The sequence below is a fragment of the Algoriphagus aquatilis genome, from assembly GCF_042657405.1.
Lineage (GTDB): Bacteria > Bacteroidota > Bacteroidia > Cytophagales > Cyclobacteriaceae > Algoriphagus > Algoriphagus aquatilis.
In genome coordinates this window covers 246,675-362,017 of the sequence record NZ_JBHSKS010000003.1, presented here as the reverse complement: position 1 = coordinate 362,017, position 115,343 = coordinate 246,675, and the positions used below count along the sequence as shown (strand labels likewise).

Here is a 115,343-nt window from a genome sequence, read left to right as displayed (position 1 = left end):
GGCGCAGGCTCTTTTTGGTAATCCGGATATCCTGATTCTTGACGAACCTACCAACGACCTCGATGCAGAAACCATCGTATGGTTGGAAGACTTCTTGATTGATTTCAAGAACCTCGTGATTGTGGTATCTCACGACCGTCACTTCCTGGATACTGTTTCTACGCACATCGTGGATATTGACTTTGGAAAAATCAAAATCTACTCCGGTAATTACACCTTCTGGTACGAATCTTCTCAGCTTGCCCTCAAGCAGCGTTCCGATCAAAACAAGAAGGCTGATGAAAAGCGAAAAGAACTTCAGGACTTCATTGCCAGATTCTCTGCCAACGTAGCCAAATCCCGTCAGGCTACCGCACGAAAGAAAATGCTCGAAAAACTCAATGTGGACGAAATCGAGCCTTCCAGCAGAAAATATCCGGGCATCATTTTCAAGCCTGAGCGTGAGGCAGGTGATCAGATCTTTATGACTGAAAACCTCGAACTGAAAGCGGATGGAGTGACCTATTTCACCGATGTAAACCTAATGGTGGACAAGGGAGATAAAATTGCTTTTATCTCCAAGACCAAGCAGGCTGTCAATAAATTCTTCCAAACCATCACCGAAGAAATCAAACCTACCAAAGGAAACCTGAAGTGGGGAGTAACGATCAACAAGGCCTATTTGCCAAATGATAACTCTACCTATTTCCAAACTGATTTGAATCTGATCGACTGGCTGAGACAATACTCCACTAATCAGGAAGAGGCCTATGTAAGAACCTTCCTGGGCCGAATGTTATTTACCGGTGAGGAAACCCTGAAGAAATGTACCGTACTTTCCGGAGGAGAGAAGGTTCGCTGCATGATCTCCAAAATGATGCTTCAAAACCCAAACCTCTTGGTCATGGACGAACCGACCAACCACCTGGATTTGGAGTCCATTACAGCCTTCAACAACGCCATCATCGAATTCAACGGGACGGTATTGATGTCATCCTATGACCACACCTTTGTACAGTCCTCTTGTAATCGCATCGTGGAATTCACTCCAAACGGGACCATTGACCGAAGAATGCCTTACGATGACTACTTGGCAAGTGCCGAAATCAAGGCGCTTCGTGAAAAAATGTACGGTAAAAGCTAAGCACTAAGGCCTTGCTGCTCACTGCGATCATCATTTATCTAGCATTGACTGTAGCTGTAGGAGCTTGGTCTTCCAAATTGGTCAAGAATTCCAACGACTTTGTATTGGCAGGGCGATCCCTGCCTCTTTTTCTTTCTGCTTCTGCCCTTTTTGCCACTTGGTTTGGTTCGGAGACGATCTTCGGAGCTTCCTCTGTTTATTTGGAGGAAGGGCTATTGGGAGTGATCGAAGATCCTTTTGGAGGAGCGCTATGTTTAGTTCTGTTTGGCATGTTTTACCTGCGTCCCATGTACCGGATGAATGTGCTCACAATCGGTGACGTTTTCAAAAAAATTTTCGGAAAGCGGATCGAGTTTTTCGCTTCGGTATTTATGATACCTGCCTACTTTGGCTATGTAGCGGCTCAATTGATAGCTTTGAGCTTGGTATTAGGAGCAGTGACTGACCTCAGTTTGACCCAAGGTGTTTTGATTTCTGCTGGAATTGTAGTGTTCTACACCTTTTTGGGAGGAATGTGGGCGATATCCATCACTGATTTTATTCAAACCACCATGATTGTGGTGGGATTACTTTGGGTGGCAATGATGGTAGCCAGTGAAGCCGGAGGAGTTGGAGAGATATTCGCACAGGCACCTCCTGAGAGTTTTCAATTTTTTCCTGAAGCTACCCTTTCAGGCTGGACCAAATACCTCGGAGCTTGGATTATCTTGGGATTGGGAAGTATTCCCTCGCAGGACATATACCAGCGCGTGATGTCTTCCAAATCAGAGAAAGTAGCGGTTCGTTCAACCTATTTGGCGGGAGCTTTTTACCTCAGTTTTGGATTACTTCCCCTGTTTATTGCCTTGGGAGCCAAAGTCCTATATCCTGAACTATACCTCGAAAACAAACAAATGCTGTTGCCCTCCATGGTACTGAAGCACGGAGGAATGCCCGTACAGATCGTATTTTTTGGTGCATTGATTTCAGCAATCATGAGTACGACAAGTTCGGGCTTGCTGGCTCCTGCTGCAATTATCTCCGAAAACCTAATCCGCCCTTATTTTGGTAAAAAACTAAAGGAAAGCCATTTTCTGTGGATTCTCCGATTCAACGTAGTGGCTGTTGCCTTGATTGCTATTTTAATGGCGTCCTGGAAATCCAACATCTACGAATTGGTAGCCGGTGCTTCCATCCTGATGCTGGTCTCCTTATTTGTCCCGCTTACTGCAGGACTTTATTGGAACAAAGCATCCAAAATGGGTGCCTTGATGTCTATGGTATTCGGAATGATCGTATACCTCGCCTCAGAAAATTACCTTCAAACCGACGAATCACACCTCATTGGCCTCTTAGGCAGTGGGCTATCTATGATGATAGGAAGCTTGCTTTTCCCTGACCAAACCAACACCTCTTATGAACTATCCTAAGCTGATCTTACAAAAAGGAAAAGAAGTCTCTTTGCTGAGAAGACACCATTGGGTTTTCTCGGGAGCGATCGCCAAGACAGATTCCGGAGTGGAAAATGGGGACTTGGTTGCGGTGTATTCTTCAAAAAATGAGTTTCTCGGAATCGGCCATTTTTCTCAAGGATCGATTATGGTCAGGATCATTTCCTTCGAAGAAAGAACCATCGATCAACACTTTTGGAAAGAAAAAATAGCTTCAGCCTTTGCAGTAAGAAACGCATTAGGACTAACTGATAATCAAGACACTAATGTCTATCGCTTGATTCATGGGGAAGGTGACGGTCTACCTGGATTGATCATCGATTATTACAACGGGACAGCCGTCATACAAGCCCATCATGTGGGAATGCACCGTCACACTCAGGAGGTTGCGGAAGCATTGAAAAGCGTCTATGGAAAGAGCCTTAAAGGAGTCTACGACAAAAGTGCTGAAACTCTTCCCAAAAATTTGGGTATCGAGTCCAACGAGTGGATTTGGGGGAAAGCGGAAACTGACTTGGTCAAGGAGTACGGCGCAACATACCGAATCGATTGGGAAAAGGGCCAAAAGACCGGCTTTTTCATCGATCAGAGAGAAAATAGAAAGTTGGTGTCCACCTATTCCAAAGGGAAAAAAGTACTGAACACGTTCTGCTATTCAGGCGGTTTTTCTGTTTTGGCACTTCAAGAAGGTGCTTCAGAAGTTCATTCAGTGGACATTTCTGCCAAAGCCATTGAGCTGACTGAGGAAAATGTACGTCTGAATGCCGGATTCTCCGGAAAGCACGAGTCCATTGTAGCAGACGTGGTCAAATACATCCGGGAGATCGGAGACGATTTCGATTTGATCATTTTGGACCCGCCCGCTTTTGCCAAAAACATCAAGGCTCGACATAATGCGGTCCAAGCCTACAAGCGACTGAATGCCGAAGCGCTTCGCAAAATCAAGCCTGGCGGAATTCTTTTCACTTTCTCCTGTAGTCAGGTGGTATACAAAAGTCTTTTCTCGCACACCATCACTGCGGCTGCTATGGAGAGTAAGCGAAAAGTCAGAATCCTTCACCAACTTTCTCAACCTGCAGACCACCCGATTAATATTTTCCATCCGGAAACTGAGTACCTGAAAGGTCTTGTCCTGTTTGTTGAATAAGTTTCAAACAATTTGATCACTTCTCTTATTTCTTTTGTACTAATTTCACCTCAATAAATACGCAACTTATGTATACAGGACTTCAGCACGCACATTCAGGATTAGCCTATTTGGCCCTCATTGGTTTGGTCATTGTAATCTTTTGGGCCTTGGTCGGCTCACTTTCCGGAAGAGAATTTCAGGAACGTGACCGCAAGATCGCTATGATCACTTTCATCATTTGCCATATCCAACTCCTTTTGGGTCTGATCCTTTATTTTGTGAGTCCGCTTGGATTGGCTCTATTGACAGGTGGCGGTGCGATGTCAGACGCAGCTGCAAGACTTACGGCTTTGGAACACCCATTAAGCAATATCGTGGCCATTGCCATCATCTCCATTGGGTATATCCGCGCTAAAAAAATAGAAGCTTCCCGTGCTAAATTCAGAAGCATCTACATGCTATATGCAGTAGGTTTTGTACTAATCATTAGCCGAATCCCTTGGTCTGCATGGTTGGGATAACCCACTCATGACTACTCATCACAATCCGGCCCGAAAGCCGGATTTTTTTATTTAAATCGATCTTGACTTATCCCAAGAAGCCATTGAGCTATGCTAAAAATGCGTTTAAAAAAACTTTCTGCAACTTTGTTTCAAAACCTTTGGTTTAATTCCTGTTCTCCTCCTACTTTTGCAACAATGATTCAAAAAGGGATATTCACGCTAAGTCTATTCGTATTCGCCTTAACGCATGTTTCGGCTCAGAAATGCGATTTGGTACTAAGAGGAAAGATCCTTCATCAGGAAAATGATCAACCCATTGAGGCAGCCTATGTTTGGATTTTGGAGACCAGAACCGGAGGCACCACAGATCAAAACGGAAACTTTGTAGTTCGAGAACTTTGTCCGGGAACTTACACAGTTACCGTCCAATATTTGGGTCATAAAGAAATTAGACAAACCATCAACCTAAGCGGAAGTACCACCAACCAGACATTCAAAATGCAGGAAGAATCGGTAGCTCTTTCAGGCGTGGAAGTCCATGGTCATCGGGAGGCAGTACAGACGACCACTGCTGTGAGTTCGCTTTATGGGGAGGCACTGCTTCAATCTCGAGGTGAAAACCTAGGAGAAAGTCTGAAAAGGGTAGCTGGTGTGACGACATTTTCTACAGGAAATACCATCTCAAAACCTGTGATTCATGGATTGCATAGCAATAGAATCATGATTCTAAATAATGGGATCCGTCTGGAAGGTCAACAATGGGGAGCCGAACACGCTCCTGAGATCGATCCTTTTCTAGCAGATGAAATTACCGTAATAAAAGGTGCCGAAACAGTAAGATTCGGTCCTGAAGCCATGGGAGGTGTAATTCTGGTCAATCCTCCCACGCTACCGACTAGTAAAAAACATCTAACTGAAATCAATCTGCTTGGAGCATCAAACAGCAGAATGGGAAACCTGGCTGCTTCGCATACAGGAGGTTCTGAAAAAATCCAAGGACTAGGCTATAGAGTACAAGGTTCAGTAAAAAAAGCAGGGAATGTGAGAACTCCCGGCTATTTCCAAGCCAATACCGGCATGGCAGAGTACAACTTTTCCGGTTCGGTAGGCTACAGCTCCAAAAAACTTGGAATAGAAGGCTATTACAGCTTTTTTAATACTGAAATTGGGATTTTGAGGGATTCCCATACCGGCAATTTATCCGATCTGATTGAGATCATCGAAAATGGTGAACCCTTTCTTAAACCCAACTTTACTTATCAAATTAACAATCCAAAGCAGGTGGTATCTCACCATTTGGCCAAAGTAAAAACACATTACCATCTTAATCCTGAACTCAAACTCAACTTCCAATATGGGTTTCAACTGAACCAAAGACAGGAATTTGATCGAAGAAGAGGTGATTTGAATGCGCGTCCTAGCCTAGATTTAGAACTTTTTACCAATACCATAGATCTATTTCTTGATCACAGCAAAAACTCAAATTGGAGTGGATCTTTTGGAATCAATCTAATCCAACAAGCCAACAGTAATGTACCCGGTACAGGAGTGACACCCTTGATTCCAAATTATGACATGAGCAATGGCGGGATCTATTTGATGGAAAAATACCTAAAAGGGCCTTTGGAACTAGAAGGCGGCATAAGATATGATTACAGAACTGTAAGTGCGGCAAGGTTTGTAGGAAATGACCTGCAAGAAGCTGATTTGAAATACCAAAACTTCTCCGCTTTTATGGGTGGATTATATCAGTTGAGTCCCCATTTCGCATTTACAACCAATTTGGGAACAGCTTGGAGACCACCCAATGTCAATGAACTGTTCAGTCAAGGACTTCATCACGGGGCTGCTGCTGTAGAAATAGGCGATCCAAATCTGAATTCAGAAAAATCCATCAAATGGGTGAATGGACTCGAATATGAAGGGAAACGAGGAACTGCCGAACTCACAGCCTACGTCAACCAAATCAATGAATACATTTATCTAAATCCTACCGGTGGCACCTTTGTCAGTCTGAGAGGCACCTTCAATGTCTATGAATATCTGCAGGCCAATGCATTGTTTTACGGCGTGGATCTTTCAGGAACTTACCAGTTCTCTGATCGTCTCAATGGATACCTGAAAGGTTCCGTTATCAGAGCAAAGAATACCGAGACTCAAACCTATTTTCCATTTATCCCTTCTGACAGGATGGACTGGGGATTGGCCTATTCTTTTGGAAAGGAAGCCAACCGAATTACCCTCAGTAACCTCGTGGTAGCAAGACAAACCCGAGAGCCCGAATTTGATCTTTCGCCTGCTCCTCCGGCGTACACATTAATCAATCTGGGCTATAACAGAAAAATAAAACTATCTGATAATCAGTTAAATGTAGGTTTACAGATTAATAACCTACTCAATAAGGAATATCGAGAATACATGAATCGGTTCAGGTACTTTACGGCCGATATGGGACGCAACATTTTACTTAAACTCAATTACCAATTCTAACTATCAATTATTATGAAAAACCTACAAAAACTACCCCTCTACCTGTTTGCTGCCCTTACCATGGGATTTGCATCTTGCGAAAGCGAAGATCCGGAGAAAGAAAACGAAGGTGAAGTAATCACAGATGTAACCTTGAAATTTCAGGAAGTAGATGCTTCAAATAATCCTATAGGTTCAGCTGTATCTTTCAAGGCAAGCGATCCCCAAGGTATAGAAGTAGGCAAAACACCTACCATTCAAACGATCAACCTTACCAAAGGCAAAAAGTATCTCATGACAATTGAAGTGCGAAATGCCATTGAAAATGAAGATATCACCAAGGAAATTCTTGAAGAAGCAGCAGAGCATCAGTTTTACTTCTTGGGATCAGCGTTCACCAGCAACATTTTGACGATCGCCTATGCCGACGCAGGAGGAATCGCTTTAGGTCTAAGAAATTTGGTCACAGTATCTTCTTCTCCTGGAACCAACAATACCTCAATGAGAGTGGTATTAAGACATGATTTAAACAAAAGCTTCGCAGGAGCAAACAATCCAAACTTTGAAAACTTTGTTCAAGCTGGTGGAGAAACAGATTTAGACATCACCTTCCCAATTGTTTTGAATTAATTCCAAAAATAGAAAAGGGCGGATTTGATCGAAATCCGCCCTTTTTTTATGTACCTATACGATTAACCACTACCCCTAAAAATCAAAAAAGGCCGGAATATAACTCCGACCTTTTCCTGCTCTCAAACCTATTAAACCTATTGTAGATATTCAATTCATGAATACACTCGAAAAGTAGAGAATGTTTTTTTTCTGTCCAAACAATCGATTGCGAAAAATTTTCAAAATTTTATTCGGCAGGACCCAAACCCATTTAATTATCAGAAAATCAAGACTTTTAATTCAAATATTTTTTATCATGACCTTCAAATAATCCTTTTTTACCTTTATTGCCAAATTTCCTATGCCTACTAGAGCTCATCCCCTCGCCTCCAAAATATTTGAAGGATTTCTTACCTACATCGAGACCTTCAATACCTATACGCGTCTGGCGCCGCTTTACTTTGCTCAGCGAAACTGGCAAGCCACTCAACTCAATCATCGGCAGCGACTTAGGCTGTATAAAGATCTCTTGTTTCAGCTTTCCTCGGTTTTCCAAGAAATCCTTGGCGAAGACAACACCAATCGACAAATCTGGCAACTGATAAGAAGTGAATACCAGAAAATGATCAGCAAACGTCCTGATGTGGAGCTTGCAGAGACTTTTTTCAATTCCGTATTCAGAAAAACCTTCCCAAACAATGCCCTCGATGAAGAACTCATGTATGTCATGGAAGGGTACAATACCTGCGAAATCCGAGAAAATTCCGACCTACTCCTCACTTATCCTGCTTCCATGGGATTGGAGCAAATCATTCGTCAGATTCTTGAGGATTTTGATTTTGGAGTTCCGTTCATGAATAAGGAGCAGGATGTTGAATTTTTGATTAGAGGAGTCAAAGATGTGATTCTGACTAGATATCAAGTAGAAGTCGGTACCAAAACCCAATTACTCAAGCCTGTTTTCTATCGAAATAAAGCAGCCTACCTAATCGGGAGAACTTATGTGGGCAAAAAATGGATGCCCTTTATCATCCCGGTTTTGAATGGTCCGAAAGGGATTTATGTGGACACGCTGATTTTTGATCCCAACATCATGAGTCATCTTTTTAGCTTCACCAGATCCTACTTTATGGTGGAGGCGGAGGTGCCTTCTCAGATCGTCGGGTTCTTAAGTTCCGTGATTCCCCACAAAAAAATCCATGAACTCTACAATGCCATCGGATTCAACAAACATGGGAAAACGATCTTTTACCGTGATTTTTTGCACCATTTGGAGCGAAGCACCGATCAGTTTGTAGTCGCCCCCGGGATCAAAGGAATGGTGATGACAGTGTTTACTTTGCCTTCTCTCAACATTGTCTTTAAACTGATCAAGGACCATTTTGAACCGCCAAAAAATATGACCCGACAGGAGGTGAGAGAAAAATACAAGCTTGTCTCCTTGCACGATCGGGTGGGCAGGATGGCTGATACACATGAATTTGAACACTTCCGAATTCCCATGGATAGAGTCAGTCCGGAGTTGATCAAAGAGTTGAGAAATACAGCCAATTCCCTTTTACGAATTGAAAACAATACCCTGATCATCAAGCATCTTTATACCGAGCGGAAGATGGTTCCCTTGAATATATTCCTAGAAAGCTGCTCTGTCAAAGAAGGCCAAAAAGCAGTAGAGGACTATGGTCGGGCCATTTTACAATTAGCCCAAGCCAACATTTTCCCCGGCGACATGATGACCAAAAACTTTGGACTGACTCGTCAGAAACGGGTCATTTTCTACGACTACGATGAGATTGAGTTTTTGGAGGATATGAATTTCAGAGAAAAGCCAAGGCCGGAGACTTACGAACAGATTTATGCTTCCGAGCCTTGGTACGAGATCAAAAAGAATGATGTATTTCCGGAGGATTTCAAACGGTGGATGATCGGAAGAGCGGATTTAAAACCCCATTTTCTAGCTTATCATAGAGATTTATTTGATCCGGCATTTTGGCAAGGGATACAGCAAAGAATACAAAACGGAGAATTAATTCATGCCATTCCCTATCCTGAGGAGATTAGATTCCGTCCCGGAGAGCCCGATTAAGTGAGTTTAATTTCATTCTTCCTTTGTTAAAACTTATTTTTGGCGACTCGGGTTAATCCTACCACCTACTCCAACATGGTTATAGAAACTTCAGTAGCACCTTCTACCCGAACCCAAACCAAAAAAATCATCCTTCATACCGAAGAGGACGATAGCAGACCGGTTTACCTTTCGGGCAATTTCAACAATTGGGCAACTCAGGATTTTCGATTTAAAATGCAGAAAATCAAAGAGGGAGTCTATGAATTTGCTTTTCCGAATACTGCTGAATTTGAAGGCGAACTTATCTATAAATTTACCAAAGGGGACTGGTCAGAAGTGGAAATTGACCATCACGGAAACCGGACTCCCAACAGGCATTGGAAGGATGACAGGTCAACCAAAGTGGAAAAAGTAGCCAAATGGCGAAAAAACTGGCTGCCCTATCGTCCATCTCAATTGCCCCAAATCCATTTGATTTCGGAGGAATTTGAAATTCCTCAACTTAACAAAACCAGGAAGATCTGGGCCCTGCTCCCACACGATTACGACACGAGCATAGATCATTATCCCGTCCTATACCTACAGGATGCACAAAATCTTTTCAATGAAAATGCCGAGTTTGGCAATTGGCAGATCGACAAAAAACTCGCGGTGATGTCTGATTACGGCATTGGAAAAGTGATCATCATTGCCGTGGAGCATGGGGAAAAAGAGCGTCTTCTGGAATACAACGTAGGTAAAACGGTACTTGGAAAAGGCCAAGGCAAAGAATACATCCGCTTTATCACAGATACCCTCAAGCCTTTTGTAGACAGAACCTACCGCACCAAACCCGAGAGGGAGTTTACAGGAATCGGTGGCAGCTCGATGGGCGGACTGGTGAGTATCTTTTCCGGCTTGATGTATCCGGAGGTATTTGGCAAGCTGATGATCTTTTCGCCTTCCCTTTGGGTGATTCCTAAGATTAAACTTGGATTCTTGGACATCTTCGAACCCATGGATACGCGCATTTACCTCTATGCAGGTGGTGAAGAAAGCGAGACTATGGTCGAGCATGTGACCAAATTCAGAAAGCGCCTTCTCAAGCGTGAAAGCCTTCAGGGAAAAATGAAAGTCAGACTTTCCATCAACGAACACGGCAAGCACAACGAATCTTATTGGAGCGATGAGTTTCCAAAAGCCATCGAATGGCTTTTCTTTAGTGATAAACCGGAGTAATCTCCCAACTACCCTACCATGCAGTTCAAACTTAATCCCAAAAACCCTTCTTCCTCAGGACTAAGGGTTATTCCTGTTTTTGAAAATCAGGTGCTCGATACTCTTGCGGCTAAAAACATCAAAATTTCAGTTCCCGCCTCACTTTTCTCAGGAAAAAAAGACAGTCAATACAGTTTTGATAGTCATGGACAAGTGATCCTTCTTTTGGGTTTGGGAGAAAATCCCGATTACAAAACCATTGAAAACAGTTTCCGGCGCGTGCTTTCCAAACATGCTTCCTTGGTCGAAAAAGAAGTGGTTTTGGATCTTCCAGGCAACATGGAATCTAGTCAAGTGGAAGCTGCCTTGGTGGGTTTTCAGCTGGGCGCTTATTCCATAGGTTTTTATAAAAAAGAGAAACCAAAAGAATACAGCAAGCTCAAAGTGGAGGTGCTCAACGAGCTGAAAAAGTCCAAAGACTTGGCAGAAAGAGCCGAAAAAATCGCCTCTGCAAAAATGGAAGCTTTTAAGCTCGTAGACCTTCCTCCCAATAAGATCACTCCTGAACACTTGGGCGACTGGGCAAAGAACCTTGGCAAAAAGCTAGACCTGAATGTTAAAGTTTGGGATTCCAAAAAAGCCAAATCCGAGAAACTTGAAGCCTTTTTGGCAGTAGGCAGAGGCTCTGCCAAAGATCCACGATTCATCATCCTCGAATACCGTCATCCTAAAGCTTCCAAGCATGTGGGTTTGGTGGGTAAAGGAGTCACCTTTGATACCGGAGGACTCAATGTCAAAACCCAAGGCATGCACCACATGAAATCAGACATGGGCGGTGCGGCGGCTGTTTTGGCTACTACCCAATTGGTGGCAGACCTTGGATTGCCTATCAACCTGACGACCATAGTACCTGCAGTGGAAAATGCCATTGATAAGGATGCCTATTTGCCGTCTGAGGTCATCGGAAGCCATGCAGGATTGAGCATTGAGGTAATCGATACGGATGCCGAAGGCCGCCTGATCTTGGCGGATGGGCTTTCGTATTTGATCAAAAACTATTCTCCGGACCAAGTCATCGATTTGGCCACACTCACGGGAAGCGCCATTGGCACCTTTGGTTATGAATGCGCGGCCCTTTTCACCAACGATGGCAGTATCTCCCACGGACTGCAAGCTGCAGGAGAAGAAATCGGCGAAAAATCCTGGCCACTTCCGATTTGGGACAGCTACGCAAAAGAGATGGATTCCGAAATCGCAGATATCAAAAACTACCATGGTAAACCTTTTGCAGGTGCCATTACCGCCGCAAAATTCCTGCAGGCATTTACTCATGAGCATCCTGCCTGGGCACATTTGGATATCGCCGGTGTTGCATTTTCAGATACAGAATTTGCCAAAACCAAAACTGGGACAGCCTATGGCGTAAGCCTACTACTCCGCTACTTTGAAAGCATCCTTTAAAAATTATCCGGCAGTCTTCTGATTTGCCGGATTTTTTTTGACCTTAAGCTGTAAATAGATTTCTACCTATGAGTGATTCCAAGACTTTTCTCTGCATCTCCAATTACTTCAAAGGCAACGCCTTTTTGACCTCCCTAAAAAAACAAGGAAATCGTGTATTCTTGGTAACCACAGAACAGCTTCGCGACAAACCTTGGGCGGTGGAATACATCGATGAAATCTTTTACATGCCGGGACAGGATCTGGATTGGGATATGGACTTATTGCTCAAAGGTGTAGGAGGATTGATGAAGGAGCATAAAGTCGATGCTATTGTCGCACTGGATGATTATGACGTGGAAAAAGCGGCATTTTTAAGAGAAAACTTCAGAATTCCCGGAATGGGTCAAACTACCGGCCGCTACTTCCGTGATAAACTCGCCATGCGAATCAAGGCTAAAGACGCGGGAATCCGTGTCCCGGCATTTTCCTCCCTTTTTCATAATGCCGATATCAATCACTTTGCAGATACGGTAGACGCACCTTGGGTTCTCAAGCCTCGCTCGGAAGCTTCTGCCCATGGCATCATCAAAGTGTATGACAAAGAATCCCTTTGGAGGCATTTGGATGAATTGGGCGACAACCGGATTTATTACCTCATCGAGCAATTCAAACCCGGCGATGTCTACCATGCCGATGGGCTACAGTTGGAGGGGAAGACGTTGTTTCTGACCGTTTCCAAATACTTGGCCACCCCCATGGAGATTTCACAAGGCGGAGGCATCTTCCGTTCTGCGAATATTCCTTACGGCTCAGATGACGACAAAAAAATCAAGAAGGTCAATGAGGCAATCATGAAAGCCTTTGGACTAAAAAACGGCGCCTCACACACTGAATTCATCAAGTCCCGTGAAGATGGAGAAATCTACTTTTTGGAGACTGCATCCCGTGTTGGCGGAGCACATTTGGCGGAGATGGTGGAAGCTGCCACTGACATCAATCTCTGGGCTGAATGGGCCAAAATCGAGGATGCCGTGGCAAAAAACAAAAAATACGAGCTACCAAAAGTGGCTAAAAACTATGCAGGCATTGTCCTCACCCTATCCAAATATGAGCATCCTGACCTCAGCAGCTTTGACGATTCGGAAGTTTGTTTTCGAGTGCCTTTGGAATACCATGCAGGCTTGATCGTAAAATCACCCAAGCAGGAGCGCATCATGCAGCTCCTCGATCAGTATGCAGAGCGATTTGCCTCAGAGCTTTCTGCTACTGCCGAGGCACCTGAGGTAAAGAAGTTTCATTAATTCTTTTTGTCAACGGTCCACGGTACACAGTCGACTGTGGTCTGTGGACTGTGGACTTTTCAAAACTTCTCCTCTACTCCCAAGCCAAATAAGGCAAAATCATACTTCACGGGATCATTCGGATCAAACTCGCGAAGTCTTTCAGTAAGCTCCAAAGCTGTTTGCCAGTCGGTTTGCTTTCGGGTAATCAATCCCAGTTTTCTTCCTACCCGATCCACGTGAAGGTCGCACGGACAGATGAGTTGAGCAGGTTTTATCCTTTTCCACAGTCCAAAATCCACACCCTTGTCATCGTCTCTCACCATCCAGCGGAGGTACATGTTGATCCGCTTGCAAGCAGCTTTTCTGGCAGGAGTGGCGATATGCTTTTTGGTTCGGGAAGGAGCATCAGGAAGACTGAAAAAATACTCATGAAAATGAGTCAAAATGGACTCCATACTGTCTGCTTGCCCAGTTTGACCGATCAAAAAGGCATCCTCCAGACTCTCAAATCTCCTGTAATACCAAGAAAGGAAGTGTACAAAATAAAGCGTGTCCACTTCATTGAAGGTTCGGTGCTTGAAGTTCAGCAGGGATCTTAAATCCTCTTCCCGATGATGAAGGAGAAAATCATGAGGAGCATTATCCATCAGAGTAAAAAGTTCCAAGCACTTATTAATGATGGTTTTGCGCTGACCCCAAGCCAGGATGGCTGCGAAAAAACCTGAGATTTCAATATCCTGCTTTTTGGAAAACCGATGAGGTATGGAAATGGGGTCTAGTGTGATAAACCCCGGTTGATTGTATTGGATGACTTTCTCATCCAAAAAATCCTTGATTGCATTCATCACAAAGCCACTTTCACCTCTCCGCCTTGTGTTCCGTCAAACCATTTGAAGGAAAGTTCCTGATCGGTTTTTTCCGACACATGCCAATCAAAACACTTGATATTGGTCAACGAGCGAAGGCTATCTTCGTCCGGATTGTAAAGACAAATATCAAAATCCGGCATTTGCTTGGAATCAAGTGTATTCCATTTTTCTAAAATGAAGCCTTCCTCGATCACCCTTACTTTTTTCCCAAACACATAATCACTCAATACCGAAGGTACTCCATCTTTTCTCCTCAACTGAAAACCTGCCGGTCCAAACATGATTTGTTTAATCAGTTTTGCCTCCAGCAACTCATCGGAATAAGGCAAGGTCTCCCAATCCGATTCTTTAAACACCACTTTATTTCCTTCAGGCCTGATTCTGGTCAGAAGTTGAGAAAGTTTTGAGAAAAGAAAAGTCAAGCCGATAAAAATCAGTCCGAAACTAGCCAGAATGGGATAGGAAATGATAAAGATGGCATTCCAAATAAACCTAAACAGGTGATGGAAGAATAGTTGGAATTTATTCATGGCAGCTTACTCAGATCACAAAGGTACCCTCCTCCTTTAAGAATCCCAAGGAAGGGATTTTCAGCTTGATCTCTAAAAAAGAAAAAGCAAAAAAAAGACCTCTAAAGAGGCCTTTCTTAGCTGTTTCGATGGAGATTAGTAAAGAATCTCTACCGGAAATCTTTGATTGACTGCTTTGAGTTGGTCAAATGCTGCTTGGGAAAGTTTGATAACCAGTTTGGAATTATCACCAGTATCTGGAAGTGTACCCACTACCCTGGCAAATATGGTCAGGTCATTTTCTTCATTTTTCACCCGAATCACACTGCCTACAGGCGCAGTTCTATGAAGGACGAGGTACTTTTTATGCCCGCCAGTTCCCTCTATCAATTCTGCCTGACCCGTTTCTTTGATATTTTTAAAACCTCCCGAAGTGTTTTCCGGGGTAGGTTCTACGTTCATTTCCGCAGTGGATGAAGCGACTTTTGGAGTGCCTACAATAGGAACGGTGCTCGGTCCCTCAGGAGCTCTTCCGACTTTGATGACTTGACCTGCTCTGAGGTTGTTGGAAGTAAGCGCATTCCATTGAATCAGGTTTTCTACACTGCTTCCATATTCAGAAGAAAGCGAAAAAAGTGTTTCCCCGGATTTGACCGTATGTGAAATCCAGTCTCCAGGTGCAATAGGTGCCGAAGTTGCAACTGGTGAAGAAGCAGCCTTTACCGGTTCCGGTTTTGATTTTACAGTTTCCGCTTTTGCTTTAGGAGCTTCCACTTTTTTCTCTTCTACCTTTGGCTGTTCTCTCACAGTAACAGGTTCAGAAGGTTTGGTAGTAGAAGCAACTTGAGTTTGGGTGGAACCAGCATCATTGATTATGAGCACTTGACCCACTTTTACTCCATTTCCTGAGAGCTTATTCCATTCTTTCAGCGATTCAATAGTCACTCCATATTTTTTGGAAATGGAAAAAAGTGTTTCACCCGAGGTAACTTTGTGTGTGATGGATTTTGGTGTGGTAGCTACAGGAGTGGAAGCTACAGGCGCCGAATTCACGGGATTGGAAGCAGGTGGAGTTGAAGTAATTTTCCCTTCGTAAGGAATTCGAATAGTTTGACCAATTTTCAAACCTTGCTTCAGCACTTCATTGGCATTTTGGATATCACTTACAGAAACTTGATATTTTCTTGAGATACCAAAAAGGGTTTCTTGAGGAGATACTTTGTGCAAAATGAACATTTTATCACCTACCCGCTCTACTCCAATAGAATCACCTGGAATCAGAACCGAAGCCTCTAATTTTGGAAGCGCAACCAAAAAAAGTAGAAGAGAAAGGAAAGCAATTTTGGGTCTTAAAATCATAAACGTTACTGTGAGTTAGTGGTCAAAGGCAGGATACTTTTTAATATTTCAGAATTTAGCAATAATAGTGCTAAAAAGAGCCTATGAGGGGAATCTGAACCTTCTTATCAGCATCAAGATTTTCATTTTTTCAAAAACCCCCAAAAGGAGACAGATCAAATTCAAAAAGGTATTTCCGGACAAATCTTTTCAATTTGCTATCTTTTCAAGCACAATTGCTATTCATGAAAAACATTCTGATCCTCTTTTTCTCCATCAGCCTTTTGATTCCTTCGGTCTTGCTTGGACAGGAAGCTGATAAAAAGGTCTACGTCTTCAAGATTGACAAAGACATTGATCCAGCGATGAATCGCAGGGTAAAAATCGCCATGGAAGAAGCCGAAAAGCTAAAGGCGGATCTCATTCTGATCGAGATGGATACCTATGGAGGTGCCGTAACTGATGCGGATGAGATCCGAACACGGATTTTAGAATCAGAAATTCCAGTCTATGTATTTATCAATAAGGATGCTGCCTCCGCGGGAGCTTTGATTTCTATTGCTTCGGATAGCATCTATATGGCGCCGGGTGCCAGTATAGGCGCTGCCACTGTGGTGAATGGCGTAGATGGAGCCGCCGCACCGGACAAATACCAATCTTACATGCGATCCATGATGCGCAGTACAGCCGAGGCCACAGGTAGAGACCCCAAAATTGCCGAAGCCATGGTGGATGAGAAAATAGAAATCGAGGGCATCTCTGAGGCCGGATCGGTAATTACTTTTTCTGTTTCCGAAGCAATTCAATATGGATTTTGTGAAGGCGAGTTTGATTCAGTGGATGAAATTCTTGCTGCTAAAGGCTTTGCAAATGCAGAAATTACCAACTATGAGGAAGATTCCGTCGATCAGATCATCGCATTTTTCCTTAGTCCTGCGATCAGCGGTGTATTGATTTTGATCATCATAGGTGGGATTTATTTTGAATTACAGACTCCAGGTGTAGGTTTCCCGCTACTGGCAGCCATCGTGGCGACCTTACTCTATTTCATTCCCTATTACCTAAATGGCTTGGCTGACAATTGGGAAATCTTGGTGTTTTTTATCGGGGTGATCTTATTGGCGGTAGAGCTGTTTGTCATTCCGGGATTTGGGATTTTTGGTGTAGTGGGAATCGTGATGATCTTGGGGGGATTGGTATTGGGTATGCTTCCCAACCAAGATTTTAATTTTGCCTTTGTTCCTGCCTCTCAATTGTTTGGTGCCTTGCTCACGGTAATTTTAGCAGCTTTGGGATCAGTAGGATTGGTATTTTGGCTCACGCCAAAAGTGAATGAGTGGGGAGCATTTAAACATATCACACTTGCTACTACCCAAGATCGAGCTCAGGGTTATACTTCCAGCATTTACTCCGAAGAGTTGAAGGGAAAAATTGGTACGGTCCATTCCAGACTGCGTCCAAGCGGTAAAATAGAAATAGAGGGTGAAATCTACGATGCATACACCAGGGGAGAGTTTTTGGAAAAAGATGAAAAAATAACTGTCATCTCCACCGAAGGCACTTCACTCCGTGTCAAAAAATTAGAATCCTGATCCCAAGATTTGGCTAGTTTTGCGGCATGAATCCATTTCAGTCCATATACGAACTGATCGGTGAGGAGAAAATTAGGCATCTGGTGAAATATTTTTATCAAGAAGTAGAAAAGACACCCGAGCTCAGAAAATTATATCCTGAAGATCTGGAACCGGCAGAGCGAAGGCTTTTCCTTTTTCTTTTACAGGTTTTTGGCGGACCTCAAACCTATTCTGAGGAAAGAGGACATCCGAGATTGAGGATGAGGCACTTTGAGTGGCAAATCGACCCTTCATTGAGGGATCATTGGCTGAATGCCATGCTTACTGCATTGGATCAAATCAAACCCGACCAAGAAGTAAAAGAACTTATGATGGGATATTTTATCAAAGTAGCCAATCACATGATTAACCATGACTAAACTGGGCAGACAACTGTACACCTACTATTCCGGGGTAATGTTTGTCTTTACCTTCTTGGCAATATTCCCTTTTTTTCTAGTCTGCATCTGGGTACCCGGATGGCAGAGATTTGGAAGAAAGATCAACCAATATTGGGCGAAGACTTATTTCACATTGATTTTCTTGCCTGTAGAAGTTGAGAATAGAGCTCAGTTGGAAAAAGGCAAACCCTATATCTTCTTGGCAAATCACTTCAGCTATATCGATGTGGCTATGATGGGTTTTGTACCCGGCGATGTACTTTTTGTGGGAAAAGCTTCGATTCGGAAAGCACCACTTTTTGGATACTATTTTAAAAAACTCCACATCGCTGTGGATAGAAGCAGAGTGAAAAGTCGAGCCGAGACCATGCGCAGAGCAGGTTTAGCCATTGATAATGGAAGTGGGATCGTTCTTTTTCCGGAAGGAGGAATCTACACCCCACATCCACCTAAGATGGTACCCTTCAAGAACGGGGCATTTAGACTGGCATTGGACAAACAAATCCAAGTCATCCCTGTCACCTTATCTTATAATCATCTAATTTTACCGGACGACGGTCAATTGCTTTTGCATCGCAAAGCGGCCAAAATGGTTCTTCATGAGCCCTTAAAACCCGAAGACTTTGATTCAGACGAGGCCATGAAAGAAAAATGTTTCGAAGTAATCCAACAACAACTTGATCTAGATAACCAATTGATCGGTGAGATTAGACTTCAACCAGAGATTTAATTGTTCTGGAACACGTGGTCCAAAATTTTAGAAAAAATGAAAATAGATAAAGAGTCCATCAAAAAAATCGCACATCTGGCCAGGTTGGAATTCGATGAGAATTCCGCCGAAAAAATGTCCAAAGACATGTCTCAAATCCTGGATTGGGTGGAGCAGCTCGGCGAAGTGGACACGACAGGCGTGGAGCCACTGACCACCATGTCCTCTGAAGTCAATGTGATGAGAGAAGACACAGTGGGCACACACATGCCCCACGAATCTGCCTTAAAAAATGCCCCAAAAAGCGATTCAGACTACTTTAGAGTACCGAAAGTCCTAGAATAACATGATCCAAAAAACAGCAAAATCAACAGGATTTGCACCACTTTCTGCCCTCCTGCTCTTAGTGACTGGAGGGCTTTTTGCGCTCTATTCCTTGGTTTTTTCACCTTTAGCCTTTCCCAATATTCAGGCGGCAGCATTCTTGGACACCGTGGCTATTCCTTTTTCTTCAGAAAAGATCGGCGAGTTGACCATCCCCATCAAACTGGATAACTACTTGGTTTTTCAAGATTTCCACTCCCTTCCGGCCAAATACACCCTTTGGGAAAGTTACCTTTTTGGAGGAATAGTGCTATTGATTGCTACCTCCGCTTTGGCGCTCTTTAGCCAGTTCAAAAAATTCCCCTTCCTTGGTGCAGGGGTAGGATGGATTTTTCTACTTACCCTGTCCAATGTCAATGGCCTGAATATCGGCGGACAAAGTGCGAATGTTCCATTAATCATACTTCTGGCAGGAACCGTTTTGCCCCTTGTCTTTTTCCATATCTGGGGTACTCAAGTCAGATTTTGGATCAGATGGGTGGTTATTTTCCTTGGCTTTGGCACTTTAGTTTTCATACTACTTCAGCTCAGTCCCATCCCAAATCCCGCACTTTATTTAGCTGAGCAAAGTTTAATCATTGGCTTAGGTTTGGGAATTTCATGGCTTTTCTGGCAAGGTCACGGCATGCTGTCGGGTGTATTTGTGCTATTGTCTAAAGCAAATCAAAACCTAGCGACCAAAGTCTCCATTCAGGTATTTGTATTAGCCCTGATTTATTTTTTGATGCTTTTGTTTCTGATTTTGGACTTAGGAGGCGAGGTCAATCTACCCTTTCCTACCTTTTCTCCGATCTACCTGATCTTCCCTCTTGGGATTTTAGGCTGGTTCTCGATCCAAGAAAAAATCAATCAAATCGATGAATTAGCTGGGCCTAAATCCACAATAAAGGCCCTCCATTTGATCGGTTTTGCCATGATGCTTTGGTTGATCTGGAAATTGGAGGTTTCAGCAAATCAACCTGCTGAGGAGCTGATCAAGCATCTCTTGGTCTATTCACAAACAGGCTTTACCCTGTTCTTTTTCATTTACCTGATGAGCAATTTCCTAGGATTGATGAATTCGGGAAAAGCCGTGCATCGAATTATGTACAAGCCTCATTCTCTCCCCTATTATCATTTGAGGATAGGAGGAGTGATTTCCATTTTGGTAATTACCATCTATTTGGAGGCAATCGTAGCAGCTCAGGCTAACTCCCTGACCAACAATATTCTTGGTGATTATTACTACCAGACGGAGCAAAAGCTGGAAGCAAGTATCCTTTATGAAAACAGTTGGGATCGGTACAGGTATAATCCAAAAGCAAAAAATCTGACTGCGCATATCCTTTTCCAACTCAATCAACCCACCTTGGCCAAAGAGCATTTGGAACAAAGCTTTGCCGAAGCTCCTCAAGTGGATAATATCCTGTTGGTCAGCGAGCGGCTACAGCAGGAAAACAAACTTTTTGAAGCGATCTATTACTTGGAAAATGGACTCAAGCGCTTTTCCGGCAATCCTTATTTGGTCAATAATCTGGCACTATTTTACACATTGACCCAGCGTTATGAGGAAGCTGCCTTGCTATTGAAAGAGCATTCAGGAGCCTCAGATGTCACTTCTTCCAACTGGACGGCACTTCAAACCAAACTTGGTCTCGAACCAACTTCTCAGGAGATTGGAACCGATTTGATCAGCCAAATCAATCAGATTGCAGCAATAAGGAAAAAAGGAGAAAAGCCAGAATCCAACGATTTGGAATCCCTTCGAAACTCACTCCAACAGGAAACTTCTCCCATGTTGATTCACGCAGGATACCGTAATCTCGTCACCGAAATCAACACTTCAGATCCCACCAAAGAAATTAAGCAGTTAGACTCTTTGGCCCAAAGTGAGGCCTTTCTAGACTACACCATGCAGCTCCAGGAAACAGCCATATTGAGAAGTCTTGGCGCAGGCAGAATCAATGAAGCTGTGAAAAACCTAAATGGATTGGCATTCAGAAATCCCGGAGATGCGGCCTATTACCTGAATCTGACCGGATTGATTCAAGCCCAACAGCTTGACTTCCAAAAGGCTTCAAAAGATTTCATTTTGGCAGAAGAAAAAGGATTCAAAGCCATAGAGTCTCAGCACTTGGCGATATTGGAATTGGGTGGTTTTGCAGACAAAGCTGCTGAATTTACCCTTAAATTCCCTGAGAAAGCCAATCTCAAAATCTCAGAGGACCTAATCCTTTTTGGGAAATTCAACCAACAACTTCCAGAGAAGCTTTTCGAAACCTGGAAAACCATTTCGAATCAAGATTACAAAACAGTCTTTGCCCTCAAACTTCTCAGTCATAAGGCGCATGGATTGACCAAAGGCCAACTTGCAGAACTGGGTAATGCACTTGCAGGAAAAGTACCTGCAGAAGATGATCTTCAAACCTTCCTCAAAAACCCGGATTGGTCGGATGCTAATTCTCTTGGTGCATTTACACGGTTTTTGGGTTTGAAGGAAGAATTGACTGCCAATCCCTACTTCACTCCTTTAGTGTTGAGTGCAGCAGACCGGGCAGGAGATCCTTTATTGGCCTATGAGATCATTAATTCTGCCAGTGACTTTAACCAGGACCCTTTGCTTTGGATTCGAAAAGTCCAAGCAGCCAAAAGAATTGGCCTGGACAACTACGCCACCGCGGCTATTCAAGAGATGAGCACCTGGCTGACTTGGGATGAAATTGAAAAATTACAAATGACTAACTATTGACAGTTTTTCACGTATTTTGACACATTGGTAATCCAAATAAAAAAGCTAAACCACTATCTTAATCAAAATTTTCTACCATGAGCCGAGTAATTGAAACCCACGAAATCAACAAAACCTATAAAATGGGATCTGAAATCATTCAGGCCCTCAAATCTGTCAGTATCACGGTAGATCGTGGAGAATACGTCGCCTTTATGGGGCCTTCAGGTTCGGGTAAATCAACCCTCATGAACATCATCGGATGCCTCGACTCTCCTACTGCCGGCACTTATATTTTAGCAGGTAAAGATGTCAGCGACATGAGTGAAAATGAGCTAGCCGAAATCAGAAACAAAGAAATCGGCTTTGTTTTCCAGACTTTTAACTTACTTCCTAGAGCTACCTGCTTGGATAATGTGGCACTTCCATTAGTCTATGCAGGCTATTCCAAAGCAGAACGCGAAGAAATGGCATTCAAAGCTTTGGAAAACGTGGGACTTGGCGAAAGAACCAAACATAAGCCCAACGAGCTTTCAGGTGGTCAGCGTCAGCGAGTGGCAATTGCCAGAGCCTTGGTCAACAACCCAAGTATCATCCTCGCTGATGAACCTACAGGTAACCTCGACTCTAAAACTTCCTATGGAATCATGGAGCTTTTTCACGAGTTGCATGCCAAGGGAAACACCATCATTATGGTAACACACGAGGACGACATCGCACATTATGCGCATCGAATCGTACGATTGAGAGATGGATTGGTAGAAACAGATAAAATCAATCCAAACCCGACTCGAGGTGCCGCAATGCTCGTCTGATTTATCCCAATCTTTTCGAAATAGATTCTTATTTTTGCCCCTGAAAGAAACGAGGCAGAGATGAAAATCTATACCAAAACAGGAGACCAGGGAATTACCTCACTTTTGGGGGGTGTTCGTGTGCCAAAATCAGATTTGAGGATCGATGCTTACGGTACTATCGACGAACTAAATTCCTACTTGGGCTTACTGAGAGATCAAGAGGTCAACAAATCCAGGGCTGATTTTCTTAAAGAAATTCAAGACCGATTGTTTACCATTGGGGCAGATTTGGCTACTGTGCCGGGGAAAGACAAGGTCAAAAAACCCGATCTCCATGTTGAAGACGTCGAGCAACTCGAACAGGAAATGGACATCATGGATGCCCAGCTTCCGTTGCTGACGGCTTTCATTCTTCCTGGAGGACATCAATCGGTATCCTTCTGCCATTTAGCCAGGACAGTTTGCCGCAGGTCAGAACGGATTGTGGTAGAGTTGGCCTCTCTCGAACCCGTTTCAGAATTGGTCATCCAATATCTCAATCGCCTCTCAGATTACCTTTTTGTCCTTGGGCGAAAAATGGCCCAAGAACTCGAAGTCGAAGAGGTAACTTGGAAACCTCGACTTTAAATGAAAACATGGCAAGAAAATTTTCCTGCCTTCTAATGATAAGAACACAGGCATTGCCTAAAAAGAAAAGAGTATGAAGACCTCTCTTGCCATCCCGGTTACCAAAACCACTCATTCAAAACTTGCTGAAACCGATTTTTCAAACTTAGTCTTTGGCAAAGTCATCTCTGACCACATGTTTGTGGCAGACTACAAAAATGGAGAATGGACCGACCTTCGAATTGAGCCTTATGCTCCGATGGAAATTCACCCAGCCAATGCTGCTTTGCACTATGGACAGTCCATTTTTGAAGGGATGAAAGCCTACAAGAGCGAGAGTGGTGAAATTTTGATTTTCAGAGGTGATGCCAACGCCCGTAGAATGAATGAATCTGCGGAAAGAATGTGCATGCCGGCTATCCCGGAAGAAATCTTCCTGGAAGGTCTCACACAATTGATCGAATTGGATAGGGATTGGGTCCCTTCCGGAAAAGGTTCTAGTCTTTACATCCGTCCATTTATGTTTGCGATGGACAACTACATCGGTGTGAAGCCTTCTGAGAGCTATCGCTTTATGATTTTCACCTGTCCGGTAGGCGCCTATTACAACAAACCCGTGTCAGTCAAGGTAGAGACAAACTTTACCCGAGCTACCGAAGGCGGTACCGGAGCTGCAAAAACAGCCGGTAATTATGCTGCTTCTCTTTACCCCGCCCTCCAAGCCCAAAAAGCCGGCTATGATCAATTGCTTTGGACTGATGGTAAGTCTCACAGTAAAATCGAGGAAAGCGGCACCATGAACGTGATGTTCAAAGTCAATGGAACCCTCATCACGGCTCCTGTCAATACAGGTACAATTTTGAAAGGAATCACTAGAGATTCTGTCATCCAACTGGCTAAAGACTGGAATGAACCGCTTGAGGAGCGATTTCTGACAGTAGGTGAACTCCAAGAAGCACTTGAAAGTGGAAACCTACAAGAAGCCTTTGGCGTTGGAACGGCAGCTACTATCGCATTTATAAATAAAATCCAGGTCAACGGAAAAGATTATCACTTACCGGAAAGCGCTGAGGATAGCTTTGCAAAGAGAATCCTCAAAGAACTCGACGGAATCAAATACGGTGAAATCGCCGATCCACATCACTGGATCATTAAAATCTGATCATTAGCGGGAAGGAAACTTCCCGTTTTTGTTATTTTCAACTGATGAAAACACTCTTTCTCTCTTTGCTCTTTGGGTTTTGGATTACCTCTTCCTTTGCTCAAACCCAGCCAAAAGATTTTGTTTTACTCAAGAGAGGCGGAAATCAAAAATCTCAGATAAGATTTTACCCTGGTGAGATGATCACCTACAAAAGCAAAAAACTAGGCTATTTCATCACAGACCAAATAGTCAAGCTGGATACAGATTACATCTACTTGACAGAAAACATTTTGAGTCCTTCGGATATCTTAGAATTGGATGTACGCCATAAAGATCCCCGAAACCGAACATTGACCAATCTCACCGGGCTTTTTTTAGGAGCAGGCTCTTTATTGTTTGCCGTAGATGCTGTAAACAGTCTATATCAGACAGGAGAACTTTCTATTTCCTCCGGTGTAGCCACAACATCAGGAATATTGGTGGGTACGGGCCTGGCGTTACTTCCAATCAGGTATAAAACTTTCAGACAAAAAGGATCCAACCGTATTCAGATTATTATCATGCGGATCGATTAGTAAATCACCACTGGTAAAAGCGGGATTTTTTTCAGACTTTTGCACCTTAAATTTTCACTTAGACAGATGACTTCAGAACAACTGAAAGACTTGAAAGCCCGCACTTCGGCTTTGAGGAGGTATCTTTGACTACGATCGTAAGAAAGTAGAAATCCAAGACTTTGAGGCCGTCTCGGCCCAGCCCGACTTCTGGAACAATCCGGAAGAGGCAGAAAAAACAATGAAACAAATCCAGGCCAGAAAAGGCTGGACTACCGCCTATGAAAATCTGGATCAAAAAATCCAGGATTTGGAGGTATTGTATGAATTTTTCTCCGCAGGAGAAGTATCAGAAGATGAACTCAAGGCAGATTACCTTAAAGCAAAAGAAGCTGTAGAAGAACTAGAGCTGAAAAAAATGCTTTCTGCTGAAGAGGATCAACTCAATGCCGTTCTGGAAATCAATCCGGGTGCAGGAGGAACAGAAAGTAACGACTGGGCTTCCATCCTGATGCGTATGTATATCATGTGGGGAGAAAAAAACGGCTACAAAGTAAAAGAGGTAGACGTACAGCCCGGTGAAGTAGCAGGGATCAAATCAGCTACGCTGGAATTTGAAGGTCCTTTGGCCTATGGATTCTTGAAATCCGAAACAGGCGTACACCGCTTGGTCAGAATCTCACCCTTTGACTCAGGGGGAAGAAGACATACCTCATTTGCCTCCGTTTATGCCTATCCGGAAGTGGACGATTCGATCGAAATCGAAATCAACCCAGCTGATGTGGAACTTCATACTTCCCGTTCGGGTGGTGCAGGTGGACAGAACGTAAACAAGGTCGAAACCAAAGTGCAGTTGACCCATAAGCCAACGGGCATAGTGGTAGTCTGCCAAGTAGAACGCTCCCAGCTTGCAAACCGGGAAAAGGCGATGCAGATGCTAAAATCAAGACTCTATCAAATGGAGTTGGAAAAGCGAAATGCAGAGATCGCCAAAATCGAATCTTCCAAACTGCGTGTGGACTTTGGTTCTCAAATTCGAAACTACGTCCTACACCCCTACAAACTGGTAAAAGACAACCGAACCGGTCATGAAACTTCGGATGCTCAAGGCGTATTGGATGGAGGCTTGAATGAATTCATGAAGGCCTTCCTGCTTGCGCAAAGCGAAGAGGAAGCCAATAAAGACAACTGAAAAAAAAATTAAGGCCGGATATTTTTCCGGCCTTTTACTTTAAAGACTTGACCCGGAGAATGCGACTGTTGCCGTCTTTTTTTACACTGAATTTCTTCTTGCTCTGCATGAGCAGCTTTTTGTTTTTCTCCAGCTTCAACATGATCATTCCTGAGCTTCCCGCTTACTTGACCTCATTGGGCGGAGAAGATTACAAAGGATTGATTATTGCCCTTTTTACGCTTTCGGCTGGACTTTCCAGACCTTTCAGCGGAAAGCTTGCTGATAAAGTAGGTAGGATTCCTGTGATGATGTTTGGGGCAAGTGTTTGCTTTGTAGTGGGCTTGTTGTATCCCCTGCTGAGCTTTGTGGGAGGTTTTTTGTTTCTCCGGTTTGCCCATGGATTTTCGGCCGGGTTTACTCCTACAGGAGCTTCAGCCTACGTGGCAGACATTGTTCCTTTTCAGAAAAGAGGCGAAGCTATGGGCATTCAGTCCCTTTTTGGTTCCTTGGGAATGGCCGCAGGACCCGCTATTGGAGGCTGGATTGCCAGCATTTGGCCAATCGAGATTTTGTTTTACTGCGCCGCATTTACTGCGATTTTCTCCATTTTGATTTTGACTAGGTTGAAAGAAACTTTGGAAGAAAAAGAATCGCTCAGACTGAGTCTTTTCAAACTCGATCGAACAGAAATCATCGAAAAGCGAGTTCTCCTTCCTTCTATCATCCTTTTTCTTTCGGTGTTCTCCTTTGGAGTGGTGCTGACCATAGTTCCTGACCTTTCTGCACACCTTGGAATCAAAAACAAAGGATTATTTTTCGCAGTCTTTACCCTTTCTTCTTTGGGAATCAGACTGCTCGCCGGACGCACTTCTGACCGTCATGGGCGTGTTGCTGTGATGCGTGTAGCCAGTGCCGTGATGGTATTGGCGATGTGTTCCGTAGCATTTGCAGAAAGTAAGGCCGTTTTGCTAGGCTCAGGTGTGCTTTTTGGAGCAGCGGTAGGGATGTATAGTCCGACTACCACGGCATGGGTAGTGGACCGCTCCCTCGACCGATTTCGAGGGAGGGCCTTGGCTACCATGTATATTTTCTTGGAAAGCGGGATCGGTGTAGGCGCGGTGGTTTCAGGATGGCTTTATGCAAATAATCCTGAAAACTTCCGATTGGTATTTCTTTCCTCAGGTTCAATTGCCTTTTTGGGCTTTTTAATCCTGATTTTCATTAAGCGAGACCGAAAGAGCTACCATTCGCATCATCAATAGCCCAAGTAATTGCTTATTCGGGGGATCGCTAAGATGGACTTTTGACGACCGTTGTAATAAGTCACTTTTTTACCGTCAAAGAAGGCTCCTTCCTCCAGCATGACTCTCACATCCTTGTTCCACTCTTTGACAAATACTACTGCATTGAGTTCGATCGCATAGCCGGTATTGGCATGAAGTGGAAAATCACCTGCTCCGGGCGTGTCACCCTGATTGTCCCACATGCCGATGGTCGGTCCTGCGGAGTGACCATAAAAACCAAGCGGGTGGGTGTAAATGCTTCCACGGATCCCTTCTTTTTCCATCTGCTGACGAGAGGCTCTCAAAATTTCATTTCCGGTTCGTCCTGCGACATAGTTAGAAGTCAAAATATCCTGAAGGCGGTTGCCCACTGCCAAGGCATCCTGAAGATACTTAGGCACTTCAGTTTCCCCTGCTTTCAGAACATAAGCCAATTCCTGGGTATCTGTATTTAGTCTGAGGTAAGTGATTCCAAAATCAATATGCAGTAAGTCGCCAGGCATGATCACTTCTTCACTTGGCCTCACGGCAAAAGAACGGGAAGCTTCCTGAGAATTAGGGTCAGGTCTTTGAATATCGACGGTAGGATGAAACCAAGTATCCAGCTTCATTTCCTTAATTTTCTCTCTGTAAAACCACACCACATCCTCCGTAGTCGTCACTCCGGGGGTAATGACACGATCTGAAAGTCCTTCGGAAATGATGTAATGCGCCAATTCTTGAATGTGCTTGTAAGCGGCCATTTCAGAGGCAGTTCGAGTCTCCAGCCAGCGAACAGCCAAAGTCTGAGCAGAAATTACTTTGGATTGATGCGCTTGAGGCAGATTTTTCATAAACTCCTCATAGTCAAAATGTGTCAAACCATCAGCATGGCCATAATCTTTGGCATAGTTAAGTCCGATTTTCTTGGGATTTTTAGCCTGGATGATTTCCATGAGTGCTTTCCATTGATCAGGCTGAGCTTCTGGGTTCCAGGCTTTTTTGAATGATTTTCCTACATCATACCGAGCCACCGCAAATGATTCCACCTTTGCATTCGGACTGGGCTGATACATTACCAGAATGGTTCGGCGACGGGCCGCATGCCAAGTGGCCGGCAGTAGTGTGCGGATGACTGGATCTTCATTGTATTCTCTCGACATCACGATCCACATGTCAATCCCTGCCTCTGTCATCAAGCCGGGAAGGAGATTCTGCATCCGATCCTCCAACCATGAGTCAATCACCTCGGCTTGTTTCCTCACCGAAAGGACGGCAGGTTCTTGAGCAAAAGAGGTGGAAATAAGGAAGGCAAGAGAGAAAGCGAGTAAAAGTCGTTTCATGGGTTTCTGATTGATTTGAAACCAAGATACTCCTTCACTCCGAATTCCGGATGATCTTTCGTTGGAAATTAATCGTGAGTGATCTGAATGGACTGCTGTTTGATTTTCTTTTTACTCAATTGATGGAATCGGTAAAAGAGCATCACCGCCGTAATCGTCAATCCGGTCAACAGACCTATCCAAACGCCCTTTTCTCCCCATCCAAACTCAAAAGCCATCACATAACCTAAGGGTAATCCCAACACCCAATAAGCCATTAGAGTCACTAGTGTAGGTACCTTGACATCTTCCAATCCCCGCAAAACTCCCAATCCTACTACTTGAACCCCATCAGACAATTGGAAAAATCCGGCAATAATCAACAAGGAAGCAGAAAGAGCAATCACTTCAGGATCATCGATGTAGAGAGTAGGTAAGAAAAATCGAAACACAAAGAACAACAACGCACAGACAAACATAAAGGCAATGACCATCCCAAAGACCACCATTCCTGCTTCACGCATGCCTTTGAGATTACCTTTTCCTATTTGATTACTTACCCGGATCATACCTGCTGTAGACAATCCTGTAGCCATCATATAGCTGATCGAAGCCAGATTCAAGGCTATTTGATGCCCGGCCAAAGCATTGACGCCAATCCACCCCATCATGATCGCTGCAGTGCTGAATGCAGACACTTCAAAAATGAACTGGAAACCGGTCGGTATCCCAATTTTCAAAATTCGGCTGACCATGGGAAAGCTGGCCTTTACAATGGCCAAACGGAGATGAAAGACCTTATATCGCTGAGAATACAAGATGTACCCGCCCATCATGACCATCATCAATATTCTGGAAATCAGCGTTGCCCAACCCGCCCCATTCAAACCTAATTCTGGAAATCCCCAAACTCCCCAGATCAAAACCCAGTTCAAAAAGACATTGACTAGGTTGGCAAAAATGGTGATATACATTGCCTGCCTCGTCTGTGAAAGACCCTCTGCCAACTGCTTGAACGTCTGAAAGATCATCAGAGGAATCAAAGAGGCTGTAATGATTAGTAAATAAGGCACAGCAAGCACTACGACTTCTTCCGGCTGATTCAAAAAATGTAAGCCTTGCGATAGGCCCAACACAATCAAAGTCAAAACCAAACCTGTAGCCAAATTGATCCATAGTCCGTGGCTGAATAATCTTGAGATTCTTTTGGGTTTGCCTTTGCCATCCGCAGCAGAAACTAAGGGAGTGATACCCATGGAAACCCCTATTCCAAACATCATGATGACGAAAAAAATACTGTTTCCCAAAGAAGCAGCAGCGAGAGGCAATGCACCGAGCCTGCCTACCATCATACTATCCGCTACCCCCACAGACACCTGCCCGAGCTGACTGAGCATCACCGGATAAGCTAAATGAAAAGTAGTTTTAAAATGTTCGCGTAGTGTCATGAGTTAATAACCTAGTATCCGTGCTGCTTTAAGGATTCCGGCCACACTGATGGAATCTGTAATTCTTCCATCCATCACCCATTGAAGGACTTCGGAAAAAGGAAGTTTTCTAATCTGAAGTACTTCGGTTTCTTCGAACTCCGTCTCGCCTTGGGTGAGATTTTCAGCCAAGTAAATGTAACCCACTTCGTCCGTCACTGAGTTTGAGGTATGAATTCTCATAATCTCAGTCCACTTTTCAGCAGTCAAACCAGTTTCTTCTTTCAATTCTCTTTTGACTGCTTCCAATCTGTCCAATTCAATAGGTCCTCCTCCCATTGGAATCTCCCAGGAGTATTCTTCCAAGGTATACCTGTATTGACCCACAAGCCAGGTATTACCTTCCTCATCAATTGGAATTACCGCCATAGCCCGGTTTTTAAAATGAGCCTTTCCGTAAATTCCATCTTTTCCGGCAGGATTGATTACTTCATGGTGTTCTACCCGGATCCATGGATTTTCATAGATCGTTTGAATACTTTTAGTTTTCCAAGGATTTTCAGTCATGGTAATTCAAAAAAAAAAGGGTGGACATGCCACCCTTCAACTAGCTAGATTTAATGATTAAGCAGGAATAGGGAGCACTTTTGAGTCCTTAAAGGTAGATAGAATTACCATGGACTGCATGGAATCTACTTCTTTGATTTCGGATACTTTCTCCAGCATTAGTTTTTGATAAGCGGTAATATCCTTAGCGATGATCTTGAGGATAAAATCTCCTGTACCGGTGATGTGATGACATTCAATGACCTCCTGAATTTCATTGATCTCTTTCATGAAAGCGTCAATGTTGCCTTTATTATGACCAATCAAACTAACCAATACAAAAGTACTTACTCCCAATCCGATTTTCTCAGGATCAAGCTTAGCGTGGTAGCTTTTGATGATTCCAGACTGCTCGAGTTTTTTTACTCGCTCCAACGTCGGAGCAGGAGACAATCCAATATCTTTTGAAAGCTGTGCATTAGTTATTTTGGCATTGCCCTGAAGGATTTCAAGAATTCTTCGGTCTATTTTATCAAATTTAATTCTAACGCTATTATCCATGATGATCCTTATTACAAAATTTTATGTTGCGCAAAGTTAATATAATTGATGAATGTTTTAAATCGTGTGAAATGTTTTTGATGAGTGGATTTCAAAATATTGTTAAAGATTCTAGGGCCTAAAGCGAAGAATTCACACTATTTGAAACTCAACATCAAAAAAATTCAAATTATCTCCTGTCATGTGGGTTAAAAACGGGAGTATTTGGATTAAAGTTTATTCTTTTTGATAAAATCTCTGGCTTCTTTATGAGCGGGGTGACTTCGCTTGGCATAACGCTTTACCATGTCAAAATAACCCTTCGCTTGACGCTTGTTTTTCTCAGCTGTGGCAATCTTTCCTAATTGGATCAGCGCATGTAAGTAGTAGCCACTTTCTTGTGATTCGGACTCTTCTCCGTAAGCGACCGTCTTTAGGTAGTATCTTTTGGCTTCTGCCCTATCTCCTACTCTGTAGAAATACTCTCCGAGATAGAACGCTGCAAATCTTCCGCTATTTGCCTCATATCCATACTGCTTTTGGTCAATTCTATCGAGGATTTGGTAAGACTGTTCAACAGATTCGGCCCATCTACCCACGGTATAGAGGTGTCGGGCATAAGATCGATGGAAGTAGGGATTGTTTGGGAATTTGCCATGTAAGTATTCGGAAATTCTCAAAGCATCATGAGGACGCTTTTCTTCTGAGGCATAAAGCCTAAACAAGAAATATTGCGCCTCAACCCGTGTATAAAACGCGTTGGAGGCAACAGTTTCCAGTTGTTGAAGGCCAAGCTGCTTATTTCCCTTGGGAAAAAGAGCTACCACAGGCTTCAGCAAAGGATAATTTTCAGGTATCCACACCGAGAAATAATTGAACAGCGCATCACCAAGTAGAAGTTCTGGGTTAAATTCGGCTTCTCCCCTACTCATTTCCATGTATTTCAAGGCATTTCGGCCTGCAAAGGTCGCTTTCGCCCAGCTTTTTCGCTCGCTATACAGCCTTCCCTGAAATCCATATCCGGCCGCCAAAAAGAAGGCCGCCTCTTTGTTTTTCGGATCCTCATCCAGCATTTTCTCAGCCTTTTCATTGGCTCGGTCAAGGTATTGGATAAAGATGTTGTCAAAGCGCGTATTGGTCACATCCACTTCGATTCTCCACCAATAACCTAAAGCCATCAAAAAATCAGGAAGTGGATGGTTGGGGTATTGGTACATGATCACTGCAAAATCCCGCTCTGCTGTTGCAAAATCGAAATTGTACATGCTGTTAATCGACTTGGTGATCCGATACTGAAGCCCTTTGTCCAAGAGCAAATAAGGAGAATTGGAAGGTGGTAAAGGTGGAGTTGGAGATGGAGATGGAGCTTGGGCTAAGACCGAATAGAAAAATCCCATCCACATGGATAAAATCAACACCATTTTGACTCCTTTACTCATTACTTTCATTTCGTTTCGACTACAAAGCTACGGCGAATTCCAAACAATCGGCTAGATTTACCAACTTTAACAACCGAAAATGGCTAAACCCGCTTCACCTCTTGCCCAACGAATAAACGAGGCAATAGATTTCGATAAACGCATCTTTTTTCTTGTTTTACTTTTTACCTTTTTGCTAATCAGGTATTTCACCAATGCGCTGATTTTAGAATCCATTCCTGACTCTGATCGATTGGATGGACAAGGGGACCTGCTGTTTTTCCATATTTTCAACACCTTGAATTACTTATGGACACCGTTTGCCCTTCTTTGGAAATTCACGGTGATCGCATTTCTGTTTTGGTCAATCGGGTTGATGGTTGGGTTTAAGGCAAACTTTAAAGACCTCTGGAAATTTGCCCTGGTGGCGGAAATAGTATTCATTTTCCCCGAGTTGTTAAGACTGTTGGTTTACATGAACCCCTCAGGAATTGTCAGCTACCTCGAAATTCAAAATTTTGAGCCACTTTCCCTGTTGTGGGTTATCGGACCGGATCACGTTGCAGAAAAATACCACTACCCCCTTTATGTGCTCAATATTTTCGAGATCATTTATGGAGTACTTTGGGTCTTGGGATACCACGCCATCAGCAGAAGGACCTTGGAAGAAAGCACTTTGGTGGTGCTTTTTGCCTACTTCCTTCCATTGCTGATCTGGTTGGGATTTTATATCGGAGCTTACCGCTAAGATTTCTTGGTTTTCTTGGCATCTCCACGACACCGATCCGAGCAGTATTTTACTTCTTCCCAATTCTTTTCCCACTTCTTTCTCCAAGTGAATGGCCTGTTGCATACCGGACACATCTTGGTAGGTAAATGTTGTTTTTTCATCTTAAGCCCATCTTTTGGATAAGGTATGTCTTGCCAAAACGCGCTCAGCGTCTTTTACTACCTCAGGTCGTTTTTGAGCGGACCAAATTCGGTCTCTGGCAGCTGCTCCGGATTTTTCTGCATCTACCAATGGAAAGGGATAATCTTTCCCTAACTCAAAGTCCAATTCCTGCTGCTCGAATGGAGTGAGTTCCCATGGGGTATGGATGAGCGAATCAGGTAATTTGGCCAATTCAGGCACCCATTTTTGGATGAACACCCCTTCCGAATCATGATCTTGCGACTGCTTGACGGGATTGTAAATCCTTACTGTATTGATTCCGGTGACACCTGCTTGCATTTGGAGCTGGGGATAATGAATCCCGGGCTCAAAATCCAAAAACATCCTGGCCAGATGATTGGATCCTGACTTCCAGTTTTGTCCCAGATGATGAGTCAAAAACGAAACTACCATCGCTCTCATTCTAAAGTTAAGATAGCCCGTTGCCGAAATACAACGCATACAGGCGTCCACGAGTGGAAAGCCTGTCCTTCCCTCTTCCCAAGCTTTGATCCAGTCTGGATTTGCCGTGTACGTGAACCCTAAAAATCCCCGATTGATGGGTTCAAATTCCATCCGGGACTCCATTTCAAACTTTTGGATAAAGTGACAATGCCACTTGAGTCGAGATTGGAAGTTAGTGATGTTACGGGGTTGAAATCCACCATTTGCTTTTTCGGAAGAAAGCTGAAACACTTCCCGCAGTGAAATACAACCCCAAGCCAAATACGGCGAAAGCCGACTGCAGCCTTTTCGGCTCAGTTCGGGCTTACTGATATGCTTGTTGTAGTTTTTTACCCGCTCTTCCAAAAAGCTCTTCAGGTATTTACGCCCATTGGTCTCTCCTCCCGGCTGCATAAGCAGATGGGGCGTTTTCCATTCTTCTGGAATTGGATTTTGAGGAAATTTCTCCCAGAAAGTTTTGGAAAGACTCACCCATTTTGCTGTTCTCAAATCAGGCTGTTTCAAGGGTGAATTCATCAACCCAAACCAGAGATTGTTCCATCTGTGGCGGTTTTTGCGTCTTCGCTCTACGCCTTGTTGCAGGTACTCTTTCCAAACAATCCCTTTTTCCTTAAGAAAATCAGCGACTCGAAGGTCTCGGTCAAACGTGATTTTTATACCTGTCTCTTGGTGAGAATAGACGGCCTGAACCTCAAACTCGGAAAAAACAGCTTCAAAAACCTGCTCCACTTCCTGATGAAAAACCATCACTTGAGCCTGAAATGGCTTCAGTTGTGTTTGAAGATCTTGGATACTTTCCCACACAAAACGCCAATGCCGGTCACTGCTTTGTGGTGCTGCCACCAAACTTGGTTCAAAACAATACATCATCAGCACCGGATATCCTGCCTTGATTGCCTCTGCCAAAGGCTCGTGATCCTGAAGTCTCAGATCCCGCTTCAACCACACTATTGAAATTTTCATCAGGAAAGAAAACTTTACAAGCCAATCAAAGTTTGAAGGGCATGAAGAAAATTAAGGAACTGACTGAGCAGGAAATAGATCGAATCATCGAAATGGCATGGGAAGACCGGACTCCTTTTGATGCCATCACGGCGCAATTTGGCGTAAGCGAAGGTGAGACCATTGAGCTCATGCGCAGAAATATGAAGCGAAGCTCCTTTAAAATGTGGCGAGCGAGAGTGCAAGGCAGGGCTACCAAGCATGCCCAAAAAAGTCCTGAAGACATGGATACTTTCCGATCCAGAATGCAGCGGGGTATTGCGCATAATAAAATCTCGAAAAGATAAAAAAAAGGCTTCAACGTCTAGGACGAAGAAGCCTTTTGCATTTAGGGTAAGCTCAACTTATACTGTTTCAAAAGGCCATCTCATGATGCCTCCTGCTAGATTTTTTAGATTTTCAAATCCCAAATCTGCCATGATTTCACAAGCCTGACCGCTTCTGTTTCCGCTTCGGCAGTATACCAAATACGTCTTGTCTTTGGGCAAATTCTTCACTTGACTGTAAAAGGAAGGTGACATGATATCCAAGTTTCTTGCTCCACGGATTTTCCCTCCGGCGAATTCACCGGCAGTTCTGACATCGAGAATGACAGTATTGGGCTGAAGCGTTAGGTCATGGAATGGACCTGCTGGAATGTCTTCGTAATTTTTTGGTTTGGTACTGAAGAAGTTAAACATGGTTGCTTTGTTTTTAATGACCCAAAATTAGTCTACTTAATACCCTTGGGTCAGTAATAAAAGTCACCTGAGATAAATCAGGTATTCGATGGTTTCAATCTGTTTTTGACTTCTATGACAGCCAGTCTGACCAAAAGCACCCAAGGCGCCCCGTGCATGAGGAAATCTCCCCAATCGATCAATTTCATACCTACCGCACCACCTGCAATCCAGCGGATTTTTCCCCAGAGATGAGGCTCACTCATCAGCGGAGCCAATCCTAGCGCAATAGTCAAGACAATGACAAAACTCCAGCTATTGTAGGGCATTCGCCTGTTTAGTTCTTTTTGTTCCATGGATAGGTGATTTGTTGCCAAAAGGTCTTGGGGAATTCTTCGATATGATCAAAACCCAGCGGCTCGTTTTCATTTTCGTTTGGAATGTAAGCTGTTCCAAACAGGTAATCCCAAAGACTCAGCGAAATCCCGTAGTTGACGCCATGACTGCCTTCTGGAAGGTATTTGGCATGGTGCCAAAGGTGCATGACGGGATTGTTGAGAATATACTTCAGCGGTCCATAAGTGATTTTCACATTAGCATGATTAAGGTGTCCAATCACAATGGTGATCATATGAAGAATGAAAAAATCATCCAATCCAAACCCAATCATCGCTAGGGGAAGGTATTGAACCGACTTGTAGACGACTGTTTCCATCCAGTGATACCTCAAATGCGCGGCAAACCCCATCTGCTCCACCGAGTGGTGGACCTTATGAAACTCCCACAGCCAAGGACTATGATGCAGCCAACGATGGACATTCCATTGGATAAAATCCGCCACCAAAAACATCAAAAGAAACTGCGCCCAACCAGGCCAGCTTGCCACTTGAATGGCTACCAAATTTTCGATTCCAAATAGCCCTAAAAAATCCTTGAATGCCTCCACAGCCACGTTGGACACGGAGTTATAAACGATCAGGGAGAAAAGAAAGAAGTTGAAAAACATGTAAAATCCATCCAGCCAAAAATCTTCACGGATAGCGGCCTGATTTTTTCTCCAAGGAAAAGCCAACTCCAGCATCCAAACCACCACGGAGATACCGATTAGCCACCAGAAGTAATTGTGCCAGGATGGATAAAGGATCTCTGAAGTCAGGTAATTCCAATAGCCATAATACCCATCGAGGAAGATTTTGAAATATTCCTGAATCATAGTTTAAAGCGACATTAATTCTTTGCCAATGATATAAATACCCATAATCAACACAAACCAGCCAAACCCTGTTTTTAGGATTTTTTCGTTGATCTTTTTGGATAGTGCACTACCGATAAAAATACCTACAATAGAAAGTCCTGTAAAGATCAACAGCATCTGCCAGTCGATCGTCTGGGTGGAGACATCGCCCAAAAATCCGATCAAAGATTTAGCTGCTATGATCAAGAGGGAGGTGCCCACAGCCATTTTCATTGGAAGGCGTGCCAATAATACCAAAGCTGGTATAATCAAAAACCCTCCACCTGCTCCCACAATACCGGTGATTACACCTACTACAGACCCTTCCAAAGCAATCATAGGAAAGTTAAATTTCACAGGTTCATTTTCATCACAGTCCACACACTTCTTGTTCCTTATCATGGAAAAAGAAGCCGCCAACATGATGATGGCGAAAAAGACCATGATGCCAATATTTTTGGTAACAATGGCCTGCCCAACTGTAAATAATGGATCAGGAAGTGCCGGTACTAGAAATTTCCTTGTCAGAAAAACGGCTATAAATGACGGAATAGCAAAAACCAAAGCAGTCTTATAATTTACCAAGCCCTTTTTCATGTAGGTTCCTGCGCCTACCAATGAAGTACTTCCCACCACAAACAAGGAATAAGCAGTAGCCAAAACAGGATCTACCCCAAGAATGTAAACCAATACAGGAACAGTCAGAATAGACCCTCCTCCACCGATCAAACCCAAACTTACTCCTATTAAAATTGCCGCTGCAAAACCTATAAGGACGACTATATCCATTTTGTCTGATAGTTAAAATTTCGTTCCCCAAAATTAGTGGGTGTAACTAGGGCAAAGCGGTGACTAATGTTACATGGGAAAAGACAAGTCATCTGGCTAAAAGTAAGCTTTCCCATTAATTTTCTGGCCATTTTCACCTAACTTCCTGTCATAAATATCGACTCCATGAAACTTGTTGTTCCTTTAGATTTTTCTGAAAACTCCCTCAAAGCCTTGGAATTTGCCATGGGATTGGCCGATAAGAAACATGGGAAAATCTTACTTGTCCATGTAGTCGAATTGGTCTATGACTTTGCTTCTCAGTCTGCCTTGGCTTTGGACTCCATGTTTAAAGACGCCGAAAACCTGATGAAGAAAATAATCAAAACCTATGAAGGAAGCGGTGTACCCATGGAGTCACAGGTAGTAGAAGGAACCGCTTCTGTGTCGATTGCGAGAATTGCTGAGGAACAAGGTGCCACACTTATCGTCATGGGTACTCAAGGCGCAAGCGGAATCAAGAAAGCTTTAATGGGAACTGTCACCGTCAATGTAGTGAAAGAAGCGAGTTGTCCGGTTTTGGTGGTACCGGCCAAGGCAAAAGTGAGCGAAATCAGAAAAGTGACTTTGGCTTTAGAATTTGCCAATCATGAGGAGGAATTTTTGGATTGGATGGTCAATATGGCCAAGAAATGGAGCTTTGGATTCGAAATCCTTCACATTCAGACTAGCCAGGGATTTTTGGAAGACCTCTCCGTATTGGGTATCGAGAGTTACTTAGCCAAAAAATATGCTGGCTTAGCCACTCGCATCCATACGTTCTATGCTGAGAGCACCATGGATGGACTTGATTTATACCTCGATGAACACGAGGATATGATCCTGGTCATGTGCCATGAGCATCGCAACCTATGGGAACAGATCATAAAAAAAAGCCATTCTATTCAAATGGCTTATCACACGCATATTCCGTTATTAATCTTGATGTAATCACTTACTGATCAACTCTTCAAAATCATCCCGAATGTAAATCACGTTTCTGCCTAACTCTATCCATTTCTTTTTCTCGAGTTGCTTCAGCAATCTGGAAATCACTTCTCGCGAAGTACCCAATTCATTGGCAATCTCCTGATGGGTAGTGTGAAGTTCGTTGGCTTTAAGCTGCTTCATCTTAGTCACAATGTAACGCATCAATCGCTCGTCCATTCGTTTGAAAGCTACTGCATCTAGCGCCACAAGCATCTCATGAAAACGCTGCTGGTAGGTGCTGGACACAAAATCTTTCCACTGCTTAAACTCATCCATCCACTGCTCATGAAATTGGATAGGAATAAAGACTAAAGAAGCGGTTTCCTCCACCACTGCTTTGATTTCACTGGGTCTAGCCGCTGAGCAGCAGGTCAAGGATAAAGCACAAGTTTCCCCTTGTTCCAGGTAATAAAGAAAAAGCTCCTTGCCATCGTCATCCATTCTCATGATTTTGATCGATCCTTCCAAAACCAAGGGAACAGCTTTGATAAATTGTCCGGGTTCCATCAAAATTTTGCCAGAGTCAAAAACGAGAAATTGCCCCTTTTCCATAATCAGCTGCAGGAGCTTGGGGTCAGTGATATTGGGTAATGCTTGCTTGAGTTTTTCTATTGTCATGTTTTAAATCTATCAAACAAAAATGAAAAATAACACCTTCGCAGTTCGGTGACTAAGATCACAGTATCAATTCTGGTTTATTCCGGTGCTTTAATTTTTACCCAAAAAAGGACTTACCGTGACAAAAATCACCATAAATTAAAAACAACCCATCTACCTTAAGGCCTCGAAATAACCCTCAATATGAAACATTATCAGATTCTTATCATCGGCGGGGGAACTGCCGGGATTACCATAGCCGCTCAACTCAAAAGAAAAAAATCGTCCTTACAAATCGGCATTATTGAACCGTCTGAAAAACATTATTACCAACCCGCGTGGACTTTGGTCGGTGCAGGTGCTTTTGATTTTAAAGAGACGGAACGCAATGAAGGCGACTACATCCCTGAAGGAGTAGATTGGATTAAGGACAAAGCCAGCAGTATCGATCCTGATAAAAATGAAGTCGTCACCGCAACATCAGGGACCTATACCTATGATTTCTTGGTACCTGTTCCGGGATTGGTCATGGCCCCTGAGTTACTTCCTGGATTGAAAGAATCTCTTGACAAAGGAGTCGTTTGTTCCAACTATACTAATCCGGAACACACTTGGGAAGTACTTCAAAACTTCAAAGGAGGAAATGCGGTTTTCACCCAGCCTACTACTCCAATCAAATGCGGTGGAGCTCCTCAAAAAATCATGTACATGGCGGAGGATTACTTCCGAAAGCAAGGTATCCGAGAAAAGACCAATGTACTCTATGCTACTCCGGGTACAGTGATTTTTGGAGTTCCTGAATTTGCCAAGACACTCAATAAAATTATTCACGACCGAGGAATCATTTTCAAGCCTTTCTATGCGCCTGTTGCTATCGATGCAGAAAAACAGGAAATCACATTTCGCTATTCCAAACCCGGTGAAAGCAATTGTACCATCATGGAGGGCAATCCATTAGGTGAAGAACTGGTTGGCGCATTGGACATCAAAGTCCATTTTGATATGCTCCACTTGGCACCACCACAGATGGCGCCTCAGTTCATCCAAGATTCCAAGATTTCCATTCAGGAGGGACCAGGCAAGGGTTGGGTAGATGTAGACATCCATACCATGCAGCACAAACGCTATCCGAACATTTTCTCTATCGGGGATGTAGCTCACTTGCCTACAGCAAAAACAGGTGCTGCCATTCGAAAGCAAGCTCCGGTTTTGGTTGAAAACCTCATCACCCTTATTGAGGCAGGCACAGTGGGCAAAAAGTCCTATGAAGGATATTCCTCTTGCCCGATCGTCACCGGATACGGTAAAATGCTACTCTGCGAGTTTAAATATGACAATGTGAAGGACAGCGATCCTTTAATTTCCACCTTTGTGGATACCACCAAAGAGCAGTACAGCATGTGGCTACTCAAAAAATATGGTTTGCCATTTATGTATTGGAATCTGATGCTGAGAGGCAAGGCGTAAAAACAAGTTGTTTAATTCCCAAATCTAAGCCCGGTAGAATCCCGGGCTTTTTTCGTTCATAAACAACCTAAATTTCTTACTATTCATCCCCAAACCTTTTCCGGTTGTAAATACTCAGACTTTACACCATTCATCCTAATCACACACTCCACCTGCCAAAGCAAATCCTTATTTTGCGCGACTTATTTCGAAATGGAAGGCAAGAATCATTTACTCTTAGTAATACTTTTCTTTTGGGCATTGAGGCTCAATGCCCAAGAATTGCTCGTACGAGATTCAGAATCCCGACAAGCATTGCCGGGTGTATTGATTTATTCCATTAGTCCGGGAATTTCTTTTACTACCAATACGGGAGGCAAAGTAGATATTAGCGCACTTTCAGGCAGCAAGAATTTGATGGTTCAGCTACTGGGATATCAATCTCTTAACCTTTCATGGCAAGATTTGAAATCAAAGGACTTTGTATTGGAATTATCCCCTAGCCCCATCACCCTGGACATTGCTGTGATCTCAGCTTCGCGATGGAACCAAAGCTCCCAAGATGTAGCAGGCAAAGTCCGCTTCTTGGATCCAAAGCTCACCAACCTGCGCAACCCCGCCAACTCTGCCGATTGGTTGGGAAGCTCCGGGGAAGTCTTTGTCCAAAAAAGTCAATTGGGTGGAGGAAGCCCGATGATCAGGGGATTTTCAGCCAATCGATTGCTCTATGCAGTGGATGGAGTGCGAATGAATACGGCCATTTTCCGAAGTGGAAACCTCCAAAATGTCATTTCACTGGATCCTTTTGCCATCAGTAAAACTGAAGTGCTTTTTGGTCCGGGGTCCGTGATGTACGGCTCTGATGCCATAGGTGGGGCTATGGTTTTTGAAACCCTCAGCCCCGAAACAGGTGACCAATCTCTTCGCGGAAATGTACTCACCCGATATTCATCGGCTTATTCCGAACGAACAATTCATGGAGATTTTTCCTACGGAAAAGGGAAATGGGGATTCCTGAGCAGTGTTTCCTACTTTGATTTTGGAGACCTAAAAATGGGTTCAGTCAATGGTCAACCCAACTACCTGAGACCTGACTATGTGCAGCGAATCTCTGATTCGGATCAAATCATCACCAACCCAAACCCAAAAATTCAAGTAGGAACGGGCTATCATCAGCTCAATTTGATGCAAAAAATAAAACTCCGCTCCAACCAATACACGACTTGGGAATATGGCTTCCATTATTCTACCACAGGAAATATCCCTCGCTATGATCGCTTGATTGAAAGAAGAGACGGAAAACTACGTTTTGCACGATGGGACTATGGCCCGCAAACCTGGGCAATGAATAACCTGAAGTGGAGTTACAATAAACCCAAGAGGTTATTTGACCAAGTAAAAGTGGTAGGTGCCTATCAGTATTTTCAGGAAAGCCGAATCGATCGGAGAGTTGGAAATAACACCGAATTTGACAGGAAGGAAGAAGTAAATGCCTACTCGATCAACGCAGATTTTCTTAAAAATTATGGGGAAGAGCGTTTTCTGACCTATGGAGTCGAAGGTGTCATCAATGCAGTCAATTCTACCGGCTTGGCTAGAAATTTGACCAACCAAAGCGTTTCCAATGCCTCGTCACGGTATCCCAATGCCACCTGGAGTTCTTTGGCAACTTATGGAAGCTACCATCAGCGGCTCAACCAAAAGCTGAAATTTCAGTCAGCCTTGCGATATAACCTCAATGGACTCACTGCTGACTTTACCAACAATCGGGAGTTTTACCCACTGCCTTTTGAAAACAGCCGAAACACCTACCACTCAGTCACCGGAAATGTAGGCTTAATCTATCTTCCGGAACCCAGTTTTTCGGTTGGGCCATTGATTTCCACCGGTTTCAGAGCACCCAATGTGGATGATGTGGGGAAGATCTTCGACTCTGAGCCAGGTGCTGTGATGGTACCCAATCCCAACCTCAGGCCTGAATACGCTTACAACGCGGAAATCAACCTAAACAAGCATTTTCAAAACTGGCTCAAGATAGATTTTACAGGATATTACACCCTGTTGGACCAGGCCATGGTACGTCGGCCTTTCTTACTCAATGGTTCACCGGAAATCATCTATGATGGCGAGCTCAGTCAGGTTTTGGCTATACAAAATGCGGCTTTTGCTGAAATAAAAGGTGTACAAGCCGGAGTGGAAATTGCATTTACCAAGAGGCTGCTTTTGACCTCCAAATACAACTGGCAACGCGGCATAGAGGAGCTGGATGATGAGAGCACAAGTCCTTCCAGGCATGCGGCACCGGCTTTTGGGATGACCCGATTAAGCTACCTCACCCAAAAGTTCAAAGTGGAATTGACTTCTCAATACAGTGCAGCTGTTTCTTTTGAGCGGATGCCTATGGAGGAAAGAAACAAACCTGCTCTCTACGCCACAGATGCCAAGGGCAATCCATTTTCTCCTTCTTGGCTAATCTTTAATCTTCAATCAAGCTTTCAGCTTACCTCATTTTTACAGCTAAATGCCGGTATCGAAAACATTACCGATCAACAATATCGAAGCTACAGTTCCGGAATTGTAGCACCAGGGAGAAATTTCACGTTGAGCATCAAAGGGAGCTTTTGATAAGCTGTTTACCACTAACCATTTTTCCCATGAGACTGACAGCAAAACGGATTGGACTGACTATTAGCCTTTTTTCATTTCTGGCACTTATTCCGATGAGTTGTGGGATATTTTGTCAGGACTCCTGCGGATGCGGACCTTCGGCACCACCTCAGGATTTGATCATTAAATCCATGCAGTTGCTAACCTTGGGTCCTATGGGTCAGACTGTTAATCCCTTGGACACTTTATCCTACAACCAGGTTTTCAAATCACTGGAGGTAAAAGAATTTGAAATCAAGCTCCTTTCAGAAAACTTCTCGCCGGGTCCTTCCTTTGGCTTGGCGTATGCATGCAGCCCATTGCCAGTCTATTCCAGAGATGAAATAATTGACATTCGGATTCGAAACAAAACTGCCTTGACATTGGCAGACGGTACTACGCTAAACCCACAGCAGGACATTTCCTCCTATTTCGGGATGGCCTTTTTTTATACCGATAAGCTAGCGACCATACAGGAGTTTATCGGCACTGGCAGGTATTTCTTTTGGGGGGAAAATTTCAAACTAGGTTTCAAGCAATCTCCCGGAAAAGCCCTCAAGCTTGAATTTGATGTCGAGGTAAGCTTCAAAAGTGGGAAAGCTTTTCTTTTAGAAAATCAAGTCCTCAGTATTCGGGGATAGCTGACAAAAATCTTCTTTATTTTTCATTAGATTCATTCCAAATACACCTACTTTTGCGTACTGGTGATCAAAAAACCCATGACCGCAGACCAACTCCCTCTCAACAGATCAGGTAAAATTCTGGAAATCGCATCCTCCCCACTGAAAATCAACCTGATGGAACTTGGCTTTCTTCCCGGCAAATACATCACCCTACAGCATAAAGCGCCTTCAGGCGGACCTTTGGCATTTCAGATGGAAGAGACGCTTCTGGCACTCAGAAAAAGCGAAGCAGAATTGATCAGAATTGAACTAGTTTGAATTTCATGTCAGAAGCCACGATTTCGAAAACCCACAAAGTAGCCATCATCGGTAATCCCAATGTCGGCAAATCGACAATTTTCAATTACCTGACAGGACTCAACCAAAAAATAGGAAACTATCCCGGAGTCACCGTTGACAAAAAAACAGGTGGGCTTCAGATCAACGGGGAGAATTTCGAAATCCTGGACTTACCGGGTACCTACAGCCTTTTCCCCAATTCGGAAGACGAAATCATCGCTCACCGAGTACTTAGCAATACCCATCTCGAGACTCGCCCTGAATACGTATTGATGGTGATTGATTCCACTCAGCTTTCCAGAGGCTTGTTTTTGGCTACTCAGCTGATCGATTTGGGTGTTAATCTGGCCATCATCCTCAATATGACTGATGTGGCTGAAAAGAAAAGTCTGGAAATCCGTCCCTTTGAGCTATTCAAAAATCTAGGAGTACCGATTCTGCAAACAGACGCCCGCAATCAAAAGGGCCTGGATCAAATCAAAAACCTGATCAGCGAACGGAATTTTTCCCAAGCTTCCAAGTTTATTGATATTCTCGAGGTCATCCCGGCAGAAATCATCCGACAGGTCAAGGAGAAATTCAGACTTGACAACGATTACCAAGCTTACCAGATGATTCGCTTTGGCACCAAAGACAAGGCCGTACAAGAATCAGATCGTCAGTGGCTTAAGGAGCTTATCTCCAACGAAAAATTCAACCTCGAAGAAGCTCAACTGGAAGAGACAAAAATTCGGTACAAAAAGATCACCGATTTGGTCAACAGATCTCTTTTCAAAAAATCAGAACCAAAACCTAAATCCAGTCTGGATAAAGTATTCCTTCATCCTGTTTTTGGCTATGTAGTATTTATTGCCATCCTTCTGCTGATTTTCCAAACTATATTTTCCTGGGCCTCCTACCCCATGGATTTGATTGATGGAGTTTTTGCAGACTTGGGAGCTTGGATTCAGGGAGCACTGCCTGACGGCCCACTTACCCGATTACTTGCAGAAGGGGTCATCCCGGGTATTGGTGGGGTGGTGATTTTTATACCTCAGATTGCCTTGCTATTTGGCTTTTTAGCCATTTTGGAAGATACGGGTTACATGTCACGCGTGGTCTTCTTGCTGGATCGTTGGATGAGACCTTTTGGACTCCATGGTAAAAGTATCGTGCCCTTGGTTTCCGGCGTAGCCTGTGCGATTCCAGGGGTAATGGCTGCTAGAAATATCTCGAACTGGAAGGAAAAAATGATTACCATTTTGGTCACTCCCTTGATGAGTTGCTCGGCGAGACTACCGGTTTATATCATTTTGATAGGTCTGACTGTACCCGACGAGGTAATTCTTGGCTTCGTCAATCTTCAAGCCCTTGCGCTTTTGGGACTTTACCTTCTAGGAATCATAGGGGTACTTTTGACTGCATTCGTTCTGAAAACTGTCCTAAAGACAGAAGAAAAGAGCTTTCTCATGACCGAACTTCCTTCCTATAAGATCCCAAGATGGGGAGATGTGGGAATTACGATGTTTGAAAAAGCCAAGACCTTTGTTTTCGAAGCTGGAAAGGTCATTTTGGCCATCTCTATTGTATTGTGGGTACTTGCCTCCTATGGTCCTCCCGCAGCAATGGATCAAATCAGACAAGAAGGTGAAGCCCGATTGGAAAATGTCTCTGACGAAGAGCAAATCGCAGCGATTGAAGCGGAAACCAACTCTTTGCTACTGGAAAATTCCTTCATTGGCATCATGGGACGAGCCATCGAGCCCGTCATCAAGCCTTTAGGATATGATTGGAAAATAGGCATCGCCCTGATCACGTCTTTTGCCGCAAGAGAAGTCTTCATTTCAACCATGGCCACTATTTATAGTATTGGAGGCGATGTGGAAGATGACCTTACCATTCGGCAAAAATTAGATCAGCAAATCAACGCCAATACAGGAGAAAGGACGTTTAATAAAGCAACGTCTTTCTCCCTGATGGTTTTCTATGTCTTTGCGATGCAGTGTATGAGTACCTTAGCAGTCGTCAAAAGAGAAACCAAGGGATGGAAATGGCCAATCATTCAGACAGTCTACATGAGTGCCTTGGCCTATTTGGCGGCATTGATTACTTACCAACTCTTTTCCTGATATGTGGCAGCAACTGATCGTCGCTTTATTGGTAGCCGGAGCAGGATATTTTCTGGTCAGGAAGTTTTTCTTTGCTCCAAAGACCAAACCAGGTTGCGATAAGTGCGCCAAAGGATAAACACCAATTCGGGGATTCATTGAATTCCCGATTTTTTTGATGAATATTCGTCCATGAGTAAAGTAGCCAAGCAGAGCATACAGACCACGTTTTTTTCCTACATTGGGGTGGTACTTGGCTACATCAATGTCCTTTGGCTCTATCCCTATGCACTGGATACCACCGAACTGGGCACTTTCCGAACCATTCAGGATCTTGGTCTTTTGTTTGTACCATTTGCCCAACTGGGTGTTGGACACGGGATTACCCGCTATTTTCCTAGGTTGGAAAATCATCAATCTGCTTTCCTCACCTATAGCTTAGGGCTTTCATTCTTGGGATTTGCGGGGGTTTCCATGCTGTTTTTTGGCTTTAAAGATGAGTTAATCGGTCTATTCGCCGCCAACTCTCCCGAGGTAGTCAATTTCTTAGGGGTGGTTTTGTTGATCACCTTATTTTCTCTCCTAAGCAGTGTCTTGGATGCTTATGCTCGATCCTATGTCAAAGTCGCCATTCCCACTTTTTTCAGAGAAGTCTTCCTGCGTCTTTTGACATCCGTGCTAGTAGCCATTTATCTACTGAAATGGATCAATTTTGAGCAGGTAATGCAGGGCCTGATCGGAGTATATGGCTTTTCGCTTTTGGGCGTTTGGGTCTATTTGATTTGGCTGAAAGTATTCAAACTGGATTTTCATTGGGGCCATTTCCCAAAGGGTTTCCGCACTTCATTTATCCGATTTAGTCTGATTACCTTTTTGGCTACTGCGGCTTCTACCCTGATCATGAAAATCGACTCCATCATGGTGAGTTCGATGATCAGCTTGGAAGCCAATGCGATATATTCCATCGCTTTTTACATGGCTTTGGTCATTGAATTACCACGGAGAGCTATTTCTCAGGTAGCTATGCCAGTCATTGCTGACCATTTTTCAAAAAATAGACTCAACGAAATCAACCTCCTCTACAAGCAAATTTCCAACAGGCAACTCTACATCTGCCTGCTTTTATTCGCCTTGATTTGGAGTAGTATTGATGAGATTTACCACTTTGTACCTAATCGGGAAATCTATCAGGCAGGCAAGTGGGTTGTGTTTTACATCGCTTTGGGAAAGCTTTTCGATGTGGCTTTCTCGGTTAACAGTGAGATTCTGGTTTTCTCAAAGTTTTATCGGTCCAACCTAATTCTTACAGTTGCGATGAGCATTTTGATCATCGGGGTGAATTATTGGCTGATTCCCATTTTTGGAATCGAAGGTGCGGCCATCGGCTCGGCGGGAGTCATGTTGCTGTTTAATCTGATCAAGTATGGCTACCTGAAGGCAAAAATCCAGTTAGATCCTTTTAGTCTGGAAACAGTAAAAATCAGTGCAGTAGGATTGCTCTCACTTTCAGGGATGTTTTTAAGTTTCGAGGGTTTGCACCCGTTTTTGGGTATTATGATCAAATCTACTGCTGTCCTACTTTTGTTTTTGATCGGATCAATAGGATTTGGTGTGGGAAAAGAAGAGTGGGAATGGATCAAAAATAAGGTGAAAAAATCCGGGCCTTAGAGTGTTACGAAACCTCTTTTATTGACAAGATTTGAGCTGCTTGGATGCCGCAAACTTCCACTGTTATCCTGCGTTTTGTGCGAGGCCCCGTCTAGACGGGGTGAGGCCTGTTTTTGGAAAAAGCTTCACTCGGGATTGTAATTAAATTGTGAAGTTCGAACAAGTCGGCAGCCCGGACTCTGCAAATATACGGCAGGCATTCGAGAGCGTTGTCGGAATTGAAAATTAATCTTGGCCAATGGGCCTAGAATTAACACTGAAAAAACATCACCAAATATTATTTTTCCAAAAACCTGGCAAAATCAGCCATTCTGAGCCAGAAATAACACCTTCCATAAAGATTCAGAATTTTATTTTGAGAATCCTTTCAGAGATTGTTATCCTAGGATTACCTTTGTATGGACAAATCCAAGTCGCTATGTATCTGATTAAAAAATTGATTGTTTGTCTTGACCAGACCCCCTTAGATCAGACCCTTATTGAGTACGCCGCTTTTATCGCGAGGGTTAATCAGACCAAAAAGATCTACTTCGCCAATGTGATCAAGAATCTTTCGATCCCAAAGGAAGTCCTCGAAGAGTTTCCAAATCTGATCGAAAACATGATCAACGAGCGAACAGAAGCCATGGAAAAAATGGTATCCCGGCATTTTCCGGATATCAAGGGATTAGCAATAAGCTACGTAGTAAAGGAGGGAAACCTTTCGAAGAAAATTTTAAAGCTCGCCGAAGAAAAATCAGCCGATATGATCATGATCGGCCGCAAGGTGGATCTCCCAGGTACGGGTGTGGCTTCCCAGCGTTTGGCAAGAAGAGCTTCCTGTTCCCTCTTGATTGTGCCTGAAGGTGCCAAACCCAAACTTAATCGACTGTTGGTTCCGAGCGACTTCTCTGAATATTCGAAAGATGCTCTTGAGGAAGCCGTGATGATCGTAGAAAAACACGGGGGAACGGCAGAAATCGTCTGCCAAAATGTGTTTACTGTGCCTTCGGGTTATCATTTTACGGGAAAAAGCTATGAGGAATTTACTGACATCATGAAAATGCATGCGGAAATCAACTACAAGAAGTTTATCCGTAAAATCGATACCAAAGGTGTTAAAATCACACCGATTTATACCAAAGATGACGACGATGATCCTGTGCAGGAAATCGTATCCAAGGCCTTGGAGATCGAAGCCGACGGCATCATCATCGGCGCTAAAGGAAGAACAGCCGCTACAGCTTTATTTATTGGAAGCATGGCCGAGCGATTGATTCAGTTCAATGATAGCCTTCCCCTATTGGTTACTAGACCGAAAGGAAAAAATGCCGGAATTTTGGATTACATCCTGGAGATTTAAAGTTGCCTCACCCTACCCATTTTTTCCAAAATAGCACTTCTGTGGACAGAAGTGCTATTTTCTTTTTGAAAGTACTTTTTCTCTTCCTGTATATTCATTTCCTATTGAGATCTTTTCCAAAGTTTGACTCTTTGGAAGAGTTAGACTTCCGTCTCCAGTCTACGAACTTCTGTCTCCCGTCTCCCCTCTTCGGTCTTCCGTCTTCCGTCTTCCGTCTCCCCTCTTTTTCTCACCCATTTTTCATGTAACTTAAACCCTACGCCCTACAGCAGGTCTAATCGCGAAACATGAAAGAAAACGATCAGCATATTCTCCGGCTTATCCAGTCTCCGTTTACCAAGGAGATAGGATACAGGCAGCTGATCGAGACATATCAAAAGAGAGTTTACCACGTGATTCGGCGCATGGTGATCATTCACGAAGATGCCGATGACCTCACCCAAAACACTTTCATCAGGGCTTTTCGAAGCCTGGACAAGTTTGAAGGAAATTCCTCCCTGTTCACTTGGCTGTATCGGATAGCGACAAATGAGGCCTTGACCTTTCTGGAAAAGAAGAAAAAGCGTTTTTTCTTTTCCCTGGAAGACCATCAGGAGAAAATGGAATCCTACCTCGACCAACCCGGTATTTTAACTGGGGAAGAAATCCAAAAGAAACTGGAAAAAGCCCTTCTTAAGCTTCCTGACAAGCAACGATTAGTCTTTCACCTGAAATATCAGGAAGAACTGAGCTATGAAGAAATGTCCGAAGTGACAGGTACAAGTATAGGAGCTCTGAAGGCCAGTTATCATCATGCCGTGAAAAAAATCGAACAATCCTTATTGAATCAATAAACCAAGTGATTGATACTAAGTCTAAATGCCAATGGAAAAGTTACCCAAGTTACAGGAATTCAAGGCCCCCGAGGGATACTTTGAAGGACTTCCTGATCGGATCATTCAAAAATCAAAACGAGAACGCTCGAGTATCTTCATCAGATATGCTGCTGCCGCTTCTGTTTTGGTCACCTTGGGTATTTGGCAGTTTGGACTGATTAACGCACCCACGGCACCTCTAACATTAGAAGAAGAAGCATTACTTTACATAGAAAGCAACCAGTGGTCATCAGAAGATGTGCTAGGACTGTCTGAAAATCCAAATGAAATCCTGGATCAAATCATCGAGGATCAGTTTGGTCCAGACGATCTCCCTCTAGAAGTCGAAGATGAAAATTGGTACTAATCCCATCGTCATGAAAAAAATCACTCCATACCTTCTCCTACTTTTCTTGCTTTTGGCAGGAAACGTCATGGCGCAAAGGCCAAATCAGAATATTGATCCCGAAAAGCTACAAGCAGCAAGGATCGCATTTATCACTTCCCGAATTGATCTGAAACCGGAACAAGCGGAACGTTTTTGGCCAATCTTCAACAAATACACTGAGCAACGAGAAGCATCGATGAAGTCTATCTCGCAGCTCAATCGTGGCGGTGAGGCTATCACGGAAGAAGAAGCAAAAATCCGAATTCAAAAGCGGTTACAACTTCAGCAGAAATTGATTGATGAGGAAAAAGCCTTTGTAGCAGAGGTTTCCAAAGTCATCACTTCAAAGCAAGTCCTGATGCTTCATGACATAGCGAGGGATTTTAACCGCTACATCTACCAGCGGCAGCGTGGACAAGGAAATTGAAAAAAGGCCCGAAATGATCAATTTCGGGCCTTTTCTATTATTTCTTAAGCAAGTCTCTGATTTCTTCCAATAATTTTTCGCTTGGGGTGGGTGCCGGTGGCGCCGGAGGTGCAGCGGGGGCCTCCTCTTTTTTCTTGTTAAACTTATTGATCCCCTTGATCGCCAAGAATATCACAAAAGCAATAATGGTGAAATCCACCACATTTTGAATAAACATCCCGTAATTCAGCGTCACAGCAGCCACCGCCTCACCAGCTTCAGTGGTAGAGGATTCTTTTAAAATAATTGCCAAATCCTTGAAATCCACTCCGCCGATCAACAACCCCAATGGTGGCATCACGACGTCGTTGACGAATGAAGATACAATTTTCCCAAAAGCGCCACCGATGATCACACCGACAGCCAAGTCTACGACGTTCCCTTTGACCGCAAACTCTTTAAATTCTTGAAGTAATCCCATAAAATGAAAGGTTGGTTGAAAATTTTGATTGTTTGTTTTATTTGAAAGGAAGTAATCAGTCTTTAAAATAAACAGATATCAAGCTTTTGCCTAATTCTCAGCTCTTTTTCCTGAAAATGGAATCAAATCAATTGCTAAATCCTACCAAATCCGACTTTCTCACGAACCAAGCTGCTCCAAATTTGATTAACCTTGCAGCAAACTTACGAGTACATGCAGACACCCCTCGCACCTAAGAAGCCACAGATTTTAGAAATACACGGTCATCAGCGCATCGATGACTACTATTGGATGAATGACCGGGAAAACCCGGAGGTCATCGACTACCTGAATCAAGAAAATGAATACCTCCAACAGGTCATGAAACCGACCGAGGAGTTTCAAAATAGCCTTTTTGAAGAAATGAAAGGCCGAATCAAAGAGGATGATCAGAGTGTCCCCTACTTCAAATCCGGCTATCATTGGTATGTCCGGTACGAAAAGGGAGAAGAATACCCTATCTATTGCCGAAAAAAAGGCTCGATAGAGGCTGAGGAAGAAATCATCCTCAACGTGAATGAGCTCGCCAGAGGAAAATCCTACTACCAAGTGGGTGGCACAGCGACCACGCCTAATCAAAAAATCCTCGGCTTTGCCGCAGATGAAGTGGGTAGAAGAATATACACGATCTATTTCAAAAACCTGGAAACCGGGGAAATCTATCCTGAAAGCATCCCCGAAATCACCGGGAACTTCGTGTGGGCTGCCGACAACCAAACGATTTTCTACTCCAAACAAGATCCGGAAACACTTCGGTCATACCGAATCTACAAACACGTACTTGGAACAGACTGTGCTACCGACGAACTGATTTTCGAAGAAGCGGATGAGGAATTTAGCTGCGTGGTGCATAAAACCAAGTCCGAGCGATTCATCCTGATTCATTCGGAAAGTACCATTTCTTCCGAAGTGAGATTTATTGAGGCAAACAACCCAACTTCCGCTTTTCAAGTACTCCAAGAACGAATCCCCTATTTGGAATATGCTTCGGATCACTATGGAGAACATTTTTACATCCGCACCAATGACCAAGCACAAAACTTCAAATTAGTCAAAGCACCTGTCACTAATCCGGGTAAAGCCAATTGGGAGGATGTGATTCCCCATCGGGCTGCCGTTCTTTTGGAAGACTTTGACCTGTTTGCAAAGTACCTAGTAACCCAAGAGCGCTCCAATGGCTTAACCCAAATTCAAATCCTGCCTTGGGAAGGGGAAGGACATTCCCTTCAGTTTGATGACGAAACCTACACCGCTTGGATCTCTACCAATCCTGAATTTGAAACCGACATCCTGAGATTTGGATACAATTCCTTGACCACTCCGAGTTCGGTCTATGACTACCACCTGATTTCCAGAGATAAAAGCCTCCTCAAACAGCAGGAAGTGGTCGGTGGCTACGATTCATCAGAATTTTATTCCGAACGAATTTGGGCCAAAGCTGAAGACGGCGTGATGGTACCGATTTCATTGGTGTATAAAAAATCCCTTTTCTCCCAAAACGGAAAAAATCCCCTGCTTCTCTACTCCTATGGCTCCTATGGCTACAGCATGGACGCCTACTTTTCCTCCAATCGACTCAGCCTTCTCAACCGGGGTTTTGTCTTTGCCATCGCCCACATTCGCGGCGGGGAGGACTTAGGCAGACATTGGTACGAAGACGGGAAAATGCTCCGAAAGAGAAATACGTTTACCGACTTCATCGCTTGTGCGGAACATCTGATTCACGAAAACTACACCTCACCGGAGCACTTGCATGCCATGGGAGGCAGTGCGGGAGGACTGCTGATGGGAGCGGTAATCAACATGAGACCCGAGCTTTTCAGAGGCGTCATCGCCAATGTGCCTTTCGTAGATGTAGTCACCACCATGCTTGATGAAAGCATTCCCTTGACCACCGGGGAGTTTCAGGAATGGGGCAATCCCAAGCATCAGGAATATTACGAATACATGCTCTCCTACTCTCCATACGATAATGTAGAGGAAAAAGCCTATCCCAACCTTTTGGTTACCTCTGGCTTGCACGATTCCCAGGTGCAGTATTGGGAACCTACGAAGTGGGTAGCCAAACTTCGGGACAAGAAAACCGATTCCAACCTCCTACTCTTGCACACCAATATGGAAGCCGGTCACGGAGGGGCATCAGGACGGTTCAATGCCTTGAAAGAACTCGCCTTGGAATACGCCTTTCTTTTGATGCTGGAAGAAAAGACGAGTTGACCCAATCTCCAGTCTCTTAAACTCTACTATCCATTCTCAAATTCTCTTAATCTCCTAATCTCTATTCTCTTATTCTCCCAATCACTTCTTCCCAACAAAATAATTTTCTTGCGTGCAATCGGTTTCCTTGCCTCAAGTTTCTACAGCTCATTGACAATAAACTTCCGCCAATAAGTGAAAAATCAAAATTTCCCTAACTTTGGTGCCAAACCTAGTTAAACCCAATCGATGAAAATCGCCTTAATCGCCCATGATGGTAAAAAAGCCGACATGGTTCACTTTTTAAGCGGATTCCGCGATGCCTTACACCGCGTAGATATTGATCTCGTAGCCACGGGCACCACGGGTTCACATATCGAAAAAGCCGGATTCCAAGTAGAAAGATTACTCTCTGGACCTTTGGGTGGTGACGCCCAAATTGCTGCCTTGGCCGCTGAGAAAAAACTTGCTGCAGTGATCTTCTTCCGTGATCCATTAGATAAGCACCCCCACGAACCGGACGTTCAGATGCTTATGAGAATCTGTGACGTGCACAATATCCCCTTGGCCACCAATCCCGCTTCGGCCGAGCTCATGTTTAAAGCCTTGACACAAACCTATGGAACCTAAGAATATCAAAAAAATCGGTGTACTCACCTCCGGTGGTGACTCACCCGGAATGAATGCAGCCATTCGTGCAGCCGTACGAGCCGGATTTTATTACGGACTTGAAATGTATGGAATCTACCGTGGCTACGAAGGGATGATCCAAAATGACATCAAAAAGCTTGATTCCAAAAACATCACCCACGTACTCGAACGAGGTGGAACCTTCCTCAAATCTGCACGAAGCGACGAATTCAGAACACCCGAAGGAAGGCAGAAAGCCTACAATAACCTGAAAAGTCACGGTATCGATGCCCTGGTGGTAATCGGAGGCGACGGTTCGCTTACAGGCGCTCACCTCTTCTATCAGGAATACGGCATTCCTGCCATCGGACTTCCCGGTACGATTGACAATGACCTTTCCGGAACAGACCTGACTATCGGATTTGACACCGCCTGCAATACGGCCATCGAAGCCATAGACAAAATCCGTGATACCGCTACTTCCCACGACCGTCTGTTTTTCGTGGAAGTAATGGGTCGTGATGCAGGATTTATCGCCATCAATGCGGGAATCGGTAGTGCGGCAGCAGCGATTTTGATCCCTGAGCGCAAGACACCAATCGAAACGCTCGTAGAAAAGCTTAAGTCACGAACCAAAGCCAAAAAATCATCCAACATCGTGATCGTAGCTGAAGGTGGAAAAAGTGGTTCGGCACAGGAAATCGCAGATAAAGTGAAAAAATTCCTTCCCTACTACGACATCAAGGTTACCATCCTCGGACACTTGCAGCGTGGCGGTGCCCCAACTTCTTTCGACAGACTCCTAGCATCCAAGCTTGGCGTGGCAGCGGTAGAAGGACTCATGCAAGGCAAATACGACGTGATGGCCGGCACGATCAACAATAAGATCGTCTATACCCCGATCGTCAAAGCCATCGTAGATGACAAGGAAGTCGATGACGAAGACCTCAGAATCGCCAATATTCTTTCTACCTGAGAACGATCAGGAATTTAGATCACAAAAGAGGCCCGATTCAACATCGGGCCTCTTCTTTTTCTATTTGCTCAACACCACACTGGAATTAGCTCCCAGAGTCAGTTTCCCGGATTGGATTTGTCCTTTACCCAAGGTGAAAAGAGCAGTATCAAATCCCTCGGGAAGTTCGATTGCAGACTCAGTCCCTCCGACGTTGTGAACGATGAAGAGTTCCTGCTCGGCGGTTTTTCGGTGATAAGCCATGATCTCCTTGGAATAGGCTGTCTTACTCAGTTCTAAACTTCCTACCGCCAAGGCTGGATAGGAATTTCGCAAAGTGATCAGATTTTTGTAATGGTTGAAATAGCTGGTTGGATCCTTTCGCTGTGCCGCCAGTGGAGTCACCGTCGCATCGGTACTGTACTTGGCAGCAATCCAAGCAGCTCGACCTGAATCTTTGGCTTGCGCATCCCAAAGGAAAGGCTCGCGGATGTTTTCGTCCGGCTTCAGTCCTAGCATGCCGATTTCCTCACCATAATAGAGGTAAGGCGCTCCAGGCATGGTCAGCAGGATCGCACTCGCTTGTTTGTACTTAGCAGGATTTTCCTTCAAGTCATTTAGCAATCGAGGTTGATCGTGATTGGAAGAGAAAATCGCATCGATAAAGTTGGGCGTGATGCCTTGGTAAAAGTCCAAAACCTCTTTTTGCTTTTGCAACAGCAATTGGCCATCACCGGAATTCAGCGATTCGATCAGGGTGTAATGAAAGTCAAAATTGAACAGTGCAGGCAAACCGGGTAGGTATGGGGCAACAATCTCCTTTTTGTCATACACCTCTCCTACCAAATACACATCCGGCTTGATGGCTTCCATCTTGGCACGGAACTCCTTCCAAAAGGCGTGATTGTCCAACGGTCTATCATCCGGGAAAATATGCTTGGCGGCATCCAGTCGGAAACCGTCCACGCCTACTTCCTCCAGCCAAAATCGTCCGATATCATAGATTTCTTCCCTCACCTTAGGATGGTCAAAGTTCAAATCAGGCATTCCTCCCCAGAAAAACCCGTAGTAGTAATCCTCCCCTTGTCCCGGGTCGTGCCACTGACGGATGTTGTCTGAGTCAAGAGTGATGACTTTTTTATCCAAAAATGCCGCAATGGTATCCTTTTGAGCCCAAACATAGTAATCCCGAAACTCATTGTCTCGACCGGATTTGGAGGCTTGAAACCAAGGATGCTCCGTAGAAGTGTGATTGATGATCATATCGATTACGATCTTGATGTCACGCTTGTGAGCTTCCTCAAGTAGTTTTTTGAAATCATCCATTGTTCCGTAGTCCGGATGCACGGCCTTGTAATCGGTCACATCGTACTTGTGATAGGTCGGCGAAGGCATGATAGGCATAAACCAGATCGCATTGGCGCCGAGTTCTTTGATGTAATCCAGCTTTTGGGTTACGCCATTGAAGTCACCGATTCCGTCGCCATTGGAGTCATGGAAAGATTGGACAAAAATCTCGTAGGTGACGCCTGCTTGAGGCCAGTAGTTTTTGACTTCGGGAGTGGTTTTGGACTGGCAGGAAGCCAAAATTGTTAGTGCTGCCAAACTGCTTGCGATCAGGATATTTTTCATAGGTAAATAAGTAAAAGAAAAAGTCACTCATGACAAGTGACTTTTTCAGAAGGGTAAGGGTAAGCAACTTAGTTTCTTCCCACCGCATTGAGCATATCAAAGGCCAATTCCAATCTTTTCACAAACTGTTCTTCGCCTTTTCTCAACCAAACGCGTGGATCGTAATATTTTTTATTTGGACTATCCGGACCTTCTGGGTTACCCAATTGTCCTTGCAGATAGGCTTCATTTTTCTTGTAGTAGTTCAAGATGCCTTCCCACATCGCCCACTGCATGTCAGTGTCGATGTTCATCTTGATTGATCCGTAGCTGTTTGCCTCGCGGATTTCCTCTACCGAAGAACCAGAACCACCGTGAAACACAAAGTTCAAAGGCTTGCCGGTAGTACCGTGCTTCTTATTAATGTAGTCTTGGGAGTTTTTCAAAATGATCGGCTTCAAGCTTACGTTACCCGGCTTGTACACCCCGTGCACGTTACCGAAAGCAGCTGCAATGGTAAACAAGTCACTGATTTCTTTCAGATGCTCGTAGGCATAAGCTACTTCCTCTGGTTGAGTATAAAGCTTGGAAGAATCCACGTCAGAATTATCTACCCCGTCTTCTTCTCCACCTGTTACCCCAAGTTCGATTTCGATCGCCATGTCCAGCTTGGCAAACTCGGTGAAGTACTTGGCAGAAATCTCAATATTCTCATGAAGCGGCTCTTCAGAAAGGTCGAGCATGTGTGAGCTAAACAACGGTCGCTTGTAAGCAGCATGGTACGCTTTTCCCGCCTCAAGAAGGCCATCGATCCAAGGAAGTAATTTCAAAGCTGCGTGGTCGGTGTGCAAAATCACAGGAACTCCGTAGGCTTCTGCCATCTGATGTACGTGGTGCGCACCGGAAATACCACCTGCGATAGAAGCCTGCTGCTTGTCATTAGGAAGGCTTTTGCCTGCAAAAAACTGAGCTCCACCGTTGGAAAACTGAACGATCACCGGAGAATTCATCTTTTTGGCAGTCTCAAGTACTGCATTCACTGAATTCGTACCGATCACATTCACTGCCGGAAAAGCAAATTCATTCTCCTTTGCATACGCATAAAGGTCTCTGAGTTCTTCCCCGTACTTTACTCCAGGTTTAAATTTCATAGTTTGAGTTAGGTTTGGTTATTTTTTAATAAAGCGCTGATGCAGCACCCGCTTGTTGTCAAACGCCTCAAAGATATAAATCCCTGCCTGAATTTCACTTAGATCAAATCCTAAAATCTGATCGGCTGTCCTGCGCTGTCCGTCAAAAACCAGTCTTCCTGCCATATCCACTACACGGAAAGTAGCTTCTGTCATGTCTTTAGGCAGCTCCACGGTGAGGGTTTGAGAGGCTGGATTGGGATATACTTTAAAGCCATTGGTATTTACTTCCTCAGGAATTGCTGTAACAAAGTCTTCTTGCAAAATCCCCTTTTCTGGAGTTGGGAGCTTCTTGCTGGTATAGACCACAAATTCACTTGGGCGGAAACTAACCGTCCTCGTGGTGCTTGAAAGCGTGATTTCTTCTCCGGTGAAGTAATTGTACCATTTTCCGGCCTTTGGAAAATCGATAGAGATATTGGTGACTGTATTGAGCCCAAAATTACCGTGAATCACCACATCCAAGTCAGGATGCTCCAGTTGAATGGATTTGATGGAAGCACTCAAGTTAAGGGTGGCTTTTGCAGGTGATGAGAAGACTTTGTGTTCACTTTTCAACTTGATCATTTGCTGATATAGCTTAAACAAGCGAAGCCGCTGCGCATCCTGTAAATATTCCCATCGGGTAGGCTTGATTCCCAATCGATCATTGTTGAGCTCCAAATCGTAGCCAAATTCACCAAACTGCCAAAGCATCTTAGGCCCCGGAATACCGAAGTAAAATGCAGTGAGCAACTGATTGCGATTGACGGCATTCTCCAAACCTCTCAGATCAATCGGGGAGGTCAGTCCAAAATTTCTGGTTTCCCACATCACCCGTTCCTCGTCATGCGATTCTTGATAGGCAATCAGGTGATTTTTGGTCCATTGCCTGTTTTTATAATATGCCCAGTCAATATTATCATTGTTTCCTTTGGCCATATTTCGGAAAGCGCCATTCATATTGCCCCAAAACATCAGCCCATAATTGGCCAACTCGGTTTCTTCCAGATTTTCGGACAAATGCTCCAAAATCACATAAGCATCCGGATGATTCGCTTTGATGCGGTCGTAGATATGTTTCCAGATTTTAATTCTGGAAGCATCGTATTGGGACCATTGCCCTACGTTGTCTCCCGAATTTACCTGAGTGAAACCTTTGGAAAGGTCAAATCGGAAGCCATCGACTTTATATTCCGTCAACCAATAATTATTGACCGAATCGACAAAAGTGCGTGTGTATTTGCTCTCGTGGTTAAAATCATACCCCACATTGAAAGGGTGCTTGGCCACTCGGTTAAACCAAGGATTGTCTTCGGTAGGAGCTCCATAATCCCCGTCATTGTACAGACGCACCATGGTATTTTGCCCAAAAGCATGATTGAGCACCATGTCCAAAATGACCACCATTCCTTTGCCATGCGCTTCATCGATTAGGCGTTTGAGGTCATTTTTGGTTCCGTAATATTTATCGGGAGCAAAGAAAAAGGATGGATTGTAGCCCCAGGAAAGATTCCCTTCAAATTCGCCCACAGGCATCAGCTCAATTGCGTTGATGCCAAGACTTTTCAGGTAATCCAGCCGATCAATCACAGCTTGATGGGTTCTTTTCGAATCAAAATCCCTTACCAATAATTCATATACCACCAATTCTTCAGGCTTGGGCTTGGTGTAGGAAAGGTTTTTCCAAGCAAATGGAGTTTGACCTGTTTGCAGGTAAGTAGCCTGAAATTCTGTCTTTCCTGATGGATATGGTCTGAGACCAGGGTGTCGGTTTTGGGTAATGATCTCTTGGTCGTTAAAAGGATCCGAGGTCTTGTCGGCATAAGGATCTCCGATGCGGATATCTCCATCGACCAAGTATTGGAAAATGTATTCCTGCTGGGGCACCAAGCCTGAGAGCTTTAGCCAAAAGACTTCCCCATCGGGTGTTTTTTTCATTTGATACTCCGGCAGAACCTTCCAATCATTGAAGTCACCGATGACATGTGCGATGCTTTTCTTAGGAGCTTGCAGCGCCAAAATTACTTCGGTGTCAGAGAGGTAATTGATGCCTAATTTGGCTCCCGCAGGAAGTGCAGCCGTCTCTGAAGCTGCAAAAACCACCAAATTCAGCGATTGGGAATCATTCAACGAGCCACTTACTCCTTTCACAGCCAAATTAAAATTGCCCGCCTGTGTGGCTGTGAAATTGTAAACGAGTTCTTGTGCATTCTTAGCCTCGGCTACTTTTACCCCATCGAGTTCCATGCTCAGGTCGGCAGCTTGCGAGGCAGCAGCTTTAAACTCAAAGGATTTGCCAACTTCCAGCGAAACCGATGTAGCGGATTGGGGTGAAGTAAAACTCACATCAAAACCCTGCGCAAGGTTGATGAAAAAGTCAGAGTTGGTAGAAGTCTTTCCTTCTTTGGTTCCGTCAGCATTTCTGAAAACCATCCCCAATCTAAAAATCGTCAGGTTGTTAGGATTGACAAAAAAAGTATTTGGAACCAGTTCAAAGGTGTAAATATTTGGCTGACCAGTCACTTTGGTCATTTTTGCAGCCGCAGTGGTGGTACCCCATTGGAAAGGAACAATGGTCCATGTGGTGGAAGTAGGTCCACCGGTAACCGCCCCAATATGGATGTACACGTCGCAATTGCAATCCTTAAGTCCTGTCGTTCCTTTGGATGCATCATAGATGATCTTGACCGTGCTGCCTGCATTTGGAATTGCGGGTTCTGTAGTGACCTGTGCAAGTGTGATGGCTAGAGTGCCAAAAAACGATAAAAGAACTAGAAAATATCTGGCTATTGGGTTCATGGAAAGGGTACTAGTTGTTGTTTTTCACTTTCAGACTTGACTATATTTTAGGTAAATCCAAATGAGTGGTAGAAAGAACCTGTAAACTACTTTCGACAAAGGGAACCTGCAAGCTTTTGGAATTCAAAAGCTCAGTGCAGCTTTATGCACACGTTTGCGGTGACGATTGCATCAAAAACTTTTTTCCACCTTTGATCCCAAGATTTTTAAACTCTGAAAAAATGATCTAAAATCAGCCCAACAAAATCCATCCCACTGTAGGTAATCGTCTTATCTTTAAAGAAAAGTAACCGAAGATTTTTAATGAAGCTCGAGCAATCCACCATCAAAGACATCGCCAGAGAACTAAACGTATCCTCTTCCACCGTCTCCAGAGCTTTGAAAGACTATCCCGGAATCAGCGATGAAACCAAGCGCAAAGTCAAAGAAATGGCCGATAAGCTCAACTACCGGCCTAATGCGATTGCACTTTCTCTCCGAAAAAGCCGATCCTTTACCATAGGGGTAATCATCCCCGAGGTGGTCCATTTTTTCTTTTCTACTGTAATCAGCGGAATAGAAGAAGTGGCATTTTCCAGAGGGTACAATGTGATTTTGACCCAAACGAATGAGAAAATCGCCCGTGAAAAGTCCAGTATCGACACCATGCTTTCCAATCAAATTGATGGTTTTTTAGTGAGTTATTCCAAAGAAACCACGGATTTCGAACACTTTTCGAGACTCTTGGACAAAGGCTATCCGATCGTGTTTTTTGACAGAGTTCCCGATATCGAGGGGGCAATACATGTCATCGTGGATGACTACTCGGGTGCATACGAAGCTACCAAACACCTGATTCTTCAAGGATATTCCAGAATAGTCCACTTAGCAGGGCCTTCTAATTTGAAGATATCCAAGGAACGGATTCGTGGCTATCAAGATGCCTTGAGAGATTTTGGAATTGAGACTAACCCGGATTACATCGTCGAAACGCGTACCGATGACGAAGCCCAGAAAATAACAGCACATCTTCTGAATACATTGTCACCTCGACCTGATGCCTTTTTTGGAAACAATGACATGGCTGCAGTAGGAGCAATGATGGCCTGCAAAGCCGCCGGCCTCACAGTGCCCGATCAAATTGGCATCGTGGGATTTAGCAATTGGCAATTTTGCTCCATGATCGATCCAAGCTTGACATCTGTGGCACAGCCGGGTTCACGAATCGGCGCAAAAGCAACGGAGATTTTACTGGACCTGATCGAAAAGAAAATCAATCTCGAGGACTTTGAACCATCTGTGGTGTTAGAAACCGAATTATTGATCAGGAAATCCTCTGTTAGGATAGAAAAATGATGATTTTCTTGAAAAAATATTTCCTTCCAATTGCAATCGTTTGAATAGGGCAAATTTTTAAATGGAAGGGGATTTCAGAATATAAAAAAGCCTTCTGCAGTGCACTGAGGCCTGATTTCTGATTTTTATCCTTCACTTTCGTTTCTAATTTAGCATACCACCTACCCTAGTGGTCAACTAGACAAGAAATGAACGCTACTTCTACTGCCGCAAAAACTTCCAAAAACTCGGCTCGAAACTCCACTTTCGGTGAAATCCTCGAATGGAAATCCAATCGAACAGGGCTCGAAGGAAGGAGCAAACGGTCCATTTTTAAAATCACAGTCTATCAAGACGGGATTATCCGAGTTCAGGCGAGTCGAATGGAAAACTTCGAGCCCAATCCCTATTCCGTGGTCTCATCCCCTGAGCAAACAGCCTTCAAACTCGAAGAGTCTCAGGAGAAGCTAATCTTAAAGACCAACTTGCTTAAACTGGAGATAGATTTAGCCTCTTTCAGACTCTCCTTTTACGATCAGTCCGGAAAATTGCTCAACCAGGACGATAGCCTTGGCATCTCATGGATTGGCACGGAAGTAAGCAACTACAAGGAAGTTCAGCTTAATGAGAAGTTTCTCGGTTTGGGAGAAAAGACCGGTAATCTCAACCGATTTGGCAAAGCCTACACCAACTGGAATACGGACTACTTCGCATACGGAGTCGGTGACGATCCGCTGTACATGAGTATTCCCTTTTTTCTTGGCGTTCACGACCAGGGAGCTTATGGAATTTTCTTTGACAATACCCATAAGACAGTTTTCAACTTTGGTGCCTCCACCAACCGATTTATCTATTACAGTGCCGAGGATGGTGACATGGATTACTACTTTATCCATCAGCCCTCCATGGCGGAGATTATTTCAGCCTATACTTGGCTGACCGGACGTATGCAAATGCCACCCAAATGGGCGCTTGGCTTTCAGCAATGCCGCTATTCCTACTATCCGGAGTCAGAAGTCTATGCGGTGGCTCAGGGATTTCGGGACAAAAAAATGCCGGCTGATGTGATCTACCTCGACATCCACCACATGGAAGCTTACAAGGTGTTTACCTTTGACGGGGAAAAATTCCCCAATCCCAAAGCCATGATTGCAAGGCTCAAGGAAAAAGGGTTTAAGGTGGTAGTGATCATGGACCCGGGTATCAAAACACAAAAAGGATACAGACCTTATGAAGAAGGTTTGGAAAATGGTCTTTTCGTAAACTATCCGGATGGAAAAACCTATGAGGCCCAAGTATGGCCGGGTTGGTGCGCCTTCCCTGACTTCACCAAAGCTGAAACCCGGACTTGGTGGGCGGAGGAAATGGCCTTTTACACCGAAGCTGGGGTGGATGGCTTCTGGACAGATATGAATGAACCTGCTTCTTGGGGTCAGTTTACTCCCAATCTGATCGAGTTTGACTACGAAGGCGAAGGAGCTTCACACCGAAAAGCCAGAAACATCTACGGCATGCAGATGGCGCGAAGTGCGCAGGAAGGTTCAGCCTTTCAAAATCCAGAGAAAAGGCCTTTTGTCCTGACCCGATCCGGATTTGCAGGGATACAGCGCTATGCGGCTGCTTGGACAGGTGACAATGTGGCTTCCGAAGAGCACATGCTGGCAGGAATTCGATTAGTGAATTCACTGGGTTTGAGTGGAGTTTCTTTCGCAGGGTATGACGTGGGAGGATTTGCAGGTGAGGCCAGTAAAAGCCTATTTGCCCGCTGGATGAGCATTGGCGCTTTTGCACCTTTCTATCGTGCTCACTCCATGATCAACACCAATGACTCGGAGCCATGGGCTTTTGGAGAGGAAGTAGAGGAAATCAGCAGAAACTATATGAAGCTGAGATATAAACTTTTACCTACGATCTACAGCAAGTTTTACTCTAGCTCAATTACCGGTCTTCCAATCTCAGCTTCCTTGGCAGTAGCCTATTCTCAGGATGAAATGATCTACCAAAGTGCCTACCAAAACGAATACCTCTTTTGCGATGCTTTCTTGGTAGCCCCAGTGGAAAGCCACAAGGAAATCACCAAAGTCTACCTCCCGCAGGGAAAATGGTATTACCTCTATTCGGATCAAAAGCACCAAGGCAATAAGGTGATTTACCAAGATTGCCCGCTCAATTACCTTCCCATCTATGTAAAAGGAGGTCAGGTTTTCACTATGCAATCTGACATCACGCATACCGAAGAGAATACTGACGGAATCCTAAGTATCCACGTGTATCAAGGTGAGACTGGCTCTGAATTTATCCATTATGAAGATGCTGGTGAAGGTTTGAACTACCTCGAAGGAGACTTTCACCAGCGCAAGATTCACTACAAACCCGAGCAGCAATTACTAATTTTAGAGGAAGCGACTGGTTCTAGAAAAAGTGATTTCCACACCATTCGATTGTTTCTCCATAGTTTTGAATCTGACTCCATTGAGGTGAATGGGGAGAAAGAAGCGCTCCAAACCAGGAACTATGCATTTTTGGAGAGGCTGACCGAGTTTGATCCGCTTCCTGAGCATAATCATCCTTATTTCGAAATCACAAATCTTAGGATTCTTGAGTTACCTTATACCTCAGAAGAGATCGTCATTACTAGCCTGATTTAAACCTCTTCCCTACCCCACTAACCCACCCAAAATGACCCAAGAAAAAAAACAGCTGAGTTTCTGGCAGATCTGGAACATGAGTTTCGGATTTCTGGGAATTCAATTTGGATTTGCCCTGCAGGGCGGATTCATGTCCAGAATCTTTCAGACCCTCGGAGCAGACAAGGATGCAATCCCCTTTTTATGGATTGCAGCCCCACTTACGGGTTTGCTCGTACAGCCTATTGTAGGCTACTTGAGTGATCGAACTTGGCATCCGAGGTTTGGAAGGAGAAAACCTTTCTTCTTTATCGGTGCTGTCCTGAGTACGGTGGCTTTGTTTTTTGCCCCTTACTCTTCGGCTCTTTGGATGGCTGCCGGAGCACTCTGGATTTTGGACGCCTCGATCAATATCTCCATGGAACCCTTCCGAGCTTTGGTCGCTGATAAGCTTCCGGACTCACAGCGTTCTTACGGGTTTGTGGTACAAACGCTAATCATCGGGATTGGTACCTGGGTAGCCTCCAATCTGCCTTGGATGATGACACAATTGGGCGTACCCAATACCGCTGCGGAGGGCGTAGTACCGGATTCTGTGAAATATGCGTTTGGCATCGGTGCCTTGGTCCTGTTCACTTCGATCCTCTACACAATCCTAACCACTGATGAATATCCTCCTGAGGACTTGGAAGAATTTGAGCGGGAAAAAGCGGCAAAAAAGGGATTTTTATGTGGTTTTGAAGAGATCTTGAAAAATATTTCCTCTATGCCAAAGGTGATGATGCAATTGGGATTAGTGCAGTTTTTCTCTTGGTTTGCCTTTTTTACCATGTGGAGTTTTGCGACGCCTGCCATCACAGAGCATATTTTCGGAGCGACAGACACTACTTCAGAAGCTTACAACAATGCCGCTGATAGTGTAGGAAATTACTTAGGCACTTATGGATTGGTTTCGATGATCTACGCGTTGGTTCTTTCCTTTGTCGCATCCAAAATCAAAATCAACCGAAAGCTCCTTCACCTCGTCAGTTTGATTGCCGGAGGATTTGGCTTTATCCTGATCTACTTTATCACTGATCCTTGGATGCTACACCTTTGTTTTTCTCTAGTGGGTATTGCTTGGGCAAGTATTCTTTCGATGCCTTATGCCATGCTATCGGGTTCGGTAGAGCCCAAAAAGATGGGGGTTTACATGGGGATTTTCAATATGTTTATCGTTATTCCACAGATCGTAGCTGCACTAGGCGGGGTCAATTTCTTATATAAACTCCTTTTTGGTGAAGCTGTGATCAATACCATGCTGCTTGCCGGGACCTTGTTGATCTTGGCCGGTCTGTCCAATCTACTGATCACAGACAAAAAAGCCACTCACGACTGATTTGACCTATTTCTTACCAAAAGCCGGAATGATTTCATTTCGGCTTTTTACTTTTAGGGAAAATCCATCTCGATGAAAACCCTTCGTATCACCGGAGTACCTGAGCATTTCAATTATCCGTTTCGCTTGCTTTTCGAGCAACAACCTTTTTTAAAACGTGGAATCACGATCGATTGGAAAGAGGAATCTCGAGGCTCAGGACAGATGAATCTGGACCTCCGAAATGGAGATACTGACGTCGCAATCTTACTCACAGAGAGTTTCTTGAAAGATTTTGAAGCAGGAAATCCGTCCAAAATGATTGGATTTCATGTGACCTCTCCTTTGATTTGGGGAATTCATGTAGGTCAAACCAGTGGAGTTTCTTCACTTTCAGAGTTGGAGGAAAAGAAAGTCTTGATCAGCCGAATGGGTTCAGGATCGCATCTGATGGCAATGGTTTTGGCCAAAAGAGAAAACTGGGATACTTCGTCCCTTACTTTTGAACTGGTGGGCAATATGGAAGGAGCCGAAAAAGCGATGGATGCAGGGAGTAAGGGGATTTTTCTTTGGGAGAAATATACCACTGCACCGATGGTGGAAAAAGGCAAGATGAAACGAATTGGAGAAATTCCAAGTCCTTGGCCTTGCTTTGTAATGGTTGCTTCAGCAGCAGCACTTACAGAATTTGGAGAAGTGATTTTTGATCTGAGAAATGAGATATATCGACTTTCTCACGTCCTGTCACCATCGGAAAACCTCGCCGATCTTCTGGCTATTGAATATCAGCTCAATCCTGAAGATGTGAAACAATGGCTCAAACAGACCATTTGGTGCACCGAACCGGTAATTTCCAAGTCTGTTTTAGAGAATTCGATACAGATAATGAAAGACCTGAAAATCCTAAGCGGTGACTTGGACTTGGGAAGATTTTTGGATTTGAGTCATCTCCGAGTCGAGGATTAATGGAGTACAAGGCAGCTGAATACAAAACTTAGTGCCAACACCTATTTGACTGTCGATAAATACTTCGCCTCCATTTTTCCGAACAAATTCTTTGGTGAGTTGTAGACCCAACCCCGAGCCCTTTTCTTTTTGGGTACCGGGTTTTGACTTTGTAATCGTATACGAATCAGATAAGATTGCCTTGATTTGCTCCTCTGACATTCCAACACCCTGATCCTGAATGCACATTCTTATGAAGTCCGTATTTTTTTCAGAAAAAATAAAAATAGAACCACCATTGTTAGAAAATTTTGCAGCATTATTCAGGACATTTCTGACCGCCACTTCAATTGAATTGGGATCAGCAAATGCCATTACCTCATCCTCCATCTGATTGCAGATTTGAAGATTTTTCTCTTTGAATGAGGACTCCAAAAGGGATAAAGAATGATCTACTGTATTCCTGAGATTAAATTCAGCTGCATTGATTTTGAAACCGCCCATTTGTGACATAGACCATTGAAGGGTGTTATTCAGTGTAAAATTGACTGAGTCAATGTCTTTTTTGAGCGTAGAAATCAAGGATTCAAATTCTCTCTGATCCAATTGATTTCCAGTCAAAAGGTCAACCACCGCTTTAACCTGACCTACCGGTCCGCGCAAATCGTGGCCTAGAATGGAAAACAGCTTGTTTTTAGTCTCATTGATCACCGAAAGTTCAGCAGATTGTGACTCCAATGCCTGATTTTGTTCCTCAATTCTCTTTTGCTTGGAAACCAGATCTTGATTGGTTTTAGACACACTTACATTTAAAAAATACATCCGGATCAAAAGGACAGCAATCACCGCCAACCCCAAAGAAAGGATAAGGATGTTTCTTTTTGAACTTGCTAATCGAAAAGCCTGATTTTCATTTTGAGCCTTCAAAAGCTCGAGTTCAGATTTTTCAAGATTTTCTTCAAACATGCCCTGGAGCAAGTTCAACCGATCCCTATTGGATTTATTTACAAGTGAATCATTGTAAATCTGATGACTTTGGAGGTGGGCAAAAGCCTTTTGGATATTCCCTTCTTTTTCATAAACCTGGGCTAAGTATTTATGACTTTTTGAAAGCTCATCCAAAAATCCTTCCTGCTCGCAAAATCCCACAGAAAAAGAAAGAACCTCTTTAGCCTCCTTCAATTTGCCTCCCAGAAGAAAAGCATTTCCTAATCGATGGAGGACTCCAGCTTCGAAAGACTTCACTTTTTGAGCCCTCGCCAAATCCAGAGACTTAGAAAAAATAACCTGAGCTGTATCGTAATTTCCTTTTGCTAAAAATACATCTCCTACTACTCGATGTGCGAATGAGGTCAAATAAGGAGATCCTGCATCTTCATTTAATTTGATGGAAGTTTGAGCAAAATAAAGAGCAGAATCCTGGTTACCGGATTGAGTAAAGTTAAGGGCTACATTGTTCAAACTTCTAATACGAGTGTATAGATCATCTACTTCAGTAGCAAGCTCATATCCTCTTCTAAAGTGCTCAATTGCTTTTTCATAATTCATCTGCTCATAATAGAGAGCTCCCAAATTATTCATCAGTCTTGCGGCCTGAAGCTTATCCCCTACTGCTAATGCCATTCGATAAGCTTCGCTAGAATACTCAAATGACTTTTGCCAATTGCCTTGTCGGTAATAAATCCAACCGATATTTTCCAAAGCTCTGCTTTTAGCAGAAGTATCTTTTAAACTTGAAGCTAAGGAATCAGCTTCCTTTGAGAAGGAAAAAGCAATTTTCTGGTTTGATTCTCTTACTTGGGTTGCTACCTCATTGAGAATCTCAAGCCTCTCTTTACCTTTTTTACCTGAAAGCAATACCACCAAACTATCCTGATCGACTTGTTCCGGATTGCCAAGGGTGACCAAGGGCATCAAGTAAAAAAGCAATATCAGAAAGCGTGATAACACAGATGATTTTTTAAATAATATGAAATGCAAAATAAACACAATAAATCAACCTTGATAGATCAATTTGTTTCAAAATAACACCATTGTTATCAATTTTTTAGAAAATTTAGGTGCATTACCTAATTCACCTATTGTTACCAAAAAAAAGAGATTAGAGAAACTTACCCTCATGTCCGGTTTAGATCCAAAATCTAAGTCAAAATCCATCCAATCATCAATAAATGAAGAAATTAAAGGGTATTCTGACTTATTGAATGAATAAACACGGTGCTTTATCCTAACTGATCCCAATCCCACTCTTTGTTGATTTGGGAAATCGCATGATAAGCCGTGAGGTCATATTGGCAAGGGACAATAGAGATGTAGTTATTCGCGATAGCCCACTCGTCATTGTCCTCCCCTTTGTCAAAATTCACAAAGTTTCCTGCCATCCAAAAGTATTTTCTTCCAGTAGGGTCATATCGCTCAGCAAACTCCTCCTGCCATTTTGCATCGGCCTGCCGGCAGATTTTAATTCCTTTAATAGGTTCGTTTCTTTTGGGAGGAAAATTCACATTCAAGGCTACCCCTTTGGCAATTCCTCTTTCAAGCACTTGTCTGGCTATTTTTTCCACCCATTCTTCAACATGAGAGAAATCGGCTTTAGAAGAAAAATCACACAGACTGAATCCGATAGAAGGATATCCCTCCAATGCACCCTCGATCGCAGCGGACATAGTACCGGAATAAAGCACGGAGATCGAAGTATTCGAACCATGATTGATCCCACTTACCACAAGGTCGGGAATACGGTCTTTTAGGACATAGTGCTTAGCCAATTTGACGCAATCAGCCGGAGTACCACTGGACTTGTAGGCCAATACATCCTCAAAAATATCTTCTTCGTATAGGCGTAGGGTCTCGCCAATGGTTATCGCATGCCCCATTCCAGATTGCGGGCTATCCGGCGCAACCACCACGACATCACCCAGTTTTTTCATAACGGATACCAATACTCGAATACCTTTGGAGGTAATGCCGTCGTCATTGGAGACGAGGATCAATGGTCTGGACATGGGATATTAATTCTGCAATTCGTTGTAATAAGCAGTGATTCGCAACAAATCACCACGCTTGTCATGCTCCAATCGATTTTTTCTCATGAAAAGATCGATTTCGTCATCGTGTCCGGGAAGCATGGAAAACAAGTCTTTCTTTTTTAGACTGTATTTTTCAAGCCGTCCGTTTTTTAGAAAATAATAATTAAATGCCAATCGGTACCCTGTAAAATTGGGTGGCCCCCAAAACGGATTCATGCCCATACCCATTGCTCCCCAATTATTCATCCCACGGGTATCTGTGGCAATGTACTCTCTGCAAAGCAAGGCAATGTTTTCACCCTGGGTGAGCACTTCAAAAAAAATCGGAGTTTCATAGTCTCCATTTAAAGAATAAGGAAGACTGTAAAATTTTCTTATTCCTCCATAGGTCTCATCATAAATCTCAAAACTCACCACATTGGAAGCAGTAAATGTGGTAACTGCCTCAGCTTGGAGCTGTACAAGGTTATTGTCCATGTCATACTTCAGCTGACCACTGAAAGTAGCTCCATCAGCGAGGAAAATATTCCCTTTATGCCAAATCTGCGAGGGAAACTGTTGATTTTGAGCAATGACTGACACCAAGCTCAAAAAGGTAAGAAGGATACTAAGCCAGGCTTTTTTCATAAGAGTCAAATAAGGTACTTCATATACGGCCTTAACGCCTCCGAGTTAATTCTTGCTACGTAATTGATTCAAAATTTCAGCACAGATTATTTCAAAATGTTGTGCCCCATTTTGTCACGTTTGGTTTTGAGGTAGTTTTCATTGTGAGGATTAGGCTGAATCTCAATTCCCACCTGCTCTACGATCTCCAGCCCATAGCCGAGGAGGCCTACCCTTTTTTGAGGATTATTGGAAATAAGACGGATTTTGGAAATTTCAAGATCCCGCAAAATCTGAGCACCCACACCATAATCTCTACCATCCATAGGCAAGCCTAAAGCCAAATTGGCCTGGACGGTATCCATGCCCTGCTCCTGAAGTTTGTAGGCTTTCAGCTTATTGATTAAGCCTATGCCTCTGCCTTCTTGATTCATATAGAGCACCACCCCTTTTCCTTCTTTTTCAACCATCTGCATCGCAGCGTGTAGTTGAGGGCCACAATCACAACGACATGATCCGAAAATATCCCCTGTCACGCAGGAGGAATGTACGCGTACCAGAACTGGCTCATCTTTTTCCCAAGTACCTTTGATTAAAGCCATGTGGATTTCTTGGGTGTTAGTTTGTCTGAAAGCGATCAGATCGAAACTTCCCCAAGTAGTAGGCATTTCCACACCGATTTCACGCTTGATCAGAGACTCATTTTTTAGTCGGTAAGCGATGAGGTCTTTGATAGATACAAGCTTGAGATTGAAGCGTTCACGAACCTTGAACAAATCATCCAATCTAGCCATGGTACCATCCTCATTCATGATTTCCACCAAAACCCCAGCGGGCTGTAAACCAGCCAACCTGGAAAAATCTATTGCGGCTTCGGTGTGACCAGCTCTTCGGATTACACCTCCCCGTTTGGCTTTCAGGGGGAAAATATGTCCAGGTTTGCCTAATTCACTGGGATGGATCGAATCATCCACCAAGGCCTTGATGGTCTTGGCACGGTCTGAAGCAGAAATCCCTGTAGTACATCCATGGCCGATTAAGTCCACAGACACTGTAAATGGGGTCTCAAAAGCTGCCGTATTATTGCCCACCATTAATTCAAGCCCTAGCTGATCACAACGGTCTTCAATAAGCGGGGCACAAATGAGCCCCCTACCGTGTGTCGCCATAAAATTGATGATCTCAGGTGTCACCTTCTCCGCTGCACACACGAAATCCCCTTCATTTTCACGGTCTTCATCATCGACTACGATAATTACCTCCCCGTTTTTAATGGCTTCAATGGCGTCTTCGATGGGATCTAACTGATAATTTTCCACAGGAATTGAGTTGAGTAAGGGATGTAACGAAGCAAAGTTAGCTTCTTTAAGGTGTAAAACAGGAAGTCACCAAAGAAAGTTTGGTTTTTAACCAATGACAATTCCAAGCTCTTTGTCTATTTCAAGTTGGACTTTTTTGAGCTCGAAATAAACTTGCTGAAGCTCAAATACTTTATCCACTTCGAGTTTCTCCAATTCAGCTGATTTGATTTTTTGCTTAGCCTCCTCCATCATTTTTTGAACCAGTCTCCTTTTCAGCCTAAGAATCGACTTAAAAGCAGTCTGAGCCAAATCATCAGCCTCCGTGGTTATGAAGATCTGATGGCGCTCGTGCCAATGAGTAGAAATCTCGTGTCTGGGGGTTATCAAATCAATGACCACTTGCTTAACCTCAGCGTCTCTTTGCCCAATAAAAAAATCATGCGTAGGAATTTCTCCTTGACTCAACGCATTGCGATAGAGCATCATTATTTTCTGATAGATAGGGGTTTGAAAAGTTATGCCTTCCGTTTCGGCCAGTAGGTATTGACAAAGGTGTAGGTCTTCGTGATCGAGCTTTTGCCAACCATAGTTGATCAGCAGACGGATAGTCTCCTTTTCCTGAATGCTTAGCGTCTCTTCAGCTGAAATCTCAACTTTTGTAGGAATCAATTCCTCCAATTGCTCTTCCGCTTCCTTTTCCTCTTTTGCTTTCTGAAACTGATCTTTCTGTGTCTTGACCAGATTTTTGTTCAATTCCGAAAGCAGGATCCCTTCTTCGATCTCCAATAATCCTGAGGCTTCTTTGGTATAAACCGATCGGATTATCGGATCAGGAATCTTTCCGATGCTCTGAACCACTTCACGGATTACCTCTGCCTTTCGAATGGGATCTTTAGCGATTTCATCCCGATATAGGCTAATTTTGAAACCTATAAAATCACGGCTGTTTGCCTTCAAATAATCTTGGAATGCTTGAGATCCAACTTTCCTTGAAAAGCTGTCCGGATCCTCGCCATCCGGAAACACCACCGCTTTCACATTAAGCCCTCCCTCTAGAAGTAAATCAATCCCCCTCAAAGAAGCTTTGATTCCGGCATTGTCTCCGTCATAGAGGACGGTCACCTGATTAGTAAAGCGCTTGATCAGTTTGATTTGACCTTCCGTAAGCGAAGTTCCAGAAGAGGCTACCACGTTTTCGATTCCCGATAGGTGCATGGATATGACATCCGTATAGCCTTCGACCAAGAAACAGTTGTCAAAATCCCGAATAGCCTTTTTGGCCTGAAACATCCCATAAAGCACATCGCTTTTGTGATAAATTGGCGTCTCAGGAGAATTGATGTATTTAGGCTGATTCTTATCCTTTGTCAGAATTCGGGCACCAAAGCCAATGGGCTTTCCGCTGATGTTGTGGATGGTAAATGTGACCCGATTCCGAAAGCGGTCATACATCCTTTCGGGCTCCCCTTCTTTTTGGAGGATCAATCCTGCCTTAAGCAAAATTTCTTCCTGGAATCCAGCGGATTTTGCAGCTTTCAACAAATGATCCCATCCATCCAGGGCGTACCCCAAGTCGAATTTTTGGATGATCTGAGGGGTAAATCCCCGCTCTTTAAAATAGCTGACCCCAATCGAACGGCCTTCGGGGGTTTCCAGATTTTTTACAAAAAAGTCCTTGGCAAAATTCAATGCAATGAAAAGACTTTCCCGCTCATTTTGCTCCAAATTTTGTTCCGGAGTACGGGTCTCTTCCTCTTCGACCTCTATCCCGTATTTTCCTGCGAGATGTCGGATTGCTTCCTGAAATCCAATCCCTTCAATATCCATGACAAACTGGATGGGATCACCTGCTTTGCCACAACCAAAGCACTTGTAGATTTGCTTCGCAGGAGAAATGGAAAAAGACGGAGTTTTTTCACCATGGAAAGGGCAGCAGGCCCACATGTTTTGCCCTTTCTTTTTCAACTGCACATAGTCACCCACCACTTCGACAATGTCTGCGCGTTCTTTTACTTTATCACTTGTCAGCTTGCTTACACTCATAGGAAGGGTGAAAGAAACAAAGTTAAGCTCAGAATTGACAATTGGAAGAAGAAGGTTTTCCAGAACTATTTGACATTTTAGGAAGTTTCACATTTGTATTTGCCGTGGGTTTTTCAAAGCGGCAATCTTGACCTACCTTGCGAAAAATTTAATCCACCCATGCAATTGACTGAGGAATTAATAAAAAAATCACTCTCACGCGTTCAGGACCCTGATATCAAAAGGGATTTGGTCTCCTTGGGAATGATTCAATCCATTCATATCGAAGGCAAGACTGTAAGCTTCAAAGTTGTTTTGACCACCCCGGCTTGTCCACTAAAAGAGGTGATCAAAAACAACTGTATTGAGGCACTGGAAGAAGATTTTGGAAAAGACTGGAAGTGGGACATTTTTATGACTTCTCAAGTCACCACTGTACGTGATGCTGCGCCTATTCTTCCTGAGGTGAAAAATATTGTAGCGATTGCCTCCGGCAAAGGCGGGGTGGGAAAATCTACCACTTCGGTAAATCTTGCCGTTGCCCTTGCCCAACTTGGAGCAAAAGTGGGGTTGATCGATGCGGATATTTCAGGCCCCTCTATCCCCACTATGTTTAATGTGGAAGGCGAACAGCCCGCTGTGAAAAAAGTAGGTGAAAAGAATGTAATCATACCTGTCACTCAATACGGAGTGAAAATGATGTCTATTGGCTTTTTGACTCCTACAGACAGTGCTGTGGTTTGGAGAGGCCCAATGGCAAGTTCTGCATTGAGACAATTTATTTCAGATGTAGAATGGGGGGAACTGGATTATTTATTGATCGACCTTCCGCCAGGCACATCGGATATTCATTTGACCATGGTACAAACTGTCCCCGTGACCGGTGCCGTGATAGTAACTACACCACAAAAAGTGGCTTTAGCGGATGCCAATAAAGGATTGTCTATGTTTAGGCAGCCTCAAATTAATGTCCCCATCTTAGGTGTTATAGAAAATATGGCTTATTTTACGCCTGAAGAGCTACCTGAAAACAAATATTATTTATTTGGCAAAGAAGGCGGAAGAAAATTGGCTGAAAAGTACCAAGTTCCGTTTTTAGGTGAAGTTCCGATAATCCAGAGCATCAGAGAAAGTGGTGATACCGGATATCCGGCAGTATTGAAAAATGGACTGACTAAAGAGGCATACATGAACCTGGCTGAAGAAGTAGCCAGACAAATAGCTATCCGAAACGCGTCAATTGAAAAAACAGAAATAGTAGAAATAAAAGCATAAGACAACTCATGGAATCGGGATTGAGAGAGAAAATAGAATTTGCCTTAGACACCATCAGACCTTATTTGGAGGCGGACGGAGGCAATGTTCGAATAGTGGAACTAACTGATGATTATGTCCTGAAAATTGAAATGATGGGTAATTGTGGTTCATGTCCCATGTCTTCTATGACACTAAAAGCTGGTGTAGAAGAGGCAATCAAAAGAGCTATCCCGGAAATCACCCGAGTGGAAGCCGTGAATCTTTCCATGGCTTGATCAATTCAACTAGATGAAAAAAGGATTGAAAATTTTTAAAATATTCCCCCTTCTCGTAGGGGGAATATTTTATTGTTTGGGTGCATTTGGCCAATCAGTTAAACTTCAAGAGCTGGATAGTTCATTTGGAAATAATTCGGGCCACTCGCATCATGAAAAATGTGCGCACACCGTACTGGAATCCCAATTGGAAAAAGAATTGGGAGTATTTGGCACAAAAGCATTTTTTGAAGATTGGATGACTCGAAAGATTGAGTCGAAAAGGAGTATTCCACAGATTGCAAAAATTCAAGAAGGACCTCGGCTAATTCCTGTGGTCATCCATGTGATTCATACAGGAACGGCAGTCGGTGTAGGCACAAACATTCCCGATTCTCAGATACAAGAGCAAATCAGAATTCTGAATGAAGATTTCAGAAGAAAAAATGCAGACGCTAATCGGACACCTGCAGAATTTCTCCCGGTAGCTGCTGATGCAAATATTGAATTCGTCCTAGCGAAACAAGACCCAAACGGATTGCCAACTTCTGGTATAATACGACTCCAAGGCCCAAAGACAATTTATTCACCGGATGACGCCACTTTGATCGGGCAATTGTCCCAGTGGAATCCGGAAGAGTACATGAACATTTGGGTGGTTCCTTTGACCTCTCCATTCATTGGATATGCTTCCTTTCCTGTTTCAAACCTACCCGGTCTTAACTTCACCCCTTTTCCGGTCATTACGGATGGTGTAACCATCGATTATAGATTTTTTGGAATGGGAGGAAGTGCTACCACTGCTTCAAGGGGAAGAACCGCAACCCATGAGGTAGGTCACTACCTTGGTTTGAGACACATTTGGGGCGATGGAGGTTGTGGGGTGGATGATTTTGTGTTGGACACACCCGAGCAAGACGCCTCCAATACCATCTGTAATACCAATCCTACCAAATTCTCCTGCGGTAATAACAACATGATCCAAAATTACATGGACTATACTCCCGATCCATGTATGAATATTTTCACAAAAGGGCAGGTAGAACGATTTGATGTAGTACTAGCCAATAGCCCAAGAAGAGCAAGTTTGGTAAACAATAGGGCAACAAAAGAACCCGTTTTGGCTGACAGGGATTTATCATTGAGAAGAATTATTCAGCCTAGTGATGCCATCTGCGACCAGAACATTACCCCTTCGGTGGAAGTGCAAAACACGGGTACTTCACTAATTACTTCCGCCAGAATTGAGTTTAAGAGAAATGGACAATTGGTTGAAAGCAAAAGATTTGGGTTGAATCTCCAGACTGGCCAAACCGCTACTTTGTCTTTCTCTTCTATACTGGCCTCAGGAGACACCAATGAATTTCAGTTTACCATTGTACAGGTAAATGACGCGTCAGATCTCAATGCGGTAAACAATACCCAAATTTCAAAACCTATTCAGCAAGGTCAACTTTCGATTCCATTCACTTACAACCTTGCAACTTTCCCAGCCCAATGGATTGTCAGTAATCCTGACCAATCGCTCACTTGGGAAAAGACTTCGATTACTGTAGACGGCGTAGCTCAATCCGCCCTATACATGAGACATTATGAATACGAAGCTCAGGGCCAACTCGATTATTTGATTTCTCCTCAAATAGACCTTACTCAATTCCCCAATGCACAATTGGTATTCGAGGTAGCTCACGGACCATATAATCAGAATGGATTCCAGGATGAGTTAATGATAGCAGTGGCTCCGGAATGTTCGGCAGACTTTAACGTGGTATCTCCTCCTTATCAAAAAAGCGGTACCAGACTCCAAACTTCAACACCGACCTTGGATGAATTTATTCCTACCAGTGCATCTCAATTCCGTACCGAATTGGTTAACCTGAATAAATTCAAAGACCTCGGCAAGATCAGAATAGCTTTCATTTCAAAGAATGCCTACGGAAATAACTTCTACATCAAAAACATTCGAATCCTGCCTCAGGAACAATTCAAATATGAATTGAAAGTAGAAGGAGTCATTTCACCTACTCCAATCAGTACCGGAACCCATACAGAAGAAGTAGTACGAATTATCAATACAGGAAATCTTCCGGTAACTCGATTCCTATTTACCAGAAACACAAATAATTCTGGAAATAGGGTGTTTATAGGTTCTGGATCTTCCATAGCCCCTGGTGATACTGTGGATTTGAGCATCAATAAATCCACAGGCGAAGGCAAAAACAGCCTTCAGTTCGGCGTTTCTGAACCAAATTTTGATCAGAATGCACCCGCTGCACCTTTGCTCAGGAACTTCAATATTGAGAACCCAGGTAGAACAGAAGGACCTTGGAGGCAACAGTTTAATTCCAGTACGGACCTTTCTCCTTGGCTCACAATCAATCCTGAAAGCGACCAAACAGCTTGGCAAGTGACTCCGGTATCCTCCGCAACAGGAACAAACAATGTAGTCCGATTACAAGGAGGACAAAATGGTAATTCTTATTGGTTGGGAACCCCATCATTTGATCTGTCAGTCAGCAGACAGGCCAGTGTTTTCTTTGATGTTGCAGCGGGCGTAATGAACCCATCTACAACCCTCTATCTTTTGGCAAGTGCCAATGGAGGCACAGATTATGCTGTGGTATGGTCAGCTTCAGGTGCAAATTTGTCTACTGTAAATACGGGTGAAGCCAATCCAAATAATGCAGGGGATTACAAAAGAAAGTATGTCAATCTGACTGAATTTGCCGGCCAGGGAAAATCAACCATAAGATTAGCATTTGCATTGGATGTGGTAGGAACTCCCAATCCACCGGTGTACTTGGATAATCTCGAATTGTTCCTTAGTGCCAATCCCGAACCAGTGATTCCTGCTGAAGGCAATACGATTGTTTATCCAAATCCTGCTGCGGATTATTTCAATGTAGCCTTCAACCTGCCTAGAAGGGAAACGGTCACGATGCAAGTCATTTCATCCACAGGTGCACTCGTCCAGGAGTTGACTTTTCCAAATACCTTAAACCAAACCTACACATTCACCAGAGAGATGTTTAGCCCTGGCCTGTACATCTTAAAAATCAACAGTTCAACGCTTCAGGAAATCAAACGATTGGTGATCAATTAACCAAAATTAAAGCCGAGGCGCATGCTTCGGCTTATTTTTTGTCAAGGGTTTGTTCGGTTTTTGCCAACTTTGCAGCGGTTTGATAAAAATTACGGCTTATCTTAGCTTGAATCATTTTACTCGATGAATCCACTCTCTTACAATCTGAAAAAGATCTTAATCAACCTAGCCATCATCTTTGGGATTTCTATTTTCCTTGGATTTTTATTTTTGAAAGTTTACCTCCCTCTTTACACTAATCACGGCGAAACCGTATCCGTTCCTGATTTATCAGGATATACCTACGAAGAAGCAGTTGATCTTTTGGAATCCTCCAGCTTACAATATGAGGTCTCGCCAGATTCAGGATTCAGCACTGAACAACCAGCCTTGGGCATTTTAAAGCAAATACCAGCCGCCAATTCTCAAGTAAAAAGTGGCAGAAAAGTATACCTGACGCTCAATGCCAGAAACGCACCCATCATCAAAATGCCAAATATGGAGAATATGCTCTTGAAAAATGCCCAAGAGATGCTGTCCAACTTAGGCTTGGAGCGTGGCGACATCATTTATGTACCAGATATCGGGATCAATGTGGTGTTGGAACAACGGTACAAAGGAGTAACCATCCGAGAAGGATTTGAAGTGCCCAAAGGCTCAAAGATCGATCTGGTGGTCGGCGATGGCATGGGAAATCAAATGCTTTTGGTACCAAGCTTAATCGGTATGGATGAAGAGGATGCGGAATTTCTCATTTTGGGCTCAGGATTGAGAGTAGGCAGAAAAAACTACAACCGCACCGATTCAGCCTCTACAGGTAAAGTTTACCTCCAATCCCCTGCCTCCGGAGTAGAAGTCCGAACAGGTGAAGCAATTGATCTTTGGGTTGCTAAAAACTAATGATTTGAAAAGGCACTTTTTAATACTTGGCTGCTTACTTCTAACCTTGCTTGTGCAAAGTCAACAAGGCTTTGCTCAATTTGTAGAGTTTGGGCAAGTACATCGTGTACCTCAACCCAAATCAACTGAACAAGGATCCTCGGCACGAACCTCATTTATTCCAACAATCCCATTTTGGGATGATTTTTCTCAAGGGTTGGATACCCTAAAATGGAATGTTGAAGGAGTATCCTATACCGAAACCATTGGAATTCGTCCTCCTTCCTTAGGAATGGTTCTCTTTAATGGTGTGGATCAAAATGGCCGAGCTTATTCTCAACAAGTCAGGGATCAAGGAGAAAGTGATTACCTCAGCAGCAAGAAATTTGATCTCAGTTCCATTCCTTCCTCGGAAAGAAATTCTCTTTTTTTAAGCTTCTATTGGCAGGCTGGAGGAAATGCAGAACTGCCTGATGAAAATGACCGCCTTACGCTTCAAATCCTCGATCCGCAGGGTAATTGGTTGAACATCTGGTCAAAAAGTGGCGGAGATAATTTGGATCGCAACACATTCGTTCAGGAAATAATCCAAATCAAGCCCGAATGGCAGCATCAAGCATTTCAGTTTAGATTCTTTTCCAATGGCCGACAAAGCGGCCCCTTTGATTCCTGGCTTTTGGATTACGTGTACCTCAATACCAAAAGATCCCAGTCTAATCTGAGCTATCCTGATCGTTCCATCACCAAACCTAATGCTGTTCGCTTAGACGGATTTGGAGCTTATCCTTGGGAGTTGCTAGCCAAAAACCAGTCCGGTAAGTGGTCTACGGTACAAAATGAATTTTTGAATTTGGAAAACCGGTTCCGGGCAATGGAATATTCCATTACTGCAAAGGACAGTTCAGGCACAGTGTTGCTTTCAATAAATGCTAATACCCCTTTCAATCCAGTCCCGAATGCGTTGGAGCGCAGAACATTTTTAAGCAGGACTTTTTCAGAAATTAATCTTCCCGGCACTCCGTCCGACATTCTATTTGAGACCAAACTCACGACTGGAGACGGAATCTTATTTGAAGCCAATCAAGGTGATACGATCCGTTACACTTCAGTGGACTATCGTACCAATGATCAGGTCATCTCCAGATTCCCGATCAGAGATTTCTTTGCCTATGACCATGGATCTGCAGACTATGCGGCCGGAATCAATCAAAGATCAGGTCAATTGGCGGTGGCTTACACGACTCCAGAGCAGGTTTTTCTAAAAGGTGTTTCCATTTATTTCACCAATGCTATTCAGGCAAATCAAGCCATCGACTTGGTAGTGTGGTCCAAACTTGACCAAAAACCGATTTACTCCCAAGAAACCGTAATCCCTGCCAGAAACCCCGGAGAGGAATGGGTCTATTTCCCTTTGGAAAAACCAATTCAAGTCACAGGAGAATTTTTCGTGGGATTTACCCAGTTTACCAATGATTTTGTCCATATCGGTTTAGATAAAATCAATAACAAAGGCGAAAAAATACACTACAACGTCGGTGGCGGTTGGGTACAAAACAAAGAGGTCAAAGGTTCTTTGATGATTCGTCCGCATGTGACCCAATCCCTCCAAGGTGGAAACAATAGCCTTCCTGAAAGTTCCTACCGCTTATTCCCTAATCCAGTCACAGACGAACTCCAAGTCCATGGAGAGTTTAGTGATCTGACGGTAGTGGATTCATTTGGCAGAGAGATTTTATTACCCAGGGAACAAACCAAGCAAGGGGAAATCGTTAATTTTAGAGGCCAAAGACCGGGAGTCTATGTAGTGAACCTACTTACCCCATCCGGTCTCAAATCACTCAGAATTCTTGTAAAAAACTAATATGGAAGATATCACTGTAAGCGAACTGAAAGAAAGACTAGAGCGTGGAGAGAAGTTTCACTTCCTCGATGTACGTGAAGAATGGGAATACGAAGAAGACAACCTGGGTGCAGACAATATCCCGCTAGGCGAACTTCCCCATCGTCTTGCCGAATTGGAAACCATGAAGGAAGAAGAAATCGTGATTCATTGCCGTTCAGGTGCCAGAAGTGGAAATGCCAAAAAGTTTATGGAAACCAAAGGCTTTACCAAAGTCAGAAACGTACTAGGTGGGATCATGGCCTACCGAGCTCTTTAAATCACTCCAAGCCGGACTTCATTACTGGAGTCCGGTTTTTTTTATTTGAAAATAAACGGCTGGGGAGAGAAGCAGAGCACAAAAATTAAAATTGCTAGCCAGCCTAATACTTTTCGCTTCGTATCCAGCGTACAGGTATCCCCTACTTCGGGATGTTTTAAGCCCATGACTCTTCCCAACAAGAATCCAAAAAACAACCATCCTTCATAACCTTGCCAATTGGGTTGCCAAAAAACCAAGGCATATTGCGAGGCAGCCAAAGTCAAGGCTATGGCAAGCTTACTCTGCGATGTAAGGCCCGACTTGGCATAGCAGATGTATAAAAATCCCACATAGAGCGGAATTCGAATCATGGATTCTTCCACGGGTTGATCAGGGCTGATCATCCCCAATCCTGCGTAGCCTAGAAAGGCGGTAAAGGCAATCAGCGAAATCTGCTGATTCCATTTTGGAAACAAGCCAAATATCACATGCCCACCATCCAGCTGACCGATGGGAAGCAAATTGAGTGCAGTGAAAAACAAAGCCAAATATCCCGCAAAAAGAAAAGGATAATGAATCACTTCTGACATGGCAGGAAGTCGTTCTGGATCAGCAAAAACCTCTCCCAGAACCCAAAATAGCAAATTCCCTCCCAACTCAAAATCCAACACATCCTCTCCATACCCCTGAAAATTGGGATCGGCATATTCAGGATGAATCTGATAGATATACTCAGCAGGTGGTAAATGGGTAAATCCATAAATCAATACGCCCAAGGCCACCACAAACCCTGCCAGAGGACCTGCAATGCCGATATCAAAAAACTTAATTCGGCTATTGACAAAGCCTTTCATCCGGATAATCGCACCAAATGTCCCAATCGATGGTGCTCCAATAAATCCCAGCCAAGCTGGAATAAAGAAAGGAAGGGTACACCGAACCTTGTGATAGAGTGAGGTAAAAAAATGCCCCAACTCATGAACCAACAAAATTCCGATAAATGGGATCGAAAAGGCCATCGATTTGAAGAAGTACTCCCAAGTCAAGGCCGACTCACCGCTTGCCAAAACATGTTTGCCATATACCCACTCCCCGCCTGCCAGCGTGCTGGTAAGGATGGTAAGGACAAAAAGAAGAAAATGGATCGCGTATTCCTTTGGCTTATACATGGCTAAAAAAGTCAAGCAAAACCTGTGGACTTGTCACCTGAATAGCATGGATTCCCACTTTTCTAGCTCCCTCCACATTGGCCAAAAGGTCATCAAAAAAGAGTACACGGTCAGGTTTTGTCCCCAATTCGGCCACCATAGTCTCATAAATGGCTACATCTGGTTTGGCCAATCCCATCTCATGGCTGTAAAAGATTCGGTCAAAAAAAGGATCAAAACTATCCGCTTGGAATTCATTTCTTAAAAGTTCATATACACCTTCAATATGAATTTCATTCGTATTGCTGAGGACACCTACCTGATGGGTTTGCCGTAATTTTTTCACCAAATCCAATCGGTAAGGAGGAATTTTTCCAAGCAGGCTATTCCATAATTCATCCACTTCGGCATCACTCCATTCCTGCTCAAAGTAGCTTCTCACTTCATTTCGAAAAGTGGGAGAATCGATCCATCCTTTCTCATAAGCTTTATGAAAATCAGTCACATAAAATTGATCCACTCGGGAATGAAGTGGATCGGGCACCTTAGACTTGATCAGCCGGAAGGTATGTTGATAGTCTATATCAATAATCACGTTACCCAGATCAAAGATCAAAAAGTCAACATCGGATAGATTTTTCATTCGCAACGCAGGTTGTGTATATGAACTCAAATATGTAACATTGCAGTCCCAAAACCAAGGTAAAAGGCTCCCAAAGCCTCAAATTAAGGTTTTTCGGGCCCATAGCTCAGTCGGTTAGAGCATTTGACTCATAATCAAAGGGTCGCTGGTTCGAGCCCAGCTGGGCCCACTACTCCAAAGCCTTCAGATTGATTTCTGAGGGCTTTTTTTCGTTTTTTCAAGAGACGATCAAAAGCCTCATTTCTGTTTTGGATTTCATCCAATCTACTCCGACCTTTCGCACAGATCTAGTTGCTAATCCTTTTCCTATGAGGCATTTTCTATTCCTATTTTTTTTCTTGATTGGGGTACCTGCTTTTGCCCAAGTCACCAATTCCGGATTGATGAATACCAGTACCGGAGAGCAACTGGGCAATCTGAGTATTGGCGCTTACATCGACGCTTATTTTGGCTATGACTTTAGCCGCCCGGCTTCTGGCGATGTACCCTATTTTGTTTCGTCCAATAGGCATCATGAAGCCAACATCAATTTGGCTTTTTTGGATGTGAGATACACCTCAGATCGGGTTAGGGGGAGATTTGTACCCGGATTTGGCACTTACATGAATGCCAATTATGCCCATGAGAAAGGTTTTCTGAAAAATCTGGTAGAAGCATCCGTTGGCTATCGAATCAGCAAAACCAAAGACATTTGGATAGATTTTGGTGTTCTTGGATCACCCTATACCAATGAAAGCGCCATCAGTCGGGACCACCTGATGTACACCCGGAGCTTTGCTCCGGAATATGTCCCGTATTACCTCGCAGGAGCCAAGGTATCATTTCCTCTTTCTGAAAAGCTCAGCGCTTACTTGTATTTGCTCAATGGATGGCAGCAGATCCATGATCAAAATGCAGGGAAAGCCATCGGTACCCAATTGGAATTCAGACCGGACAGCAAAAACCTACTGAATTGGAATACCTACTTTGGAGACGAGAGATCAACCAACAAACCCAACGACCGCCTGAGGGCTTTTAGTGATATCTATTGGATTCACGACAGTGGAAGTTGGGATTTTACCAGCTGCCTCTATGGCGGGTATCAGAATAACCTGATCCATAATTTTAATAAGGAGGTTTTTTGGTGGCAGGCCAACTTTATTGCGAGGTATGCCTTTACAGAAAAAATCTCCCTCTCCGGGCGTATGGAATATTTTTCCGATCCCAATGCCATTCAGATCTCGCCAGAAACCTTACTCCCCAATTTCAGTGCGTTCAGCAACGGGCTTTGCCTCAACTTTTCCCCTACAACCAACCTGCTATGGAGGATGGAAGGCAGGTATTTTTATTCAAGTGATGCAGTATTTACAGATGCTAATCAAACCGCCAGTTCCAGAAAATTATGGATAGTCGGCAATGTTACCTTCTCTTTCTAAACTTTACCAGGTAGGATCCTTAGCCCAAGGGATTTACTGCTTTATTTAATTAATCACCGAAACTTAGAATCTCTTTTTCAGAAATTTCTCGAGGTCATTATTGGAGCCAAAAAGCACCAAAATCTCATTTTCCTTGAGGACCATTTCAGGTGTGGCAATACCATGAACCCGTTCCATGGTTTCACTTTTTCCTAACACACTTTTCACTTCCTCTTTTTTGATGGTAGTCAAGACGAGCAGGTTGAATTTTTGCCTAAAGCCTATTTCCTTAATCGATTTACCCACATATTCCTCTGGCACATTGGCCTCTATGATGCTAAACTCCTCGCTGAGCTCGAAAGAATCCACCACATTTTTGATGCAGAGCTTCTTTGCCATTCTTTCAGCAGTTTCTTCCTCCGGGTGAACGATTTCGTCTACGCCTAAGGCATGGAGAACTCGCTCATGAAGCGGATTGATCGCCCGGCTGATGAGTCGCTTGACTTGCTGGTTCTTAAATAATGCTGTAGCCATGATGTTAGCCCCCTGATCTTCTCCAATGGCTACGATTACCACATCGGTATCTTTTAAGGGAAGTCCAGTGACGGTAAACTCATCCATGGCGTTCATGCAGATCGTATGGGATATTTTCTCCTTATACTGATCCACTTTTTCCATACGGGAATCAATTCCAATTACTTCATTGCCTGAAGCAGTCAGTTTCATGGCCAGTGAGGAACCAAAATTTCCCAATCCTACAATGATATACTTCATAAGTTCTTTAAGTTTTCCCGATCAGTTAATGACTATCTCCTCTGCAGGATATCTGTAATTTTTATAACGCACCTTTTTGAATACGGCAATCAACAGCGAAAGCATACTGACTCGACCGATAAACATGACTACAGTCAGGATAAGCTTACTCATATCAGAAAGGCCGGCTGTAATCCCCAAGCTCAGACCGACGGTACTGAAGGCCGAAAAACATTCAAATCCGATCTGAATCAAACTTTTATCCTCGTCAAAAACCGAAATCAGTACGATCCCAAACCCGATCACAATCAGAGACAAGGATATCGTTGCAAAAGCCCTTCTCACTGAGATATCTGCAATTTCCCTTCGATACAATTCGATTTTGCTTTTCCCTCTTGCCAGGCTGATGATGTTCAACGTCGCAATAGCAAAGGTACTTGTCTTAATACCGCCCCCTGTGGAAGCCGGAGAAGCCCCAATCCACATCAAGAGAAAAATGATCATCGTCGTCGGAAAAAGCATGGCCGACATATCGATCGTGTTAAACCCGGCCGTCCTCGGCGTAGTTGCACCAAACAAAGCAGTCACGACTTTGCCAAATCCTCGGTGCTCAGACAGGGTATTGTGGTACTCCAAGGCAAAAAAAGCCAAAAAGCCTACCACAGTGATGCTGATCGTAGTAATCAGGGTAATGCGGCTATTTAGGTTGAGTACCCAAGGACGATAAGGAGCTCTAAATCTTCCAAAGGAAAGCAAGGTCCTCAATTTGTATCGAAGGAAGCGAATGATATTGTCCACGATTGGAAAACCAAGGCCTCCCAGCACAAAGGTCAAGATGATTACGATTTGCAGAAAATAATTAAATCGAAAGTCAAGTTCGTAGAGTCCATTGGGAAGTGTAGAGAAGCCCGCATTGCAAAAGGCAGATATGGCATGAAACACCGCGAAGAAAATCTTCCTCGACTCAGAAGGAAAAAAGGCCGAATCCAAACTGGAATAAATAAGAATTGCTGACACCAGCTCGATTCCAAAGGTGATCAAAAGGATGGACTTGATGGTGGAAAAAACCTCTCCCAACTTATTGGAATTGGTCATGTCACTGAGCGCTAATTGGTTTTCATAGGTGGAACCTCCCTTGAAAAAATAGCTGAAATAGCTGGCAAATGTCAGAATACCCAAGCCGCCAATTTGGATAAGCAGCAAGATTACTACCTGCCCAAAATCAGTAAAGTAACTCCCCGTATCCACTACAATCAGTCCGGTCACACAGACCGCACTCGTCGAGGTAAACAAAGCATCCACAAACGAAAGACCTCCCACGGTTGCTCTTGGAGTCATCAACAAAAAAGCTCCAAGCAAAATGATGAGGATAAAACTGGAAACGAACAGTTGCGCAGGATTCAAAACTGCTCTCTTGTAATTAAACCGAACTTCGGAGGCCTCCCTGATAAAGGTGGTCAACACGGCCAATTGCACCCAAATGGGGTTTTCCAAGATCAAATCTGTCTCAAAAGGCACACCTACAAACAGGTAAAGGTAAAACACCCACAGGGTAAAGGCGACCGACGCAAAATCAAAGATCAGCACGCTTCGTTTGGGTAAAATCTTCTTTGAAAAATACCTCAAAACAGTTGAAATCAACCCAAATCCCAATACCACGAAATAAAACCCGTCAAAAATATCCTGGTAGAAGGAGTTTTGGTTGAAACCAAAGTCTGCGATCAACGCAAACAAACCAAGAATACTCATCCCTAGGGCCAATCGGCTAAGCCATTTCATACCTAAAATCATTGACCAAATGTTCACTATCTCAAAATCATTTGCAATAAAAAGCGAGATTATTTGAAAACATGAATACACGCCAGCTAACCACTAGATAGGTCATTGGCTCTAAAGATTGCGAATATTCGTCGACTGACCACAGACGACAGTCCACAGCACCTCTAATCGGTCTTCAAACTTCATCTTATTGGGTAACTGGTAGAAAAGCGGATAATCATGAAAAGCTTAAACGGTAGAAAAAAATTTATTCTTCAAAAGCCTCCTTGGGCAAAAATGCAGTTCGAATGCGAGTGGATTTTTCACCCACTTCTGTCCAGGCAAAATACACCGTTTCTCCATGGAGTTCCAATTGGGGAAAACCGCTCTTTCGACTTGGGTCTATTGCAGTGATGGACAAAGGAGTACCCATATTCCCGTCTCGATCCACTCGGGCAGCTCTCAGAAAGGTTTGTTCCCCTCTCGTCTCCATCCAAGAAACGATCCCGGAGCGATCGTCCAAAAGGGCCACATCTACCCTGCCGATAATCCCCGCGGAATCCAACGAAATGGGAGTAGAGAACGTAGCCCCTGCATCTCCTGAAAAAGCAAACTTAACCTTGGGAGCAGCACCTGCTGCAGTAAACCAACCCACCAATACCGTATTTCCCTTGGCAGCCACTCTGGGTCCATTGACAGGACAACCTGCAATCTCCCATCCATCGGGGTGGATCACGCTCGGCTCAGTCCATTTACCCTCGACGAGTCGCGTGATGGCGATGTCCCGGATTTCCTTGTCTGATCGATTACGGTAGACGACTACAGGGCCCAACGCCGTCAAGGCACTGCTTGTCTGACAACAATCACAGGTTTTGGCGTCGAGCAACTCATCCCAAAGAACCCGACCATCTTGACTTACTTCAGCCGCACGAATACTCATGGCACCTGTGCCATGGCCCGAATGATCGTGGCTGCTTCCGCCGGTATTGCGACCGTCCAGCCAGGAAACAAGGAAAGAGGAATCTGTATAAGCTATCGCAGACACAAAGCCATGCTCCGTTTGGGTTGCGTCTGTATGTAAGGGAAGGCCATTGATCCAGCCGGTTTGCCCTTTCGGCAATACACTAAGCTTGACATCGTAGGAAAAGGTCGCAGGTGCAGATTTTTGTAGAATATGACTCAGCAAACTCCCCTGGTTTTCTACGATAGTTGGAAAATCAGCCCAATTCACAAACCAATTTTTACCTTGGGTGATCGGTTCGGGTTGGGTCCATGCCCCATCCTTCAGGCGTGCATAGGAGAGCACTGCCAGGGAATCAGAAGGTTTACTCACCCAGGAAATCAACAAGTCCGAACCCGAAAAAAGGACAGGAAGAGAGGCTCCCTCACCTGCGGCAAATTCCAATTCCTTCACTGCATAGACTTTTGGCTTTTCCTGAGCACAGGAAGCCAAAACAAGGGAAATCCAAACCATCAAAGCGACCTTTCTCATGGCTTTTCGGCGACAAGTTGATCGATGGAGGCAACTTCAGCCCACTTAAGCTGGCCGGCATGTCGGTAGACTTCCTTCCCGTCTTTGTCCAAAATAATCGTGGTCGGCAATGCATAAATTTCAAAATCTGCCAAAGCGCCCGACCTCATCCGGATCAACTCCAATCCGGTTTGATGCTTCTTTTGAAAGGCTTCGATCTGATCCAACTCCTCATCCGTAGCAAGTAAAAACTCCACCTTATCCGTGTCTAATCGAGGCAGGGCATTTTTCAATTCGGGAAATTCCGCCAGGCAGGGTTTGCACCAAGTCGCCCAAAAATGCAGCACCGTCCATTGATTATTTTGTGGATGGAGTGCAATTTCCTCACCCGCCACGTTTTCAAAAGATACCGCAGGTTGATTTCTGTTGCTGACAGATTCAGCAGAAAGTTCCGTCACGGCAGGTTCAGTTGAAGGAGATTTGCAGGAAAAATGCAGGAATCCCAAACCCATCCAAAGAACAAGGGAAAAGGTAAACCTTTGGGAAAAGGGGAAATTTATAAGCGTAGGGGTAATCATTGGGTGTATAGTTGCGCTGAAAATAGCAGATTAAAGTCGATATGGCAAAAAAGGAAGGCTTTCTGTTCATCAAGAAGATTCCCTGATAAGGTATTGTGTCTAGCGTCTACCTCAAATGCTATGAGAATTAACAGAAAATAGATTTTTAAATTAGAATGGAGTTCGACTCCCATGAGCGCATCGATTTCGGGAGATTGAACTTGAGGAAAAGGGAATTACATCCCGGCAGCTGCACGGGATCCAAGGGATAGAATTGGGCTAAAGCCCCATGAAACAAAAATCCTCAGGTTTGAATGGGCTAACCCCACATTCCAATTCAAAATAGAAGCTCCCTAAATTTGAATTGCCTCCTGCTTCAGCTGGGGAATATTGAATTGCCTCCTGCTTCAGATGGGGAATATTGAATTACCTCCTGCTTTAGCTGGAGGCAAAGGATCAATCACCCTAGCTCCCGGGCTTTAGCCCAATCCTAAGGAAAGCTTTAGGAAAATGGAATTACATCCCGACAGCTGTACGGGATCTAGAAAAATATAAAAGCTTAGATGCAATCTACGCTTAGTCAAACGCTTAGTCTACGCTCAGATAGGGATTTCGAGGTAAAAACTACAAAAGATATTTTTCATCAAATTCAATATCATGTTCTTTCAAAAGCGCCTTGTATTCATCCAAAAATAAAACTTTCCGATGATGCTCTTCTTGATTTTTGATATAATTGATCAATCGGCCTTTTTCCTTAATCGACTCTGAAAAAGCGCCATAACCATCCTGCCATCCCTTAAATTTTGGGAATAGGCTTTCGCTTTTTATAAAGTCATCAGCGGCCAACTTAATGTCTTTGATTAAAGAGGAGACGGAAATAGTGGGATGGAGATGGGTTAAAATATGCAAGTTATCTTCAACCCCATTGATGCGATAGAGATGGCAGTTTTTATTAGTCAGAAGCTGGTGGAGGTAGGCAAAAAGACGTTTTTTTTGATCAGATACGATGGTTGGTTCCCGGTATTTGGTAGAGAAAACAAAATGATACAAAAGTTGGGTATGAGTTGCCATAACAGGTTGATTTTGTGCAAAAAATGATGGATTAAAAATCGTGAATTAATTCAAAACTGGCAAGGATGAAATGAGTTCGACCCTTTCAGGGTCGGGAAATCCATTGACTATATATCATTTTTTCCACGGGTTGCACCCGCGGCTATTCAGAGGTTTGACCCCATTCGGGGTCAGAAATCGAAAAAATATCAATTTGGGATAAAGACCACGTAGTGGTCGAACCTCTGAATAGCCCTAGGTGGGGTCGGTGAGCGTAGCCGAACCGCAACCTAGGGAAAATGAATGATGATTTGTTTGGTTTTGGCAACCCCGAATGGGGTTGAACTTGTGTGTAAAGAAATTCCGACAGCTGTTGGGGATCCAAGGGATAGAATTGGGCTAAAGCCACAAACCTATTCAAGGTAAGGCTCCGAAGGAGTCAGATTTTTCATAACCACGGGTGGCAGCCCGTGGTAGAGAGGGACTTCATTCATGAGCCACGGAGTGGTGATATTTTTTAATGGAAAATCACCCCTAAAGGGCTCTGGAGTGGACTTTGTACGTCCCCCCCGGCTCCCTACAGTCGCCGAGGGTTATGAAAATGGATGAACCTTCGGATCTTTTTCCAAAAAAAAATACACCTGAGAATACCTTTTCACATGCTTAGTCCACTGCCAACATCCTACTCCCACTTGGAGCGATTCTTTTTGAAAACTATACGTTGCACCAATTCAGCCTCCTATATTGACTAAACTTTGCTTTTTCAGAATCTCCTTCTTATCTTTTACTACAGTTTTTTTACTGGTTTAATTTATTGTTTTACAAAACTCAAATTTTTATGGAAAACAGACTTTCCATCCAGATCCCGACAGCGGATCTCGCCGCGGCAAAAGCCGCACTCCAGCAGGTGCAGAGCATTTTGGCACCTTACGTGATCGCCCTCACTCCCGAGCAGCGGAAGACCATTCCGAAGATGAGTGACGGCACGGAACCTTTCGTCGCAAAGGTTATCGAGTACGCAGCAGATGCGCCCCAGTTTCTTCCTCCTTTTGTGGACAGGCAGGAGTTTGACAAGGACTGGCAGGCCATCAGCGGATTGCTACCCCTACTGAGACTGTGTACCCAGATCGAGGACACGCTGAGCGACACCACCATGATGGCAGGATCCGAGGCCTATGTCAGCGCGCTGAGCTACTACAACTCGGTCAAGCAAGCCGCCAAAGTCAATGCGCCGGATGCCAAGGCCATCTACGAAGACCTGCGAAAGCGGTTTGAGCGGAAGGCCCGATCCGGCAATGAGTCCCCAGAGTAGCATACATGAGTAAGTTGCTTACATCTCTCCTAGCTAAGCCGAACCTTTGGGTTCGGCTTTCTTTTTGGAGGACAGGGTAAGTCCAAGCGCGGAGCAAAAAGGTGCAAGCTTGGGCTAAAAAGAGCCAAGTTTCAACCATAAAGACGGAAGCTTGAAGCAAAAAGACTTAAGCGTGGAGCAAAAAGACTCAAGCTTCGAGCAAAACGACGGAAGCTTGAAGCAAAAAGGTCCAAGCTTCGAGCAAAAGAGCGGAAGCTTGAAGCAAATAGACTCAAGCGGCGAGCAAAAAAGTGGAACGTCGGAGCAAAAAGGTCCAAGTGTAAAGCAAAAAGATCCAAAGATGGGGTACCGAAGTGGAGGGGGGTACTTCGGAAGTCCCCCCTCCCGTCATTGCGAGCGCTGACGAAGCAATCTCCAACTCAAACGCCCAATCGAAGCAATATCCAAAGATAGAATTGGGCTAAAGCCCCATGACACAAAAATCCTCAGGTTTGAATGGGCTAACCCCACATTCCAATTCAAAATAGAAGAACCCTAGATTTGAATTGCATCCTGCTTCAGATCGGGAAAATTGAATTACCTCCTGCTTAAGATGGGGAAATATTGAATTGCCTCCTGCTTTAGCTGGAGGCAAAGGATCAATCACCCTAGTTTCCGGGCTTCAGCCCAATCCTAAGGATAGCTTTAGGAAAATGGAATTACATCTCGACAGCTATACGGGACCCAGAAAAATAAAAAAGCGTAGATGCAATCTACGCTTAGACAAAGATTCTACTCCCAGATGGGAGGGAAAGCATTGAAAAAGAATAAACAGATATTTTTCTAATTGGATAAAAACAAATAATATTGGGAACTTTTAAAATTCAGGCAAATGAACGATTATTTAGAAATTCTAAGGGAGTTATCACTTTTTTTTAAGTTAGAATCTAAGTCGAAATTTAGGAAGGCAGTTGCATTGGAAGATGCCATAAAGACTTTAAAATCGATTGAGCAATCCTACAATGCCTTTGTAGAAGCAGAATATTTCCGGATCAATACTCAAAATGAAAAGAAGAAATACAATAAGATAAAGGAAGCCTTAGTCAAGGAAAATCAACTATTGATTGTAGATCTAAAATTTGAAAGCTTAGGAATAAATATCGCACCAGACACGATAAACACTTCGTTTCAAATACCTAATATAAAAAACAATATTGCCTGGAAAAAAAACATTTATTCTGATTTTATATCGACTGTGATTGAATCAGATTACACAAATGAAAATTTTTTAAATAAAGTCACAGAAAAATATGATTCAGACCAGAGATTTAAAATTTTTAATCCAATAATAAAAGGAATTATCTTAAATGAAGATGCAAAATTTTATTATTCAAGAAATAAAAATAAATTAAAAAAGATTTCAGAGATCTCCAATACGACAATAGAAAGATTAATTTCAAACAAAGAAACTTTTAAAAGAAATCCGGATATAATTGAAACAAAAACCTCTTTAGCTTTAGTAGAATTAAAGGGAGAAAAAATCAAACCAAAAGTCCTTCAATTATTTGAAAGTATAGAAAGACCAATTATAAAACTGGAAGAAATTGATTTTGAAATAAAAAGATACAAATTATCCCATCCTATTTATTGTGAAATTGAAATAACGCAAGATGGAGTACTTTTACAAAATGAAGATTTAGGAATATTCGTTTTTGAAGATTCTTTAGAAAATGCAAAACAAGAATTCTCTAAAGAGTTTGATTTTATATACAATCGTTATAATGAAATTGAAGACGAAAAATTGACTTCTGATGTTTTAAATATAAAAAAATTGTTAAATATAATTGTTTAAAATAATGGCTGTAGTCGATGGTAAAAAAGCTTTAAAGGCTCTTTTAAAAAAAGGTTTTAAGGAAACCGAAAATAAATCTGAAGATCATAAAAGAGTTGAATTTTGGTATAATGGTAAGTTAACCAGAGCTAGAACAAAGTTTAGTCATAATAATCAAGATCTAAATGACTCATTAATTTCATTAGTCTCAAAACAAATATGTTTATCAAAGCAAGAATTTATTAAATTTGTCGATTGTTCTATTTCTGAAGAGAAGTATATTGAAATTTTAAGAAAGAAAGAACTACTTTAAAACTAGGGTTTATTTTATTTTATAATGTACCAGAATCTTAATCTTCTCCTCAGTCAGGCAAAATAATTCATAAGCAAGGATGTGGGTTTTTCTTTAACAATTTTAATGATATCTTGGAGCTAATGATTTATTTGAGTTCACTAACATTCAATGTCTTCCAATTCAAAAATTTTCGATAATCTAGAAATGCATAACTCCTATAATCCTCATAATTGGTCAAGAAACCAAATGTTGTTGAAATTTTAGGAAAATGAAATTCATTTTCATATTTACTCATACACAAGTTAAATAAACCAGTAACCTTTTCTAAAAGAAGTTTACAGTCTTTTAATTCATTTTTGGAAAAGCCTTTAAAATTTAATGGGCCAAACTCTTGATTTCGGTCACTATGTGCTAATTTTTTATGTCGATAATCCTTAATCTTCTTAAATAAATTTGATTCTGATATTTCATTAAGTTCTTTATTTATACTGTCATGGCTTGATTTATAGTCATTACCTATAGATTCCAGTACTTGTATATTTAATCTATACAAACTAGCATAATTTGCTTCTTTTGAAATATTTCGCGCTTCTAATAATTTACATATTTCAAGTACAAACATATAATGGAGCGTAAATTGGTAAAATTTTATTGTATCAGAATTGCAAACACAATTATTTCCTTTCTCTTTTTGCTCAGCAATTATTATTAATTCTGTTAAAGACCTATGGCATAAATTCAAAGCCATTAAACAATACTCTTTGCTTTTTGGTAATTCTTTCACCCCTCACCCCCTTCCACAATCTTCCTCTCCTCTTCTGTCAAGCCATACAATTCAAATACAAGATCATCAATTTCCTTTTCTAGTATTTTCGTATCAGAGTTATTGTTGACTTTTTTGAGTTCTAAAATCTTATTAATTTTTTGTTCTATTTCATTTTCAATTCTTGGATCAGGGGTTTCTGGCAAAGGAAATGGATTCAAGTAATTTGTTTTAAATGTTCTGGCATCTCCTTGAAGTGTATCACCTGTTAATTTAAGAAACCACCATAATAATTTTGAATTGGCAAGCGCCAATAAATATTCATAACTCTCTGTTGCATCTTCATTTTTAACCCAACTATACGCTTTAGTAGTATGGTATAAATTTGAATTATTTAGAGTCACGTTCGGATGAATAGAACAAATCTCCATAGATGTCAACTTTAGCTGTTCAAATTTATTTAGGTTTTTTGGATAGATGTAAGCATACCAATGCTTCATTTTTCCTGCTTTACCACTTTCTCTAGATTTAAAATCTTTTTCATGGTCTATTAAATAGTTATATGTCAATGGATAGTTTTCGCGAAGTTCTATAATATCTACTATCTCTGCTGATTCATTTGTTATTCGATATGGAAAGAAAACAAATTTATTTGTATTTAAACTAGAGTATCTTTGAACATCCTTCCCCATTAAAAAAGGCTTGAAGAATTCTCTCTCTAAATCATAGCTTTTTCCTGATAATGGAACAATTATTTTAAAGGACACATTATCAATGCAATCTACTACATATAAGTCATCCTTACTTGTTGCAAGACCTTGAAATATTCCTTCTAATACTGATTCCAATTTTTTAGAGTCTTGATATATTTTGGAAAACAATTGAATACCTAGACTATTGTCAAATAAAATCCATTGATTACCTCCATATAACCTAGAAGCTATTTCAATCTGTTCGTAAGTAATAAAACCAAACGAATTACTTTGGTTCATCAATGTTTGAAAATCTGATTTATAAGAAAATCGCCGAAACCAAAAACCTTCACTAGGGTTCTTACTGAATTGAGCTACACAGGTATAGGTATCTGCATCCTCAAATATCATGTTTGCACCAAAGTGAGCAATCTTGTCTATGTACTTTCCTTCCCTCAAGTAGTCTCTGAAAACTTCCGCCGAAGCTGAATTGAAGAATTTATGTGGAAAAATGTAGGAATTAAAAGAACTTGAGGAGGAAATATTTACTGCTAATTCAAAGAAAATATTAGCTAAATCATAGGCTGCCCTAGCATTTTGGTAGGTTGACTCATAATATGCCTTTTGAAGGGGTTGGGTCTTTTGAATTTCTTGAACTCGCATATAGGGCGGATTCCCTATCACCACATCAAACCCTACAAATTCACCTGATTCATTAAGTACCTCAGGGAATTCGAAGCGCCATTCAAATGCATTTTCGAAGATTTTATTATTAAGAATATCAGCTTTTTCTTTTTCAAGTTCTGATTGTTTTTCAAGAGCTTTTTCTAATTCTTTATTAAGGGATTGGGGAATTTTTTCTCCCCATTGTTGCATAGTATTTATTTGAGTTAAAAGCTTTGTTACTAATGCCCTTGCCTTTGAGATTTTCTCTTTAAATCCATCATCGACATTCGATTTAAAGTTCTCCTTAATTTGTTTCAATATTAATTCAAGTCCACGCTTATGATCTTTATTACTAGCGTTTCTATACTCAGTTACAAATCCCCTGTATTCATTAATCGAATATTTAATGCTTTTTAATGCCTGACTTAGGTCGGCATCGAGGGCGAAGCGGGACACAAGGGAGTTGCCGCACTTGATGTTGATGTCGATGTTGGGGAGGGTTTCTAATTCCCTCACCCCTGCCCCCTCTCCCAAAGGAGAGGGGAAACGGCCACCCCCGGCTCCTCTTCCTATGGAGAGGAGGGTAAGCCTCTCTCCCTGAGGGAGAGAGGTTTGGAGAGAGGGATTTTTATAATACGCCGATTTCAACAGCTCTATCCAGAGTCGGAGTCGGCAGATCTTGACCGAGTTGGGGTTGATATCGACTCCGAAGAGGCAGTTTTCGATGATGGTCTGCTTCTCGTGAAAGAGGGTCTCTTGGATGCGCTGACTTTCGGGATTGTTGGGATTGTAATCAAAGAGCTCTCCGTCCTCGTCAGTGACTACCAGTTCATCATTGACCACGGCGACGCTATATTCCTTCAGTCGCTTGCCGCTTCGGTCCTGTAGGATGCGAAGGTCGTTTTTGACCGCAATGATTTCATTGAGTGCCGATACTAGGAAGTGACCAGAACCCACTGCAGGATCACAAATTTTAAGGGAATTGATCAGGGCATTGGCTTCGGCATAAGAAAACTTACCTCCCGGTCCAATTAGGTCATAGAGATCATCGAAGTTTTCTAACTCCCTCAACCCTGTATCTTCTCCCAAAGGAGACGAGAAATTGCCAGCTCGGGCTTCTTGGTTAGAAAGGCCCTCACCCCCAGCCCCTCTCCCAGAGGAGAGGGGGGATTGGTGATCGGTACATTGACGAATAGTTTCAAGCACTTTTTCAGTTTCCCAAAGGACTTCGTCATTACTGAATCGAATGATTTTGATTCCAAACTCTTCTAATTCGTAGGTTCTTCCTTCGTCATATTCTTTTTGGTCAGGAGCTAAATGGTAGTCACCATCCAATTCAACCCCTAATCGCAATTCATCACAGAAAAAATCGATGATGTATTTCTGAGCTACGGGATGTTGTCTCCTGAACTTATATCCCAAGAACCTTCTATTTCGAAGAAGATTCCACAAAAACTCCTCTGCAGGAGTTTGATTTTTCCTCATCTCTCGAGCATGTTCGAGAAGTTCTGGGCTTATTTTCTGGCCCTGCAGTTCAATTCGGGGTTGTTCCCCTCTCCTCGAGGGAGAGGGGTTAGGGGTGAGGGTGTTTAGGGCTTCGTTAAACTTCTGCACCACGGCTCGACGGATCGTCTCTCGGCACATGTACATCGTGATAAAGCCCGGTGTAAAGAAGCTACCGTCTTTGTAGCCGTTGATCTTTTCGAAAATCAGGCCGAGCACAGAGGCATTGATCAGGGTCTTGTTTTCCTCCTGAATCTCTTCCGATCCTTCCGAACTGAAATCATACGCATCCAGAAAGCGGAAAAAGTATTCGAGGGTATTGAGTTCCCCTGAGCGTTTTTTGCCTGAACTGTCCTTGAGTACCGTGCCACTGTGAAGCGGAATGGTGCGGTCATCTTTGAGGTTGGAGATATAGAGTGTCTTATACTCCATCTCAGTGGCCTCAAAAAGGGAACTATTGAGGTATGGCACCTGCGCAAACTTAGCTTGGAGGTCTTCTTCCCTGTCTTGCAGCTGCTTGGCCAAAACGCCAAAGAAGAGGCTGTTTAGCTCATCGTAATCGGAGATTTTGCCTGAAGACAGAAATCCAAAATCACGGTTTCCTTTATTGTAGCTGATCAATTGGGCCTCCAAAAGCTTCAGAAACAGAATACGATTGACCCAAGTAATGCAAAGTTCGAGGCCTACTGCAAACAGGCGATCATCTTCGGTATCGCCATATTGAGAGGGGCGATCGAGGCGAGAGACAAGGTCGAGGGTTTTGAGCTGATTGATGGTATTTTCTAACAGTGAACCCGGTAAACGGTCTTCTTTCTTAGGTCTTCCGATGATCTTTTTGCCTCCGTCTTTCTTTTCCTCCAGTCCGATAAGGTGCAGGAGTTCGGCATAGAAGCGCTTATCGAGGCTATTGGAATCGTTGGCAAAAGGAAGCTTGAGCAAGTGCTCAGGTGAAAGCAACTTGAATAAGGCAATCAGTTTGGCATCGTCAGCTTTATCCGCATTGCGGAGCGGCTTGTCGTATTCCCTGAAATCAAAGAAGGTAAACGGGATTTTGTCTTTAGCCTTTTCCAGTTCGGGTTCGGCGACGTTTTTATAAAAGAAATCTGTCTTGGTATCAGCCAATCTACCTGCTTCAAACTCTTCAAAGTCTCGTACCAGCTTTTTGTTTTGCGCAAACAGTCGGTCAAAATGCAGGGCATCGACAATGTACCACTCGTAGATATTGGTCACTACGAGGTGTCGGACGGAGTTGTTTTTATGGGTAATCCGCTCTCTGAGGTAGTAGAGAATCAATTCCTGAAATGCCTTGGAATTGAGATTGCCTTTGGAAGGCATCTCTGTTTTGTTGGTGGGCTTTTTGGCTTCGATGATAACTCCAACCTCGGTATTGGCTTTTGGACCATTGTGGATGACCAAGTCATTTCTGCCTTTGGTATTGATAAAGTGATTGGGATCATACCAGGTCTTTTTGAGGAAGTCAGAAACGAGGTTTTTATGAAACTCTTCAGACTCCTTGTCATTGGACTGATCTAAAAGTGCGATGAGGTGATTTTTAAACCGCTCAATGTCGCTGCGATTGGGTTTTACTTTGAGGTAAGCCGGATTGAGGGCTTTTCTAGGTTTGATAAGTTGCTGGTCGGTCATTTAAAAAAGGGATTTTGCTTGGAAGTGAGTGAGGACACTCACTTCGGCAACGGTTGGTCACTTCGGAGTCTTTCACTCATTTCGGCAATTGAAAACTGATTCCTAAAGATATGGGATTGGAGGAAATGAAAAAGGAATTCAGAAGGTTTGAATGAAAAATGTAATAGCAATCAAGCAGTTCCATTTCATCCCAAAAAATACCCCCGAAGGAAACCTCCGGGGCTAAAACTTATATCTAATCGTGTTTTTTATTCCACCACCAGCTTTCTTGCTGCCAGGTGATGGTCAGATACAGGCTTGTGATTGTCCAGTCCGATGATGCTGACATGACCTCCATTTTCCTCGTACTCGTGCTGGAATCGGTGTAGATTTTCCATGACGGAGTGATCCACCAGCTTGGTGTTTTTCAAGTCGATGGTGAGGTTAAATCCTGAAGGAATCTCCTCCAATTTCTTTTTGATGGTGAGAAAATTAGAGAATACCGCTGCTTCTTCGATCTCCACGAGGTAATTATTACCATTGGAAGAAACCAAAATCGGAGCCTTAAACAATGTTTTAAATGAAGCACCATTGATCAGGTGAAGGATTACTTTGAGCAAAATACCGGCTGCAATACCGATCAGCAAATCTTCCACCAGGGTAAAGACAATGGTCACCAGGAAGATCGCCAATTGCTCTTTACCGATTTTGAAGGTATTGACAAACTCCTTCGGATGGGCCAGTTTGATGCCTACGGTAATCAACATGGCCGCCAGTGCAGCATTCGGGATCATCTCGATCACTGGGGTAGCTACCAAAACAAACACCAGGATAAACATTCCATGGAAGAAATTGGCCCAGCGGGTTTTTGCACCCTGATTCACATTGGCCGAGCTACGTGCCACTTCTGAGATCATCGGTAAGCCTCCCAAGAAGGCACTTAGGGTATTACCCACCCCTACTGCGATGAGGTCTTTGTTGTTGTCTGATTTCCTGCGGAAAGGATCAGCCAGATCGATGGCTTTCACGGTCAAAAGTGACTCAAGTGAACCCACCAAGGCAAACATGATCACATACTTGATAAACACGCCGGACTGGGCAATTCCAGAAAAGTCAGCATTGAAATTCAGGTTATCAGTCAAGCTGCCAATATGAAGCAAGGCGTAGGCGGGTTCGGTATGCGCAAAGTCCATGGCCAATTCGGAAGGAATCGCTACGATCAATACCATCAGAGGAGCTGGGATTTTTCCGAGCTTGAAATCTTTGATGTAAGGCCATCCCAACATAATTGCCAAGCTGTAAACCCCGATCATCGTCGCTCTAGGATCAAAGTTGGCAAAGAACGTAGGAATCGAAGTGATCATGGATACAATGGTCAATCCCTTGTACAGCTCTGGATTCACATCCAGCAGCACAGGGATTTGCTTTACAATGATGATGATTCCAATCGCCGCCAGCATGCCGTGAATGGCAGACAGCGGGAAGATGTCGGCTAGTTTGCCCAGCTTCAAGAAGCCAAAACCCACCTGCACGATACCGGCCACCACCATCGCACCAAGTGCCAGCTTCCAGCCAATCTCCCCACCTCCGAAATCAGCTACTGCGCCTGCTACGACTACGATCAGTCCAGCTGCCGGACCCTTGATCGTCAGTTTAGAACCCGAAATCAAACTCACCACCATCCCACCGATGATGGCAGTAATCAATCCCATGATGGGAGGAAAATCAGAAGCTTTGGCAATACCCAAACTCAAAGGCATGGCAAGAAGGAATACCACAAAACCCGCAGTCATATCTGCAGCGAAGTTTTCTTTTAGTCCGGCCCAACCGTCTTTGGGCACTTGGATTTTTGATGTTGTTTTCATTGTTGAAATATTTTGATGGGATGAAATCCCAAATGATCAATTAGGAATGTTTGATGATAGATTTGTCAGAAATTCTGAAGAGAGAAAATTCGGACTTCTGTTCGGGTGATTGTTCGGATTTATTCCGCTTAAAGCCTAAAAACAGCCTTGCGAAAATTCGGACTGCCGCTATCCCTTCCATCACAAAAGCCAAGGCCGCCAAAAACGCCAGAAGGTATTGGTCCTCATGAATGTGGCTAAACAGCAAGTCTTCCCCGATGAAAGTAGGACTGATTGGAAAGCCCATTAATCCCAGTACACTCAAGAGAAACAGAAAGGCCAATACCGGGTATCGCTTCACATAGCCTTGGTAATCAAACAGGCCGGATTGTCCGAGGTGACCTTTCATCCATGAGATGATGAACAGACCGGAAAGTCCAAAGACAATCACGCCACTGAGGTACATACCAATCTCCAGGTAAGAGAAGTTTTCGTTTTCGGCAATGGCCAAGACCATCCAGAAATGATTCATCATCAACATGGTCCAAGCCAATCGAGCTGATTTTCGCTCGGTAAAGGACTTGAGCACCATCATCAAAGCAATAAAGGCAAAGGCAGTAGGCAATACGCTGTGCACAAAAACCGGCAACTTATACCCTGTCAACAACAGGTATAATCCCAACAGGTAGCTCGGGACAAAGTAGAGCAGCACCGTACGATAGCTCAAGAAATCCAGCTTGTGCCCCAGCTTTTTGAGGGGATTAAAGACTACCTTGTTGATGAAGCGGTCGAGGTTCCATTCTTTCAGGCTCCAGACATAAAAGGAGATCCGAAGACGATTCATCCAGGAGCTTTCCACCTTTTTGGCTTTTGGCTCAAAACCGTAAAACTGCTCTCGGATCAGGTAAGCCACCACCGAGGGAGACACTAGGAGCTGATAAGTCCTCAAGAAGGCATTTCCCATAAAGTGCACCAAAGCCAAGACTTCCAATCCCGCGGCCACTTCGATAAACATGATCCCGATTTGGGTGAGCGAAGCGTAGCCGATTTGGGTTTTGACGGAGGTTTGCACCCGTGCAATCATCGTGGAAACGATCGCTGTGGTCAATCCCATCAGACCAATCAATACCCGGACAGTCAGTTGATTTTCCCAGAAAGGGAACGTTCTCAGCAAAAGAAACACACCCAAATGCACCGAAAGCGAACCATAGAAAATGGCCGAAGAGGGTGTGGGGCCTTCCATGGCACGTGGTAACCAAGAGGAGAAGGGAAACTGTGCTGACTTGGCGGCTGCCGCAAGGAGGAGCATCAAGGCAATGAACAAACCAATGCCGGTATGCCCCACAAGGTGCTCTGATACCAATTGAGCATTACTCAGCTTCAGAAAGGTGACATTTTCATGCCAGAGGTGATGGCTTGCCCACATGGCCAAAATCAATCCCACATCTCCGATTCGGTAGATGGAAAAGACCTTGATGGAGTTTCGGGTGGGAAGCAGATTTTCCCTGTAAAACGCCACCAGCAAGAAGGAAGACAATCCCAAAATCTCCCATCCTACGAACAACGTTTCAAAATTTCCAGCCAAAACGGTGATATTGAAACCTACATAGAAGAAGAGAACAGTATTAAAGAATCGCTTGTAGCCGCTTTCCCGGTGCAGGTAGTATCGGCTGTAAAAGGTGATCAGAAAAGTCAAAACCGCTCCTACCACCACATACACCGCTCCTACCCGATCAAAGAAAAAGTCTATCAAAAACTCGAAATGATCGGTCTTGAAGAGGACAAATTCCTTGAGGTTGAGCGCCTGAAAGCCCACGCCTGCCCAGAAAACCAGGAACACCAGAATACTGGCCAAATTGATCCCCGCAGTGTAAAAAGCAACTCGGGAAAGCAGCTTCTCCTTCCGCTCCGGAACCAATAAACTAACCAAAAAGCCCACGAGAGGTATCCCTATCATGAACTGAATCCAAAGTGCGAGTTCCATCAGAGTGAGTCGATTAAGTAAACCGGAAGATTTTCTTTGGTGCTCAGGAGCTTGTCCTGCAAGTGATCGAGGTGATCGATGTGAGACTCGGGCGTGTATTCAACAAACCCTTCATCTGTAAAGCGAAGCAGTAAACGGGACTTGGGATCAATGATCACAAAGTGCACCCAGTAATTTTTCACCCATTCGTAGGTCGCCGGATTGGACTTCAAGACCTCAAGCACCAGATCGGGATATTGCTCCACGATCATCATGAGTCGAATCGGATCATGGATCTCCACCATTTGGTAAGGCAAGCCTGTTCGTAAGTCCCCGTCTGCCCCATTGGCTACACCGATCAGGCCCATCACATTGTGAGGCAGCTTGGTACCGGCACCAAGTCGGTCAGGATCCATGCGGGAGAAATAATACTCCAGATTAATACCACCACAAACCGGTGCAGCAGCCCCGAGGATTTTGGCGAGGGCTTTTCCCTGAGGATCTTTTCTGTAGTCGTAGGAATTCAGAAATGCACGGCGATCAAAAAAGAGCCCTTTGATGGTGGACTTTCGGGACACGATGCACAGCGCATTGGTCGCGTGGTTGTATTCCGGACGAGGCTCAAAGAGGGAAAAGGCACGCTTTTTTACCGCTTCATGGAGTCCGGCAAGAGGCTTATTTTTCTTCAGCGTATCAAATCTCCTGGCACGCTCCAGCGAGTTGATGTCCAGAGCCTTGGCAAACTTCTGTTGATGCGAAGCATGCAAGGTCTGATTGGAAGCAGAGAGAACCTCTTCATCAAAAAAGACGATTTCATCCTTAGTCGTATCATGTAAGCCACCCAAAAACTGAGTGTCTTCCGGAATCACTATTCCCCGCTCGGCAAGTACTTTTCTTACCTCAGCATGATTGGCCATGTGTGCTGCCACTCGGGCATTGACCGATCCCGGTCTGCCGCAACACGCCCCACAGTCATAGCCTGCATAGTGCGTATTGTTAATGCTTGATGCTCCATGACCAACGAAATACACCAAGGAAGAAAAGTTTTCCAAAAGACCTATGCTTCGGAGTAGCCCTTCTACCCGATCGGCCATTTCCTCCACTTTGAACCCAACTTGGAGTCCATTCTCTTCCAATCCCTGATACTCAATCGTCAAGGTTCCTTTGGGATCCATGTGATTAAAACTGGAAACTTCCAAAGCTGAGGAACTGGGTCGAAGCACATTGCCCACCAGCTTCAGTGCGGACCAAAAACCCAGCGTCTGCGCACTTAACCAGCCTCTTACGAGTGAGTGACTGTTTTGGTGAAAGTGGACATCCTTGGCCAGTTTTTTATGATTTGCCGATTCCTTGATCAGGTATTTAGGAGTGACAGGTGCAGGACAGGATTTGGTGTGAAACTTCCCGTATTCAGGTTGAAAGTAAAATTCCACATTGAAGAAGCCGGGTGTGCCATAGGTTGCACAGGCAGGATCGATGTATTCCAAGTGTCTCCGAGTACTACACTCTCTGTCATCAATGCAGAATAGGGCCTGAAAACTAGGAGCACTTGGCTTGGGTACCTGAGGCGATACCGCAGCAATTCCCGCCAATACCTCATCGTAATAACTCCATTCAAAAGCCTCCTGCCAGCACTGCAAGACCAGATCAGCTTCTTCAAAAAGCGTGGCATCAAACAATTCTTGGGTAGGATGCGGAAATCGAACACCCAAGGGACTCCAGTTTTCACCGAATTTTTGATCCAAGGCATCGATTTCGAGTAGGCACTCAAATTTGATCACGTCCTCCAGGGTAATCGGCTTGGCATCCAAGAGAGATTCGGGTTGGGACTCCAAGACAGAGACCATTCCCGACCAGCCCGGATGTGCAAACTGCTGGTCAAACAGGTACCAACCGTAAGAATCGGGATCTCCGACAAGGATTTCCAAGAGCTCGGTAAGTTCTAGCTGATCTTTCTCCAGAAGTGATTGTGCTCGTTTGGAACGTACTATAGGAGAAAGACTTTCCTTGTGGAGCCTACGAACAGAATCCAAAAACCCTTTGGCTTCCACCGGAAAGGACCAAATCGAAATCCCCTGGTCGAGGTAGGCTGCAATCATCCGAAACAAAAACGGATGGGTGACTTTATTGAGGTTGAAGTGATAATCCGATCTCCAATGGGCACGAAATTGGCCGATTTTAGGATCTGAATAGGATTCTACGGACTCATCGAGCAACTTGACCAGCCAATCGTTGGCAGACTTACCAAAGTGCTCCTCGAGTACTTTTTTGATAATTACTCCTTTAATCTTTCCTTCTCTGTAGAGTTGTCTATACTCTTCCAGAGAAAGAAATCCCTGATAGCCAAACTGACTATTGGCTTGCTTTAGTGCCTGAAAAAAAGGCAAATGCTGAAATGCATGTAAGGTATTATGATGGACGAAGTCCTTCAGCGGGGCTTGTGCAGGAAGAAAATGCCTGAGTTCATGCAGGATTTCTTCCATACCCAAAGCACCCGGCTTGGTATGATGTTTCATAGAATGTCAATCTGAGTAAGTATAATGGCCCAGTTTATGGACCAAAATCCCGCGACAAGAAGTTTCGGGAAAAGCTTGACCAAATGGTCTTAGCTTAGCTCAGATGGATTTTCCAAGAATGAAAAATGTCGTAAAGAGGAGGAAGACTGCCCCGAATAGCTTTGGTGCCAAACTCTGAGTTTGGTACCAACTCATGGGCTGAAGAAAGAAAATCAGGTGTTAAATCGGAGCAAAAACCTAAAAAAGAATCGCTTTCAGCTTCTACCCGTTCTTCATTTTCGAGTTTTCTTATCAAGCTAATGTTTCCCTCAAACCAATTTGGATCTGAATAGAGGGATTCCTGAGTCGGAGTGCTTGATTGACAGTGAAGCTGATCTCCTGAATGATCCTGAATGGAATATCCGCCCCAACTTCCTTGGATAGCCAAGGAAAGCCGTAAAAAGAGGGTGATAAGACTCAGAAATGAAATCATGGATTCAAGAAAACTTCGAAATATAAATTTAATTTTTCAAAGTGATAAATATGTTTAATTTTTATTAACAAAAAATCAGCAATTGATTCAAACTCTGAACAATTTTGTAAATAAGTCCCTGATCCACTGCATCGAAGAAATGGTCAAAATTTAAAAAATCAACTGAAAGGCCTGCTGCTTAATTTTTCACCAAGACAGTCCCACCATAAAGGCTTCCAAACATTAAGGGTTGACCATCAATGAAATCAGATACCGATGAATTGAAGACTCTACCTCCTACTACAACTGACCCAGGACTCATATTGAACAAAAATCCATATCGCGACAAATCGCTGGGAGTCTGAAGAATGATAGTGCCACCTGCAACATTGAGCTCTACTCGGTTAGCAAGTCCCACATTTTCACCTTTTACTTCTCCCCTCCCAGCTGATGCAGCTGAGAGTTGACCTACTTGTTGGATAGATACTAATCCTCCAGGGCTATTAGCGGCGGCAAGACTCATTGTCTCCACATTCTGCACAGTTATCTTTCCTCCCTCTGTAAATACTCCTAGTATTCCTTTACAATTCTGAATACTACCTAAACCACCCAGAAGATTTACAAAAAAGTCTTCACTTTCGATCTGATTAGCAGAAAATACACCTGTATTTTGCATCACCAAAAGTTCTTTTGCCTTGATATTTTGAAGGGCAACTTCTCCTGACTTATGATCGATTTGAATACGTTCTGTTTCCAAATTAGCGATCAAGATTTTACCGATACCACCCACTATTTTGAATTCCAAATTACCTGGAGTTTTGATTTCTATTAAACCGGCAGTGGGATTCACATTGTTGCGAATGTTGTCCAAGTCAAGGACTATTCGGCCAAACTGTCTATTGACTTTCAGCAGGGGACTAAATTCATTTTCCCTAACCAGCTTTGCATCAATTAGAGTTTCTTTCAAAGATTGGTCACCAATAATTCTAACTTCCAATCCACCAGGATTAATCTCTAAATATTCAAGGTAATCGACCTTAACATTTACTTCTTGATCTCTTACTTGATCTAGATTACAAGAAAAAATAAAGATTAAAAAAACTAAACCTAAGCAACCCTTTTTCATAAATCCAATCAATAAAACGAATTCTTTAAATTAGTATAACCGGCTAAATCGACCTAAGAAAGCCTCAATTTTTATGGCTTATTTGCTATGAATTAAGAATTCATTCGATTCTGAATCAAGTCGAAATACTTTTGGATACCTTTAAATAAAGCTTTAAGTAACCAAACCAATTTCTAATCTTCCAGAAACTATGAAAACCCTAGGAATTTTTGCCTTTAATGACATGGAGGTCCTTGACTTTGCCGGACCATTTGAAGTTTTCTCTGTAGCCAATCAACTTTCAGGCTACAAACTCCTGAAAATCCGTGTAGCCTCTGCCGATAAAAAAACGATCATTGCCAAAAACGGACTTGAAATCAAAGCTGACTTTAGATTAGCAGATTTGGAAAACTTAGACTATCTGGTAATTCCCGGGGGTGACGGCACCAAAAAGGTGATTCAGCGAAAGGAAGTCCTAAACCACATCAAAAGGCTTACTTCTCAATCTTCTTGGACCATGAGTGTGTGTTCGGGTTCTCGAATTCTAGGAAAAACAGGATTTTTGGATCACAAGCCCTATTGCACCCATCATGAGGTTTTTGACAGCATGCGTGAAATCGTACCTTCGGGAGTTCCCCAACGGGACCTTCGATTTGTACAAAGTGATCAGCAAATCTGGACAGCGGCAGGGATTTCGGCGGGCATTGATTTGGCCTTACATCTTACCGAATTGACTTTTGGAAAAGCGCTCGCAGAGCAAACCGCAGCGTACATGGAATATTACCCTTACCTAGCTAAAAAATGATAGCAGCTACTCCCTCTCCTCCCTATTATGCAGTCATTTTCACCAATCTCCGAACCGAAATAGACGAGGGCTATGGTGAGATGGCCGAGGAAATGGTACGGCTTGCAGAGCTGCAGCCTGGCTATCTCGGCCATGAAAGCGTGCGAAATGGATTAGGAATTACCATTTCCTATTGGGAAAGCCTCGAAGCCATCAAAAACTGGAAAGCAAACACCGACCATCTGGTCGCTCAGAAGTATGGAAGGGAAAAATGGTATGCTTCCTTCAAAACCCGAATCGCCTTGGTAGAGCGGGATTATGGATTTGAAAGAGAATAGAAAATCGTTTGGATATTAATTCGAGATTACTCTTCATATCAGACCTGTCAGGTTTTGAAAACCTGACAGGTCTTTTTGGAGAATTTTTCTACTTCCCCTTCTCCAGTTCACTTTTCAGCAGCTTGACCCGATCCCTGATCTCCATGGTAGTCAAATCCAAGTTAAGCGAAGTAGCTTTTAGAAAGTCTTGCACCGCACCGGAGTGATCCGTGGATTTGCCTTCAGCCAAAGTCACATAGCGCATAGTGGACCACAAGACGGTTTTCAGTTGGGTCTTAGAATCGTCCGTCATGTAGTATTCCACCACGATGGTATTGTGATTGTGCCAAAGAATACGACTCATGATCCGTACCCACTCACCCACCATGGCAGGCTTGACATAGCTGATGTTGTGATTGTACACTACCCAAGCTGCTTTGTACACTCGAATCAGATCAATGATTTCCAAGCCATACAATTTGGGAACCTGATCCTCACGAGCGTTGAAGAAATAATCAAAGTACTTGGCATTATTCAGATGGCGGAGCGGATCACAATCCTGAAACCGGATGACCACTCGACTTTCAGTCTCTTTGGGATAATGCTTTTCGGAGTTGTATTCAAACATGATTAAAGGTCTTTGCTGGTTAAAATATGTATGCCTGCGGCCGCCATTTCTTTGATGGCTTTTGCCCCATCTTCGGGATTTATGTTTACTGCAAGGGTAGCATCCGTGATGAGAGAGGTTTCAAATCCCAGACTTTGAGCATCCAAAGCGGTAAACTTGACGCAGTAATCCAAAGCCAATCCACAGACGAATACTTTTCGGATTCCTTTTTCCTTCAGGTAATCTCCCAAACCCGTGGCTCCCCTTCTGGCATTGTCAAAAAAACCAGAATAAGAATCCACTTCCGGGTTTTTCCCTTTTTGAAAAATCGCCTCCCAACGACCCTGATCGAGATCGGGATGAAATTCCGCCCCTTTAGTACCCTGCACACAGTGAACCGGCCACAAAGTCTGGTTTAGCCCAAACAAGTCGATTTGATCGTAGGGATTTTTTCCAGCATGATTTGCCGCAAAGCTTCCATGATCTGCCGGGTGAAAATCCTGAGTGGCAATGACATGCTCAAACTTTCCCTGAAAAGAATTGATCAAAGGAATGATTTGGTCACCTTCCTTTACCTCCAAGGCTCCTCCGGGTATAAAATCATGTTGCACATCCACCAAGATCAGTGCGGCATCCGAATAGTTATGCTTCATCTTCAAATTTATTTGCCTTTAACACCAACTCCATCCGCAAATGGTGCAGATTTTCTTCCAATCCTACGGGATACGTATGCGGATTGATGAGTCGCTTATGGGTTTTGTCGAATGCTTCCAACTGCAAATTAGATCGCTCTCGGATCGCAGCAAGACTCGGAAGTTGATAAACCAATTCACCTTGCTTGAAGATCGGCTTGAGCAAGTCTTCTTCTTTGTAAAATGCCGGCATGAGTCTCTTTCTCCGGGTCGCATCATTGGGATCGATGATCACGACTCCTTTTGGATCGATCTCCTGACCTTCCAAATAGATCATATCCGCTACGGCTTTGCCGTTGCTGAAGTAGCGCTTGATCGTGTGAATTCCCGGAACGTTGATTTTCAGTGATTGCTGAGAGACTTTGACTTTGGGTTCCCACACACCTTCCGCGTTTTTCACAGCCGATAATTTATAGACGGCTCCTAGCGCAGGCTGATCAAAGGCAGTAACGAGCTTGGTCCCCACTCCCCACACATCGATGGCGGCATCTTGGGTTTTAAGTGAAGAAATGATATGCTCGTCGAGATCATTGGAAGCCACAATTTTGGCATTGGGGAACCCTGCCTCATCCAGTAGCTGACGTGCTTGCACGGAGTAGTAGGCCAAGTCGCCGGAATCAATACGAATGCCAACCATTTCCTTTCCTTTGCTGCGCAAAATCTCCCCCACTTTGATCGCGTTTTTCACCCCGTGAAGTGTCTCGTATGTATCCACCAAAAAGACACATTGATCCGGAAATGCTTCGGCATACGCCTCGAAAGCTTCTATTTCAGTTTCAAAAGACATGATCCAGCTGTGGGCATGCGTACCGGAAACAGGAATACCAAAAAGCTTTCCTGCCATCACGTTGCTGGTGGAAGTGCAGCCACCAATGTAAGAGGCCCTACTGGCAGCCAATGCCCCGTCGATCCCCTGTGCTCTTCTCAGACCAAACTCCAAGACAGGTGCACCTTGAGCTGCCAAATTAATGCGGGCCGCTTTGGTGGCAATGAGCGTTTGGAAGTTGATGATATTTAAAAGAGGGGTTTCCAGCAATTGACACTGAATCAAAGGACCTTTGACCCGGATCAGCGGGGCATTGGGGAAAACCACCGTACCTTCCTCCACCGCATCGATGTCACAGGTAAATTTTAAACCCTTCAGATAGTCCAAAAAACCGGACTCAAACACCGGAGAGCCGTCCTTTTGCTTCATCTCCCGCAGGTAGCTCAGGTCCTCTGCTTCAAATTTGAAATTTTTACAAAAATCCACCACATAGTCCAATCCTGCCGCCAAGGTAAAGCCCCCCTCAAAAGGGTTCTTTCGAAAGAACAGATTAAACACCGCCTCCTGTTCTCCTTTTCCCGATTTCCAATACGCATACGCCATGGTAAGCTGGTAGAAATCAGTCAGAAGGACAAGGTTGCTTTGGTAGAGGTCTTTGGTGATTTTCATCAAATTCAATTTTTCAAATATTGATCACAGTTCAAATTAAAAAATTATTTCACTCTTAAATTCAAGAAAATCCCAATCAACACCAACCCCATACCCAAGTAAGAGGCAAAAGGGAAGGTTTCTCCAAAGAGAAAAAATCCAAATATCAAGGCATAAAGGACTCCCATGTAACTTAAGCTAGAGACCCGCGAGAGATTGCCCGTCTGGTATGCCACAGTCATAAAATATTGAGCGCTCTGGGTACAGATGCCAATCCAAAGTAAAATAAGCCAATCCCAACCCGAGGGCATAGCCCAGTCGAAATACATCAAAATCGAGGCTACCGGCATGGTTACCAATGGAAAATAGAACACGATGACCAAAGGATGCTCGGAAGTTTTCAGCTTGCGGATCATATTATAGGCAATTCCTGCAGCCAAGGCAGAAATAAGTCCCATTCCTGCACTCAGTGCATCCACTCTTGGGTCAAAGCCTTGAATGATGAGCACGCCGGCAAATGCCATGGCGAAGTAGATAAATTGTATGGGGCGGACTTTTTCCTTCAAAATAAATACACCCAAAATCGTGGTGAATATCGGCGACAAGTATTGCATGGTCACCGCGCTGGCCAAAGGAATCCGCTGAAGGGTGTAAAAGAATAAGATCAAACTGATCGAACCCACAATCCCACGGGTAATCAAATTGGGTTTGTTGTTACCGAAGACGGGAATCCCTTTCTTTCCAAGAACGATCACGGTGAAAATCAGACTGAAAACCGATCTAAACCAAACAATCTCGATGGCTGGAATGTGAGGGATATATTTGACAGACACATTCATCATGGCAAAAAATATTCCTGCCAGAAGCATGGACTGAACGGGACTGATTTTCAAGGTTGGGTGGATTTATCAGGTACTTGGAGATACAAAGCTATTTCAAAGAGGGATAGTTCTAAGAAACAAAAATTTGTTTGGATAAAACCTTACGCCGAGTGGTATGGTTTTGATGAAAAATAAATTCAATGGCACTCGAATTAGGCACAGCCGCTCCGGATTTCACTCTTCCTTCTACTTCAGATAAAAAAATTTCCCTTTCCAAAGACCTGAAAGGTAAAGCCCTGATTCTTTTCTTTTATCCCAAAGACTTCACTCGAGGTTGTACGGCCGAGGCATGTGAATTTAGAGATCAGTTTGCCGAGTTCAGAGATTTGGACATTCCCGTATTTGGCATCAGTAGAGACGACATTCCTACTCATGAAAAATTCAAAAAGGCTTACAAATTGCCATTTGACTTACTTTCGGACGAGTCGGGAAAAGTCTGTAAAGCATATGATGCCCTGATTCCCCTGGTCAAAATGCCTAAGCGAGTCACCTACCTATTGGACAGTGAGCACAACATTGCAGGGATTTACGAAGGACTTTTCGAAAACAAATCCCATGTGGATGCCATGCTCCGCAAAGTGAAAAAGTAATCAGGAGGAAATAATCAGTCCGTCTTTCATCACCACCTTTCGGTCAGCCATCCCGGCGAGTTCTTCATTGTGCGTGACGATGACAAAGGCGAGTTTTAACTCATCTCTCAACCTAAAAAACAACTCATGCAATCCTCGGGCATTGTTAGTATCCAAGTTTCCGCTTGGCTCATCAGCAAAGACGACCTGAGGATGATTGATCAATGCTCTGGCCACGGCCACACGCTGCTGCTCGCCACCGGAAAGCTCAGAAGGTTTGTGGTCAAGTCGGTGGCTGATTCCCAAGATTTCTGATAATTCTCCAGCTCTTTTGGTAAGTTCTGATTCAGTTTTTCCTTGGATAAATCCTGGGATGAAGATGTTTTCTAAGGCTGTAAATTCAGGCAGCAGATTGTGGAATTGAAAAATAAACCCGATCGAATCATTTCTAAACTCGGCAAGACGATCCCCTTTGAGTTGGATCAGATTTTTGCCATTCATGGCTAGTTCGCCTTTGTCAGGCTGATCAAGCGTACCCAGAATATGGAGCAAGGTGCTTTTGCCTGCTCCGGACGAACCGACGATGGACACTATTTCGGAGGCGGAAATTTCCAAATCCACTCCTTTCAATACGTGTAAACTTCCGTAGGATTTATGAATCCCTTTGGCAATCAGCATGGTATCTTTTTTTGAGTTTTTAAAAGTAAAACAAATCCCTCAAATCCAGGAATTAAGAGGCTTTTTTGCCAAAAATTGAAAAAGGCTGGTTTGATTTATCCACCTCATCCGCTTATCTTCGGGCAAAAATTTAAGAAGCATGAACATTCACGAATATCAGGCTAAAGAAGTACTTAAAGGGTACGGTGTTAGAATTCAGGAAGGGATCGTGGCAGATTCTCCTGAGGCTGCACACGAAGCCGCTGTAAAACTCAATGCTCAGACAGGTACATCCTGGTACGTGATCAAAGCTCAAATTCATGCCGGTGGCCGTGGTAAAGGTGAGGTAAAAGAAACAGGCTCCAGAGGTGTAGTACTTGCCAAAAAACTGGAAGATGTGAAGGAAAAGGCAGCTGCTATCCTTGGTGGCACCTTGGTTACTATTCAAACAGGCGCTGAAGGCAAAAAAGTAAATAAAGTTTTGATCGCTGAGGACGTATACTATCCAGGCGCATCAGAACCAAAAGAATATTACATGTCTATCCTTTTGGACAGAGCTACGGGATCCAATGTGATCATGGCCTCTACCGAAGGCGGAATGGACATCGAGGAGGTTGCTGAGCACCATCCGGAAAAAATCATCAAAGAGTGGATCGATCCTAAAGTAGGTCTTCAGGGCTTCCAGGCTAGAAAAGTTGCTTTCAAATTGGGACTTTCTGGCACGGCTCATAAAGAAATGGTGAAATTCATCACATCTCTTTACAATGCTTACGTTGCAACTGACTCTTCTCAGTTTGAAATCAACCCGGTGCTAAAAACTTCTGACGACAAGATCTTGGCGGTTGACGCTAAAGTAAATCTGGATGATAATGCCTTATATCGTCAGCCAAAATTGGCTGAATTGAGAGATTTGGCAGAAGAAGATCCTTTGGAAGTAGAAGCTGGAAAATCTGGTCTGAACTATGTGAAACTTGACGGAAACGTAGGTTGTATGGTTAACGGAGCCGGCCTTGCCATGGCGACCATGGATATGATCAAGCTGTCAGGCGGCGAGCCTGCTAACTTCCTTGACGTAGGAGGAGGAGCAAATGCAACCACCGTAGAAGCAGGTTTCAGAATTATCCTTCAGGACCCAAATGTAAAGGCCATCTTAATCAACGTATTTGGAGGCATTGTACGTTGCGACAGAATCGCAAACGGTGTGGTAGAAGCTTACAAAACAATCGGAGACATCCGAGTGCCAATCATCGTGAGACTCCAGGGTACCAATGCGGAAGAAGGAGCAAAAATCATCGACGAATCTGGCTTGAAAGTATTTTCAGCAATTACCTTGAAAGAAGCTGCAGACAGAGTAAAAGCTGCTCTTGAAGCTTAAAATAGATTACGCACTCGTAGTTCAACTGGATAGAATATCGGATTTCGGCTCCGAGGGTTGAGGGTTCGAATCCTTCCGAGTGTACAAAAGCTCAGACGAAAGTCTGGGCTTTTTTTGTTTATGGGAGCAGAGCACGGTTAGGAATGAGCTATGATGATCTATGGCTTTGCTGTCCATTTCAGGAAATCAACATTTTCCAAAATAATCTTTGCCAGCCCTCACCATTTCTAAATAATGAATTAATAAACAGCCTCACTTTTTATCATTTTAAAATTGAGGATTGTAGCTAGGCCCAAGAATTTTTTCCAGCATAAAATTAACCGTAGGCCCCTTTAAAAAAGATTAAACCCTTGATTATGATCCCTTGGTTTTTGAATTGAGTAATTGGTGGAGCCAATTGAAAAAATTGAACTATTCCAAGACTTTAAAATAAAAAAGCAGGAGTATAACCCCTGCCCTTTATTTGAAAACTAAACCAACTATTATTTAACTACCACAATGAATTCAAAAATAATACAAATCTGATTAATTCAAAATCCCAAATAAAAATTTGCATTTTTTTTATTTCTTTTCAGGAAAGTTGCCTCGCTTAAATGCTATTCCCAGTGCCAACCCTTGGCTAAATTGGATTTTTTCGTCCTGATCGATATCATACAAACTCAGACTTGTCAGACTGACATTGATCAAACTAGTTACCTTAGCAGTGAGGCCCAAATCCAATCGGTGGTCGATGGTTTTGAATGCTAAAGTTTCATAGTTGGAATACATCTGGTATCTGACAAGCAGACTAAGATTTTCAGCAAGCTTTTTATTCCAGTCTGCCATCAGGCTAAATGCAAGCCATTCCTGTCTTACCTTTTTCCCGATTTCCACACCATAATTGGACGGAACCTCCCGATACAATTCTGTGTCGGTCACAAAGGTCCATCTGGGGAAAAAAGGAGACATCCTAAGTGAAAATTCAGAATTAGG

General features: G+C 43.5%; 99 protein-coding genes, 2 tRNA genes and 1 pseudogene (2 of these 102 cut by a window edge). 58 read left to right on the top strand and 44 right to left on the bottom strand.

Annotation, left to right across the window (positions count from 1 at the left end):
* The 10 genes from ACFPIK_RS05950 to ACFPIK_RS05905 form a co-directional block, all read left to right on the top strand.
* Positions 1–1,123 carry the 3' portion of an ABC-F family ATP-binding cassette domain-containing protein gene (locus tag ACFPIK_RS05950; protein ID WP_377913214.1) on the top strand. It extends 497 nt beyond the left edge of the window, so 1,123 of the gene's 1,620 nt are visible here — the last part of the coding sequence; its start codon lies off the left edge, out of view; it ends in the stop codon at positions 1,121–1,123.
* A gap of 11 nt (positions 1,124–1,134) precedes the next feature.
* Positions 1,135–2,532, top strand: coding sequence for a high affinity choline transporter 1 (locus ACFPIK_RS05945; protein WP_377913212.1), 1,398 nt, complete (start codon positions 1,135–1,137; stop codon positions 2,530–2,532).
* Positions 2,519–3,700, top strand: a complete 1,182-nt coding sequence (locus ACFPIK_RS05940; protein ID WP_377913210.1) for a class I SAM-dependent rRNA methyltransferase — start codon at positions 2,519–2,521, stop codon at positions 3,698–3,700. Before ACFPIK_RS05945 ends, ACFPIK_RS05940 begins: the two co-directional genes overlap by 14 nt.
* Before the next feature lie 68 nt (positions 3,701–3,768).
* Positions 3,769–4,203: a hypothetical protein gene (locus ACFPIK_RS05935; protein ID WP_377913208.1), complete on the top strand. Its 435-nt coding sequence runs from the start codon at positions 3,769–3,771 to the stop codon at positions 4,201–4,203.
* A 99-nt stretch (positions 4,204–4,302) separates the two neighbouring features.
* Positions 4,303–6,675 (top strand): TonB-dependent receptor, encoded by a 2,373-nt coding sequence (locus ACFPIK_RS05930; RefSeq protein WP_377913206.1) that lies wholly within the window; start codon positions 4,303–4,305, stop codon positions 6,673–6,675.
* Between the two features lie 12 nt (positions 6,676–6,687).
* The gene (locus ACFPIK_RS05925; RefSeq protein WP_377913204.1) at positions 6,688–7,284 is read left to right on the top strand and encodes a hypothetical protein; all 597 of its coding nucleotides are present in this window, start codon (positions 6,688–6,690) and stop codon (positions 7,282–7,284) included.
* Between the two features lie 343 nt (positions 7,285–7,627).
* A complete protein-coding gene (aceK, locus tag ACFPIK_RS05920; protein WP_377913203.1) occupies positions 7,628–9,352 on the top strand; it encodes a bifunctional isocitrate dehydrogenase kinase/phosphatase in 1,725 nt (574 codons plus the stop codon).
* A 75-nt stretch (positions 9,353–9,427) separates the two neighbouring features.
* Complete coding sequence (locus ACFPIK_RS05915; RefSeq protein ID WP_377913201.1) at positions 9,428–10,552, top strand: alpha/beta hydrolase; 1,125 nt, start codon at positions 9,428–9,430, stop codon at positions 10,550–10,552.
* 18 nt (positions 10,553–10,570) lie between these two features.
* The gene (locus ACFPIK_RS05910) at positions 10,571–11,992 is read left to right on the top strand and encodes a leucyl aminopeptidase family protein (RefSeq protein ID WP_377913199.1); all 1,422 of its coding nucleotides are present in this window, start codon (positions 10,571–10,573) and stop codon (positions 11,990–11,992) included.
* Positions 11,993–12,060: 68 nt separating this feature from the next.
* The gene (locus tag ACFPIK_RS05905) at positions 12,061–13,275 is read left to right on the top strand and encodes an ATP-grasp domain-containing protein (RefSeq protein WP_377913197.1); all 1,215 of its coding nucleotides are present in this window, start codon (positions 12,061–12,063) and stop codon (positions 13,273–13,275) included.
* Positions 13,276–13,334: 59 nt separating this feature from the next.
* Here the strand turns inward: ACFPIK_RS05905 and ACFPIK_RS05900 are convergent, their stop codons facing one another.
* The 3 genes from ACFPIK_RS05900 to ACFPIK_RS05890 form a co-directional block, all read right to left on the bottom strand.
* Positions 13,335–14,102 (bottom strand): TIGR02757 family protein, encoded by a 768-nt coding sequence (locus ACFPIK_RS05900; protein WP_377913195.1) that lies wholly within the window; start codon positions 14,100–14,102, stop codon positions 13,335–13,337.
* Entirely contained in the window at positions 14,102–14,656 is a 555-nt protein-coding gene (locus tag ACFPIK_RS05895; protein ID WP_377913193.1) for a hypothetical protein, read from the bottom strand. Before ACFPIK_RS05895 ends, ACFPIK_RS05900 begins: the two co-directional genes overlap by 1 nt.
* Positions 14,657–14,791: 135 nt before the next feature.
* Positions 14,792–15,994, bottom strand: a complete 1,203-nt coding sequence (locus tag ACFPIK_RS05890) for a LysM peptidoglycan-binding domain-containing protein (protein ID WP_377913192.1) — start codon at positions 15,992–15,994, stop codon at positions 14,792–14,794.
* 224 nt (positions 15,995–16,218) lie between these two features.
* On the opposite strand from ACFPIK_RS05890, the gene ACFPIK_RS05885 reads away from it, so the two are divergent.
* The 11 genes from ACFPIK_RS05885 (at position 16,219) to ACFPIK_RS05835 (ending at position 27,324) form a co-directional block, all read left to right on the top strand.
* Positions 16,219–17,565: an NfeD family protein gene (locus tag ACFPIK_RS05885; protein WP_377913190.1), complete on the top strand. Its 1,347-nt coding sequence runs from the start codon at positions 16,219–16,221 to the stop codon at positions 17,563–17,565.
* 26 nt (positions 17,566–17,591) lie between these two features.
* Positions 17,592–17,966, top strand: a complete 375-nt coding sequence (locus ACFPIK_RS05880; protein ID WP_377913188.1) for a globin domain-containing protein — start codon at positions 17,592–17,594, stop codon at positions 17,964–17,966.
* The gene (locus ACFPIK_RS05875; protein ID WP_377913186.1) at positions 17,959–18,717 is read left to right on the top strand and encodes a lysophospholipid acyltransferase family protein; all 759 of its coding nucleotides are present in this window, start codon (positions 17,959–17,961) and stop codon (positions 18,715–18,717) included. Before ACFPIK_RS05880 ends, ACFPIK_RS05875 begins: the two co-directional genes overlap by 8 nt.
* 36 nt (positions 18,718–18,753) lie before the next feature.
* Entirely contained in the window at positions 18,754–19,041 is a 288-nt protein-coding gene (gene gatC, locus ACFPIK_RS05870) for an Asp-tRNA(Asn)/Glu-tRNA(Gln) amidotransferase subunit GatC (RefSeq protein WP_377913184.1), read from the top strand.
* Between the two features lies 1 nt (position 19,042).
* Positions 19,043–21,808: a tetratricopeptide repeat protein gene (locus tag ACFPIK_RS05865; protein ID WP_377913182.1), complete on the top strand. Its 2,766-nt coding sequence runs from the start codon at positions 19,043–19,045 to the stop codon at positions 21,806–21,808.
* Between the two features lie 77 nt (positions 21,809–21,885).
* Positions 21,886–22,602, top strand: a complete 717-nt coding sequence (locus tag ACFPIK_RS05860; RefSeq protein ID WP_377913180.1) for an ABC transporter ATP-binding protein — start codon at positions 21,886–21,888, stop codon at positions 22,600–22,602.
* Between the two features lie 60 nt (positions 22,603–22,662).
* Positions 22,663–23,211, top strand: coding sequence for a cob(I)yrinic acid a,c-diamide adenosyltransferase (locus ACFPIK_RS05855; RefSeq protein WP_377913178.1), 549 nt, complete (start codon positions 22,663–22,665; stop codon positions 23,209–23,211).
* A gap of 73 nt (positions 23,212–23,284) precedes the next feature.
* Positions 23,285–24,352, top strand: a complete 1,068-nt coding sequence (locus ACFPIK_RS05850) for a branched-chain amino acid aminotransferase (protein WP_377913176.1) — start codon at positions 23,285–23,287, stop codon at positions 24,350–24,352.
* A gap of 44 nt (positions 24,353–24,396) precedes the next feature.
* Positions 24,397–24,909: a hypothetical protein gene (locus tag ACFPIK_RS05845; RefSeq protein ID WP_377913175.1), complete on the top strand. Its 513-nt coding sequence runs from the start codon at positions 24,397–24,399 to the stop codon at positions 24,907–24,909.
* Positions 24,910–24,975: 66 nt separating this feature from the next.
* Positions 24,976–26,080, top strand: a protein-coding gene (gene prfB / locus ACFPIK_RS05840; RefSeq protein ID WP_377913173.1) for a peptide chain release factor 2 whose coding sequence is annotated in 2 segments (ribosomal slippage) — positions 24,976–25,035 and positions 25,037–26,080 — 1,104 coding nt in all. Because the reading frame shifts where the segments join, the coding sequence is not laid out codon by codon here.
* Between the two features lie 107 nt (positions 26,081–26,187).
* The gene (locus ACFPIK_RS05835) at positions 26,188–27,324 is read left to right on the top strand and encodes an MFS transporter (RefSeq protein WP_377913171.1); all 1,137 of its coding nucleotides are present in this window, start codon (positions 26,188–26,190) and stop codon (positions 27,322–27,324) included.
* Here the strand turns inward: ACFPIK_RS05835 and ACFPIK_RS05830 are convergent.
* From ACFPIK_RS05830 to ACFPIK_RS05810, 5 genes are all read right to left on the bottom strand, one after another.
* Positions 27,318–28,667, bottom strand: coding sequence for a M24 family metallopeptidase (locus ACFPIK_RS05830; RefSeq protein ID WP_377913169.1), 1,350 nt, complete (start codon positions 28,665–28,667; stop codon positions 27,318–27,320). The genes ACFPIK_RS05835 and ACFPIK_RS05830 overlap by 7 nt on opposite strands.
* A gap of 68 nt (positions 28,668–28,735) precedes the next feature.
* Positions 28,736–30,094: an MATE family efflux transporter gene (locus tag ACFPIK_RS05825; protein WP_377913167.1), complete on the bottom strand. Its 1,359-nt coding sequence runs from the start codon at positions 30,092–30,094 to the stop codon at positions 28,736–28,738.
* 3 nt (positions 30,095–30,097) lie between these two features.
* The gene (locus ACFPIK_RS05820; protein WP_377913165.1) at positions 30,098–30,640 is read right to left on the bottom strand and encodes an NUDIX domain-containing protein; all 543 of its coding nucleotides are present in this window, start codon (positions 30,638–30,640) and stop codon (positions 30,098–30,100) included.
* Between the two features lie 57 nt (positions 30,641–30,697).
* Positions 30,698–31,180, bottom strand: coding sequence for an Lrp/AsnC family transcriptional regulator (locus ACFPIK_RS05815; protein ID WP_187174191.1), 483 nt, complete (start codon positions 31,178–31,180; stop codon positions 30,698–30,700).
* A 209-nt stretch (positions 31,181–31,389) separates the two neighbouring features.
* Complete coding sequence (locus ACFPIK_RS05810; RefSeq protein WP_377913163.1) at positions 31,390–32,598, bottom strand: tetratricopeptide repeat protein; 1,209 nt, start codon at positions 32,596–32,598, stop codon at positions 31,390–31,392.
* Positions 32,599–32,677: 79 nt separating this feature from the next.
* On the opposite strand from ACFPIK_RS05810, the gene ACFPIK_RS05805 reads away from it, so the two are divergent.
* Complete coding sequence (locus ACFPIK_RS05805) at positions 32,678–33,325, top strand: sulfate ABC transporter permease (RefSeq protein ID WP_377913161.1); 648 nt, start codon at positions 32,678–32,680, stop codon at positions 33,323–33,325.
* Here ACFPIK_RS05805 and ACFPIK_RS05800 read toward each other — a convergent pair.
* Together ACFPIK_RS05800 and ACFPIK_RS05795 are read right to left on the bottom strand one after the other, a co-directional pair.
* Complete coding sequence (locus ACFPIK_RS05800) at positions 33,322–33,468, bottom strand: DUF2256 domain-containing protein (RefSeq protein ID WP_377913159.1); 147 nt, start codon at positions 33,466–33,468, stop codon at positions 33,322–33,324. The genes ACFPIK_RS05805 and ACFPIK_RS05800 overlap by 4 nt on opposite strands.
* 1 nt (position 33,469) lies before the next feature.
* Positions 33,470–34,936 carry an FAD-binding domain-containing protein gene (locus ACFPIK_RS05795; RefSeq protein WP_377913157.1) on the bottom strand — a complete coding sequence of 489 codons (1,467 nt, stop codon included), beginning with the start codon at positions 34,934–34,936 and terminating at the stop codon, positions 33,470–33,472.
* Between the two features lie 41 nt (positions 34,937–34,977).
* Here ACFPIK_RS05795 and ACFPIK_RS05790 point away from each other — a divergent pair, with 41 nt between their 5' ends.
* Entirely contained in the window at positions 34,978–35,262 is a 285-nt protein-coding gene (locus ACFPIK_RS05790; RefSeq protein WP_377913155.1) for a TIGR03643 family protein, read from the top strand.
* Positions 35,263–35,319: 57 nt separating this feature from the next.
* On the opposite strand, the gene ACFPIK_RS05785 is transcribed toward ACFPIK_RS05790, so the two are convergent.
* From ACFPIK_RS05785 to ACFPIK_RS05770, 4 genes are all read right to left on the bottom strand, one after another.
* On the bottom strand, positions 35,320–35,655 hold the full coding sequence (locus ACFPIK_RS05785; RefSeq protein ID WP_377913153.1) for a rhodanese-like domain-containing protein: 336 nt from the start codon (positions 35,653–35,655) through the stop codon (positions 35,320–35,322).
* A gap of 77 nt (positions 35,656–35,732) precedes the next feature.
* On the bottom strand, positions 35,733–35,990 hold the full coding sequence (locus ACFPIK_RS05780) for a hypothetical protein (RefSeq protein ID WP_377913151.1): 258 nt from the start codon (positions 35,988–35,990) through the stop codon (positions 35,733–35,735).
* The gene (locus tag ACFPIK_RS05775; protein WP_377913368.1) at positions 35,972–36,844 is read right to left on the bottom strand and encodes a sterol desaturase family protein; all 873 of its coding nucleotides are present in this window, start codon (positions 36,842–36,844) and stop codon (positions 35,972–35,974) included. Before ACFPIK_RS05775 ends, ACFPIK_RS05780 begins: the two co-directional genes overlap by 19 nt.
* Positions 36,845–36,850: 6 nt before the next feature.
* Positions 36,851–37,657, bottom strand: a complete 807-nt coding sequence (locus tag ACFPIK_RS05770) for a sulfite exporter TauE/SafE family protein (protein ID WP_377913149.1) — start codon at positions 37,655–37,657, stop codon at positions 36,851–36,853.
* A gap of 165 nt (positions 37,658–37,822) precedes the next feature.
* Here ACFPIK_RS05770 and ACFPIK_RS05765 point away from each other — a divergent pair, with 165 nt between their 5' ends.
* Positions 37,823–38,626, top strand: a complete 804-nt coding sequence (locus ACFPIK_RS05765) for a universal stress protein (protein ID WP_377913148.1) — start codon at positions 37,823–37,825, stop codon at positions 38,624–38,626.
* Here ACFPIK_RS05765 and ACFPIK_RS05760 read toward each other — a convergent pair whose 3' ends face one another.
* Entirely contained in the window at positions 38,627–39,283 is a 657-nt protein-coding gene (locus ACFPIK_RS05760; RefSeq protein WP_377913146.1) for a Crp/Fnr family transcriptional regulator, read from the bottom strand. It abuts the gene before it with no gap.
* Between the two features lie 183 nt (positions 39,284–39,466).
* On the opposite strand from ACFPIK_RS05760, the gene ACFPIK_RS05755 reads away from it, so the two are divergent.
* The 10 genes from ACFPIK_RS05755 (at position 39,467) to ACFPIK_RS05710 (ending at position 51,082) form a co-directional block, all read left to right on the top strand.
* Positions 39,467–40,729, top strand: coding sequence for an NAD(P)/FAD-dependent oxidoreductase (locus ACFPIK_RS05755; protein ID WP_377913144.1), 1,263 nt, complete (start codon positions 39,467–39,469; stop codon positions 40,727–40,729).
* Between the two features lie 192 nt (positions 40,730–40,921).
* On the top strand, positions 40,922–43,333 hold the full coding sequence (locus ACFPIK_RS05750; protein WP_377913142.1) for a TonB-dependent receptor: 2,412 nt from the start codon (positions 40,922–40,924) through the stop codon (positions 43,331–43,333).
* 29 nt (positions 43,334–43,362) lie between these two features.
* Positions 43,363–43,995: a hypothetical protein gene (locus ACFPIK_RS05745; RefSeq protein WP_377913140.1), complete on the top strand. Its 633-nt coding sequence runs from the start codon at positions 43,363–43,365 to the stop codon at positions 43,993–43,995.
* 78 nt (positions 43,996–44,073) lie between these two features.
* Complete coding sequence (locus ACFPIK_RS05740; RefSeq protein WP_377913138.1) at positions 44,074–44,295, top strand: FeoA family protein; 222 nt, start codon at positions 44,074–44,076, stop codon at positions 44,293–44,295.
* Between the two features lie 5 nt (positions 44,296–44,300).
* Positions 44,301–46,424 carry a ferrous iron transport protein B gene (gene feoB / locus ACFPIK_RS05735; RefSeq protein ID WP_377913136.1) on the top strand — a complete coding sequence of 708 codons (2,124 nt, stop codon included), beginning with the start codon at positions 44,301–44,303 and terminating at the stop codon, positions 46,422–46,424.
* Between the two features lie 171 nt (positions 46,425–46,595).
* Positions 46,596–48,071, top strand: a complete 1,476-nt coding sequence (locus ACFPIK_RS05730) for a lipopolysaccharide biosynthesis protein (protein WP_377913134.1) — start codon at positions 46,596–46,598, stop codon at positions 48,069–48,071.
* 418 nt (positions 48,072–48,489) lie between these two features.
* The gene (locus tag ACFPIK_RS05725; RefSeq protein ID WP_377913133.1) at positions 48,490–49,413 is read left to right on the top strand and encodes a universal stress protein; all 924 of its coding nucleotides are present in this window, start codon (positions 48,490–48,492) and stop codon (positions 49,411–49,413) included.
* Positions 49,414–49,700: 287 nt separating this feature from the next.
* Positions 49,701–50,246 carry an RNA polymerase sigma factor gene (locus ACFPIK_RS05720; RefSeq protein WP_377913131.1) on the top strand — a complete coding sequence of 182 codons (546 nt, stop codon included), beginning with the start codon at positions 49,701–49,703 and terminating at the stop codon, positions 50,244–50,246.
* 31 nt (positions 50,247–50,277) lie between these two features.
* Entirely contained in the window at positions 50,278–50,634 is a 357-nt protein-coding gene (locus ACFPIK_RS05715; protein WP_377913129.1) for a hypothetical protein, read from the top strand.
* Positions 50,635–50,644: 10 nt separating this feature from the next.
* Entirely contained in the window at positions 50,645–51,082 is a 438-nt protein-coding gene (locus ACFPIK_RS05710) for a hypothetical protein (RefSeq protein ID WP_377913127.1), read from the top strand.
* A 37-nt stretch (positions 51,083–51,119) separates the two neighbouring features.
* Here the strand turns inward: ACFPIK_RS05710 and mscL are convergent, their stop codons facing one another.
* The gene (gene mscL / locus ACFPIK_RS05705; RefSeq protein ID WP_377913125.1) at positions 51,120–51,542 is read right to left on the bottom strand and encodes a large-conductance mechanosensitive channel protein MscL; all 423 of its coding nucleotides are present in this window, start codon (positions 51,540–51,542) and stop codon (positions 51,120–51,122) included.
* A gap of 213 nt (positions 51,543–51,755) precedes the next feature.
* Between mscL and ACFPIK_RS05700 the strand changes: the two genes are divergently transcribed.
* The 3 genes from ACFPIK_RS05700 to pfkA all read left to right on the top strand — a co-directional run bounded on the left by ACFPIK_RS05700 (position 51,756) and on the right by pfkA (position 55,383).
* Entirely contained in the window at positions 51,756–53,798 is a 2,043-nt protein-coding gene (locus ACFPIK_RS05700; protein WP_377913123.1) for a S9 family peptidase, read from the top strand.
* A 228-nt stretch (positions 53,799–54,026) separates the two neighbouring features.
* A complete protein-coding gene (locus tag ACFPIK_RS05695) occupies positions 54,027–54,407 on the top strand; it encodes a methylglyoxal synthase (RefSeq protein WP_377913121.1) in 381 nt (126 codons plus the stop codon).
* The gene (gene pfkA, locus ACFPIK_RS05690; protein ID WP_377913119.1) at positions 54,397–55,383 is read left to right on the top strand and encodes a 6-phosphofructokinase; all 987 of its coding nucleotides are present in this window, start codon (positions 54,397–54,399) and stop codon (positions 55,381–55,383) included. The genes ACFPIK_RS05695 and pfkA overlap by 11 nt, the downstream gene beginning before the upstream one ends.
* A gap of 60 nt (positions 55,384–55,443) precedes the next feature.
* On the opposite strand, the gene ACFPIK_RS05685 is transcribed toward pfkA, so the two are convergent.
* From ACFPIK_RS05685 to ACFPIK_RS05675, 3 genes are all read right to left on the bottom strand, one after another.
* Positions 55,444–56,994: an alpha-amylase family glycosyl hydrolase gene (locus tag ACFPIK_RS05685; RefSeq protein ID WP_377913117.1), complete on the bottom strand. Its 1,551-nt coding sequence runs from the start codon at positions 56,992–56,994 to the stop codon at positions 55,444–55,446.
* A gap of 68 nt (positions 56,995–57,062) precedes the next feature.
* A complete protein-coding gene (gene fbaA, locus ACFPIK_RS05680) occupies positions 57,063–58,124 on the bottom strand; it encodes a class II fructose-bisphosphate aldolase (RefSeq protein ID WP_377913116.1) in 1,062 nt (353 codons plus the stop codon).
* Positions 58,125–58,142: 18 nt separating this feature from the next.
* On the bottom strand, positions 58,143–60,944 hold the full coding sequence (locus tag ACFPIK_RS05675; protein WP_377913114.1) for an alpha-amylase family glycosyl hydrolase: 2,802 nt from the start codon (positions 60,942–60,944) through the stop codon (positions 58,143–58,145).
* Positions 60,945–61,247: 303 nt separating this feature from the next.
* Here ACFPIK_RS05675 and ACFPIK_RS05670 point away from each other — a divergent pair, with 303 nt between their 5' ends.
* From ACFPIK_RS05670 to ACFPIK_RS05655, 4 genes are all read left to right on the top strand, one after another.
* Positions 61,248–62,279 (top strand): LacI family DNA-binding transcriptional regulator, encoded by a 1,032-nt coding sequence (locus tag ACFPIK_RS05670; RefSeq protein WP_377913112.1) that lies wholly within the window; start codon positions 61,248–61,250, stop codon positions 62,277–62,279.
* A 188-nt stretch (positions 62,280–62,467) separates the two neighbouring features.
* Positions 62,468–64,906: a glycoside hydrolase family 31 protein gene (locus tag ACFPIK_RS05665; RefSeq protein ID WP_377913110.1), complete on the top strand. Its 2,439-nt coding sequence runs from the start codon at positions 62,468–62,470 to the stop codon at positions 64,904–64,906.
* Between the two features lie 31 nt (positions 64,907–64,937).
* On the top strand, positions 64,938–66,263 hold the full coding sequence (locus ACFPIK_RS05660) for an MFS transporter (protein WP_377913108.1): 1,326 nt from the start codon (positions 64,938–64,940) through the stop codon (positions 66,261–66,263).
* Between the two features lie 72 nt (positions 66,264–66,335).
* Positions 66,336–67,208, top strand: a complete 873-nt coding sequence (locus tag ACFPIK_RS05655) for a type 2 periplasmic-binding domain-containing protein (RefSeq protein WP_377913106.1) — start codon at positions 66,336–66,338, stop codon at positions 67,206–67,208.
* Here the strand turns inward: ACFPIK_RS05655 and ACFPIK_RS05650 are convergent.
* The 5 genes from ACFPIK_RS05650 to dnaG all read right to left on the bottom strand — a co-directional run bounded on the left by ACFPIK_RS05650 (position 67,146) and on the right by dnaG (position 74,166).
* Entirely contained in the window at positions 67,146–69,137 is a 1,992-nt protein-coding gene (locus ACFPIK_RS05650; protein ID WP_377913104.1) for a tetratricopeptide repeat protein, read from the bottom strand. The two genes, ACFPIK_RS05655 and ACFPIK_RS05650, sit on opposite strands and share 63 nt — an antisense overlap.
* A gap of 272 nt (positions 69,138–69,409) precedes the next feature.
* Positions 69,410–70,192 (bottom strand): 5'/3'-nucleotidase SurE, encoded by a 783-nt coding sequence (gene surE, locus ACFPIK_RS05645; protein WP_377913102.1) that lies wholly within the window; start codon positions 70,190–70,192, stop codon positions 69,410–69,412.
* Positions 70,193–70,198: 6 nt separating this feature from the next.
* The gene (locus tag ACFPIK_RS05640; RefSeq protein WP_377913100.1) at positions 70,199–70,843 is read right to left on the bottom strand and encodes a hypothetical protein; all 645 of its coding nucleotides are present in this window, start codon (positions 70,841–70,843) and stop codon (positions 70,199–70,201) included.
* An 86-nt stretch (positions 70,844–70,929) separates the two neighbouring features.
* Positions 70,930–72,141, bottom strand: a complete 1,212-nt coding sequence (locus tag ACFPIK_RS05635; RefSeq protein WP_377913098.1) for a bifunctional 3,4-dihydroxy-2-butanone-4-phosphate synthase/GTP cyclohydrolase II — start codon at positions 72,139–72,141, stop codon at positions 70,930–70,932.
* An 87-nt stretch (positions 72,142–72,228) separates the two neighbouring features.
* A complete protein-coding gene (gene dnaG, locus ACFPIK_RS05630) occupies positions 72,229–74,166 on the bottom strand; it encodes a DNA primase (RefSeq protein WP_377913096.1) in 1,938 nt (645 codons plus the stop codon).
* Positions 74,167–74,325: 159 nt separating this feature from the next.
* On the opposite strand from dnaG, the gene ACFPIK_RS05625 reads away from it, so the two are divergent.
* From ACFPIK_RS05625 to ACFPIK_RS05600, 6 genes are all read left to right on the top strand, one after another.
* Positions 74,326–75,420: an Mrp/NBP35 family ATP-binding protein gene (locus ACFPIK_RS05625; RefSeq protein ID WP_377913094.1), complete on the top strand. Its 1,095-nt coding sequence runs from the start codon at positions 74,326–74,328 to the stop codon at positions 75,418–75,420.
* Between the two features lie 8 nt (positions 75,421–75,428).
* Positions 75,429–75,677 (top strand): NifU family protein, encoded by a 249-nt coding sequence (locus ACFPIK_RS05620; RefSeq protein ID WP_377913093.1) that lies wholly within the window; start codon positions 75,429–75,431, stop codon positions 75,675–75,677.
* Between the two features lie 13 nt (positions 75,678–75,690).
* Positions 75,691–78,759: a M43 family zinc metalloprotease gene (locus tag ACFPIK_RS05615; RefSeq protein ID WP_377913091.1), complete on the top strand. Its 3,069-nt coding sequence runs from the start codon at positions 75,691–75,693 to the stop codon at positions 78,757–78,759.
* A 123-nt stretch (positions 78,760–78,882) separates the two neighbouring features.
* Complete coding sequence (locus tag ACFPIK_RS05610) at positions 78,883–79,638, top strand: PASTA domain-containing protein (RefSeq protein ID WP_377913089.1); 756 nt, start codon at positions 78,883–78,885, stop codon at positions 79,636–79,638.
* Between the two features lie 52 nt (positions 79,639–79,690).
* Positions 79,691–81,478 carry a T9SS type A sorting domain-containing protein gene (locus ACFPIK_RS05605; protein WP_377913087.1) on the top strand — a complete coding sequence of 596 codons (1,788 nt, stop codon included), beginning with the start codon at positions 79,691–79,693 and terminating at the stop codon, positions 81,476–81,478.
* A 1-nt stretch (position 81,479) separates the two neighbouring features.
* Positions 81,480–81,776, top strand: coding sequence for a rhodanese-like domain-containing protein (locus ACFPIK_RS05600; RefSeq protein WP_377913086.1), 297 nt, complete (start codon positions 81,480–81,482; stop codon positions 81,774–81,776).
* Positions 81,777–81,817: 41 nt separating this feature from the next.
* Here ACFPIK_RS05600 and ACFPIK_RS05595 read toward each other — a convergent pair whose 3' ends face one another.
* On the bottom strand, positions 81,818–82,927 hold the full coding sequence (locus ACFPIK_RS05595) for a site-2 protease family protein (protein ID WP_377913084.1): 1,110 nt from the start codon (positions 82,925–82,927) through the stop codon (positions 81,818–81,820).
* Positions 82,920–83,549, bottom strand: coding sequence for an HAD family hydrolase (locus ACFPIK_RS05590; RefSeq protein WP_377913082.1), 630 nt, complete (start codon positions 83,547–83,549; stop codon positions 82,920–82,922). The genes ACFPIK_RS05595 and ACFPIK_RS05590 overlap by 8 nt, the downstream gene beginning before the upstream one ends.
* Positions 83,550–83,644: 95 nt before the next feature.
* Between ACFPIK_RS05590 and ACFPIK_RS05585 the strand changes: the two genes are divergently transcribed.
* Positions 83,645–83,718, top strand: a tRNA-Ile gene (locus tag ACFPIK_RS05585).
* Positions 83,719–83,857: 139 nt separating this feature from the next.
* Complete coding sequence (locus ACFPIK_RS05580) at positions 83,858–84,964, top strand: outer membrane beta-barrel protein (protein WP_377913080.1); 1,107 nt, start codon at positions 83,858–83,860, stop codon at positions 84,962–84,964.
* A gap of 63 nt (positions 84,965–85,027) precedes the next feature.
* Here the strand turns inward: ACFPIK_RS05580 and ACFPIK_RS05575 are convergent, their stop codons facing one another.
* The 5 genes from ACFPIK_RS05575 to tnpA all read right to left on the bottom strand — a co-directional run bounded on the left by ACFPIK_RS05575 (position 85,028) and on the right by tnpA (position 90,553).
* Positions 85,028–85,717 carry a potassium channel family protein gene (locus ACFPIK_RS05575; protein ID WP_377913078.1) on the bottom strand — a complete coding sequence of 230 codons (690 nt, stop codon included), beginning with the start codon at positions 85,715–85,717 and terminating at the stop codon, positions 85,028–85,030.
* Positions 85,718–85,738: 21 nt separating this feature from the next.
* The gene (locus ACFPIK_RS05570) at positions 85,739–87,475 is read right to left on the bottom strand and encodes a TrkH family potassium uptake protein (protein WP_377913076.1); all 1,737 of its coding nucleotides are present in this window, start codon (positions 87,473–87,475) and stop codon (positions 85,739–85,741) included.
* A gap of 247 nt (positions 87,476–87,722) precedes the next feature.
* Positions 87,723–88,946, bottom strand: coding sequence for a hypothetical protein (locus ACFPIK_RS05565; RefSeq protein WP_377913074.1), 1,224 nt, complete (start codon positions 88,944–88,946; stop codon positions 87,723–87,725).
* Positions 88,943–89,503, bottom strand: a complete 561-nt coding sequence (locus ACFPIK_RS05560; RefSeq protein WP_377913072.1) for a TlpA family protein disulfide reductase — start codon at positions 89,501–89,503, stop codon at positions 88,943–88,945. Before ACFPIK_RS05560 ends, ACFPIK_RS05565 begins: the two co-directional genes overlap by 4 nt.
* A 603-nt stretch (positions 89,504–90,106) precedes the next feature.
* Positions 90,107–90,553 carry an IS200/IS605 family transposase gene (gene tnpA / locus ACFPIK_RS05555; protein ID WP_377913070.1) on the bottom strand — a complete coding sequence of 149 codons (447 nt, stop codon included), beginning with the start codon at positions 90,551–90,553 and terminating at the stop codon, positions 90,107–90,109.
* An 817-nt stretch (positions 90,554–91,370) separates the two neighbouring features.
* On the opposite strand from tnpA, the gene ACFPIK_RS05550 reads away from it, so the two are divergent.
* From ACFPIK_RS05550 to ACFPIK_RS05535, 4 genes are all read left to right on the top strand, one after another.
* Positions 91,371–91,844, top strand: a complete 474-nt coding sequence (locus ACFPIK_RS05550; RefSeq protein WP_377913068.1) for a hypothetical protein — start codon at positions 91,371–91,373, stop codon at positions 91,842–91,844.
* A 151-nt stretch (positions 91,845–91,995) separates the two neighbouring features.
* Positions 91,996–92,247 carry a hypothetical protein gene (locus ACFPIK_RS05545; protein ID WP_377913066.1) on the top strand — a complete coding sequence of 84 codons (252 nt, stop codon included), beginning with the start codon at positions 91,996–91,998 and terminating at the stop codon, positions 92,245–92,247.
* A 468-nt stretch (positions 92,248–92,715) separates the two neighbouring features.
* Complete coding sequence (locus tag ACFPIK_RS05540) at positions 92,716–93,675, top strand: hypothetical protein (RefSeq protein WP_377913064.1); 960 nt, start codon at positions 92,716–92,718, stop codon at positions 93,673–93,675.
* A gap of 4 nt (positions 93,676–93,679) precedes the next feature.
* Positions 93,680–93,967, top strand: a complete 288-nt coding sequence (locus tag ACFPIK_RS05535; RefSeq protein ID WP_377913063.1) for a hypothetical protein — start codon at positions 93,680–93,682, stop codon at positions 93,965–93,967.
* A 127-nt stretch (positions 93,968–94,094) separates the two neighbouring features.
* Here ACFPIK_RS05535 and ACFPIK_RS05530 read toward each other — a convergent pair whose 3' ends face one another.
* From ACFPIK_RS05530 to ACFPIK_RS05500, 7 genes are all read right to left on the bottom strand, one after another.
* Positions 94,095–94,697, bottom strand: a complete 603-nt coding sequence (locus ACFPIK_RS05530) for an AbiU2 domain-containing protein (protein WP_377913061.1) — start codon at positions 94,695–94,697, stop codon at positions 94,095–94,097.
* A gap of 32 nt (positions 94,698–94,729) precedes the next feature.
* Positions 94,730–99,217 (bottom strand): DUF7149 domain-containing protein, encoded by a 4,488-nt coding sequence (locus ACFPIK_RS05525; RefSeq protein WP_377913059.1) that lies wholly within the window; start codon positions 99,215–99,217, stop codon positions 94,730–94,732.
* Positions 99,218–99,465: 248 nt separating this feature from the next.
* Complete coding sequence (locus ACFPIK_RS05520; protein WP_377913057.1) at positions 99,466–101,061, bottom strand: SulP family inorganic anion transporter; 1,596 nt, start codon at positions 101,059–101,061, stop codon at positions 99,466–99,468.
* A gap of 40 nt (positions 101,062–101,101) precedes the next feature.
* A complete protein-coding gene (locus ACFPIK_RS05515) occupies positions 101,102–103,024 on the bottom strand; it encodes a proton-conducting transporter transmembrane domain-containing protein (RefSeq protein ID WP_377913055.1) in 1,923 nt (640 codons plus the stop codon).
* Positions 103,024–105,519 carry a YbcC family protein gene (locus ACFPIK_RS05510; RefSeq protein ID WP_377913053.1) on the bottom strand — a complete coding sequence of 832 codons (2,496 nt, stop codon included), beginning with the start codon at positions 105,517–105,519 and terminating at the stop codon, positions 103,024–103,026. The genes ACFPIK_RS05515 and ACFPIK_RS05510 overlap by 1 nt, the downstream gene beginning before the upstream one ends.
* Positions 105,520–105,613: 94 nt before the next feature.
* Positions 105,614–105,991: a hypothetical protein gene (locus tag ACFPIK_RS05505; protein ID WP_377913051.1), complete on the bottom strand. Its 378-nt coding sequence runs from the start codon at positions 105,989–105,991 to the stop codon at positions 105,614–105,616.
* 178 nt (positions 105,992–106,169) lie between these two features.
* Positions 106,170–107,108: a DUF4097 family beta strand repeat-containing protein gene (locus ACFPIK_RS05500; protein ID WP_377913049.1), complete on the bottom strand. Its 939-nt coding sequence runs from the start codon at positions 107,106–107,108 to the stop codon at positions 106,170–106,172.
* 178 nt (positions 107,109–107,286) lie between these two features.
* Here ACFPIK_RS05500 and ACFPIK_RS05495 point away from each other — a divergent pair, with 178 nt between their 5' ends.
* On the top strand, positions 107,287–107,880 hold the full coding sequence (locus ACFPIK_RS05495) for a DJ-1/PfpI family protein (protein ID WP_377913048.1): 594 nt from the start codon (positions 107,287–107,289) through the stop codon (positions 107,878–107,880).
* Positions 107,877–108,197, top strand: a complete 321-nt coding sequence (locus tag ACFPIK_RS05490) for an antibiotic biosynthesis monooxygenase family protein (RefSeq protein WP_377913046.1) — start codon at positions 107,877–107,879, stop codon at positions 108,195–108,197. Before ACFPIK_RS05495 ends, ACFPIK_RS05490 begins: the two co-directional genes overlap by 4 nt.
* Positions 108,198–108,285: 88 nt before the next feature.
* Here ACFPIK_RS05490 and ACFPIK_RS05485 read toward each other — a convergent pair whose 3' ends face one another.
* Genes ACFPIK_RS05485 through ACFPIK_RS05470 form a run of 4 tightly spaced genes read right to left on the bottom strand, consistent with a single transcriptional unit; the run spans position 108,286 to position 111,758 of the window.
* The gene (locus tag ACFPIK_RS05485; RefSeq protein WP_377913044.1) at positions 108,286–108,804 is read right to left on the bottom strand and encodes an acyl-CoA thioesterase; all 519 of its coding nucleotides are present in this window, start codon (positions 108,802–108,804) and stop codon (positions 108,286–108,288) included.
* Positions 108,805–108,806: 2 nt separating this feature from the next.
* Positions 108,807–109,436, bottom strand: coding sequence for a bifunctional nicotinamidase/pyrazinamidase (pncA, locus tag ACFPIK_RS05480; protein ID WP_377913042.1), 630 nt, complete (start codon positions 109,434–109,436; stop codon positions 108,807–108,809).
* A complete protein-coding gene (locus ACFPIK_RS05475; protein ID WP_377913041.1) occupies positions 109,426–110,910 on the bottom strand; it encodes a nicotinate phosphoribosyltransferase in 1,485 nt (494 codons plus the stop codon). The genes pncA and ACFPIK_RS05475 overlap by 11 nt, the downstream gene beginning before the upstream one ends.
* Before the next feature lie 44 nt (positions 110,911–110,954).
* Complete coding sequence (locus ACFPIK_RS05470; protein WP_377913366.1) at positions 110,955–111,758, bottom strand: DMT family transporter; 804 nt, start codon at positions 111,756–111,758, stop codon at positions 110,955–110,957.
* Between the two features lie 152 nt (positions 111,759–111,910).
* On the opposite strand from ACFPIK_RS05470, the gene ACFPIK_RS05465 reads away from it, so the two are divergent.
* A complete protein-coding gene (locus ACFPIK_RS05465; RefSeq protein WP_377913039.1) occupies positions 111,911–112,360 on the top strand; it encodes a peroxiredoxin in 450 nt (149 codons plus the stop codon).
* Here ACFPIK_RS05465 and ACFPIK_RS05460 read toward each other — a convergent pair whose 3' ends face one another.
* Entirely contained in the window at positions 112,361–113,017 is a 657-nt protein-coding gene (locus ACFPIK_RS05460) for an ABC transporter ATP-binding protein (RefSeq protein ID WP_377913037.1), read from the bottom strand. It abuts the gene before it with no gap.
* 139 nt (positions 113,018–113,156) lie between these two features.
* Here ACFPIK_RS05460 and sucC point away from each other — a divergent pair, with 139 nt between their 5' ends.
* On the top strand, positions 113,157–114,371 hold the full coding sequence (gene sucC, locus ACFPIK_RS05455; RefSeq protein ID WP_377913035.1) for an ADP-forming succinate--CoA ligase subunit beta: 1,215 nt from the start codon (positions 113,157–113,159) through the stop codon (positions 114,369–114,371).
* Positions 114,372–114,381: 10 nt separating this feature from the next.
* Positions 114,382–114,455, top strand: a tRNA-Arg gene (locus ACFPIK_RS05450).
* 477 nt (positions 114,456–114,932) lie between these two features.
* Here ACFPIK_RS05450 and ACFPIK_RS05445 read toward each other — a convergent pair.
* Positions 114,933–115,343, bottom strand: a pseudogene (locus tag ACFPIK_RS05445) (DUF3078 domain-containing protein) (its annotated part continues 336 nt past the right edge of the window); the annotation flags it as partial.

What these genes read in the sequence shown, in the direction of transcription:
- ACFPIK_RS05940 (WP_377913210.1), top strand. Translation starts at nt 2,519, where the DNA reads ATGAACTATCCTAAGCTGATCTTACAAAAAGGAAAAGAAGTCTCTTTG.
- ACFPIK_RS05935 (WP_377913208.1), top strand. Translation starts at nt 3,769, where the DNA reads ATGTATACAGGACTTCAGCACGCACATTCAGGATTAGCCTATTTGGCC.
- ACFPIK_RS05930 (WP_377913206.1), top strand. Translation starts at nt 4,303, where the DNA reads ATGCGTTTAAAAAAACTTTCTGCAACTTTGTTTCAAAACCTTTGGTTT.
- ACFPIK_RS05925 (WP_377913204.1), top strand. Translation starts at nt 6,688, where the DNA reads ATGAAAAACCTACAAAAACTACCCCTCTACCTGTTTGCTGCCCTTACC.
- aceK (WP_377913203.1), top strand. Translation starts at nt 7,628, where the DNA reads ATGCCTACTAGAGCTCATCCCCTCGCCTCCAAAATATTTGAAGGATTT.
- ACFPIK_RS05915 (WP_377913201.1), top strand. Translation starts at nt 9,428, where the DNA reads ATGGTTATAGAAACTTCAGTAGCACCTTCTACCCGAACCCAAACCAAA.
- ACFPIK_RS05910 (WP_377913199.1), top strand. Translation starts at nt 10,571, where the DNA reads ATGCAGTTCAAACTTAATCCCAAAAACCCTTCTTCCTCAGGACTAAGG.
- ACFPIK_RS05905 (WP_377913197.1), top strand. Translation starts at nt 12,061, where the DNA reads ATGAGTGATTCCAAGACTTTTCTCTGCATCTCCAATTACTTCAAAGGC.
- ACFPIK_RS05900 (WP_377913195.1), bottom strand. Translation starts at nt 14,102, where the DNA reads ATGAATGCAATCAAGGATTTTTTGGATGAGAAAGTCATCCAATACAAT.
- ACFPIK_RS05895 (WP_377913193.1), bottom strand. Translation starts at nt 14,656, where the DNA reads ATGAATAAATTCCAACTATTCTTCCATCACCTGTTTAGGTTTATTTGG.
- ACFPIK_RS05890 (WP_377913192.1), bottom strand. Translation starts at nt 15,994, where the DNA reads ATGATTTTAAGACCCAAAATTGCTTTCCTTTCTCTTCTACTTTTTTTG.
- ACFPIK_RS05885 (WP_377913190.1), top strand. Translation starts at nt 16,219, where the DNA reads ATGAAAAACATTCTGATCCTCTTTTTCTCCATCAGCCTTTTGATTCCT.
- ACFPIK_RS05880 (WP_377913188.1), top strand. Translation starts at nt 17,592, where the DNA reads ATGAATCCATTTCAGTCCATATACGAACTGATCGGTGAGGAGAAAATT.
- ACFPIK_RS05875 (WP_377913186.1), top strand. Translation starts at nt 17,959, where the DNA reads ATGACTAAACTGGGCAGACAACTGTACACCTACTATTCCGGGGTAATG.
- gatC (WP_377913184.1), top strand. Translation starts at nt 18,754, where the DNA reads ATGAAAATAGATAAAGAGTCCATCAAAAAAATCGCACATCTGGCCAGG.
- ACFPIK_RS05865 (WP_377913182.1), top strand. Translation starts at nt 19,043, where the DNA reads ATGATCCAAAAAACAGCAAAATCAACAGGATTTGCACCACTTTCTGCC.
- ACFPIK_RS05860 (WP_377913180.1), top strand. Translation starts at nt 21,886, where the DNA reads ATGAGCCGAGTAATTGAAACCCACGAAATCAACAAAACCTATAAAATG.
- ACFPIK_RS05855 (WP_377913178.1), top strand. Translation starts at nt 22,663, where the DNA reads ATGAAAATCTATACCAAAACAGGAGACCAGGGAATTACCTCACTTTTG.
- ACFPIK_RS05850 (WP_377913176.1), top strand. Translation starts at nt 23,285, where the DNA reads ATGAAGACCTCTCTTGCCATCCCGGTTACCAAAACCACTCATTCAAAA.
- ACFPIK_RS05845 (WP_377913175.1), top strand. Translation starts at nt 24,397, where the DNA reads ATGAAAACACTCTTTCTCTCTTTGCTCTTTGGGTTTTGGATTACCTCT.
- ACFPIK_RS05835 (WP_377913171.1), top strand. Translation starts at nt 26,188, where the DNA reads ATGAGCAGCTTTTTGTTTTTCTCCAGCTTCAACATGATCATTCCTGAG.
- ACFPIK_RS05830 (WP_377913169.1), bottom strand. Translation starts at nt 28,667, where the DNA reads ATGAAACGACTTTTACTCGCTTTCTCTCTTGCCTTCCTTATTTCCACC.
- ACFPIK_RS05825 (WP_377913167.1), bottom strand. Translation starts at nt 30,094, where the DNA reads ATGACACTACGCGAACATTTTAAAACTACTTTTCATTTAGCTTATCCG.
- ACFPIK_RS05820 (WP_377913165.1), bottom strand. Translation starts at nt 30,640, where the DNA reads ATGACTGAAAATCCTTGGAAAACTAAAAGTATTCAAACGATCTATGAA.
- ACFPIK_RS05815 (WP_187174191.1), bottom strand. Translation starts at nt 31,180, where the DNA reads ATGGATAATAGCGTTAGAATTAAATTTGATAAAATAGACCGAAGAATT.
- ACFPIK_RS05810 (WP_377913163.1), bottom strand. Translation starts at nt 32,598, where the DNA reads ATGAGTAAAGGAGTCAAAATGGTGTTGATTTTATCCATGTGGATGGGA.
- ACFPIK_RS05805 (WP_377913161.1), top strand. Translation starts at nt 32,678, where the DNA reads ATGGCTAAACCCGCTTCACCTCTTGCCCAACGAATAAACGAGGCAATA.
- ACFPIK_RS05800 (WP_377913159.1), bottom strand. Translation starts at nt 33,468, where the DNA reads ATGAAAAAACAACATTTACCTACCAAGATGTGTCCGGTATGCAACAGG.
- ACFPIK_RS05795 (WP_377913157.1), bottom strand. Translation starts at nt 34,936, where the DNA reads ATGAAAATTTCAATAGTGTGGTTGAAGCGGGATCTGAGACTTCAGGAT.
- ACFPIK_RS05790 (WP_377913155.1), top strand. Translation starts at nt 34,978, where the DNA reads ATGAAGAAAATTAAGGAACTGACTGAGCAGGAAATAGATCGAATCATC.
- ACFPIK_RS05785 (WP_377913153.1), bottom strand. Translation starts at nt 35,655, where the DNA reads ATGTTTAACTTCTTCAGTACCAAACCAAAAAATTACGAAGACATTCCA.
- ACFPIK_RS05780 (WP_377913151.1), bottom strand. Translation starts at nt 35,990, where the DNA reads ATGGAACAAAAAGAACTAAACAGGCGAATGCCCTACAATAGCTGGAGT.
- ACFPIK_RS05770 (WP_377913149.1), bottom strand. Translation starts at nt 37,657, where the DNA reads ATGGATATAGTCGTCCTTATAGGTTTTGCAGCGGCAATTTTAATAGGA.
- ACFPIK_RS05765 (WP_377913148.1), top strand. Translation starts at nt 37,823, where the DNA reads ATGAAACTTGTTGTTCCTTTAGATTTTTCTGAAAACTCCCTCAAAGCC.
- ACFPIK_RS05760 (WP_377913146.1), bottom strand. Translation starts at nt 39,283, where the DNA reads ATGACAATAGAAAAACTCAAGCAAGCATTACCCAATATCACTGACCCC.
- ACFPIK_RS05755 (WP_377913144.1), top strand. Translation starts at nt 39,467, where the DNA reads ATGAAACATTATCAGATTCTTATCATCGGCGGGGGAACTGCCGGGATT.
- ACFPIK_RS05750 (WP_377913142.1), top strand. Translation starts at nt 40,922, where the DNA reads ATGGAAGGCAAGAATCATTTACTCTTAGTAATACTTTTCTTTTGGGCA.
- ACFPIK_RS05745 (WP_377913140.1), top strand. Translation starts at nt 43,363, where the DNA reads ATGAGACTGACAGCAAAACGGATTGGACTGACTATTAGCCTTTTTTCA.
- ACFPIK_RS05740 (WP_377913138.1), top strand. Translation starts at nt 44,074, where the DNA reads ATGACCGCAGACCAACTCCCTCTCAACAGATCAGGTAAAATTCTGGAA.
- feoB (WP_377913136.1), top strand. Translation starts at nt 44,301, where the DNA reads ATGTCAGAAGCCACGATTTCGAAAACCCACAAAGTAGCCATCATCGGT.
- ACFPIK_RS05730 (WP_377913134.1), top strand. Translation starts at nt 46,596, where the DNA reads ATGAGTAAAGTAGCCAAGCAGAGCATACAGACCACGTTTTTTTCCTAC.
- ACFPIK_RS05725 (WP_377913133.1), top strand. Translation starts at nt 48,490, where the DNA reads ATGTATCTGATTAAAAAATTGATTGTTTGTCTTGACCAGACCCCCTTA.
- ACFPIK_RS05720 (WP_377913131.1), top strand. Translation starts at nt 49,701, where the DNA reads ATGAAAGAAAACGATCAGCATATTCTCCGGCTTATCCAGTCTCCGTTT.
- ACFPIK_RS05715 (WP_377913129.1), top strand. Translation starts at nt 50,278, where the DNA reads ATGGAAAAGTTACCCAAGTTACAGGAATTCAAGGCCCCCGAGGGATAC.
- ACFPIK_RS05710 (WP_377913127.1), top strand. Translation starts at nt 50,645, where the DNA reads ATGAAAAAAATCACTCCATACCTTCTCCTACTTTTCTTGCTTTTGGCA.
- mscL (WP_377913125.1), bottom strand. Translation starts at nt 51,542, where the DNA reads ATGGGATTACTTCAAGAATTTAAAGAGTTTGCGGTCAAAGGGAACGTC.
- ACFPIK_RS05700 (WP_377913123.1), top strand. Translation starts at nt 51,756, where the DNA reads ATGCAGACACCCCTCGCACCTAAGAAGCCACAGATTTTAGAAATACAC.
- ACFPIK_RS05695 (WP_377913121.1), top strand. Translation starts at nt 54,027, where the DNA reads ATGAAAATCGCCTTAATCGCCCATGATGGTAAAAAAGCCGACATGGTT.
- pfkA (WP_377913119.1), top strand. Translation starts at nt 54,397, where the DNA reads ATGGAACCTAAGAATATCAAAAAAATCGGTGTACTCACCTCCGGTGGT.
- ACFPIK_RS05685 (WP_377913117.1), bottom strand. Translation starts at nt 56,994, where the DNA reads ATGAAAAATATCCTGATCGCAAGCAGTTTGGCAGCACTAACAATTTTG.
- fbaA (WP_377913116.1), bottom strand. Translation starts at nt 58,124, where the DNA reads ATGAAATTTAAACCTGGAGTAAAGTACGGGGAAGAACTCAGAGACCTT.
- ACFPIK_RS05675 (WP_377913114.1), bottom strand. Translation starts at nt 60,944, where the DNA reads ATGAACCCAATAGCCAGATATTTTCTAGTTCTTTTATCGTTTTTTGGC.
- ACFPIK_RS05670 (WP_377913112.1), top strand. Translation starts at nt 61,248, where the DNA reads ATGAAGCTCGAGCAATCCACCATCAAAGACATCGCCAGAGAACTAAAC.
- ACFPIK_RS05665 (WP_377913110.1), top strand. Translation starts at nt 62,468, where the DNA reads ATGAACGCTACTTCTACTGCCGCAAAAACTTCCAAAAACTCGGCTCGA.
- ACFPIK_RS05660 (WP_377913108.1), top strand. Translation starts at nt 64,938, where the DNA reads ATGACCCAAGAAAAAAAACAGCTGAGTTTCTGGCAGATCTGGAACATG.
- ACFPIK_RS05655 (WP_377913106.1), top strand. Translation starts at nt 66,336, where the DNA reads ATGAAAACCCTTCGTATCACCGGAGTACCTGAGCATTTCAATTATCCG.
- surE (WP_377913102.1), bottom strand. Translation starts at nt 70,192, where the DNA reads ATGTCCAGACCATTGATCCTCGTCTCCAATGACGACGGCATTACCTCC.
- ACFPIK_RS05640 (WP_377913100.1), bottom strand. Translation starts at nt 70,843, where the DNA reads ATGAAAAAAGCCTGGCTTAGTATCCTTCTTACCTTTTTGAGCTTGGTG.
- dnaG (WP_377913096.1), bottom strand. Translation starts at nt 74,166, where the DNA reads ATGAGTGTAAGCAAGCTGACAAGTGATAAAGTAAAAGAACGCGCAGAC.
- ACFPIK_RS05625 (WP_377913094.1), top strand. Translation starts at nt 74,326, where the DNA reads ATGCAATTGACTGAGGAATTAATAAAAAAATCACTCTCACGCGTTCAG.
- ACFPIK_RS05620 (WP_377913093.1), top strand. Translation starts at nt 75,429, where the DNA reads ATGGAATCGGGATTGAGAGAGAAAATAGAATTTGCCTTAGACACCATC.
- ACFPIK_RS05615 (WP_377913091.1), top strand. Translation starts at nt 75,691, where the DNA reads ATGAAAAAAGGATTGAAAATTTTTAAAATATTCCCCCTTCTCGTAGGG.
- ACFPIK_RS05610 (WP_377913089.1), top strand. Translation starts at nt 78,883, where the DNA reads ATGAATCCACTCTCTTACAATCTGAAAAAGATCTTAATCAACCTAGCC.
- ACFPIK_RS05600 (WP_377913086.1), top strand. Translation starts at nt 81,480, where the DNA reads ATGGAAGATATCACTGTAAGCGAACTGAAAGAAAGACTAGAGCGTGGA.
- ACFPIK_RS05595 (WP_377913084.1), bottom strand. Translation starts at nt 82,927, where the DNA reads ATGTATAAGCCAAAGGAATACGCGATCCATTTTCTTCTTTTTGTCCTT.
- ACFPIK_RS05590 (WP_377913082.1), bottom strand. Translation starts at nt 83,549, where the DNA reads ATGAAAAATCTATCCGATGTTGACTTTTTGATCTTTGATCTGGGTAAC.
- ACFPIK_RS05580 (WP_377913080.1), top strand. Translation starts at nt 83,858, where the DNA reads ATGAGGCATTTTCTATTCCTATTTTTTTTCTTGATTGGGGTACCTGCT.
- ACFPIK_RS05575 (WP_377913078.1), bottom strand. Translation starts at nt 85,717, where the DNA reads ATGAAGTATATCATTGTAGGATTGGGAAATTTTGGTTCCTCACTGGCC.
- ACFPIK_RS05570 (WP_377913076.1), bottom strand. Translation starts at nt 87,475, where the DNA reads ATGAAATGGCTTAGCCGATTGGCCCTAGGGATGAGTATTCTTGGTTTG.
- ACFPIK_RS05565 (WP_377913074.1), bottom strand. Translation starts at nt 88,946, where the DNA reads ATGAGAAAGGTCGCTTTGATGGTTTGGATTTCCCTTGTTTTGGCTTCC.
- ACFPIK_RS05560 (WP_377913072.1), bottom strand. Translation starts at nt 89,503, where the DNA reads ATGATTACCCCTACGCTTATAAATTTCCCCTTTTCCCAAAGGTTTACC.
- tnpA (WP_377913070.1), bottom strand. Translation starts at nt 90,553, where the DNA reads ATGGCAACTCATACCCAACTTTTGTATCATTTTGTTTTCTCTACCAAA.
- ACFPIK_RS05550 (WP_377913068.1), top strand. Translation starts at nt 91,371, where the DNA reads ATGGAAAACAGACTTTCCATCCAGATCCCGACAGCGGATCTCGCCGCG.
- ACFPIK_RS05540 (WP_377913064.1), top strand. Translation starts at nt 92,716, where the DNA reads ATGAACGATTATTTAGAAATTCTAAGGGAGTTATCACTTTTTTTTAAG.
- ACFPIK_RS05535 (WP_377913063.1), top strand. Translation starts at nt 93,680, where the DNA reads ATGGCTGTAGTCGATGGTAAAAAAGCTTTAAAGGCTCTTTTAAAAAAA.
- ACFPIK_RS05530 (WP_377913061.1), bottom strand. Translation starts at nt 94,697, where the DNA reads ATGGCTTTGAATTTATGCCATAGGTCTTTAACAGAATTAATAATAATT.
- ACFPIK_RS05525 (WP_377913059.1), bottom strand. Translation starts at nt 99,217, where the DNA reads ATGACCGACCAGCAACTTATCAAACCTAGAAAAGCCCTCAATCCGGCT.
- ACFPIK_RS05520 (WP_377913057.1), bottom strand. Translation starts at nt 101,061, where the DNA reads ATGAAAACAACATCAAAAATCCAAGTGCCCAAAGACGGTTGGGCCGGA.
- ACFPIK_RS05515 (WP_377913055.1), bottom strand. Translation starts at nt 103,024, where the DNA reads ATGGAACTCGCACTTTGGATTCAGTTCATGATAGGGATACCTCTCGTG.
- ACFPIK_RS05510 (WP_377913053.1), bottom strand. Translation starts at nt 105,519, where the DNA reads ATGAAACATCATACCAAGCCGGGTGCTTTGGGTATGGAAGAAATCCTG.
- ACFPIK_RS05505 (WP_377913051.1), bottom strand. Translation starts at nt 105,991, where the DNA reads ATGATTTCATTTCTGAGTCTTATCACCCTCTTTTTACGGCTTTCCTTG.
- ACFPIK_RS05495 (WP_377913048.1), top strand. Translation starts at nt 107,287, where the DNA reads ATGAAAACCCTAGGAATTTTTGCCTTTAATGACATGGAGGTCCTTGAC.
- ACFPIK_RS05490 (WP_377913046.1), top strand. Translation starts at nt 107,877, where the DNA reads ATGATAGCAGCTACTCCCTCTCCTCCCTATTATGCAGTCATTTTCACC.
- ACFPIK_RS05485 (WP_377913044.1), bottom strand. Translation starts at nt 108,804, where the DNA reads ATGTTTGAATACAACTCCGAAAAGCATTATCCCAAAGAGACTGAAAGT.
- pncA (WP_377913042.1), bottom strand. Translation starts at nt 109,436, where the DNA reads ATGAAGCATAACTATTCGGATGCCGCACTGATCTTGGTGGATGTGCAA.
- ACFPIK_RS05475 (WP_377913041.1), bottom strand. Translation starts at nt 110,910, where the DNA reads ATGAAAATCACCAAAGACCTCTACCAAAGCAACCTTGTCCTTCTGACT.
- ACFPIK_RS05470 (WP_377913366.1), bottom strand. Translation starts at nt 111,758, where the DNA reads ATGCTTCTGGCAGGAATATTTTTTGCCATGATGAATGTGTCTGTCAAA.
- ACFPIK_RS05465 (WP_377913039.1), top strand. Translation starts at nt 111,911, where the DNA reads ATGGCACTCGAATTAGGCACAGCCGCTCCGGATTTCACTCTTCCTTCT.
- ACFPIK_RS05460 (WP_377913037.1), bottom strand. Translation starts at nt 113,017, where the DNA reads ATGCTGATTGCCAAAGGGATTCATAAATCCTACGGAAGTTTACACGTA.
- sucC (WP_377913035.1), top strand. Translation starts at nt 113,157, where the DNA reads ATGAACATTCACGAATATCAGGCTAAAGAAGTACTTAAAGGGTACGGT.